Below are 92,212 nucleotides of genomic sequence, written 5' to 3'. Positions count from 1 at the left end.
AATTGGACATCTAATTTTAAAATCTCCATGTAGCTAGGCTTATTTAAGTTACCCTTTTTTAGGATAATAAAAATATCAACTTTTTTCACATCACCTCTTGACATTTCTTAGCTGGACTTTGTTTTGCTTATTCCCTCATGTTTCTGATGCCTTTATTGTATCCTAATTTCTCCAATAAAAAAACATATACACATTACCACTTGGAATACTTTAATTACTATTCCGATCTAATGCGTATATGTCCAAAATCTTCAATATTTACAAATAAGTATACTTTAATTACCTTTTTTATATTGTGTCGGAGTTTTTCCTGTCTCTGCTTTAAAAACCTTGCAAAAATATTTGGAATTATTAAAACCGATTTTAAAACTAATTTCTTCTATTGTATCATAGGAGTTCCTCAGCAACTTTTTCGCATGCTCTATTCTTATTTTTGTTAAAAAACCTGTATATGTGATTCCCTTTTGCTGATAGAATAAACGGCTTAAATAGGAAGCATTCACAGAGATTGCTTTAGCTACCATCTGCAGAGATAGTTCGGGATTATTATAATGATCCCGAATATAGGAAACCGCATTGAGAAGATGCTGATTCTGCAAATTTGTATCGTAAAAATCCATCCACTCCAACATCTGCTTCAGACCATAATCCAGCCACTCAGATAGCTCTAACCATGTACGAAAATTTGCTGCCTGCTGTATAAACGTCTCAAAGTCCAAGTCAGCTTCTATCTTATCTTTTGATACGTAATTTGAGATAAACTGCAAAAGATGAACTGCTGTCTGTGCTACATCGGCCGGAAAATAACGTTCCTGCTCCAACCTTTTCCAACGGCCGCTAAGATATTCATAAGTTTTTTTTCGGCCAGCCTCCATTATTTCTGTCTTAATCCAGTAAACCATCTCTGTATATTGATAATCCAGTTGTTTTTTTGAACCGAATTTGCCAATCGATTCATAGGTAAACAAAAATTGTGATGGGCAATAAAAGTGTTCATAAATACAGGCCAGCGCCTGCTCCTTTAATCGATACAGGCTCGTACCCAGGCTGCATACCCGGCTTACACCGGCAATTACGGAAAGATTGGTACAGCGCTCAATCATAATCCGCACCCGTTCAAGCCCTCTTGTAAGCTGCTCATAAAAATTTACCTTTGTAATTCCATCTAATCCATAAATACAGAAAAAGAAGCCATGTCCACCATAAACACACAAAGGACCGAATTCACTTTGCAACAGGATATCCCGTACTGATGTAATCAGCAGCTTTCTCATCTCCTCCCTTCCCGAGTAAGTATCTGCCGACAAATCCTGGCACTTTATACAGGTAACAACGATTTCTGTGCAATTCTTCGTTATCCCTGCCTCCTCAAGAATCTTTAACTGAGTCTCTACTGAAATCTCCGAGAAAAGTATATCATGTAAATCCTGTCCCAATAATCGATCCCCAGTTGCCGGGTCCTGCGCATTTATATGAATAGTTTGATTTAACGTATTCAAAACGATTTCTGCCAGTGTGTCCTGATTAATGTCGGACTTTAGCAAATAATCACTCGCCCCTAATAATAGTGATTCCCTTACGAACTTAAAGTCATCATGGCTGCTGAGTACGATAATTTTACTTTTTATACCTTCCTCTTTCATTTTTTTAATCAATCCTATACCATTTATTACCGGCATAAGGATATCTGTAATAACCAAATCCGGATCAAAATGCCGGATCATTTCAACAGCTTCTTCCCCATTTGACGCTTCCCCAACAACTCTACAACCCATCGCTTCCCAATCTATACCGCTGGTTACCGCCAGACGTAGTAACGGCTCATCATCCACAATAACAACTGTAAACATATTTTCCCCTTAACTCCTGTCTTTCCCCACCCAGTCCTTTTTGCTATCAAGCGACTTTCCATTTACTTTCGTCCATACAACAGTCAGACTCTTCACTGAAACTTGTAGTTATCTCCGCTCTCACATCTCCGCAGAATATCGTATTTCTCCATCTCAAATCCCAAATCCACGTCAATCATCTGCTGTGCGTGCGGCGCGCTCTCCTGCAGATTTCCCTCTTCGTCATAAATAGCCCGAACGACGGCAGATAAATTCCTTCCATCTGGTTTCATTACTTCGATCGTCTCTCCCACAGAGAACTTATTTTTCTGTTCAATCCTTCCGTATCCTCGGCCGTCCACAGCCATCACAGTTCCCAGATACGTATAATCCTTGACATACGTGCTGTTTTCATAAATCTGTGCGGACGCATCCGGCTTTCCAAAGTAGAAGCCAGTCGTAAATTCCCGGTTGACGCACTTTGCAATCTCCGCCCTGTACCATTCCAGATTCGCTTCATACAGCTTCGGATCCTTTAAATAGTCGTCTATGGCTTTCCGGTAAGCCCTTGCCACTGTCGCCACATAGAGCGCCGTCTTCATACGCCCTTCGATCTTAAAGCTGTCGATCCCGGCATCGATCATCTCCGGTATGTGATCGACCATACATAAATCCTTGGAGTTAAAGATAAACGTGCCCCGCTCATTCTCATAAACCGGCATGTACTCACCCGGACGCTTCTCCTCGACGATGGAATACTTCCAGCGGCAGGGATGGGTACAGGCCCCCTGGTTGGCGTCCCGTCCCGTCATAAAATTGCTCAGAAGACACCGCCCTGAGTAGGAGATGCACATGGCTCCGTGAATGAAGCTCTCGATCTCCATATCCTCCGGAATGTGGTCTCTGATCTCCTTAATCTCCTTTAAAGAAAGCTCACGCGCCGTTACCACGCGCTTTGCCCCCAGATCATACCAGAAACGGTACGTTCCGTAGTTCGTATTATTAGCCTGGGTGCTGATATGGATCTCCATATCGGGTATCACCCGCCTGGCAATGGCGAATACTCCCGGATCTGAGATAATCAGCGCATCCGGACCGATCTCCTTCAGTTCTCCGAAATACGCCTCCACACCCGCTAAATCATCGTTGTGAGCCAGAATATTGGCCGTTATATAGACCTTTACACCGTGTTCATGGGCAAAGGCGATTCCCTCTTTGATCTCTTCATTCGTAAAATTCTTTGCTTTCGCTCTCAGACCGAAGGCCTCACCGCCGATATAGACCGCATCCGCACCGTAAATCACGGCGGTCTTCAGCACCTCGAGACTTCCAGCCGGAATAAGCAGTTCTGTCTTTCTCATCTTTTTACATCTCTTTCTCTAAAAACGCTTAATGCAACGCCGTCCCCGATGGGTATGATCGACGTGGCCAGGCTGTCCGTATGTTTCAATTCGTATAAATATTCCCGCATGCGCGCATGGATCGTCCTGTTGCGCCGTTCCACCGCATAGCGCGATTCGATGATATCGCCATCCTGCAGCACATTGTCCGAGACAAGCATACTTCCCGGAACCATGAGTCTCATGATTTCGGGAAGCCATACAAGATACTGGCCCTTCGCCGCGTCCATGAATATAAAATCATAGGGACCGGTAAGTTTCTTAAGGATCTCTCCGGCATCGCCGGGGAGCAGAGTGATTCGTTCACTCTCCCCCGCTCTCTCGAAGTTTTCCAGGGCTTCTGGTATCCGTTTTTCATATTTTTCAATCGTTGTTATGCGGCAGTTCTCCGGCATGGCCCCCGCCATTAAAAGCGTCGAGTAGCCCACTGCGGTGCCAACCTCCAGGATAGCCGCCGGCCGCTTCGCCGCCACCAGAGAAATCAGGAATGAGGCGGTCTCCTCGCGGATGACCGGCACCCGTTCCTTCCGGGCCTTTGACGCAATCTCCGAAAGGAGCGTTCCCCGGCTTCTCTCCAGCGAATTAATGTAGTCCGTGACTCTGTCGTTCCCTGTCATTCCTTCTCTTCCTCTTCTCCGGTATTTTCGTTCATCATCTGAAGAATCTCCCTGGAGGTCATAGAGGTGTTCACAGTGTACGTCCCGGGGTTCACTTCGTAGTCGAAGAAGATGGCCTGTATGACAAATGAATATTCATTCGCAATCAGCCCGTACGACTTAAGGAGCTTCGCTGCATCCGTGATGGAGGTTCCCTCCTCCACGGTGATACTCCTGTCTCTTCCCGGCGCGGCTTCCACAGACGTGGCGTAAAAAATTTCATGGCCGAATTCATAGCCCTTTGTCACGCCTTCGTAAAGAAGCAGCACGACCAATGCGCAGACAATCAGCCTTCCGGATATCCCGATGATGGCTCCCGTTATTCTGTTGATCTCTTTTGTAGCACGGCTCATACTGTCATCCCTTTCAACACGAAAGTCCTGATTCTTTGATGCTTATCCTATACTTCCATAATAATCGGCAGAATCATCGGATTCCGCTTCATCCGTTTCCATAAGAAATCGCTTAAGCTGTCGCGGATAATATTCTTGATCTTGCCCCAGTCGTTGACATGGCGGTCGAGGCAGTCCAGCACAGCGTCATTCACGACCGCTCTTGCGTCCTCCATCAGATCCTCGGATTCTCTCACATAGACGAAGCCTCTGGACACGATGTCCGGGCCTGCCAGCAGCTGATTGCTGTATTTCTCCAGCGTCAGCACGACGATGATGATTCCGTTCTGAGCCAGATTCTGTCTGTCACGCAGCACGATATTGCCGACGTCGCCGACGCCCAGTCCGTCTACCAGGATTCCGCCTGCTGAAACGTGATCCACGATGCCCCAGGACTCCTGTCCCAGTTCCACCACGTCTCCTGATGACATGATAACGATGTTGTCCTTCGGAATGCCCATAGCCTGTACCAGATTCTTCTGAGCCATTAAATGGCGGTACTCTCCATGAACCGGGATCGCGTATTTCGGACGCACCAGAGCGTAGATCAGCTTGATCTCTTCCTGACACGCATGGCCGGATACGTGGGTATCCTGATTGATTACTTCGGCGCCCTTCATGGCCAGTTCGTTGATAACCTTGGACACCGCCTTCTCATTGCCCGGAATCGGAGTGGAGCTGAGCACTATCACATCGGTCGGTTTAATCGATACCTTTTTGTGGGTGCTTCCCGCCATACGGGAAAGGGCCGCCATGGATTCTCCCTGGCTTCCTGTGGTGATGAGCACGGTCTGCTCATCCGGATAATTCTTCAGCTGGTCGATATCAATTAAGGTTCCCTCCGGGATGTCGATATAGCCCAGTTCGCTGGCCGTTCCGATGACGTTCACCATGCTTCGTCCCTCTACCACGACCTTGCGTCCGTACTTAGCCGCTGAGTTGATCACCTGCTGCACCCGGTCCACATTGGAGGCAAAAGAGGCAACGATGATACGGTTAAATTTATGATCTGCAAAGATATTGTCAAATGTCTTTCCCACCGTCTTTTCCGATGGGGTAAATCCCGGGCGGATGGCGTTGGTGCTGTCGCACATCAGGGCCAGAACGCCCTTCTTGCCCAGCTCTGCGAAACGCTCTAAATCGGCCGGTTCGCCGAAGACCGGCGTATAGTCGATCTTAAAGTCGCCGGTGTGCAGAATCACGCCCGCCGGTGAATAGATGGCCAGTGCGGAAGCGTCTGCGATACTGTGGTTTGTCTTTATAAATTCAATACGGAAGCATCCAAGGTTGATGGACTGTCCGTGCTTGATTACTTTCCTCTTCGTATTCTTTAATAAATTGTGCTCTTTTAACTTATTCTCGATCAGTGCAATGGTCAGCTTCGTACCGTAGACCGGCACGTTGACCTCTTTTAAAATGTACGGCAGGGCTCCGATATGGTCCTCGTGGCCGTGGGTGATCACAAATCCCTTCACCTTGTCGATGTTCTGTTTTAAATATGTTACATCCGGAATGACTAAGTCGATGCCCAGCATGTCGTCGCTGGGGAAAGCAAGTCCGCAGTCCACTACGATAATGCTGTCCTCGTATTCAAACGCGGTAATATTCATACCAATCTGTTCCATTCCACCAAGGGGAATGATCTTAATTTTTGCATTACTGTCCTGTTTCTTCAATCTGTTACCTCCATCTTTCTATTATTTTCCGTCCTGTTCTTCTTCCATGATTTTCTGACAATCCCTGCAGTACCCGTAGAGCTTTACCTCATGATCCGTCACCTTAAATCCCATGGTATCGGAAATGGCCTGCTCCAGCGTATCAAGGAGGTCTCCTTCAAATGAAAATACTCTGCCGCAGCGGCTGCATATTGCGTGATGATGGTGATGTCTGGACTCACTTTCAAGGCCCCCTAATTCATAGCGGGCAAAACCGTCGTCAAAGCTCACCTTATCGATTACCGACAGATCCACCAGTACCTGCACGGTCCTGTATATCGTGGCCAGTCCGATCTCCGGGCATTTCTTTTTCGCGAGGTCATAGATGTCCTCCGCCGTTAAATGTTCACCCGGGCGCTCCGCCATGATTTCCAGTACCAGCATGCGCTGATTTGTCACTTTGAGTCCCTTTTTACGAAGCATGTCTTTAAAAACTTCCTGTTCCATATTCTTCATCACTTTTCAATATCCACGTCCGCGTCTTCCAGCAGTTCGGAAAATATTTTAAATAAATAATCTATCTCGTTATCATCCTCTACGAACTCGTAAAGAGCATCCGCATCGTCGCTCTCTGATAAGTCCTTCAGAATGTAACATTCTCCCTCTTCGTCATCATCCGCCGCATCTGTCACCAGCAGATAACTCATTCCATTAATTCTGGTCTCTTCCAGAACGTAAAAATCTACGGCTCCGCCGTCATCTGTCACCAATGTTATTTTCTTTTCTTCGTTGCTCATGGTTCGTCATTCTCCTCTGGTCGTGCCGCCTGGCAGACTGTCCAAATAGCCCTGCAGAATCAATCCAGCCGCCACTTTGTCGATGACCGCCTTCCGGTTTTCCCGTCTGACTCCGCTCTCCTGTAAAATCCGTTCCGACTGAACGGTTGTAAGCCTCTCATCCCAGAGTACCACCGGCAGTCCGGTCCTGCGCTCCAGCATGGCTTTAAAGCTCTCTGTTTTCTCTGCACGGTCTCCCAGAGTATTGTTCATATTCTTAGGATAACCCAAAACAATGGTTTCAATCTCATATTCCCGAATCAATTCCTCAATTCGGGCGCAAGTCTTTCTTAATTTGTTCTCGTCTTCTCTCGTAATCGTCTCCACCGCCTGGGCAGTAATGCCAAGGGAATCGGATACAGCGACGCCAACAGTCTTGGAACCGTAGTCAAGGCCCATTATTCTCATATTTATTTTCTCCATATTTGTCAAACCTCCCGCCACTGACGGCAGAATCCCTGGCCCTCACGGCCGCCGGACAGACATGCGGGCATGTCCGCCTGACTCATTGCCTGCGGAAATATAAGCCTGCATGTCTCTCTGACCGCCGCCGCTGGAAATAAAGCCGGTATTTTTTCAACACGAAAAAACAACTGCCAGAGTCCGTTTATTCCTTCATCTGACAGTCAAATTACAGATTCTCTTTACCACGTAAAATTACTTAAGCATCGTATCGATATAGACCCTCATAAGCTCCTCCAGGATCTCATCCCGTTCTACCTTCATGATGAGACTTCTGGCGTTCTTATGACTGGTTATATAAGTAGGATCTCCAGACATGATATAACCCACGATCTGGTTGACCGGATTATACCCTTTCTCTGAAAGGGCAATATAGACCTGCTCCAGAACCTGGCTTACATCCAGCTTGTTTTCCTGTACTGAACCAAAAAATTGTGTATTATGAATATCGCCCATTACGCTCACGTCCTTTAACTGTTCTTCTCTATTCTAAACCATATTTGCTGTTTCGGCAAGAAAAAAATAAAAATTCCTGATTTTCCTGAATTTTCTAGGGATAAGTTACGCCGAAATTCCGCAGGGGGTGGAGGCTGAATGGATCTTCTTAGTTTTTTAGGAGAAATACTTCGTCGTTTAGCAGGGTCTCAAGTATGCCGGAAATCATACTTCCTTTTAAGTCTTCCTGAAACGGTACTGCGGCCTTGATGTACTCTTTTGTATGGCCGATCATGTATCGCTTTCCTTCCCACTCGTACTCTTCTTCCATCAGTACCTCGGTGGTTTTTCCGAGATGCTGCTTTCGGTATTCCAAGGACATTTCTTTTTCCAGCGAAAGGAGGACTCCGCTTCGTTCGGTCTTTACCGGCTCCGGGATCTGGGAGGGCATGACGGCTGCGCGGGTGCCTTCGCGTTTGGAGTATTTGAAGACGTGCATTTCGTAAAAATGAACCTTCTTTAAAAACGCCTCTGTTGTCTGGAACTCTTCTTCTGTCTCCCCCGGGAAGCCTACGATGACATCGGTGGTGATCGCCGGACAGTCAAACGCCGCACGCAGGATCTCACAGCGGCTTAAATAGTCTTCTGTCGTGTAGTGGCGGTTCATCCGCGCAAGCGTCGCATCACAGCCGCTCTGAAGGGACAGATGGAAATGAGGACAGATTTTGGAAAGGGACGCCAGCGCTTCTGCGAACTCTTTTGTGATGATCCGCGGTTCTAAAGAGCCCAGACGGATTCTTAAGAGTCCCTCTACCTCATGGAGACACACGATTAAGTCGAGAAGCGTCTTCTTCCCTCCTTCTTCAAAATCCACGCCGTAGGAACTCAAATGAATCCCTGTCAGCACAATTTCCTTATATCCGGCTTCCACCAGCCGTTCTACCTCGGCGCGCACGTCCTCCAGCTTTCTGGAACGCACCCGGCCTCTCGTATAAGGGATGATGCAGTAGCTGCAGAACTGGTTGCATCCGTCTGTGACCTTGATGAACGCCCTGGTGTGGTCGGCGATCCGTTTGATGGTCAGGGCCTCGTAATCCTTTGCCGCCCCGATATCGATTACCGTCTCTTCCACGGTGTGATCTTCGCTTGCAAAGTAGTCATCCAGGATTCTCACAAGCTCAGTCTTCTTGTTGTTTCCTATGACCAGGTCCACCGCTTCGTCCAGTTTAAGCGCCTCTCCTGCCGACTGCACGTAGCAGCCTGCTGCCACTACCACGGCCTGCGGGTTCATCTTCTTTGCCCGGTGAAGCATCTGCCGCGATTTGCGGTCGGCTATATTGGTTACTGAACAGGTGTTGATGATGTACACATCCGCGCCTTCGGCAAATGGAACAATCTCATATCCCGCCTCTTCCAGAAGCTGCTGCATAGCCTCCGTTTCGTATGAATTTACCTTGCATCCAAGGTTATGCAGGGCTGCCTTTCTCATTTTATTTTCTCCTATCTAAATAAACAGTATGCGAAGTTTATTTTCATGTAAAATTACCATTGACTTTTAACCCATATGCCAGTAGTATTGAACTTGAACAAGCGGGGATTCCCTGATCAAAAAAAGAACAATCTCAAGGAGGTTTTTTCACATGAAAACAGTGCGTATATCTTTAAACTCCATCGACAAAGTAAAATCTTTTGTAAATGACTTAACCAAGTTCGATACCGATTTCGATCTGGTATCTGGAAGATACGTTATTGATGCCAAGTCCATTATGGGCATCTTCAGTTTAGACTTATCCAAGCCGATCGATTTAAACATTCATTCTGAGAGCAGCGTGGATGAGATCGTAAACATCTTAAAGCCATATATCGTTGATTAATCGGACAAGTAAGCGCTTCAACCGTGTCCCACGGTTGAAGCTTTTTATGTAATAGCCTATTACATAAAAAGCTCTCCGGGCAGGACAGCGTGCTTGAATCAGCACCATACCTTTTCCACTGTATTGATGGCCGTCTCCACCATTTCATCGATTTTTTCTTTCAGCTTTTCTTCCGAACGCTCAATCATCTTCAAATTCGGCTTTGTAACCGGATGCTTTGCCACAAAGATGGTACAGCAGTCTTCAAAGGGCAGAATCGATGTCTCGTACGTTCCGATCTTCTCGGCAACATCCACAATTTCCTGTTTATCAAATCCGATAACCGGACGGAATACCGGCATCGTACAGGCCGCGTCCGTGGCGGCTAAGGACTGCATTGTCTGGGAAGCCACCTGGCCGATGCTCTCCCCTGTAATCAGAGCCTGTGCTCCGGCATCCACGGCCAGTCTCTCGGCGATCCGCATCATGTAACGTCTCATAATAATGGTCAGTTCCTCATGAGGACACTGATCATAGATATAGAGCTGGATATCCGTAAAATTCACGATATGAAGATGGACTGGTCCCGAATACCTCGATACCAGCTTCGCTAAATCGACCACCTTCTGCTTTGCGCGCTCACTCGTATAAGGCGGAGCATGGAAATAAACGGCGTCAATCTTCACACCGCGCTTTGAGATCATGTAACCGGCCACCGGGCTGTCGATACCGCCGCTTAAGAGCAGCATGGCCTTTCCATTGGTTCCCACCGGCATACCGCCCGGTCCCGGAATGACGATGGAGTAAATGTTGATCCGGTTTCTCACCTCCACATGGAGCATGACCTCGGGATGATGAACATCCACCTTCGTCTCGGGAAATGCATCCAGAATCACTTCCCCTAAATCCCTGTTGATCTGGTCGGAATTTACCGGATATTTTTTATTGCCGCGTCTTGCATTTACCTTGAAGGTAAAATTCTTATCCTCATAAACCTCATCCACATAGGTGAGCACCTGTTTCTTTAAATCCTCATATCCATTGTCGTCCACTTGAACCATGGGACAAATGGCGGCGATGCCGAAAATACGCTTAAGCGTCTGGGCTGCCTCGTCAAAATCGTACTCAGATTCCGCTGTGGCGTAGATTCTTCCCGACTCCTTCACCACCATAAAATCTCCATCGATATCCTTTAACGCGTGCCGGATCTGTGTCACCAGAGCGTCCTCAAACATAAAACGGTTTTTTCCCTTTACGCCGATCTCGGCATACTTTATCAAAAATGATTTATACTGCATATTGATCCTTTCTTTTCTCTGCCAGGCATTCCATTCTGAAAGCCCAGTTAAGCATTGCGGCCTTCTGCCAGGTCAGCCGTTCTGATTGTTCATGGCTGTCAGCCTCTCTGATACCTCCGGAGCACTGGAAGCAGCTCCTTAAGCGCTGCGATACAGATATCCACCTCGTCCTTCGTATTAAATACACCGAAGCTGAACCGCAGTGTGGAATCCAGCAGCTCCTGTTTTACACCGATTCCCTTTAAGGTTCCGCTGACCGCCGGATGGTTGGAGGAGCACGCGGATCCGGACGAAACATAGATTCCCTTGTCCTCGAGCGCGTGAAGCAGCACCTCGCTCCTCACTCCGGAAAAGCTGGCGCTCACGATCTGAGGCGCGGACAACTCTCCCCGAAGGCTGTTGACCGTGGTTCCCTCGACCTCATCCAGCCGTTTTATCATGTAATCCTTTAACTCATAGAGCTGTTTCATCTTCTCGCCATGGTTCTGATACATCTCCCTGGCCGCCTCACCGAGTCCGGCGATCCCCGGTACGTTTTCCGTGCCGGAGCGCATGCCCCGCTGCTGGCCGCCGCCGTAGATGAGAGGCTTTATCTTAACCCGGCTGTCCACATACAGAAAACCGATTCCTTTCGGAGCATGAATCTTATGGCCGCTGACCGAGAGTAAATCGATTCCCTGCCGTTTCGGCCGGATGACAAACTTTCCGTACGCCTGAATACCATCTACGTGGAACAGAATCGCCGGATTCTTTTTTTTGATCCGCTTTGCGATCTCTTCCACCGGCTCCACCGCGCCGATCTCATTGTTCACATACATGATGGATACAAGGATAGTATCCTCGCGGATGGCGTTTTCCAAATCCTCCAGGCTGATATGGCCGTCATGATCCACCGGCAGATACGTCACCTCAAAGCCCTGTTCCTCCAAATACGCCAGCGGATTGTAGACCGAGGCGTGTTCGATGGAGGTGCTGATGATATGATTACCGGCCCGTTTATTGGCTATGGCCGTCCGGGTCAGCGCCATATTGTTGGATTCTGAGCCGCCGGAGGTGAATATAATCTCCTTGGGAGATACCTTCAGTGTACCGGCGATGATCTCCGCGGCTTCTTTGATATACTGTTCCGCACGCATGCCCTTTCCATGCTTCGCGGACGGATTTCCATAATCCTCCGTCATCACCTTAAGCACAAGATCGGCCACCGCCGGAAGCACCTTCGTCGTTGCCGAATTATCAAAATAAACTTCCATTTAAATTCTCCTCGTTATGAGCACTTTTGGCTCGTCAATTCTCCATCTGGAACATTAAGACGGACAGCACTGCCAGTCCGGCCGTCTCCGTGCGCAGAATCCGTTTTCCAAGTGTCACCGGCTTCACTCCGGCCTTCGAGGCCATCGCGATCTCGTCATCCTCAAATCCGCCCTCCGGGCCGATGAAGATTCCGCAGCTCATACCCGGCCTGATTCCTGTAAAATACGCCTTTGTGTCCGCCATCCCTTCCGCATGCTCAAACGGAATGATGTTCTTATCGAATCCACCAGCGTACTGGAGCGCCTCCCGAAATGACATCACACCGGTCACCTCCGGAATAATCAGGCGTTTCGACTGTTTCGCCGCGCTCTCCGAGACGGCGTTCCATCTGCGCACCTTCGCGTCTTCCTTCTTCGCGTCCAGCTTCACGACGGTTCGCCTCGTCTCTACCGGAATCACCTGATAGACCCCCAGTTCAACTGCCTTCTGGATGATCAGCTCCATCTTGTCGCTCTTCGGAAGCCCCTGAAATAAGTAAAATTTCACAGGCAGCTCCGTACCGCCCTCCGTAACCGAGACGATCGCCGCGGTCACGCTGTCCGCCGCGATCGTCTCAAGTTTACATAAATAGTCCCTGTCCACACCGTTGCTGATCAGGACTTCTTCTCCTGGCTTCATGCGCAGCACATTTTTTATATGGTTCACGTCCGGACCTGTGACTGTGACTGTCTCCGGCCCGATCTGATCCTGGTTTACGAAAAAATGATACATACTCTTCCCTATTTCTTCCTGGCCGTAACCGACAGCCACTCACCCTGATACGTTACCCCGATCACCTCAAAGGCATCGTTGGCCGCAAATGCCGCCCTCACTGCCTCTTCCTTCATATTAATGATACCGGAGGTGATGAAGATTCCGCCCTTTTTTAAATGTACCGGAACTTCCTTCTGAAGCAGAATAATGACATCCGCCAGAATATTAGCCACCGCCACGTCATACTTTTCGTATCCCGCTGCGTCCTGAACAGCTTTATCATCGATAATATTGCCCTGAAGGACTGCGAATTTCTCTGAATTAATTCCATTTGCCTCCAGGTTCTCACCGACCGCCGTGATGGCGTTCTCGTCGAGATCCGTGCCGAACACCGTCTTCGCCCCAAGCTTTAAGGCCGTGATTCCCAAAATTCCGCTTCCCGTTCCCACATCGAGAAGAACTGTCTCCGGCGTCACGTATTTGCGGAGCTGACGAATACAGAGCTGAGTCGTCTCATGCTGGCCCGTGCCGAACGCTGTTCCCGGATCGATCTGAATGAGAAGCTTGTCCTTATGTTCCTCCGGAATCTCCTCCCAGGTAGGCTTGATCAGGATATCATCCACTGTAAACGGCTTGAAATACTGTTTCCAGTTGTTGATCCAGTCCTTATCCTCTGTTTCGCTCTCGGTGATGGTCCGCTCTCCCAGATCCGTAAACATGGAAAGGTCATCAAGTCCCTCATCCACACTTTTCAGGATGCCGGCGATGTCCTGGCTGTCGTCGAGATAGAAGCTGACAAACGCCACGCCCTCGTCCGGCGGCAGCTCTGGAAGGATATCAATGAACATCCCTTTCGTCTCCTCCGCCGTAAGTGGAATATTGTCCTCGATCTCGATTCCCTCGATTCCGATCTCATCAAACATGCTGCTGACTAAATCCACGGCCTGCGTCGTGGTCTTCAGCGTAAATTTCTTCCATTTCATAGCAATCCCTTACCCTTTCACAATTTTCACAAAAAGACACAACAGCACCGCCAGAACAACCGGACGCACGACCTTCTGGCCGCTCTTTACCACCATACCGGAGCCGATATAATGGCCCGCGATACAGAAGACGCCCGCTGTAATTCCCAGCGGAAGCAATACTTTTCCATTTATTAAAAATGTCACCAGCGCTGCAATATTGGAAGACAGGTTGATCACCTTTGTCGTTCCCGATGCGGTTCTCAAGTCCATCTTCGCCGCCCCTGTTAAAACTAACAGAAGGAAGGTACCCGTTCCCGGGCCGTAGAAGCCGTCATATGTACCGATCACCAGCGCGGCAGCCATGCTGATCAGCATCATCTGCTTCTCCGTAAGACTTCCCGTATTCTTATTATCGCCCATATCCTTATTTTTCAAAACATAGAAAGCCACAATCGGCAGAGCGAACAGCATCATTCCCTTTAAAAACTTCTCACTGGCAAGCAGGGATAAATTTGAACCGATGATGGAACCGACGATCGCGCAGGCCGCCGCAAATAAGGACAGCTTCCATTTGATGTAGCCGCTCTTCGCAAACCTCGCCGTGGAGATGACCGTTCCCATGGTCGATCCCATCTTATTCGTTCCCAGCGCCAAATGAGGCGGAACCCCTGCTGCCAAATAAGCGGGAAGTGAAATCAGACCGCCGCCGCCTGCAATGGAATCTACGAAACCGGCTAAGAATACCAGCGGACATACAATCAGATACTGGTGCATTATATTCGTTTCCTCTCTTTCATCTGTGACTGGCTCCAGTCATTCAGATAATCCGACCTGATCCGCGGCCTGCGAAAATCGCCCACTGGACATGCAGACATGTCTGTATGGCTCGCTGCTCACGGAAATAAACCACATGATATCATAGCATAGTTTTGATATCGCTGCAACAGCAACTGTATTTACCGGGGCCTTCTTCTTTCAAAAATGGCGGATTTACGCCATTTTTCGACCTGTACGTCTGTCTGTTCCATCATAACGCATGGAAGCGAAAAAGAAAAACAATTTTTTTTTATTTTTTTTTGAAATAGATGCAATAAAACACGATCCTCCTGCATTAATCTATTGAACGGATGAAAATCACTTCTGTTCCATACCGATCACAAGGGGCAAAAAATATCAAGAAAAACGAAATTCCTTGATGCATTACACCACATCACACTCGCCCTGAGTCATGAGGGACCGGACACAGAACGCATTTTCACATATTACAATCTAACGGCAATTAGAGTTTGTAATCGAAATGAAAAAGGCTGAACCCGCGGCAAGCAGGTTCAGCCTTTTTCTGTTTCATTTAATATGCCTCATCTGTTATTTCTTATCTGTTATTTCTTATCTGTCATCCATGTATCCAGGCTGTTCAGAATACGGGGCTCCCGCCCTTCCGTCCCGGCTACTGTGCCATGATGCCGTCGGTACCCACATGGTAGCCATCCGGCGTTGTCGTATTCACAAGGAGACGTCCCAGCGTACCATCGGACATTGTATTAAAATAGTAGGCCTTTCCGTCGACGATCTGCCAGCCGATTCTCATGGAACCCAGAGTGCCGTCGTCAGTCGGATTTAAATAAAATTTATTGCCGTTTCCATCGGTGTACCATCCGGTCATCATGTGACCGCCATTGTCAAACATATACCATCTGCCGTCGATGTGCTTCCAACCGCTGGAAGGCCAGCTCCCATCACTGTTCTGGAACCACCAGCCGCCCGGGCTGTAGCGCCATCCTCTCTTATACGTATAGGCGCCCGGTCCGCCGTCGTCATCATCGCTGTCGTCGTCATCGTACCAGCAGTCATAGGAGACGCTGCCCTCGATCGGTCCGACCTGCTTCGATCCGGAACCGTTAAATCCCGGAAAATCCCGTACCTCCTGCGTATTATCCGCAAACGCTGCCATGGAAAACCACAGGATTGCGCAGAATGCCAGTGCCGACGTCTGTATAAATCTTCTTATTTTTTTCATTTTTCTTCCTCCAAGCTATTTTCTGGTTCCTCTCTCTGTTTTTCCAGCCCTTCCACAATGCGGCAGCTGATCATGCATGCCTCTCTTCCTCCCGGCCACAATACAGCCTGGGCGCGGGTATGCACGTAGCATTTCCTATTCCGGTTCCAGACGAGACTCGACGCACTGGTCCTGACGGAATCCAGCATCAGCATGGGACATCCCTCGCACATCCGGTCCGCCCCGAAGAACACACGGTAACAGACACCGCCGCAGACGACCGCCGGATCTTGTTCCTGCACCTTTCTGCTGGTGTAGAGAAACTGACACGTTTCCATGTCCAGAATATAGAACCAGTCTCTCTGCTCCTCCAATGCTGCGGAAAATCCGTTCATAGCCCTGCCAAGCTGCTCCTGCGCCCTTCCCTTCATTAAAAAGATACCAAGAATCCTGGAAATGGTCTGAAGCAGCCGGATCTGATTGCCGGTCCAGTAACGGTTTTCCATGCATTCGTCGAAACCGATGAATCCCTTCGGCTTCCCCTGGTCTATGATCCGGCACTGCAGCACGGACTTAATCCCCTGATTTTCCAGAATCATGCGCTGATGCGTCAGAAGCGTACTAACATCCCGGCAGAAAAAGATTCCTTCCTCATTAAAGTTATCGTAGTAATGATCGAGCTCCTCCATATTTATGCTCTGCAGATTCTCCTTTTCGGGCTGGACTCCCTCCTTGCACCACTCGAACGTGTTGGAGGATCTGATTCCGTCTTCGTCATCCTCGAAAATGTAGACACGGCACACATCCACCTGTCTTCCGACAATCTCCAGCAGCTGATTGATGGATTTTTCCATGCTGTGGGAGCGGCTCAGGATATCCAGCACATAGCCTGTCAGGTTCTGGTCAGCGAGTTTCTGATCCATAACCGCCGCTCCGGCCACGTCCGTCTGTCCCTCCGGTGACATGACATCCTCCAGCGATTCCGCATAGAGGGCATATCTGTTTTTCCCCTGCCGTTTGGCCTGATAGAGCGCCGTATCGGCGTTTTTGTAGATACTTGCGAAGTTATCGCCGTTCTCGGGAGCAATGGAGATACCGATCGAACAGGATATAATATCTTTTTGCTGCCTTAAAATCGACCGGAAATTTTTAAGAATCCCGTCCGCTTTCTCCTCCACCTCACCCAAAGTTTTCACATGGTACAAAAGGACCGCGAACTCATCTCCGCCGACTCTTGCCAGAACCGCATTTTCCGGAAACAGCCTGCAGAGCATGTCCGCAATGTCTTTTAACATCGCATCACCGCTTAAATGGCCGTAAATATCATTGACCTTTTTAAAATTATCCACGTCAAGAATCATCAGCGCACAGTGGTCCGACGGCAGCGCCTTCACCACATACCGCTGGATCAGCGTCTGAACCGCGCCCCGGTTGTAGAGGCCGGTCAGCGAGTCCTGTTCCGCCAGCTCCAGCAGCCGCTCCTTTTCCCGCTTCTCCTTGTCGATGTCCGCGATCAGTCCGATGGCCCGTGCCGGCCGCTTGTCCTGGTCCGTCTGAAGCGTGTAGCGCACCCTGCACCAGATAAAGCGCCCATCCTTTGTGGCTATCCGGATCTCATTTTCCCCGTAGGGGGATCCTAAGAGGACTTCTTTCTGCATCTGCACAAAGATCTTTTTATCATCGTTATGTAAATTGCCCCGTCTCAATACCTCTTCCGATATGTGATTACGGACCACCTGATATCCGAATTTTTTGATCCAGTTCGGCGAGCAGGTCAGTGTATCGCTCTTGATATCCCACTCGAAAATAATGTCTGTCGCCTGATTTAAGATAATCTGGTACCGTTCCAGACTCATCTTCAGCTCCTCATCCGCCTTTCTGCGCTCTGTAATGTCGATCAGAATGCAGTAAAAGACGGGCTGTCCGTCCCGCATGACCAGCTGTCCATTATCCTGAATGACAAGATAACTTCCGTCCTTGCAAATCACACGGTATTCGATCTCCTTGGTGTTTCCGTTCTTCATCTGACGGATCACGTCCAGACGCGTGCTCTGTAAATCTTCCGGCACGATCATCCGGCTAAACTTATTCTCAAGGACCATCTCCATCTCATCTCTTGTATAGCCGAACATCTTTAAAAAGCCATCGCTGTAAAATATAAGCTCCAGGTCCTCATCGTCCCTGCAGCAGATAACGCCGCCGGGGATATTCTGAATCAGCGCGTCCAAGTTAGAGTTTTTCTCCTCCAGTTCCTTTGACTGCAAACCGACCAGACTCCGCAGCACCCGCACATCTTCCTGTGTCATTCGCTGCAGGTCGGATTCCCACGCACGGTTCGGAAGAGAGTGATGAAGTCTCATCATATATCCGACGCCGTCCTCAAACCGGCAGATGCCCGTTGCGCGCACCACATGCTCGCCGTCCTCCAGACCCCCCCGGATTCCTCTGACGTAACAGCTTCCTGAAAAGGAATAAATATGTCCGGCGAGAAGCGATACCGCATAATCCGCATTCAGAATCTGATAATCGTACTTCTTTCCGTTCTGATCCGCCTTAAAGACGTTTAAGATGTTCTCACGTCCCTTTACTGTATTGTATCTTCCTGCACCAGTCCATTCGATATCGTCAGAAATCATCTGACCGACCTGTTCCATATCCTGCTCTTCCAGACAGACCTGGTGAAACCGCCTGACAAACTCTAAAACCTGCCGCTCTTCTTCTGTCATCCCTTACCCTTTCCGGATTTCCCCAAAACCGAAACTGATACGTTTCTTTTACTGATTCCTATTTTACTGGTTTTTACTGTTTTTTACAAGATAGAACCAATTATATTTTGTGTATTGTATAAAATTGTAAGGATTCATAAATTTTTATATGAATTTTCAGTAAATGAAAAGGCCGCCATCAGGGATTACTGCCTGATGACGGCCTTATCGATAACTGCTATTTAAAAATTCCTTTTTTCTTATGCTTCTCGCCCTCGGAGCTGTCGCCGCCCATCGCCTCATCGAACCTGCGCAGCGCCTCCTTCTGAGCTTCATTCATACGCTCTGGCACCTGTACAACCAGTGTGACATAATGGTCGCCGCGGACTGCCTTGTTTCTCAGAGACGGAACGCCCTTGCCCTTTAAGCGAACCTTGGTGTCTGTCTGGGTTCCGGCCTTCACCTCGTATTCCACGTCTCCATCCACCGTCTTGATACGGATCGGACCGCCCAGCGCCGCCCTGGTAAAGGAAATCGGCACGGTGGAGAAAATGCTGGTATCCTGACGTTTGAAGATCGGATGGCCGGATACTACGGCCTCGACCAGTAAGTCGCCCCGCTCTCCGCCATTGGTTCCAGGTTCACCGGCTCCGGCCAGACGCACGCTCTGTCCGTTATCGATGCCCGCAGGAATCGTGACCTTAAACTTCTTACGCTTCGTAATATATCCGGTTCCATAACAATCCGGACATTTTTCTTTTATGATACGGCCTGTTCCGCCGCAGTCCGGACAAGTCTGGACATTCTGTACCTGACCAAAGAAGGACTGCTGGGTATACATGATCTTACCTTTTCCGTTACACTTCGGACAGGTAACGGGTGAGGTTCCCGCTTTCGCCCCGCTTCCGTGACACGACGCACATTCCTCTTTATAATTAAGCTCGATCTCTTTTTCGCATCCGAAAATCGCATCTTCAAATGTGATCCGGACACTGGTCCTGACATTGGCGCCCCTCGATGGTCCATTATAACGGGCACCGCTTCTGGATCGTCCGCCGCCAAAAATATCGCCGAAGATATCGCCAAAGATATCTCCCATATCTGCGCCGGAAAAATCGAAACCGCCGAATCCGCCCGGTCCGCCGTTTCCGTCAAACGCAGCGGAACCAAACTGGTCGTACTGGCGTCTCTTATCGGGATCACTGAGCACGCTGTACGCCTCCGAAGCCTCTTTAAACTTCTCCGCTGCGGCAGCGTCGCCGGGGTTCGTATCAGGATGGTATTTTTTTGCTAATGCCCTGTAGGCCTTCTTAATCGCCGCATCGTCTGCGTCTTTGGGAATGCCGAGGACTTCATAATAATCTCTCTTTTCTGCCATCTTAGGTCTACCTTTCACTTATCGCTTTACCTGTTTCCGGCCCTTCATGCCTGCCGGACAGCCAGATATGAAAACTGCGGAAAAAGTGCTGTATCACTACAACACTTTTTCCAAAGCCCAGTCAACTGACCAGACTATCTTACACCTCTTTGTAGTCTCCGTCAACTACATCGCTGTCCTGATAGGAAGCTCCGCCGCCTGCGTTATCCGCACCAGCGCCCATATCTGGGCCGGCACCTGCAGAACCCTGGGCAGCCTCATATACTTTTGCAAACAGTGCCTGAGCGCTGTTCATCAGCTTCTCTCTGCCTGCCTTGATGTCTTCGATCTGCGCGTCTGTCATCTCTTCGATCGGAGCTCTGTTGATGGCTTCTTTTAAAGCGTTTAAATCAGCTTCTACGGCAGCCTTATCATTGGCGTCAATCTTGTCGCCTACTTCCTGTAAAGCCTTCTCTGTCTGGAATACCATGGAGTCGGCGTCATTTCTCGCATCAATGCCTTCCTTGCGCTTCTTATCCTGAGCCTCGAATTCAGCCGCTTCTTTTACAGCCTTATCGATATCATCATCGGACATGTTAGAGCCGGAGGTGATGGTGATATGCTGTTCCTTGCCTGTTCCAAGATCCTTAGCGGATACGTTTACGATACCGTTGGCATCGATATCAAAGGTAACCTCGATCTGCGGAACGCCTCTTCTTGCAGGCGGAATTCCGTCTAAACGGAACTGGCCGAGTGTCTTGTTGTCTCTTGCAAACTGTCTCTCGCCCTGTACAACGTGGATATCAACCGCTGTCTGGTTGTCAGCCGCTGTGGAGAAGATCTGGCTCTTCTTTGTCGGGATTGTGGTGTTTCTCTCAATCAGTCTTGTCGCTACGCCGCCCATGGTCTCGATGGATAAGGACAGTGGAGTAACATCCAGAAGAAGGATATCGCCTGCGCCGGCATCGCCTGCCAGCTTACCGCCCTGGATGCTGGCGCCGATCGCCACACACTCGTCAGGATTTAAGGTCTTGGACGGTTCTTTTCCTGTCAGCTGTTTTACTTTTTCCTGTGCTGCCAGCATACGGGTGGAACCGCCTACCAGCAGAACTTTTCCAAGCTCGGAAGCTGTGATTCCGGCATCTCTTAATGCGTTCTGTACCGGAACAGCTGTACGCTCGATCAGATCGAGTGTCAGCTCGTCAAATTTCGCTCTCGTTAAGTTCATATCGAGATGCTTCGGGCCTTCTGCCGTAGCAGTGATGAACGGTAAGTTGATGTTGGTGGTTGTGGAGGAGGATAATTCCTTCTTAGCCTTCTCTGCAGCTTCTTTTAATCTCTGCATAGCCATCTTGTCACCAGATAAGTCTACGCCCTCTGTCTTCTTGAATTCGTCTACCATCCACTGGGTGATGCGGTTGTCGAAATCATCGCCGCCCAGACGGGTGTCGCCGTTTGTGGAAAGCACTTCGATTACGCCGTCGCCGATTTCGATGATGGAAACATCGAATGTACCGCCGCCTAAATCGTATACCATGATCTTCTGCTCTTTTTCATTGTCAAGGCCGTATGCCAGCGCTGCTGCCGTCGGCTCGTTGATAATACGCTTTACATCAAGGCCGGCAATCTTGCCTGCGTCCTTGGTTGCCTGACGCTGTGCGTCGTTGAAGTATGCAGGAACCGTGATAACGGCCTCTGTTACCTTCTCACCCAGATAAGCCTCTGCGTCAGCTTTTAACTTCTGCAGAATCATCGCGGAGATTTCCTGCGGTGTGTAGTTCTTTCCGTCGATCGCTACCTTGTAGTCTGTACCCATATGTCTCTTAATGGAAGAGATGGTTCTGTCCGCATTGGTAACCGCCTGACGCTTTGCAGGCTCACCTACCAGTCTCTCACCGTTTTTTGTAAATGCTACGATAGATGGTGTTGTTCTTACACCCTCACTGTTCGGAATAACAACCGGTTTTCCACCTTCCATAACAGCCACACAGCTGTTAGTAGTACCTAAGTCAATACCAATAATCTTGCCCATAGTTTTTTCCTCCTATAATTGTCTTTACTCTCAATTTTATCATTTAATAAAGGTATGTTCAGCTCATCTAAGCTCGAAAGAACCTCGCTAAGATTCGTGAACGACGTTCGCACTAAACCCGAAAAGACCTCGTTAAATGCTCACAGTCAATTGGCTACCTGAACCATGGAGTGTCTCACCACGGTATCCCGGTAGGTATAACCCTTCTGAAGTTCCATGGCGATCGTGTTCTCACCAAGGGATTCGTCATCAATATGCATCACTGCGTTGTGGAAATTCGGGTCAAATGGCTGACCCACTGCTTCGATCGGTTTTACACCTGCATCTTCCAGCGTCTTCATAAGCTGTCTATATATTTTTTCCATTCCTTCTGCAAACGGAGCGCCCTTATCCTCCTCCGGAACGGCTGCAAGGCCTCTCTCGAAATTGTCGACCACCGGAAGTATCTTTTCAATGATATCTCTGGCACCGATTTCAAACATGGCAGATTTTTCTTTTTCTGTCCTCTTTCTGTAGTTATCGAACTCGGCCATATTCCGCTGCAGACGGTCGGTCAGTTCCTCTATCTTGATGTCTCTCGGATCTTTCTTCTCTTTCTTCTTTCCAAAAAATCCTTTTTTCTCCGGTTCTGTCTGCTTTTCTTCTACCGGCTCTTCTTCTCCGTTTTTTTCCTCAGCGGCATCCTCGGCACACGCGTCTGTCTCTGCGGCCTCTTTTTCGCCTTTTTCTATTTCCTTTTCAACGGAACCGGCGTCTTCAGCCTTCATGGCCTCTTCTACCAGTTCCTCTTCTATTCTCGTCTCTTCGCTGCTCACTGTTCTTCCCTTCACCTTTCATCTTTTTTCAGGATTGAATCCAGCTGCGTCATGAGATTCCGCAGCGTATTCAAAACCTTTTCATAGTCCATACGCTTTGGACCGATGATACCGATCGTTCCCCTCAAGCCCTCGCCCAGCTCGTAATTCGCTGTGACGATACTGCAGTCCCTCATCGTCTGCACCGGCGCTTCCTCGCCGATATAGACCTGAATTCCCGAACTGCTTTCTGAACTGTTCACATCATCGACCAGCTCCTGAAGAAGTTCTTTCTGTTCCAGCGTACCGATCAGACGGCTTGCCATCTCTCCGTCGCTTAACTCCGGATACTTGAAAATGTTCGTGGCGCCGCTGGTGTAAATCTGCAAATCATCGTCGTCCGCCCGGATTGCTTCCGCAACCTCGCCCAGAACCCGGTCGACCACCTCGCTGTGTATGCCGGCCTGCTCCTTTAATCTGCTGATCACGTCCAGATTGATTTCCTCTATGGTCAGCCCGTTTAAGGCATTATTAAGAAGAATGTTAAGATTTAAAAGCCCTTCATCGCTTAGCTGCTGGCTGACGGGGATCATGGTGTTCTTAATCATGTTTCCCTCTACAACGATGACCACCAGAAGCTTTCCATCATCAACCTTGGACAGCTGGATGAATTTCAGCTTGTTTCTGTGATACTGGGGAGCGCTGATCAAAGCCGCGTAATTCGTGTTCTGCGCCAGGATTCTTGCCATCTGCTTCAGCAGAAGCTCGACCCGGTCCACACGCTTTAGCATCAGGTCCTTGATTTCAGTAAACTCTTCTTCTTTCTCCTGCATGATCTGATCCACATAAAAACGGTATCCCTTATCGGAGGGAATCCGCCCGGCCGACGTATGCGGCTGTACAATGTATCCCAGCTCCTCCAGATCAGACATCTCATTCCGGATCGTGGCTGAACTCAAATTCAGATCGGTGTACTTGGAAATAGTTCTGGAACCAACCGGTTCGCCAGTTTCTAAGTACGTTTTAATAATAGCCTTCAAGATCGTAACCTTACGGCCGTCCAACTGGTCCTTATCGTTCAACCCGCCACACTTCCTTTCTGAGTCTTCCTGTTAGCACTCAACGTTTGGGAGTGCTAACATCTTCATTTCATAATATATTCTTTTTTCCCTCATTTGTCAATACATTCGATTGAAAATTTTTTGAGAATTTTCTGTGAACTTCTTCTTTATAAATTATAAAGCATTTTAATGAAGTAAGACAAATGTTACAAACGTATTGCCAGTATTTCCTTGACATTTAACATTTTTGTAATATAATGAAAATTGATACACCATAACAACGCATTTTTCTATCATATTTCACGGAAAAATCATAATATTGCGAGGTAAATCATGAAAAAGAAATCAGGAAAGCTTCTTCTGATGCTGTGTGTGACGCTCCTCTGTACCCTGTTTTTATCCATAACAGCTCTGGCTGCCGAAGAAAAAGGCGCTCTCACAGCCGTGGATGGAAACCATATTACAGGGTGGCTGAAGGACAACGCGGAATCCGGCGAGACGGCAGCGGTTGAACTGCATATTTACAAAGACGGAGCCGCCAAAGCGGCAAAGGTCATCACAGTACCGGAAGAAAGCTACAGCGAAGAGGCAGGAAAGTCCTATGGAGACGGCTGTCGTGCATTTGACTATAAGATCAACTGGGAAGAAATAGGCGGAAGCGCTTATAAAGTAGAAGCCTGCCTGGTAACCGGAGATGAAAAAACACTTCTTACCGGCTCCCTGGAATACAAACCGGCACCAGAAGCCTTAAAGAAAACTGAAAGCACCAGCGAGGAGATCGGCCCTGGAATCCCGAAAAAAGAGGAGAAACCAGTGGAAGAAACCTTCGGAGGATATAAAAAAGGAGAGTCCCTCGGGATCTTCAAGACCACCGGATACTGTGGATGCAGTAAATGTTCCGGCGGCAGCGGCCTCACCTATTCCGGTACCGTGCCGCAGGCAAATCACACCATATCAGCAGACATCACCGTACTTCCCCTGGGAACAAAGGTAATAATCGGTGAAACTGTTTACACGGTAGAGGACATCGGAAGCGGAGTGGACGGCCATACCGTAGATCTCTACTTCTCAAGCCACCAGGAAGCACTGGATTATGGAGTAAAAAAACAGGAAGTATTTCAGGCAATTGCGGAGTAGATCCTGAATTATAATATAAGAAGAAAAGCCTTTCAATCAACACATCAGAACGAATAGAGACGCCTTATGAAACATCGGGCATCTCTATTTTTTTATTCAAATCCTTGACAAATCTGGAAAATAGTGTAAAATGTGTACTTGTACCTCATTTATTACAAAACTGTTACATATATATATATAATATATTAAAATATGTTACAGTTAGTAAAAAAGAAAGGATGTATTTATTACATGAAACGATTGAAACGAAATCAACTGTTCTTCGGAACTTTACTTATGATGACATTTTTATTAGGTACCGCTGTCCCGGCTCTCGCAGGGCAGACACCCGGAGTTCTGGATTGTGTGGAAGGCGACAGCGTCCGGGGCTGGGCCTGGAACAGCTCCGATCCCGCTTCCGCGGTAGAAGTCAAGGTCACAGTCACCAATCAGGCGACAGGACAGACAGAAGCCGAGTACACGGCTCCCGCCGATGACTATCGGGAAGACCTGGTCAGGAAAGGCACCGGAACCGGCAATTACGGATTTGAAGTAATCGTACCGTGGGAATCATATGAGGACGGTTCCTATCTCGTTGAAGCCTACGCATCAGGAATGAAGCTCTCCAGCCCGAAGGTACACAGTGTTGGCGACATGCAGGTCATGAGCTCTGACGGAAGCGCAGGAACGCTTCGCTCCCTCGGTATCTTTAAGACCACCGGCTACTGCCCATGTTCCGCCTGCTCCGAGGGATGGGGACGCCACACCAGCACAGGAGCCATCGCCTCCGCCAACCACACGATCGCGGTTGACCCGAGAGTGATTCCTTACGGAAGCAAGATTATGATCAACGGCGTGATCTATACCGCAGAGGACCGCGGCGGTGCAGTAAAAGGAAACCATGTTGATATCTTCTTTAATACACACGGAGAGACGAGGGCATATGGTACCAGAAGTGCGGAAGTGTTCCTGGTTCAGTAAATCAATAAGGCTTCCCTAAAACGGGAATTAAGACCGTATACCGTATATGCCATGATGTACACGGCATTTTGCCATATGCAGCTGCCTGCTGCCTGTACATCTGCATATCTTACGGTATACGGTCTCATATTATATTTTCAGAATATTCCCTGCAAATTTGTATGACAGCTTACTGTTGTATCCAGGCGCCATCCTTACCGACAGTAAATCCATCCGGTGTCACAGTATTTACTGCCATAGCTCCGTTCCACCCCAAATAGTACCAACTATTTTCCCAGCTTATCCAGCAGGATTCCGCCATGCTTCCATTCGGATTCATAAAATACCAGAGGCCATCTACTAAAATCCAACCAGTATTCATATATCCCATTCCATCAAAATAGTACCAGAGGCCGTCAATCTGCGCCCAAGAAGAAGTGATATATCCGCCTGCAATTTTCTGATACCACCAGCCAATATCATCTTTCTTCCATGCTCCCGGAATCGTATTGACTGATTCCCCTATACTGCCGCTGTCGCTGCTGTCAGTTCCACTTGGTGGAATTATCTCTTCTTTTTTATTCCCCAACACAAACAATGATGAATCTGATATCAGGAAGCTTATCTGATCTCCTTTGACCGTAGGAATTAGAGTATTCCACCCGTTATTGCGATACTCATAAATCATCAGATTCTTTTTAGTAAGACCGGCCGGTATCTCCATCTGAAAACGAATGGGAAGCACTGGCTGAATCTCTTCCTCATTTGCGGTAAGAAATGTATTGACTGCGATCGGGTTGTCTAACACCTCTGAGATTTCAGATACCATCTCATCAGCCGTAGTATTACCAATTCTAAGCCGGACCTGCTGGGAGTGACTCAAGCTTATGTCAGCACTGAAGATAAGCCCCTGTGTATTAACTTTTTTAAAGAAGCCGTTTGTATCGATGACGACTTTGATATCCGGATACGCCTTTGTCAGCAACCTGTCAAGAAATAAAAGCTTGGAATATAATTTATCGCTTATTCTGCCATTTTTACCGTACGTATCCAGGCACTCCTTCGCCTCATCAAGAGCTTGGCTGAATGCAGCTTCTTTTTCACTGTCCATCATATATTCTCCGTACTGTAAAGCCTGTTCCAGCCGGTTCTGTGCTGCGGACAGCGCCCCGCTTATCAACTTCTCCCTGTCCTTACTCACCTTTACTGTAAAGCTGTCAGAAAATACGAGTTCTTCGCCATCCTCGCCTTCTTCGTAATAAAAAACTTTTACTTTCCGGTTTCCTGTTTTCGATAAATCTGATATTTCTACTTCCAATTCCTCCATCGGCACCCGTTCCGTATACGTTGCATTACTGGAAGTTGCATACACCTTTACTGTCTTTTCCACGATCATACCATCTGCATCAAAGTCGTCTTCCGGCTCATACGTCAACTTATACGGTTTTCGGGTAACATTGATCTTTTCCACAGATCGTATGGATTCATCCCCGTCCAATACTCGGATATCAAAATAATCCTTTAATTCTGCTGCCGGTTCATCGCCTTCTGTGATGGCTGCTGTAACTGTAACCGTAGATGTTCCTGCTTTTTTAGTATTGTACTCTAATGTATAATCTCCATCCTTTAGCACTACAACATTTTCATCCGTTAAGTTAAGTCCGCGTACTTCCAATCCCTCCGGATTAATCTCATCTCCAACAGTATAAATGAGCTGATTCGGCTTTTTAACCACTTTAATAGATTGATTCAGTTTCGTTTCATAAACCATAACAGAGAATGACGTTTCATAAGTAATTGGCTCGGCTATGCTTCTGTCCGTGTACGAAACCGTAATTTTTTGTGCTCCCGTTTTTAATGGATCCAGCTCTCCTACCGTATACTCTTCAGCCTCTAATTGTCTTTCCTCCACCCCATTTTTGCAGATAGAAACCTCCAGGCCAGTCAAATCCAGTTGCTGCCCGATCCAGTATTTTATCTTCACAGGCAGCGTTTTTATCCTAAGTTCCCTGTCAGCGTGCTCTTCCTCCATCTTTACCAGCTGGAAATCTACAGCTTCCGCATTACTGCCATTGATTTCAATGGTCTTTACTTCCTGCTTATATCCGTTTTTGGCGGGAATCTCTACGCTGTATCTACCTTCTGGTAAATTCCAGAAACTGTAGGCTCCTTCTTCAGTTGTTTTTGCTGCATCGGAGGGGCTTGCCATGCTGATATCACTGCCCTCATACAGATTTACGGAAACATCTTCCATGCACTCGCCTTTTTCTCCTGTTACACGCCCGGCTATCCCATAGGAATTCACAGAGGCAGCCTCAAAAGCCTGAATTTCCGAATAACTCATTCGAGCACTGTAATTTCCCCAGCCCCCCTTATGTCCTCTTCCAAATACACGCAGATACCGTGCAGACACCGGCTCATTGAGAGAGATGATCTGAGGCGCTTTCCGCAAATTGCCCGATATATCGGTATCACTTTCCATCACCACATCCGCTTTCCCGAAGATCGTCGTAGTTGTATCCGATGTAAAATCCGGTGATGTGCTAAGCTGGACCATGCAGTCTTTCCAGGTTACTGACCGTAAGTCTGTTAAATACCAAAAGCGGTTGATTACAACCTGTTTCACAGGCCTCTCATCTCCAAAATCATACTGAAGATATGCCCCTTCCCAGGTTGAGTAGCCGTTATCCGCATCACCGTTTTCATTTCCGGCGTTAACAGTCGTATAAATACTCTTATCTGTTGACGGGCCCCAGCCAATGTCAGTATCCACACTGCCATCTGTAGCAGCCTGCCTATTGTTGCTGATTGCCGTGTTCGATGCCGGTATTTTGCCAAAAAGTAGATTCTTCCCCATCGGCACGGCCTCAAGAGTATCAATTGCGTTTTTTAGCCGGTCATAGGCTTTTTCAATATCTCCGCTGGCCGCTTCCGGATCAGCCAGAACCTTTTTTGCTGCTTTCAGGGCCTGCGTATAGAACCACCAGCTCTGTGATGTATAATTCCCGGCATAGTATTCCTGCATAACCAGTCCGTTTAAATCCGGCAGAAGTTCTAAATTCTGTATTGCCGTTTTCAAATTTTCGTATGCATCAACGATTTCCTGATCTCCTGCATCAGACTTATCTAAAACCGTCTGTGCTTCTTTCCTTTTGAGCAGATAATTCCCCCACGACGACGCCTTATATTCATTTTCGTGATATACACGGTTTACCAGCTTCTGAAGTTCTTCTCTGTCGATCCGGTATGGTTTGGACTGAATATAAACATAGAGTTCTGCCGTAACATTATTCGTGTTTGTCACACCATCCGGAAGATTTATCAAACTTCCCTCCAGGGTATAAATCGTTCCTTCTGCCGTACCGTCGAACCCGTTCGTATCCCATTTCACTTCAATGTCTCGTTGATCTGCCAGAGAAACCGCCTGGTTCAGCATAACTGCCACAGTAGAATCCAACCTGGACTCCAATTCTTCTCTGGTGGTCCCATAGGGAACGACTATGTTCCCTTCCTTCGTATTAACCTCTTTTATGATACCGGTTGCCTCTGTATTATTGCTGCGCCATACACGGATATAATCTACATCAAAAACGGTATTAAAATTTTCAACGTTTCCATCCCGGTATGGAGGCCGCAAGCCCAGTGATAACAATAGATTCTGAGGAATCGCATCCATATTGGAGGCGTGCTGTGTTGAGGTCTGCTTCCAGATAGTGTCAGACTGCACGGCACCAGCTGAACCTGCATAGAAACGGCCTCTTAAAATGCCATCCACATAAAAATTCTGGTAACCGGGTCCCCATTCCAGTCCGTATGTATGGTATTCGTTTGACGGATTAAAGGAATTCCCGCTTCCCCATATTCCTGCACTTCCATGGGGATTCTTGTCCTGTGCCGGTTTTTGTACCGAAGTGGGAGTCTTGAACGTGTGGACTGCAAAATCAAGCTCATTCACAGTCTGTGTCTGCCCGATCTCAAGAACATCAATCTCTGTTCCCCATTTCTCCGTTCTTCCCAAAAGCCAGATGGCACTGCAGGCACCAGGCAGAGCAGGCGCTCCCTTCGCACGTGTTTCCATGTATCCATATTTCATAGATTGTCTGCTTATGATTCCGCCGGATGAGTAATTCATATCGGTAATATCTTCAAAGCCCGGATTAGGCGCCAGATTAGTCGTACTCCCTTCCTCCCGGAAAGTGACATCATCAATGATTGTCATAGCGTAAGGATCTGCCTTCACCTCAAATCCAATTTTACATGTTCCGTCATCAGAAGGACGGATGCCTTCTATAGTATATACAGCAAAGTCATCGCTTTCGGCAAACTCCATGATCGGCCCCCTTAAGGGAATCTCATTGTCGGAAGGATCGGTTGCATACATCTGTGCAATCGGCTGATTACCGGTTTTTTTAACGTATGCTGTAAAGGAATACATTTTATCCGGATTCAAATTATGAATCACTGTATCTGTTCTCACCCAAATAGGAAAGAAATTACCATATACAAGTGCAGACTTTCCAGACCGCGATCCGTAAAGCGATGTCACATACTCACCGTTTACAGAGTCGCCGTCATACATGTTATGGCTCTCCCAGCCATTAGGTGATTCGTCCAGAAGATCGTTTTTATCATGTCTTGCCGTAAGATGAAGGCTGCCATCACTAACACTTACATTGTCATCCTGCCAACGCCATGCACCAGCCCATGTATACGGTATAGGCTGCCATTTTTCCATGTCAAGTTCTGAACCATCAAAATCATCTGACAGAGCTTCGTCCAGAATCCAATTCTTTGTGTTAGTTGGATCAGAGCCAGGCAATACCGTCTTGTACTGCTGTGTCACAGATAATTCCTGTGACGGTTGAAGCGCTGCACCTGAATCCGGTTCCCCCAATGGCTGGGCCATAACCGACGTGCTTACCACTGCAATACCAGTTAAAACACTGATTGCTGAAACGAAAAGTTTTTTCATGTTTAAATCCCCCTGTTTTTGCTTCCTTCTTTATTTCACAACATCGTTTCTTTACGTTTTTTAACTTTTCAACCTGAACTTATCGTTACTGGCTTTTAGCGCCTCACATCCTTTCACAGTATTTAGCTATAATTTTATACACTTCACAGTTTATAATTTTGTATTAATTATACAATTAAAAGCAAAGCATTAAATACTCTATATTTTTTGTATTAAGGTGGATTATTTTGCTTTTACATAACAAAAGAGAAGAAAAAACGAATTATGCGTTTTTCTTCTCTTCTATATAATTATTAAAATCATATCAATCCAGCAGGAACAAACTCATCGCATAGTTGCTCAAATCAAGTCCCCGCTCGGTCAGATGGTAGTAGCCGTTTTTATGTTCCAGCAGGCCCTCCCGCTCCAGTTTGTCGATCACACCGCCATAGACGTTTCGTATACTCTGTCCGAACCGGGTGATAAAGCCTTCTGCCGATACGCCCCGTGTCAGGCGAAGCCCCAGGAACATGAACTCTTCCATCTTGGACTTTACGCTCAGCTGCTCCATATCCTGTCTGAGTGCCTGACAAAACTCTGCCTCGTCGTCGAGATGGGCCGATACGTAGCTTTGGAAATCGGACGTGTTGTGGAAACGGCATCCCTCCAAATAGGAGGAGGCCCCCAGTCCCAGTCCCAGATACCCGGTTCCGGTCCAGTATCCCACATTGTGGCGGCATTCGAAGCCGGGTCTGGCATAGTTGGATATCTCATACCGCTCATACCCCTGTTCGGCCAGACAGTTCCTGGTCATGTAATACATTTCCCGCTCGGTATCCTCGTCCGGAAGATCCGGAAGCGCCATTAAGCGGCGGCGTTCCTCCGGAGACATCTCATAGCTCTCCATCTCCACATGGCCGCCGTAACGGTCGTAAAAAGGCGTTCCTTCCTCTACAATCAGACTGTAGGCAGATATGTGTTCCGGCTTCAGCATAGCCGTCTTTTTCAGCGTATTCCTCCACGATTCCGGAGTCTGTCCCGGAATGGCGGAAATCAGGTCCACATTGACGTTCGTAAATCCTGCCATGCGCACCCTCTGGAAACTCTTTAAGAATTCGTCGTAGGTGTGGATTCTCCCAAGATAGCGAAGCTCCGTGTCATCCGCCGACTGAAGTCCCATGCTGACGCGGTTGATTCCAGCTTCCCGGTAGGCGACGAGACCTTCCATCTTCACCGTCCCCGGATTGACCTCGATCGTTATCTCCGCATCGGGCGCAATGTCGTAGTGTTCCTTAAGCGTCCCCATGATGGCAGTCATATCGGTCACATCCAGGACAGAAGGCGTTCCCCCTCCCAGAAAAATGGTATCAACCTGATACTCCCGTACAAAGCTGCTCTGAATGCGTATCTCTTCCAGCAGCTTGTCCGTATACTCCCGGCGCATCCGCATATTACCCGGAAACGACAGGAAATCGCAATAGGCGCATTTCTTTGCACAGAAAGGAATGTGCACATAGATTTCCAATTTCTTTTTATTCATCATCTAACTTCAGTACGCTCATAAATGCCTTCTGTGGTATCTCTACGTTACCAATCTGGCGCATACGTTTTTTACCTTCCTTCTGCTTTTCAAGGAGTTTTTTCTTACGGGTTATGTCACCGCCGTAGCACTTGGCAAGTACATCCTTGCGCATGGCCTTGACGGTCTCTCTTGCAATAATCTTTCCTCCAACGGCCGCCTGAATAGGAATCTCAAACAGCTGTCTCGGGATCTCCTCCTTCAGCTTTTCGCACATCCGGCGTCCCCGGTCGTAAGCGGATTCCGCGTGTACGATAAAGGACAGCGCATCCACCTCTTCCTTATTCACCAGGATATCCAGTTTCACCAGTTCGGAACGCTCGTATCCCTTTAAGTCGTAATCGAAGGAGGCGTAACCTCTGGAACGTGATTTCAAAGCGTCAAAGAAGTCATAAATGATCTCATTGAGCGGAAGCTCGTACTTCAAAAGGGCACGGGTTGCTTCCATATATTCCATTCCCAGATAGACGCCGCGTCTCTCCTGGCACAGCTTCATGATCGCTCCCACAAACTCGGTGGTCACCATGATCTCCGCGCTGACAATCGGCTCTTCCATGTATTCGATTTCGGACGGATCAGGGAGGTTTGACGGATTCGTCAGCTGTATCATCTCACCGGTCTTCTTATAGACCCGGTAAATAACACTGGGCGCCGTGGTTACCAGGTCCAGGTTATACTCTCTCTCCAGACGTTCCTGGATAACCTCGAGATGCAGAAGTCCCAGAAAACCGCACCGGAAGCCGAAGCCCAGTGCCAGAGACGTCTCCGGCTCGAAGAACAAGGAGGCATCATTAAGCTGAAGCTTCTCCAGCGCGTCCCTTAAATCGTTGTATCTGGCGCCATCCGCCGGGTACATACCGCAGTACACCATGGAGGTGACTTTCTTATAACCCGGAAGCGGCTTATCACAGGGATTGTCCGCGTCCGTAATCGTATCACCCACGGCGGTGTCCTTCACATTCTTGATACTGGCTGTCACGTAGCCAACCATACCCGCGCTCAGTTCGTCACAGGGGATAAACTGACCCGCGCCGAAATAGCCGACCTCCACAACCTCTTCCACAGCTCCGGTAGCCATCATACGGATTCTGACGCCCTTTTTCACACGGCCTTCCATGATACGGCAGAATACGATGACGCCTTTGTAGGAATCGTACAGAGAGTCAAAGATCAGAGCCTGGAGCGGTGCGTCCGGATTCCCCCTGGGTGCGGGAATCTTCTTCACGATGGCCTCTAAAACCTCCTCAATGTTCTCGCCTGTCTTAGCCGAGATCCTTGGAGCGTCTTGGGCTTCGATTCCGATCACATCCTCAATCTCTCCCACCACACGTTCCGGCTCCGCACTCGGTAAATCGATCTTATTTAGAACCGGAAATACGTCCAGGTCATGATCCAGCGCCAGATAGACATTGGCCAGCGTCTGGGCCTCGATTCCCTGAGATGAATCCACCACGAGCACAGCGCCGTCACAGGCCGCCAGGCTCCGGGACACCTCATAGTTAAAATCTACATGCCCCGGCGTATCGATCATATTGAAAATGTATTCCTCTCCGTCTTCCGCCTTGTATACGGTACGGACGGTCTGGGCCTTGATGGTGATTCCGCGTTCCCGCTCCAAATCCATGTTGTCTAAAACCTGGGCCTGCATTTCCCGGCTTGTCAAAAGTCCGGTCTTCTCTATGATTCTGTCCGCAAGGGTTGACTTCCCATGATCAATATGGGCGATAATGCAAAAATTGCGTATTTTACTCTGGTCAACAGTTGCCATTTACTTTCCTCTTTTCCATTTTTCTGCAGTTGATGATACAAATACAAAATGACACGGCAATGATGTTCCTGCTTTAAAAATATACCATTTTTTTAATTTCCTTGCAACACCATATTCAGAACTTCCGCAAGCGGTTCCATGGCATTTCGTGCTTCCTGGTATGTATTTGTCTGTGCGCCGACCTCAATTAACACGGACCTCGGACGGAGATGGAGATTATACCGGAGACCCTTGATATAAATTTTCCTGGTCAGTCCCGGGAAATAGGCCGCCGCATCCAGCTGCATCTGGAAACTGAATGCCAGATTATCACTCCGGTACGGATTGGGCAGATACTCGATCGGTCCCTCCGGAGTCTGGCTGACGCCATTGAAAAACATGATAGGAGCCGTCGGTTTTCCATTCACCTCATTGACCATGTGAAGGCTTTCATTGACCCCATCCCGGTGCAGATCCAGGATGACCTCTATGGAGGGATTCTCCTGAAGAATCCTCGTGACTCCGTCCAGGGCATATGTATACGCTTTATTCCGGTCCAGCTTTCCGTTCTGGAGGTCATAGACTGATTTGTCATGGATTACATGATATCCCTTGGCCGTCAGAAGCTCCGTCAGATAATTTCCGATCCCAATCACGGTTGCTTCCTTATTATCAGGCCCGTAATCGGAGAATTCCTCCTGGGAATGGGTATGGTAAATTAAAATCTGCGGCTTGTCGTTACTTCCCTCCAGCGTAAAGTCTTTTGCCAGAAATTCATCCGCCTTCATAAGATCACGCCCCGCTGTCGCCGAGGTGTGCACGCTGTAAAAATGCTTCATCATGTAGTCGTAGTCGGCCAGCTGCTCTTTCCTGTAGGTTTTGCCGATGAGAGGCAGGACACTGGCAGCACACGTCATATTATCATCCTTTTTCGGGAGAGCTGCGGCGTTTCCATTGATTCCCGCGTTTTCGCTGACACCTGTGTTTTCGCCATTTCCTGTATTTCCGCTGTCTCCCGCGTTTCCACCACTACCTGTATTTCCGCTGTCTCCCGCGGCTCCATCGCCATTAGCGGCCAGCACCGTCGTGCCGGCCTGCTCCATGGTACCGGCTCCGGTCTCTTCACCGCCGTCATACATCAGGTATTGGTGTTCCTCATAGAATTTTCCGCTTTCCAGATACCCTGCAAATGCCGGATCTTCTTCCTTGTAGTTTATTTCACCGCCCTCTTCCCTGCCCAGATACCGGTACAGGGGTGACTGCCCAAATATGAAGCGGCAGATAAGACCGCTGATGCTTTCCTCTTCCGCTTTCACCATTTTCGTCTCATTTTCTTCTGCCCGTCCGGCTGCCGGATAATTCATACGCCAGATCCACTCAAGCCCGGTATCCGCCTGGCCAATTATCAAGGCAGTAAGCCGCTCTCTGCCTGACGCCCGTCCGGTTCCAGCTGCTCCCCTGATCAAGAGGAGGACGGCAAGTACCAGGCCGGTGATAAGCATCATATGTCTGATGAGCCAGTTAATCCTTCCGCCCTTCTCCTTCATAAACACCTTCCTGCATTTCTTTCACGGCGCCCCGGAAAGAAAAAAGTCCCTCGCTTATATACTATGCAGGAAAATCACCATTTACCCCTTACTCCTCTTCCTCTCCCATAAAAGCGAGATGAATTCCCTCGGAAATGGTATAGCTCAATTCCTTAACCGTCTCATCAATATCCGGAGGAGTCACATAAAGTGGGCCGAATTCCGGCTCCAGCAGTTCCCGGATCAGATCATACTGCTCGTCAGAGCTCATGCTTCCCACAAAATCCCCCATTCCTTTCGTCTCCATCCCCTTAGACAGGGCGGCAATCATGGCGGATACGGTGTCATGAACGATAGCTGCCGCTCCAACCACGGTAGGAACACCGATCGCCATAACCGGAATCCCCAGACTTTCCTTTGTTAAGCTGTGACGGTGGTTGCCAACGCCGGAACCCGGATGAATTCCCGTATCGGTCAGCTGAATGGTGGTTCCCAGCCTTTTCACGCTCCTTGCTGCCAGCGCGTCGATTGCAATAATCAGATTCGGCTTCGTCTCATGAATAATCCCCTTTAAAATTTCCGCGCTCTCCATCCCGGTCTGAGCCATGACGCCTGGAACAATACCGCTGATGACTGGCATACTGCGCCCATTCCAGAACTCATCCCCATACTGCACCTTCAAATGTCTCGTGACCTGAAGATTGTTAAGCACTCTTGGCCCCAGAGAGTCCGGTGTCACAGAGCTGTTGCCGAGGCCGACCACCAGAACATGGAAGCCGGAGGCCCGGTAGTCTTCTCCCTCCAGAAGCTGCCCAATCTGCCGTGCCAGTTCTTCCGAGACCTCTCTGTGGTAGTTTTCATCTTTTCTGGATAACTGGTCAGCCTCCAGTGTTATATAGGAGCCCATCGGTTTCCCCATGGCCTTTTCGCCCTTCTTATCCAGTATTTTCACTTCCGTCATCTTGATCCGGCTGTCCGCCCGATGCCACTCTCTTAAGGATACCCCACTTATTTCTCCGCCATTTCCCGGAAAGCTTTCCTTCTCCTCTACTGCAAGATCTGTCCGAACTTCGAATGTATTTTCCATATTTCTCACCTTTCTTTAACAGATCACGCCCCGTCGGCACCTGCTGTCCGGTCTGCCCCGGCCGGGGCAGACCGGACAGCAGGTGCCGACGGGGCATAAACTGCGACTTTTTTTCTTTTCTCTGGTATTTTCTGCAAAAAATCAGGAATTATGTATTGACAATAGAAGCTTTATTCGTTAAAATACTAAGGTATGTTTACATTGAACTGTCCGTGTCCAGGCTTTGATGCAAAACAAAGAATAACCATATATCAATTAAAATTGGAGGTGTACAGATTTGGCTAACATTAAATCCGCGAAAAAAAGAATTTTAGTTAACGAGACTAAAGCTGCTAGAAACAAAGCGATCAGATCCAGAGTGAAAACATCGATTAAGAAGGTTGACGCTGCTATTACTGCCGGTGACAAGGCTGCTGCACAGGCATGTTTAACAAGCGCAATCGCTGAAATCGATAAGGCTGCTACTAAGGGAGTATATCATAAGAATACTGCTTCCAGAAAAGTATCCCGTATCTCTAAGGCTGTTAACGCAATGGCTTAATTCATAGAAAAACCTGATAATAAAGGAATTCCCCGTTCGGCTTAACCCACTGGATGGGGATTTTTTGTTTTATTATATTTTGATTTGTTATTACTTTGTTGTTGTTTATAAAAAGATTCTAATAATTATAATAGGAAGAAACAGGATATATAATTCCATATGTTCTATTTTTAAGCGCATAAGATATTTTAATAGCCCGGCACGTAAGAATGGATACCAGACTGCTTGAAAAACGATTTAAAAGATATGACCACTGACTCCAGCCAGCGGCATTTTTTTATTTAAGTTGGCTTATATCTAATATCTGCACACCCGATGCGGATATCAACAGATGTAAATACTGTTATAAGGAAACGTGTGGCTGCGGGAAGACCATTCTATCATGAAAACGGTTGATACAAACACAAATACAAATATAAGAATACTTAAGGCGGCCCAAACGGACCGCCCTTTTTATAGATATCATTAGCAACCACAGTTATCCTGCCTGCAGGAGGCATTGTTACAGCCGTCTCTAAATCCGGCCTCATAAGCTTCTTTTCTTTCTCTGGCACATGGATCGAAACAGCAATTATTGTTGTTATTGCTGCAGTTGCAATTCCAATTGTTATTACAATTATTTTCACAGGGATTGTTGCATACGCATCTGCAGCAATTATTACAGCTATTATTACAGCTATTATTACAGCTATTATTTCTACAACCACACCAGTTACCACAGAGACATCTACATATATTACACATAATTTATTTCCCCTTTTTATATATGTTAAATTATAATTTATTATATGCAGAGAGGGGACAAAGGTGACAAGTCGTGATTATTCTGTCCACTGTACCACGAGATTCCCCTGTCTTAAATTATTCGTAACCAGTAATGCCCCCATATGTTGCCAGATCATCCTTCCGGGCTGTACACCTTCTTGCCCATTCTTGTGCGCCTGGCATGAGCAACGGCCCGGTCCCACGGTTAAAATGGTCACTCTTATAAGAAAAGGGCTTATAACGCCTTATTTATCTTATAGTTCAATCTATTTTATCACAATCTTGCTCTACTTTTAAAACATTTTGTCTATTTCAAAAAAATGCATCACAAATAGAAACTATATACGTTATTAAAGTGAGTTGTATTTTGCAGCTCATCCCCCCAGGGGCGGAGGTTATCCTTCTCCTCCTCCGCCCTTTAAAAAAGAAAAGCACTTCTCACGACACGCTTCCCGACAGCATATGATAGAAAAAGCGCATAAGGAAGTTACCCTTGACCAATCTTACTTATCATTATCCATTCACCAATCCCCCGCTGCCATACGCCTATCAGGCACTCGAACCCTATATTGATGAAAAGACCATGAAGCTTCACCACGACCGTCATCTTCAGACTTACGTTGACAATCTCAACAAGGCGCTGGCTGATTACTCCCGTTTTCATAATTGGACGCTGGAACAGCTTATTTACAATATTGCCAGCCTTCCTGAGGAGATCCAGACAGCGGTACGAAATAACGGCGGCGGAGTTTACAACCACCTGCTCTACTTTACCGGCCTGGCTCCCGCTTCGAACCAAATGCCAACCGGTGCACTGGCCGATGCCATCCGCAGGGAATACGGAAGTCTCGACGCCTTTTTAAAGAAGTTTAAGGAGGCTGCGTTATCCGTCTTCGGCTCCGGATACGCCTGGCTGGTAGTCGCCGCAGATGGTTCTCTCATGATTACTACCACGAAAAATCAGGATACTCCGCTCCCACTGGGCTTATGCCCCGTCTTCAATCTCGATGTCTGGGAGCACGCCTACTATTTAAAGCACTATAATCTCAGAGCCGACTATATCGACGATTTATTCCATGTAATAAATTGGGAACAGGCAGGCCAGCGTTATATGGCATGTTTTCAGATACAATAAAATTCAATATCTGAATTTGTATAGAAAAAGGAAGGAAGCTTACCATCAACGGTATCTTCCTTCCTTTTTTTCTTTTTTACTCTGCCATAAAGACTTCTCAACGTCTTAAAATTTTCTTGTAATCAGCAGTTCGACCGCCATCCGGTCATTCAGCCGCCCGGTCTTCACCGCTTCTTCCGCTTCCACGCACTGAGTCACACAGGACAGGATCTGCTCCCGCGTAAATGTCTTGGCCTGGGGCATCATCTTGCCTGCCACAAACGGCGGCACCTTGATTCGGGAAGCAATGGCCCCTTTATCCATTCCCTTTGCCATCAGTTCCTTCACCTGCAGAATCTGATTAAACTGTCTGGCAATCAGAAACATAATTCTCATCGGCGGTTCCTTGAGCGTAAGTAAATCTTCGTACAAATCCATGGCCTTTTTCGTTTGACGGTTCACAATGGCTGTCACCATATCAAATATCTTATTGGTCACACGAACCGTACAGATCGCTTCCACATCCTCGTCCGTAATCACGTCGCGCCCCATAGTGAAGCTTACCAGTTTTTCCAGTTCCATCCGGATATTTTCCATATCATCTCCGGTCATATTTAAAAGAAGCTCCATGGTGCGCCCGGTAATCTTCTTCCCCTCTCTGGCCAGAATTCCTCCTGCCCACCTGGAAAGCTGCGCAAAATCCTGTCTGGCCATCTCCGCTGCATAGCCGATTTCCTTCACCTTTTTGAACATCCGGCTGCGCTTGTCCACTTCAGATTCCACAAAAATGATGCAGGTCGTATCCGGCATCTGGGGCAAATAAGCGACCAGCTCATCTGATGCACCCTTGAAGAATCCACTATCCTCGACCATAATCAGACGTTTTTCCGAGAAGAAAGGCATTGTGTCTGCAAGACTGATGAGTTCGTTCAAATCCAGCCCCTTCCCCTCGAAATAGTTATAATTCATGGTATCATCGCCGGATATGGCGGTTCTCATCTGGTTTTTATAGCTGTTTTTTAAAAATGCCTCATCGCCGTACAGTAAATACACCGGTTTGAAGCTATGATTTTTAATATCCTGAGTGAGATTCTGCATGATGTCTTTCCTCTCTACCTGCCTTTCGTCACTAGTGCCTCCCAGCATATATACGCTGGGAGACACTATACCATTATACTAAGGGAATTCCGATGCGTCAACGAACAAAAACCGCTCTCAATCCAAAAACGCCTTCCACCTCACCATTTTCCCATCCGTCTTCATCGTAATCGCTCCCCTTTCCGCCGTTCCATAGATTTTCACGCTTCGGTCACCCAGACGTTCCAGCACCTCCTTATGAGGATGGCCGTAGGAATTCCCTTCCGCATAGGAAATCACCGCCCATTTAACGCCCAGGGCGTCTAAAAATGTCTCTTCGGAAGAAAACCGGGAACCATGGTGAGCGGTCTTCAATATCTGAATCTCCGAAAGCACGCCCGTTTTTTCCGATAAGGCAGACAAAAGCCGCAGTTCTCCCTCGCCGCTCATATCTCCGGTAAATAAAATATGGCAGTTTCCATAGTCCACCTTCAATACCTCGGACTCCTCGTTCTTATCCGCAGGCAGATCAGAAATTCCCGGATAGAGGCAGGTCACGCCGATCCCTTCCATATAAAAGCTATCTCCAGCTTCAATCAATGATACTTTTGTCCCCCTGGCCCTGGCCAGTTCAGCAAGGCTTAGGAGCGCATCATCTTCCCTTCCCTGGCAGGGCAGAAGCAAATTGCGTATCTCGATCTCCTCACAGGATTCCAGAAGATAGCGAACACCGCTTATATGGTCCAGGTCACCATGACTGACAAAGGCATACTCAATCACCGATACCCCACAGCTCTTCAGACACGGCTCCAGCCGGTACTCTCCCAGCTTCTTCTCCGAAGTACTCCCCCCATCTATCAGCATGGCGCCGCGGCCGGAACGAATCAGAATTCCATCCCCCTGTCCCACATCCAGAAACAGAATCTCCATCCCGTCAACAGGGCGCGGCATCAGAATACAGGGCAGAAATACGCAGATACAGAAAAACAGGACTGTTCTCAGCCATATTGGGCGGGATTTTTCGGCCTCTGCTCTCTTCCCTACCGCTCTCTTCATCCCGATCAGCGCCACCAGCAGCACCATATAGTAAAGAATCACAGCCGCAGCAGCCGGCCTTCCCATCACCAGCGTATGATACGGGAGGCGTTCCGTCCCATGGCAGAGCCATTCATAAAACTGTAGTATATAGTGACCGGTTCCCGCAGCCAGCGCACCCGCCTTACAGGAAATCCCGCCCAGCAGAGCCGTCCCGATCCCGGAGCATATGACGCCTCCCATCAGCGGGATCACCAGCAGATTCAGGAAAATTCCGTAAACAGGGAACTGAAAGAAATCCCACAGAATTACCGGGAGCGTCACCAGCTGAATTGCAGCACTCACCATCAGCGCGCCCAGAATCTTTCGTTCCTTCCCCAGATAATCCTGAATAACAGGAAGCACGCCTCCCACGGCAAAGACAGCGCCGAACGACAGTTGAACACCTCCCTGCGTCAAAAGCTCCGGCGTTTCCCATACCAGCATCAGAAGCGCCAGGGACAGCGCCGACAGGAGATCGTAGGTCCTTCCCAGATAAGAAGCCAGGAAACCGGTAATCATCATGACGACGGCCCGCACCACGGAAGGTGATCCGCCAGTCATCGCGCCGTAGCAGAAGATAAAAGCAGCTCCCGCCAGTCCGGCTCCTTTATAGCCTAAACCGGCTTTTCTTAACAGCTTATATCCCCCCATTCCGATAATTGATAAATGAAGGCCGCTGATGGCCAGCAGATGTGCAATACCGTTCTTCTGATATAAATCCTTAATCTGGCTGTCCAGCGCTTTCTTATCCCCCAAAACGGCCGCAGAAAAGATACCCGCGTCTTCCGCCGCCGCAGATCTCATAATATTCTGCTTCGCCTTTTCCCTGATTTGCCGCAAAAGCTCCGGAAGCGGAGAGACGTCTCCTCCCGAAATCTCCACATCTTCCCCATACATACGGCAGTCCACTCCCTGTCCGCGGTAATAACTCCTGGAATCAAACTCCCCCGGATTCCTGGCGCGTGCAAATAACTCCAGCTTACCTCTCACAGTAACATAACTGCCAATCTTAAAGTCCCGGGCGTCCGGCATATATTCCGCCCCATCCGTTTTCCATGATACCAGGACACAAGGAATCTGCCGGCTCATGCTGAAGGACCGGCCCTCTCCACCCCCCGCCAGCGGCCGCACCACATTTTCCTCAAGCTTAATCTGTACCTTTCCTTCAGCCTCTTCCACTGCACTCACCCGTCCATGCAGCTCCGAATAAATGCCAGCCATCTCCATGCAGGCCCGTTCCCGCGCCTCCCACTTCTGCTTCGTATCCCCTGCCCGTCCCATTCCGAGCAGCACAAAAAGGAGGAACACAGGCAGCCACACGGCACCTTTGCTCCTCCTTTTTTTGCATACTGCACCTGTTCCCGCCGCCAGAAGCGCCAGAAGCGCTGAAATCGCCGGAATCAGAAGTCCCGATGTCAGAGAAAGCAGAACGACGGTCTCTCCAAGTACGAATCCCCCTGCTATCAGACATAATGGACGTTTTATAAATACTTTCCTCCTGTTTACTGCGGACTGTCTTCGTTCTCCGCGTTGTAATCCAAGTTGCGTTCAAACAGCTGGTTTAAGGATATGGAATCCCGGAACATCACATCCTGGGAACCATTGACCGCGATCTGCACTTTATTGACAGATGAAACGGCAGCCAGAGAATTCACAATGGAATAGACTGGGATATATTCCTTAACATCCAGCGAATTATTTAAAAATGATGCGTCAAAATTCAAATAACAGACGTTTTCATTGACCGATACATTTAACAGCTTCGTATCCTTTGGAAGCGTCGCGCCTATTCCCGGCCTGTCCGGCCCGGCGATCAGCTGTTCCACCACCAGCTTCTCCAGTGATGTGGTCACGTTATGTACGACCTCCCGCTGCTCTTTCACCAGCTTTTCTCCGGTGCTGTCTGCAAAATACAGGGTCAGCTCCGTCTTTTCAAACGCGTTGACATTACTGATATTATCGATAAAATCGGCTCCTGTCATGGCGCCCACCGGCACGCCGGTGCTGTCCATCAAAGGCTGCTCCGCCGTATAGATAGCCACGTAGTCCACGCCCTCCGCCTGGGTCAGTGTCCGCACGAGAGCGGCCCTGCATAAGATCTCCCTCGTCGGATTCATCATGGCGTAATTGTTGTCAAAATAGAGGTAGAGTACCGTATCCTCCAGCTTATACCGTTCAAATCCCACTTTATCCGGTACAGCCGACTGGCGGTCTAAATCCTGCGGCACCGTCTTAAGCTGCTCCATCAGATTGGTGATCTTCCAGTCCGTCTCTGTGGCCGTCCCATCCGCCGGCATCTGCGGCATCGTATAGTCCTGTGGTTCCAGCCTCGTCATGGAGGAATTCATATAGTAGATCTGGTACACTTCCTCCGTCTGTTCCTCATTCCCGTCTCTCCTCTGGCAGCCTGCCAGAACGACAAGAAGCACCAGGAGGAGCAGACTGTATATCCATCGTTTCATAAATTACGTCCTCCTGTTTCTATGGAATATAGGTGAGCGGGATTCTCACGGTAAACGTGGTTCCCTCGCCTTCCTTGCTGGTAAGCCGGATCGCTCCCTGATGCATCAGGATAATATTCTTCGTGATGGCGAGGCCCAGGCCGGTACCCCCGGTCTCCCTGGAACGTGCCTTGTCCACGCGGTAAAATCGTTCAAATATGTGCTCCTGGAATTCCTCCGATATGCCGATTCCGGAGTCTGCCACCTTGACGTAAAAAAACTTGTGATCCGCGTCGAGAGTGACGCGCACCCATCCGCCTTCCACGTTATATTTAATGGCGTTTTCCACCAGATTGTTGAGAGCCAGGGACAGTTTTACCTCGTCCACGTCCGCCGTCACCTCACGGATGCTCTCAAAGGTCAGCTCCACATTGCGTTTTCCGGCGATCGGACGGAGTCTCTTTAAAATCAGCTCCAGCAGGCCGTTGACATTCACCTGCGCAATGTTTAACTCGGCCCCCGCCGTCTTGTCCATGCGGACCAGAGACAGAAGGTCGTCGATAATCTTGCTCTCCCGGTCAATCTCGTCCGAGATATCCGTCATAAATTCCCGGTACAGCTCCACCGGTACGTCATCCATACTCATCAGGGAATCTGCCAGAACACGGATGGAGGTGATGGGCGTCTTCAGCTCATGGGATACATTCGATACGAATTCTTCCCTCGACTGGTCCACCGCCTTTAGTTTTTTCAGCGTCTTGCTGATCGATTCCGTGATCTGCCGCGTCTCCGTATATGCGTTGGAGGAGAGTTCCTCATCCAAGTTGCCTTCCTCCACCCGTTTCAGCTTCCACTGCAGCTCCTTAAACGGGTTCATCAGAAGCTTGACGAGAAGCACGACGAGAATCGCCAGGATGGAAAATATCATGAGGTGCAGGAAGCTGCCCTTTTCCGACACGGAGGACAGCCGCGTCAGCAGATCCTCGGTGGACGCCGTCACGATCATGACACCGTCGATTACCTTGTCCTCGCTGTTGGAGTAAACCGGGATCGTCAGAGCCGCGTAATTCTTATCCGAATTATACTTGCTGCTGTTCTCCCCGTTGAAGCATCGGATCACCTCCTCCGATACGTTCAGCTTGCCAAGAGACAATGAAAATGTATCGGAAACAATCCGGAAATTCTTATTGACAATGACAATTCTTCCATTGAACATGTCTGCTTTCACGGACATCTCATTGTCTAACAGCGTATCCCTGGGTTCATTCACCAGGTAGCCGCCCCGCGTCATCTTATTGCTCAGGATCGAGCACTGGTTCTGAATATCCTGTATCCGCGCGTCGATCTGGTTCTGCCTGTAGGTTCCCAGCATGATCTTATTCTGGATCAGCATGGGAGCCAGACCGATGATCAGGAAGAACAGGATCAGCACCAGCCTTAAGCTTACGGTGTGTTTCAGTTTAATCGGTTTTACCTGGAAGAACATCTTAAGCACACCTCCCGGTCTGTTCCGCTCATAGAGACAGCTTCTTCGTACAGGCGACAGCCAGCGCTCCCGGTCCGATGTGGCAGGACACGCTTAAGGATAAGTGGTCCACGTAGATATCGCCGGTCTTCGGGAACAGCTCCATCAGTTCCTTTTTAAATTCAAGAGCTGCCGTCTCATTATCCGTATGGGCCACCGCCATATGGACAGCCGCGCCCTCCGGATCGGAAAAGCGCTCCTCCAAATCCTTCTTAATGGCTGTAACCATCATACTCTTCGCCTGCTTCATGGTTCTCGCCTTGGCAAATGCATCCAGTTTTTCTCCCTGAATCGTCAAAACTGGCTTAATCTTCAAAAATGTTCCCAGCAGTGCCGCTGCCGGCGTAATCCGGCCGCCCTTTTTTAAATACTCCAGGGTGTCCACCGTAATGTAGATGGTAGAATCGAAGGCCGTCTCTTCCAGCACCTTCTTAATCTCTTCCGCGCTCATTCCCTGATCCGCCATGGCCTTCGCCTCGAGAACGGACTGCCGCTGTGTAACAGAAATTCTCTGGTTATTGACCACCAGCACCTTTCCGCCGAAGTCGGCAGCCAGCGCGTGGGCCGTCTCGCAGGAGCTGCTTAAGCCGCTGGACATGGGAATGTGAATCACAGAGTCGTGATCCTTTAACAACTCGTTCCATAAGTCGATCAGAGACGCGGGTGACGGCTGTGACGTGGAGATATCCGCGCCCTCCGCCAGCCTCTCATAAAAGGATTTCTGTGTAAGGCTGATATCCTCAAAATACGTCTCTCCAGCCATCATAAAGGGCATCGGAACCACATTGATTCCCGCCTGTCTTCCCTGCTCCTGTGTAATTCCGCTGTTACTGTCCGTAACAATTGCTACTCTCATCTGCTATTCTCCTTCATTTTCCATCTAGTACAGCATTGCATAAGTTCCGATGAATTCTGCACTGGTGCCTTCCGGCGTAAATACGCTGGACCGCACTAATTCTGCTCCGCTTCGCCTGCGGAGGTGTACAGCTGGTAATAGATTCCTTGCTTCTTAATCAGTTCCTCGTGATTTCCTTCTTCTATAATATTACTGCCGGACAGGACAAGAATTCTGTCCGCATTCCGGATGGTTGTCAGCCTGTGTGCAATCGTAAGAGTTGTCCTGCCCGCCGCCAGACGTTCCAGAGACTGCGATACCAGATGTTCGCTCTCGTTGTCCAGGGCAGATGTAGCCTCATCCAGAATCAGGACGGGCGGATTCTTTAAAAATACCCTCGCTATGCTGATCCGCTGCTTCTGGCCGCCTGAAAGCTTCACACCGCGCTCGCCCACATACGTGTCGTAGCCGTCCTTCAGCCCCATGATGAATTCATGGGCTCCCGCCATCTTCGCCGCCGCAAGGATTTCTTCCCTGGAGGCACCCGGATGGCCGTACTCGATGTTCTCATAAACCGTACCCGAGAATAAGTACACATCCTGCTGCACGACGCCGACGCTTCCGCGAAGGCTCTGCAGCGTTACATTCTTAATATCCTGTCCGTCCAGCAGAATCCGTCCCTCGGTAGGATCGTAAAAACGCGGGATCAGATTGCACAGCGTCGTCTTTCCGCCGCCCGACGGCCCCACCAGGGCAACCTTCTCCCCCGGCCTGATCTTTAAATCGATATTCGAAAGGACCGGATTATGATCATCCGGATATTCAAAGGACACACGGTCAAAGGTAATGCTTCCGTGTACATCCCGTAAGGGAACCGCCCCTTCCTCATCGAAAATATCCACCGACGCGTCCATCAGCTCCGTGAAACGCTCGATTCCCGTCATTCCCCTCTGAAACTGCTCCGCAAATTCGATAATTCTGCGGATTGTCGCCAGAAGCGTCGTCACATACATGGTATAGGCCACTAAATCGCCGGGATCGATAAGCCCCTTAATCATAAAGATGCCGCCCGCAACGATGACTACCACGTACATCAGTCCGTCAAACATGCGGATGGTATTCTGGAACGCCGCCATATACTTATAGGTCTGGCGCTTGATATTTAAAAATTCCTGATTGTCGCGATTGAACTTCTCGATCTCGACACCCTCGTTGGCAAAGGCGCGGACCACCTTGTTGCCGAGTAAGCTGTCCTCGATTCTGGCGTTCAGCTCACCGATATGGTTACGCTGTTTCTTGAATGCCCTCTTCACCTGAATGTTGAAGTAGGAGCAGGAGACCGCCATCACGGGGATAAACACAAATATGATCACCGTCAGGGGAAGATTGATTCCCGCCAGTATGACAAAGGACACAACGGTCTTCAAAAAGGCGATAAAAAACTCTTCCGGACAATGGTGGGCGAACTCGGTCACATCGAACAAATCGCTGGTGATCCTGGCCATGATCTGTCCCACCTTCGTATTGTTGAAATAATTATCCGACAACTTCTGCAGATGTTCAAATGCATCCTGACGCATATCCGTCTCAATGGCGGCACCCATCACATGGCCTGTGTACGCCATATAGAAGCTGGCCAGACCGTCCACAATCCGGAGGGCAAAGTAGAGTACACCGATGCCCACAATCGTCTGAACGGTCAGTGAGGCCAGATCCTTCAGTCCCTGATTGGTGATATAGCGCAGGATCAGCGGCAGGATCAGCTCACAGACCGTGGTCAGCGAGGCGCACAGCAGGTCAAACACCATAATCCGTGTGTATTTCTTATAATAGGGAACAAACCGTTTTAAGAGTGTTCCCGTTTTCATCTCTTTCTGTTCCATAAAATCCTCTATTCCGTTATTGTAATCTTTTTCACCAGATCAAGAGCCCACTCCATCTCCCCGGGCTTCCTGCAGGTTATGTTGATATTGGTTCTCTGTTCTTTGTAGAGAACCTGGGCGGACATGTTGTAAACCATCTCTCCGTCCTTCTCTTCGGGCGCATAAAAAACCGCTTTTCCCTTTCCTTTATCCACATCAAACAGGAACTCCTCTTCCGGCGTCCCCTGTTCGAACCATGCTTTTTTAAATTTGGATGTGCCGCCTGTACCTAAGACCACCGCGTAAATGTAGAGATCATGACCGCCGTATTCCACGCCGTCGTAGTAATGATCCATGCCGTTGCGGCAGTTTTCATCGAACATGAAAGATCCCGGCAGGCAGAATTTCATATTGCCCAGCTTCCGGTAAATGAGATGTCTCCGGCAGCCCACGAAAAGCTCTCTCGAAAGCGGCTCCGCATGGCTTACATCCACTGGTTCATGCTCTGCAAGGCGGCATATCTCCAGATATTCTTTTAATGGAAACGGCAGACTGGAATCCATGGCCAGCGCCTTTTCCAGGCACTCGATAATCCTGTCATTGACCTTCTTATCCGTCTCACACCTGCTGGAGGGCATAAAAAAGCAGCTCTGATTTAAAAGCACCAGTGCGCAGTTTCTGTAGTAAACGGCATCCTTTTCAATCTCATTCCAAATAAAAAAATCCCTGGCAAATGCCATACTGAGTCCTGAATTCACGACTCCGCGAATTTCCATAAACGAAAAAGGGCGGATATGTGTAATCAGCTTTCCTTCCTGCTTCTCCGGTATATAGTAGCTGGAAGGCCAGCAAAATGTATATTCCGGCCCATTCTCCCATCCGGACACCAGTTTCATCAGATCCATAAACCACTGATAGAAATACTTTCTCCGCATAGTCAGAAAATCTCTTCTCCAGTAATAGCCCGTCTTGTCATCAACTTTTAATTTTAATTTTCCTTGCCCGGCCAGCTGCTCTAAAAATGCTATGACAGCCACATGAAAGCCGGGCCCCACGATGTTGGTCTGGGACTCCCCCTTAAGGACCCGTTTATCCCAGTGGAACCATATATAGCCCTCTGGACAGAGCCTGCAAAGCAGACATCCGGATAGAGACTCGCATGTATAGCCCTGCTCTCCAGCCAGTTCCCTAATCATCGTCTCCGCTGCATCCGGCGTCCATTCACGGTAGCCGGTCAGCCGGTTCTTTGGCCTTAACGCAAACCTGATCCTAATACTCATCTGAAACCCTTCCTAATATGTCTTTCTCTATTCTATCGTATTTTGCTCAGAAAGGGAAGCATAAAACGCCCTTACTTTTTTCTATTTTCATTTCTTCATAGACGAAATTGTGATTGAGAGGTATAATTTACCTATATTACCATATGCAAAGGAGAACGTCATGCCATACTGTCCTAAATGTGACATGGAATTTATCAAAGGAGTTACCGTCTGTTCCGACTGCGGCGGTCCTCTGTTTGAATCAAAGGAGGAAGCCCTCGCCATGCAGAAGGCGGCGCTGGAGGAAGCGCCGGACGCCCTGATGCAGGAAGACATGAACAGCGAGGCCTCCGGAGAGGCATCCGGGGCGATGCCAAAGGCGGAAAAGCCGGTGCGCCCGCCCGCTGCCTACGTGAAGAAATCTCAGAAATACGAAGACCGTAAATCCAGCGCCTCCGCATTTTTACTGGTTGGAGGAGCCATCACCGTCTTTGCCGTCTTATGCTGGGCAGGCATTTTCGACATGCCGATGGCGGGCTTTTCCAAGTACCTGATTCAGGGTACACTGACCGTCATGGGAATTGGCTGTCTGGTCATCGCCATCCTGACATTCCGTTCCGCCAAGGGCATGGCCAGTGAGATTGAGGAAGAAGAAAAACAGACGGAGGAGCTGATCTCCTGGTTCCTCTCTGCCTACCGCAGAGAAGATATTGACGGGCGGCTCGATGCTGATTTTTCTGATTTGGGCGAGGATGAGAGGAATCTCAAGCGGTTCGAGCTTATTTCTGACCTCCTCATTACCTCGAAGGACCTTCCCAACCAGTCTTACGTGGATGCGCTGTGTGAAGATATCTATTCAAAGCTGTTTGACGAGTAATGCGTGAATAACGAAGGAACCGCCGCCTGCAGGTCTTGCCTGCCGGCGGCGGTTCCTTATATACTGATTTATTCCTTTGTCAGGCTGCCCTTCTTGGAACGTGTCTTGCTGTAGAGTACCAGCAGGATCGAACCGATGACGCCTGCAGAAATCGCATTGCTGATAGCAGCTACGACGCCCTGTGTCACGACCAGGTTTGCCGGCTCTGCATAGACTACAACATCCAGAAGCGGAGCTACGATAACCCACGCAACAAAGTTGCCGATAATCTGGTAAATGTTGAAAAGAACGATATCCTTCTTTCCAAATTCACCGTCTTCCACATGAAGCTTCGGATATACGAGACCGATAATGAAGCAGGAAATGCCGCTGGCAACTACCCAGCTCCACCATATAGACCCATACTGAATACCGTCAGACAGCGCATGTCCGATGAATGCAATCAGTCCGCCTGCGATCGGTCCGAACAGCGCGGCGAAAAACGCGCCGATGCCGTATGCGGTCTGAATGTCGGTTTCCGGAATTCCGGTCGGAATCTTCACGTACATAAATAACAGGGTGAATAAAGCCGCGCCAAGTCCGGTTGCAACGATGGTCTTTGTTTTGAACTCAAATAACTTTTTCATGATTACCCTCCTTTGGTTGGTAGATTACGAGTTAAGACTACTCAAATTCCCATAATTTGTCAAGTAAATTCTACTTTGTAAACTCAACCGTCCATTCTGGCCCGTAACCCAGATTATACTTGTCACAGAAGCTTCCCTGGCTGACGGCCAGAGACACCTTCATAAGCTCATTGTTATAAATCATCGGATCGCCCTTTTCAGCGAAACCAAAGCTCTGATGGAATAATACCTTCTGCTGGAAAGCCACCTCTCCGTCATGCTTTACCGTTACATTGACATAGTCACCGTAAGCAAATCCCGCGCGGTTAAAGTCTTCCAGTCTGATGTTCGTCCATAAGTTTCCAAAGTTAGGATCATTGATTTCGAATACGCCGCAGGCCTTTCCTTCTGTAATCTCCGGTTCCAAAATCGGGTGCTCCACGATCTCCTCCACCGGGTATTCCGGTCCTACGCCCTCAAAATCGATGATTCCACTGGCCAGACGAGCCGCTGTATAGCCGAATAAATCACGGCCGTGGAAGATGGCAACGCCTTCCGTGCCTTTTCCTCTCAGACGGTTTACTGTCTCGTCGATCTCACGCACCGCTTCGATGCCGATCATCTTCTTTACATGTGTCAGAGAACCATTATCCGGCGTTACGATATAGTATCCGTCAACAGTCTTTGCCACACAGGCGCGGCGCTTCGTTCCTACTCCAGGATCCACGACAGACACGTAAACGGTTCCTTCCGGCCAGAACTGAAGGCTCTGATATAAGCGGTAGCTGGCGCTCCAGGTGTCATACTGCGGAAGTTCATGGGTGCCGTCCATGATCTCCAGTTCACGGTCCACACACTTCACCACGCCGTACATGGAACTGACTGCTCCTTCTTTGTAAGTAAAATCTGTCTGAAATACTAAAATTGGTTTCATAGTTTTTCTCCTTTATGATTGTTTAAATGAATGGGTTATAGAATCTGGTACCTCCATTGACAAAAAATGTCATAGCCAGAGATCCCAGGAAAATCGCCAATGCTGCCGCCATCGCGCACCAGTCCACAGTCTTTAACGGCTTTGCCACGTACCATGTCCGTTTTCTCTTCTTTCCAAAGCCGCGTAAATCCATGGCGTTGCTGATCAGCTCAATCCGGTCCAGCGTGGAAAAGATCAGGGGCACACAGATATTCATCACGTTTTTCACCCTCGTTCCGAGCTTTTCCTTTCTGGATAAATCCAGTCCTCTGCTCTGCTGTGCCAGAGCGATATCCTGGTAATTCCGGATCGTGTCCGGAAAATACCGAAGCGTCAGAGACAGCGCGTAGGCCGCCTTGTAATTACAGCCCACACGATTTAAGGAGGCCGCAAACTCACTGGGGTTGGTCGTCAGTAAGAAAATCATTCCCAGAGGTACCACGGAGGCGTATTTGGCCACCTTCGTCACCTGATAGAGCAGCTGCTCTTCCGTCACCGTGTAGCGGCTGTTGAACCGAAACAGCTCGTGGGTCGTCCCGTAAATTTCCGTTCCGTACTGCGGACTGAAGATATAGGTCAGCACAAAGTTGATGGCAAGAAATACGACAACGTAAATTGCCATCAGCTTGATCTGTTTAAACTGCAGGCCCGACATGGCAAAAAAGATGACGGACAACACCATGACAAACAGGATGTAGCGGATATCGTAGGAAAACATGACCGCGAAGGTCATACCGATGAAGCATACCAGCTTCGTAAGCCCCGATAAATTAAAGATTAAATTATCCCGGTCTATGTAGTCGAACAATTTGCTTTTCATGCGTGACGAAGCCCCCTTTCGTAATCAATGAAGTTCTGAACGAAGCCCTCCGGATTCTCCACCCCGCATGCCACGGCCAGCTCATAGAGGGAGGTGATCTTTAAGTTCGCCTGCTCCGTTATCGCCTCATTGGTCAGTATCTCCGCCGAGGTCGCATCCCCGATCTTCTGCCCGTCGGAGATCACAATGGCGTGAGGCGTATACTCCAGCATCAGATGCATGTCATGGGTAATCATGATAATGGTGACCCCCTCGCTGTTCAGGCTCTTTAAAAATTCCATGATCTCCGTATAGTGGTGGAAATCCTGGCCCGCCGTGGGTTCATCCAGAATCAGGATCTTCGGATCCAGAACCAGCGCGGAGGCAATGGTAACACGCTTCTTCTGCCCAAAGCTCAGCGCGGAGATAGGCCACTTCTTAAATGGAGCCAGGCCGCAGATCTTCAGCGCTTTTTCCACACGTTTTTCCGTCTCCGCCTCATCTACCCCCCGAATTCTCAGTCCAAGCGCCACTTCATCGTAAATCATGGGCTTACAAATCATCTGATTGGGATTCTGCATCACGAAACCGATCATCCGGGAACGCTCCTTGATCGTCTTCCCCTTCAAATCTTCGCCCTCGTACAGAAGACGTCCCTCGTCCTCCGTGACAAATCCGCAGATTACCTTGGCCAGGGTGCTCTTGCCGGCGCCGTTGGTGCCCACGATGCTGACCATCTCCCCTTCCCTGATGTGGAAATTGATGTCCTTCAGAATTCTCCGTCTCTTCGTATACTGGAAGCTTAAATGTTCCGCCGCCAGAATATCGGGCCTGTTATTAACTTCCCGGTCCGGCACACGGCTCAGAGCCCATTTCTGCACCGCGTCCTTTACCATGTCGATCCGCAGTGTCTCCATACGGCCGGGGCGCATATCCGGCGTCACCCTGACTCCCGCGTACTTCAGTGCAGTGGCATAGAGGGGCTCCCGGATTCCCATTTTCGGAAGGATGTCCGCCGCGATCAGCTCATCCGGCGACATGTCTGCTGCAATCCGGCCATCATTTACCACCACGATCCGGTCCACATCGCGGTAAAGCACATCCTCCAGACGGTGCTCGATAATCACAACCGTCTTCCCCAGTTCCTTCCACACGTGATCGATCAGATCGATGGCCGTCTTTCCCGTGGCCGGGTCTAAATTGGCCAGCGGTTCGTCAAAGAGCAGGATATCCACATCATCAACCATGACGCCTGCGAAGGATACTCTCTGCTTCTGTCCCCCGGACAGCTCGAAAGGAGAAGATTTCAAAAGATTTCCCATGTCCACCATGTCCGCCACCTTCTGAACGGCTTCCTTCATCTTGCCCTGGTCCACACAGTCGTTTTCCAGTGCAAACGCGATGTCCTCGCCCACCGTCAGTCCGATGAACTGGCCATCTGCGTCCTGAAGCACGGTGCCCACCATTTTCGACAGTTCGAAGATATTCATCTCCCTCGTCTCCCTGCCGTTGATTTTAAGGCTTCCTTCAATCTCCCCCTTATAGGCAAAAGGGATCAGACCGTTTAAACAGTTTCCCAGGGTGCTCTTACCGCTTCCGCTGGGGCCGACGATGAGAACCTTTTCCCCTTCATAGATCGTTAAATTGATATCATGAAGGGTTGGTTCCGCCTGGCTGAAATAGTGAAACTGGAATGAATTGAACTGAATAATTGGTTTCTTATTCGTATCCATATATGCCTCCTAGTTATGAGCATTCGGCGGTTACGCCTGCAGCTGACAGTCAACCTGATATTTGTCAGGAATGAAATAATATTTAATCCGGGCGGCGGGTGTATAATCCGGCCCGTATAAAATCTGTTCCATATGAAGAAGCACAGTTCCCTCCGGTATATCCATATAGGAGATCACCTGTTCATCGGCGGCCACTACCTGAATCGTCATGTGGGCTTTCGCCGCCTTCTGATAAATCAAACTGTCCATAAAATGAAGAAGCTGTTCCTCGTCGGGTTCCTTTCCATCTATGCCGCTCCCCATGATCACCTCCATGGGAATCTGCAGAAAGGACTGGCCGATGGGACCTTCTTCGCCCCAGTATACGTTATTGCTCGCCAGGACTTCGTCGCCGTCCTTAAGCTTTAACTTCTGTTTTGCAATATTCGTCGGAAGTCCGATATTGTAATCCATAGTCACCCGGCTCACCGGTTCCTTGGCACACTCTCTCAAAAAATTATACAGGTTCTTCTTTTCATTTCTGCGGCAGTCGTAGGATACGAAGGTTCCCTTTCCCTGCCGTTTATAGATAAATCCGTCCTGTGTCAGAATGGTCAGCGCCTGCCTCAGCGTGTTCCGGCTCACCTTATAGGCCGCCGCCAGCACATTTTCACTGGGAAGAAGGCTGTCCTTCTCATAGACGCCATCCATTAAATCCTGAAACAGCCGATTATAAACCGGTATGTAGGATGGCAGCCGGCTCTTTCCCTCTTCCGGCTTCTTAGGGGTCAGCGTTCCCCAGATTCCGGCCTTTAAAAAGCCGATCTGCACGAATAGATTATGTTCTTCCCCTCTGTCGCAGAAGAGACACGGTTTCTTCCCCTCCGCCAGAATATCGCGGCTTATCCGGCTGATCAGCAGGGCCTCTAAGTTCTTTCCCCGTTCCTTTTCCTTCACAGCCGCGCCGCCTAGCATGACGGTAAACGGGCTCTTCGCCGCGCTGTTCACATGGGCAATCATTTCCCCGTTCCGCTCCAGATAGAGGTGGGTCCCGTCTCCGCTCTTTAACCGGTCCGCGATCATCTCTTTTGAAGCATAAAGCGCGCGTATCTCCGGAATCGTCATGAGAAATGCATGAATCTTATCCTCGTCTCCCGGCACGCCCTTTTTCATGGTCACGCCCTCCGGCAGTCCGGCCTCGCCGATGAGGTGCGCACTGTCCTCCAGGAGATAGAGGTTCTTCTCCGCCAGCTCATATCCGGGAAGCCATCTGCCGGCCGCTTTCGTCAGCTCCGCCTTTCCCATGATCACATCCGGCTTCCATTCTTCGGTGAGCGTTCTTAAAAACTCCCCGTCGATGTTCCCTGCCTCACCTGCCACAATTAAGTTCCCGTAAAACTTCAGATAAACATGAGTAATCCGGTCTTCTTCCATCCCCGCGTATACGGTCTGAAACTCCTGATCGAATCCGTAATTGCCGATATCTGCCAGCAGAAATGTGTGATAGACCGCATCATTCTGCAAAAAATCCAGCAGCCGGCTCTCATCTTCCCCGGTACATCTCTTAACCATAGGCGCCTCCCGTCCAACTTGTTCAACAAGTTAAGTTTAGTACAGAGATTTCCTTCTGTCAACAGATTTCTACAAAGTTTACAGGTAAAATCATTTACTTTTTGTTCAGTCTTTCGGATATGCTTTCGGATAACAGTTCAGCCTCTGCTGCGAGCTGCCGGATATTTTTCGAGGCATGCGCATTGACAATTGGTATGACATTGACTAGACTATTATACAGAGTATGGTAAGAGGTATTTTTACCGCTTTTAAAGTATGGAGAGGAGAAACTTATGTCACAAAATCAGGTATCACAGAACCATACATCACAAGACCTTCCCCATAAGGAGACCATGAAGGCCGTCGTCTACGAAGGCAATGGAATCCTGCGTTTAGAGGAACGGCCAATCCCTCATCTTATGACCCCCAGGGATGCCGTCGTGAGAGTTACTCTCACCACCATCTGCTCCAGCGATATCCATATCCTGCACGGCGCGGTTCCCAGGGCCGTTCCAGGCACCATACTGGGCCATGAATTTGTGGGGATCGTAGAAGAAGCCGGAAGTGAGGTGACACGGGTAAAACCAGGCGACAGGGTTGCCGTCAATGTGGAGACCTTTTGCGGGGAGTGCTTTTACTGCCAGCGCGGCTATGTCAATAACTGTACTGATGAGCATGGCGGCTGGGCTCTCGGCTGCCGGATCGACGGAGGTCAGTCGGAGTACGTCCGCATTCCATTTGCAGACAACGGCCTCACGCCAATTCCCGATTCTGTGACCGATGAAGCCGCCCTTTTTACGGGGGACATCCTATCCACCGGCTACTGGGGCGCGGGGCTTGCTGAGATCGGGGAGGGCGGCACGGCGGCCGTCATCGGAGCCGGCCCTACCGGCTTATGTACCATGATGTGCGCCCGCCTCTACCATCCGGGTAAGCTGATCGCCATCGATACCTCCCAGGAGCGCCTGGAGCTTGCCAAACGCCGCGGTCTTGCCGATTACACCCTAAACCCACGCAATGAAAATGTCCTGGAAAGAGTGCTGGAACTCACATCCGGCCGGGGCGCCGACTCCGTTCTCGAGGTGGCAGGAGGGAAGGACACCTTCCAGATGGCCTGGCAGATCGCCCGTCCCAACGCGGTTGTCTGCGTCGTCGCACTCTATGAGGAACCACAGGTACTTCCTCTGCCTGCTATGTATGGGAAAAATCTGATTTTCAAGACAGGAGGCGTGGATGCCAATTCCTGCAGTGAAATCTTGAAACTGATTGAGGAAGGAAAGCTGGATACCGGCTGCCTCATCACGCACCGGACAGATTTAGCCCATATCCTGGAGGCTTACGAGATATTTGAAAAGCAGGCCGATCATGTCATAAAATACGCGATTACCATCTGACCGGACTCACGCGCCGGAGCGCGGCCGCTTCAGCGGCCATACTTCCTTTGCACGGTAAAGACGGCTGTCCCGCCCGCTCCTTCTTCCGGAGCGGCGGGACAGCCGTCTTCAATGTCTATTCATTTATTTAGTTATATAAAGTGTTTAGTCTTCGTATATAATCTTAGGCGCCTTACGCATCGTAATCTGCCACTTATTCCCTGTTCCAATGTTATAGGCCTTTGCAAAGCTGCCCTGATTGATGGCAACCGCCATACAGTCCAGGCTGTTCACATAGATGAGCGGTTCGCCTACATAAACGTCGGCAAAGCTCTTTGCATAAACCAGAATATTCTTGTACAGGGTTCTCGTCTCATTCTCAATACTGATTTCCACACGCTGTCCGTGTTTTACACCAATCTTTAAAAACAGGTCTCTGGAGATATTGGTCCACAGGCTTCCGAATCTGACGTCGAGCACATCGATGGTACCGCTCACTCTGTCTCCGTTATAAGCCGCTTCCACAACAGGAAGTTCGATGACGCTTTCCGCTTCCACGGAAGGGCCTACTCCCTCGAAGGTGATGACACCGGCAGCCAGCCTCGCTCCGGTATAAGCGTAAATGTCACGGCCATGGAACGTATAACTCTCTCCTGATCCCGGCAGACGGTTCACATTCTCATCGATGATACGTGCTTCCGTGATTCCGCACATCCGCTTCACATGGGTCAGTGTTCCATTGTCAGGTGTCACTATGTACTGTCCCGTGGTGGTCTTCGCCACAATGCTTCGTCTCGTCGATCCCACTCCCGGATCCACAACGCTGACAAATACCGAGCCCTCCGGCCAGTAGTTTACCGTCTGTATCAGCCGGTAGGATGCTTCCCAGATATCATACTGGGGAATATCGTGTGTCAAGTCTGTAATCCGAAGTTCCGGGTCTACCCCATAGGATACTCCATACATCGCGCAGACAGCTCCGTCCGCAGTGCCAAAATCTGTTTGAATAATAAGTGGTTTTCTCATATTCATCTTTCCTTTAGTGCTAAGGGAGTTGTTTAGAAACCCTTGCACTTTTAGTATAGATTTCTTTGCTGCGCTTGTCAAGCGGCTCTGTCTGCTGGTTAAGCTCAGGCCTTTTTCTCGCTCTGTTTCTTCAACTGCTTTTTCGCATACTTCTTCACCCGGCATTCACAATGGCCGCATTTCAGGGAAGCTCCCGTCTTCTTTTTCACTTTTTTAAAGGAATCCGCGCCGTCTGCGATCGCCTCCTTGATATCCTTTTTCGTGATCTTCAGGCACGGACAGAGATATTCATTCTTTCCCATTACAGCACCAGGGACGGAGCGGTGTATACGCGGGCCGCCATCTCAGAATCCAGCATGTATAACCCCTTCGGATCATGGCCAAAGAGCTCGAAACGCTTCACCAGGTTATCTGCATTTTTCTCTTCCTCGCCCTGCTCCTTCACAAACCAGTCGAGAAACTGCATGGTACGGAAATCCTTTACGGAGTATGCCGCATCATAGATCGCATGGATTAGTCCGGTCACATAGACCTCATGCTCCAGCCCTGCCTTTAACGGTCCTACGTAGTCCTCAAACTTTTTATCTGGCTTGTCAATGGCCTCAAGAGTCACTTTGCCGCTGTTATTCTGCAGATACTGGATAAACAGCATGGCATGGTCTCTCTCCTCCTGCGCCTGCACCTGATACCAGTTTGCAAATCCATTCAGCTCCGCTTCGCGATAGTAATTGGCAAAATCGAGATACAGATACGCCGAGTAAAATTCCTTATTCACCTGCACATTAATAAGTTCTGCAACTTTTTGATCCAACATGGTAATTCCCCTTTCTTTTGTTTTCTTCCCGTATTATATCATCCGCCGGTCAGACGAACAACCACCTTTCGTTCCCGCGGAAGCCGGAAAAAGGCCGTCACTCTGTTCCCTCTTCCCCGCCGGTGATCGCTGCGGTTCCTAAGGTTCAAATATGCGGCCCTTTTTCGACTTTTCATAACTATTTTTTTATGTCTAAGATTATAACATGACTTTTCTTTTATATTTTTGCCGTTTTTACAGGATATTTCCCATATCTTACTTCACTAATAATGACTTTCCAGTCATCTCTTTCGGCTGTTCCATGCCCATTAATTCAATTAATGTCGGAGCGATATCTGCCAGACAGCCGCCTTCGCGCAGCTTATAGGACGGATCTGCGTTCACAAGAATGAACGGAACCGGGTTTGTAGTATGAGCGGTGAACGGTGTTCCTGTCTCGTAATCTACCAGCTGCTCTGCATTTCCGTGGTCAGCGCAGATGAACAGTACGCCGTCCATCTCCTTGACTGCGTCTACGGCCCTTCCCACACAGGCGTCTACGGTCTCGATCGCCTTGATCGCAGCATCCTCAATTCCCGTATGGCCAACCATATCCGGGTTCGCGAAGTTGATGATAACAACATCGTATTTTTCAGACTTAATCGCTTCCACCAGCTTGTCACAAACAGCCGGGGCGCTCATCTCTGGCTGAAGGTCGTAGGTAGCCACCTTAGGAGAAGGAACCAGAATTCTGTCCTCACCCTTATTCGGCTCCTCGACACCGCCGTTAAAGAAGAATGTCACATGTGCGTACTTCTCTGTCTCGGCAATTCTGGCCTGGGTCATGTCGTGGTCTGCAAGGAACTGGCCAAAGGTATTCACAATGGCTTCCTTCTTAAATGCAACCAGCTTATTTGCAATGGTGTCATCATAATCGGTAAAGCATACATACGTTAAGTTCAGGCGTCTGTCTCTGGCAAATCCTTTGAAATCGTCATCACAGAACGCTCTCGTTATCTCTCTTGCACGGTCAGGACGGAAATTGAAGAAAATAACGGAATCGTTATCTTTTACGGTAGCAACCGGTTTTCCATCTTCCACTACGACAAATGGCTCCACGAACTCGTCGTTTACTTCCGCGTCATATGAAGCCTGGATTCCTGCCGCAGCGCTGACAGCAGTACCGCCTTCTCCCCTGGTCAGAGCGTTGTAAGCACGCTCCACACGATCCCAGCGGTTGTCACGGTCCATCGCATAATAACGGCCCATCACAGAAGCCACTTTGCCCACTCCGAGTTCCTTCATCTTCGCTTCCAGCTCTTCCACGTAGCCCTTGCCGGAAGCCGGCGGTGTGTCTCGGCCATCTAAAAAGCAGTGTACATAAACCTTGTCGAGGCCATTTCTCCTGGCAAGTTCCAGGAGTCCGTAGATATGGGTATTGTGGCTGTGAACGCCTCCGTCGGAGACAAGTCCCCATAAATGAAGGGCAGAATCATTCTTCCTGCAGTTCTCTACAGCCTGTAAAAACTCAGGAACATCGAAGAAATCTCCGTCCTGAATCGATTTTGTAATTCTGGTCAGTTCCTGATAAACGATACGGCCGGCACCCATATTTAAGTGGCCAACCTCGGAATTTCCCATCTGACCATCCGGAAGTCCTACGGCTAGGCCGCTGGCGTTGCCCTTTACAAACGGGCACTGACTCATCAGCTGATCCATAACCGGTGTTCTGCCTTCGCAGACTGCGTTATGGTCACAGTTATCATTCAGTCCATATCCATCAAGTATCATAAGTACAACAGGTTTCTTACTCATAACTTAATCTCCTTATCTTGTTTTTTCTATATAATGGTAATTATCTTCTCACAACTCTATATTCTACATGATTTGCGGATATCTTGCAACTGCTGAATGATAAATTTTTATCATAAACCCTGGTTTAAGGCCGCTCTTCCACGGCTTTCATGGGATAGCAGTGGTGCAGCAGCACCTGGTCCGCTCCCTCGCCTAGTCTCTGGTAAAATGCATTCGCAATTCTCTTCGCAACCATATCGGCATCCGCCTCTGATAAGTCTGTCACCATAATGAGAAACTGACAGCTGCTGTATTTCGTATAAACATCCCCGCAGCGGATCGAATACTGGATCAGTTCCCTCAAAATCTCCATCTGCCCGTTTCTGCTCTCGAGACAGGGCAGTTCTCCCTTCCGGTCCGTCAGGGTCAGCAGGATGATATAGGCGCTCTCATTCGTACGCTTCAGCCTCCGCGCCACAAACCGGTATATCACTTTGAATATCTCGTATTCCTGGCAGTACGCTCCCGGAAGCAGCTCCTGTTCACTCAGTTCCTTCCGGATTTGCTCCATGTCGATCTCAATACTCCTCTGCATCAGTCCCGGCTCTTTTGTATCCATAACTCCTCCTCCTTTACCCATTCTGCGCACCCTGATATCGGTATATTCATTACTATTATTTACTTTTTCTCATCACTTGTCAACCGTATGCGCATAAACGGGCTTTTCAGCGGAATAAAAAGTTACTGCACACGCTGCGACCGGCAGTACGCTTCGCGAAATACCGGCCGTGTACAGAACAATAAAAAGGCAGAGAAGCCGCGTTTGCGACTGTCTCCACCTTTTTTCATTACAGGACACTTCATAATCCTGTATTATTCATTACTTATTTGTTATAGCAAACGATCTTTCCGAAGTCTGGCTTCAGGGAAGCTCCGCCTACTAAGCCGCCGTCGATGTCCGGCTGTGCGAACAGTTCCGGTGCGCTTCCAGCGGATACAGAACCGCCGTACTGGATACGGATCGCTTCTGCTGTGGCTTCGTCATATATCTCAGCGATGCATGCACGGATCGCTCCGCATACTTCCTGAGCCTGCTCAGTCGTAGCGACCTTGCCGGTACCGATTGCCCAGATCGGCTCATAAGCGATAACAGCTTCTGCAGCCTTGTCTGCCGGTACGTTTAAGAAGGCGATCTTGATCTGCTGACGGATCCAGTCGATGGTGATTCCCTGCTCTCTCTGCGTTAAGGACTCTCCGCAGCATACGATCGGTGTAATGCCGTATTCGAATGCCTTTAAGACCTTTTTATTTACAGTCTCGTCACTCTCAGCGAAGTACTCTCTTCTCTCAGAATGGCCGATTACTACGTATTTAACGCCAGCATCTACTAACATGGCAGGGGAAATCTCGCCGGTGTAGGCGCCCTTGTCCTCATAGTACATATTCTCGGCACCAACGCAGATGTTGGTTCCCTTTGCTGCTTCCATAACCGGAATGATATCAATGGCCGGTACACAGAATACTACATCTACATCCTCATTAACAACCAGCGGCTTTAAGGTATTAACCAGCTCTACAGCCTCTGTTGGTGTCATGTTCATCTTCCAGTTACCAGCAATAATTTTTTTCCTTGCCATTTTATCTTATTCTCCTCTTACTTACTTATTTATTATCTGCAGCAGCTACGCCTGGCAGCTCTTTGCCTTCCAGGAACTCTAAGGATGCACCGCCGCCTGTGGAGATATGAGTCATCTTGTCAGCGAAACCAAGTCTCTTCACAGCGTTAACGGAATCTCCGCCGCCGATTACGGTTGTTGCGTCCTGTAAATCAGCAACGGCGCGGCATACTTCCAGAGTACCTTCCGCAAAATTGGAGAATTCGAATACGCCCATCGGTCCGTTCCATACAACAGTCTTAGCACCTTCCAGAGCAGCCTTGTAAAGGGCGATGGTCTTCGGTCCGATATCGAATCCTGACCAGCCGGCATCGATAACATCAACGACCTTGCGTTCTGTATCGTTGGAGAATTCCTTACCTTCTACATGGTCAACCGGAAGTAATAACTTCACACCTTTTTCTTCGGCCTTCTTGATCATCTCCAGAGCGTAATCCAGCTTGTCTTCCTCACATAAGGAATTGCCGATCTCCTCGCCCTGTGCCTTCTCAAATGTATAAGCCATACCGCCGCCGATGATCAGGGTATCTACCTTGTCAAGCAGGTTGTTGATTACGTTGATCTTATCAGAAACCTTCGCTCCGCCTAAGATGGCAACGAACGGACGAACCGGATTCTCAACAGCCTGTCCTAAGAACTTGATTTCTTTTTCCATTAAGTATCCAACTACATTGGTATTGGTGTATTTTGTAACGCCTACGTTGGAGCAGTGAGCTCTGTGGGCCGTACCGAACGCGTCGTTAACAAAGATGCCGTCGCAGAGATCAGCCAGTTCTTTCGCATAGCTTTCTGCGTTCTCATCTTTTCCGTACTTTGTCTCTTCGATTCTGTAACGGGTATTCTGAAGTAATAAAACTTCGCCATCCTTTAATTCGGCAGCAACCTTCTGTGTCTCCGGTCCTGTTACCTTCGGATCATCCACGAATTTTACTTCTACGCCAAGTCTCTCGCTCAGTGCCGGAGCTACCGGAGCTAAGGACAGCTCTGGAAGCGGCTCTCCCTTCGGCTTTCCTAAATGAGAGCAAAGGATCACTTTTGCACCCTGATCGAGTAATTTCTTAATGGTTGGAATTGCACCGTCGATACGGTTGTAGTTCTGAATCACGCCTTCCTTTAACGGAACGTTGAAGTCACATCTTACGAGCACTTTCTTTCCCTGTAATCCGGTTAAATCATCAACTGTTTTCTTGTTAAGCATAATTTCATGCTCCTTTCCATATTTTCGCTACTTGATGCTGTATTCATAACAAAATGGTTATGGATACAGGATATGAACCTGTTTTATAATTCAAAGGACACGCCGGAACGCCCCTTCCTTTGAACGATAAAAGGGTCCGGTCCAAACGACCGGACCCTCCATGGATCTTAAAAAATTAGCCTAATTCAGCGAAGTACTTAATTGTACGAACCATCTGGCTTGTATAGGAGTTCTCGTTGTCATACCAGGAAACAACCTGTACCTGATATAAGTCATCACCAAGGCTGGAAACCATGGTCTGAGTAGCATCGAACAGAGAACCGTATCTCATGCCGATAACGTCAGAAGAAACGATTGGATCTTCTTCGTAGCCAAAGGACTCGGAAGCTGCTGCCTTCATAGCTGCGTTGATGCCTTCTTTTGTAACGTCTTTGCCCTTAACTACGGCAACTAAGATTGTTGTGGAACCTGTCGGAACCGGAACACGCTGAGCGGAACCGATTAACTTGCCGTTTAATTCCGGAATAACAAGGCCGATTGCTTTTGCAGCGCCTGTGGAGTTCGGAACGATGTTGGCAGCGCCAGCTCTTGCTCTTCTTAAATCGCCTTTTCTGTGCGGTCCGTCAAGGATCATCTGATCGCCTGTGTAAGCGTGGATTGTGCTCATGATACCGGACTGGATGGTCGCGTAATCGTTCAGAGCCTTAGCCATAGGAGCTAAGCAGTTTGTTGTACAGGAAGCTGCGGAGATGATGGTATCTTCTGCAGTTAATTCCTTCTCGTTTACGCTGTAAACGATGGTTGGCAGATCATTGCCTGCCGGTGCGGAGATAACAACTTTCTTAGCGCCTGCATTGATATGTGCCTGAGATTTATCTTTAGAGCAGTAGAAGCCTGTACACTCTAATACTACATCTACGCCAATTTCTCCCCAAGGAAGATTAGCAGCATCTTTTTCTGCGTAAATCTTGATGGTCTTGCCGTCTACAGTAATGGAGTCCTCTCCAGCTTCTACTGTGTGAAGGCCTTCACCGATGCGTCCTGTGTATCCACCCTGAGCGGTGTCATATTTTAATAAATGAGCTAACATCTTCGGATCTGTTAAATCGTTGATAGCTACTACATCATAACCTTCTGCACCAAACATCTGTCTGAATGCAAGACGACCGATACGACCAAAACCGTTAATCGCTACTTTTACTGCCATAATTCAATTCCTCCTAAGAATAAAATTAATTTAATTGTACCTTTTAATTCACATATCCACTATCTGTAATGAAGAGTGGATTTCTTGTGATTTTGTTAAAATAAAATCAACTACCCATTATTTTACCTAATAATCCATTAAATAGCAAGTCCTTTTTTTCATTTTTTGGTTTTTGTTACTTTTTTAACATTTTCTACATCTCGTCCTTCACATAACCGGCAAGATTGTATGCATGATCAGAAATACGTTCCAGATTGCTGATAAGATCCAGGAATACCACCCCTGCCGAAGGGTCGCATTTACCGGCAGACAGCCGTTCGATGTGCTTCTCCCTCAGCTCCTCCTCCAACGTATCCACCTCGTCCTCGTACTGGCTTACCTTTCTGACATCGTCCATGTCACCCTTCTGCCGGGCGTTGATGGAGTGCTTGAAAGAGTTAAACGCGGTCTCACAAATAACATGAAGGTCCGACTCTCCTGTTTCTGAAAAGCTGATATTATGCTGAACCATGTATTCCGCCTGCTCGGCCAGGTTTTCTGCATGGTCTCCCACACGCTCAATGTCATTGATGCTGTAGAATAAGTCATTCACAACCAGCTTCTGTCTTTCCGTCAGCGACAGGTTGTTGACCTTGACGAGATATTCGGTCAGCATCTTCTCCATATTATTGATGGTCTGCTCCGTTTTATACACATCTTCGACTTCATTTGCATTCTTAGTCAGAACCGCGTCCATGGCCCGTCTGACATTCTCCATGGTGATCTGTCCCATATGAACCACTTCCATGGCCGCCGTCTCCAGGGCAAATGCGGGAGATTCAAAGATTCTCTCATCCAGATGCTTCATCGTCTCGGACTCTTCGTCAGTAACAGCCGGTTCCTTCTTATCCTCCGGAACGAAGACTCCGGAGAGCTTCACCAGCTGATTGGCAAACGGGAACAGAAGCGCCGTGTTCGTCAGGTTAAAGATCGTATGGAAAATCGATATCTGCACAGATGTAATGTTATGGGCCGCAAGCACCGGATGAAGGGAAAACAGGATAAACGAAATCACTCCAAATATTACAGCGCCCATCACATTAAATGTCAGGTGGATAACTGCTGCTCTCTTAGCGGTTCTGGACCCGCCAATACTGGATATCATGGCGGTCACACAGGAACCGATATTCTGTCCCAGCGTGATAAAAATCGCCGCGTTCGTCGTTACCACACCGTTCATCGCCAGCGTCTGTAAGATACCGACTGAGGCGGAGGAGCTCTGAAGAAGAGCCGTAACCAGAGCACCGATGATCATTCCCAGGAATGGATTGCTTCCCAGCAGGCGGAATGCCTCAGAGAAAACAGGCGCGTCGGTATATGGCGATATGGAACTCGACATAAAATCAAGACCAATGAACAGAAGACCAAGGCCGACCAGAATCTCTCCCGCCGTTTTCATCCTCTGTTTTTTACCAAATAACATGAAAATCGCTCCGATCCCGATCAACAGCGGAGCAAAAAATGCCGGCTGGAATACGGCAAACGCATCTCCCAGCTGGTTCATAGATACAATCCAGGCCGTAATCGTCGTACCGATATTGGCACCCATGATCACGCCTACCGCCTGCGTCAGATTCAGGACCCCGGCACTTACAAAACCGACTACCATAACCGTCGTAGCGCCGCTGCTCTGAATAATTGCCGTGATCAGCGCGCCCAGAAGGACCGCCATCAGACGATTGTTCGTTAACATTCCCAAAAACTGGCTCATCTTACTTCCGGCGGTCTTCTGCATACCGTCGGCCATGATGTTCATGCCATACAGGAACATCCCCAGTCCACCGATAAAACTGAACAGACTTGATATGTCATTGACAGACATAGTTACCTCCTTGTAACCCCTTTTTCAACTGCATTCATTTTCTTTTTAAGCGCCGGCGTCATACCCGCATGGATTCCCTCCTCCGCGCGCATCTCTAATGATATCATAGACCGGAATGTCTTTTCAACGCTTTTTATAAATTCTGTAAACTTTTGGTAAAATGTGTGTAAACCTGACGAATCCTGCGTTGCTTTTCCCAACGATATTGATTATAATGGTTCTAGTACTAGCTTTCATTCAGAGAGAGAGGAGACAGTCATGCTGCCAGATTACCATCTGCACACGGATTTTTCCGGCGACTCCACGACTCCCCCAAGGGCGCAGATCGAGCGTGCCATACAACTGGGAATGGATTCGCTGTGCATCACGGACCACCACGACTATGACGTGGAATCCATCATCGACTTCAACCTGGATTTGGACCCCTATATGAGTTCTCTCACCAGGCTTCAGGAAGAATATAAAGACCGGATTGATGTGAGGATCGGAATTGAACTGGGACTGCAGGTCCATCTAAAGGAATATTTTAAGGAAGTGACCCGCAGATATCCCTTTGATTTCGTCATCGGTTCCACCCATTTCATAGACAGAAAGGATCCCGCTTACCCGGAGTTTTTCGAAGAGAGGGGGGAGGCCAATGCCTACCTCCAGTATTTTGAGACTACGCTGGATAATGTCAGCCATTTGGACGATTACGACGTGGCGGGCCACATCGACTACATCGTCCGTTACGGTCCCAACAAGGCCGCCTTCTACAGCTATGAGGCGTACAGGGACATCCTCGACAGAATTCTCAAGGCTGTCATCGAACACGGCAAGGGGATCGAATGCAACACGGCTGGACTGCGGAAGGGCATCAGCCAGCCCAACCCGGCAGCAGACGTGCTGAAACGCTACCGGGAGTTAGGCGGAGAAATCCTGACGATCGGTTCGGATGCCCATATACCCGAAGATTTAGGGGCCGATTTCGAGCGGACAAGGGAACTGCTGAAGGAATGCGGGTTCTCGTATTATACGGTGTTCCGCCAGCGGAAAGCGCAGTTTCTTCCATTGTAGTGAATTCATACACTGCAGTAAATTCCATACACAGAGTAGTAAAGGGTGCGGAGCGCCTTCCTATTACACAAAACAGCCATCGACTGGAAGGGCCAGGCCCGCCTCCAATCGATGGCTGTTCAGCGGTTATACCGTATCCCGCCGTCAGTCTTTGATATACCGGTTGATGGTCGCCTTCTGCTCCTCATTCGCCCGGTAGTAAATCCTTAAATTTCCGACTTCATCCAGTTCAAATCTGGACTCCTCAAGAAGACCATTGGCCTCGTCCGTCATCAGGGTCTCGATCACTGACTTAAGGGTCAATCCCCTGAACTTACCGTAATCTCCCTTTAAGGCGTCGATTACATCTTCCGCACAGGCCTCGGGGACCTTCGTAAAGTGTTTGATAATCGCATAACTCAGTGGTTTCATCTGCCTAGTCCTCCTTTTTCTTAAATAAATCCAGCGGATTCATGGCGATCATCAGGATACCGAATATCATCAGAATCGCTGCCGCCCAGACGATCGGCGGAAGTGACCAGCCGTCGATGCCGCAGATGACGCCGAGGATAATCCAGCAGAAGAACGGTCCCCAGAAGGAAAACGCTCCGTTACACGCCATACCGAGAGCCGCGCCGCACATGCTGTTTCCTTTATACCACAGACTATATGCAAACAGGGCGAAGAATCCGCTGATCACGAAAAAGATCATGGCCGGACCGCTGGTAAATGCCTGAACCGTTAAATGAGGAGCAATGCCGATGTTGCCGGCAATGATACCAAAAATCGGAACCAGGATAAACAGGTTGGAAAGTCCGGAGGTACACTGGCGTATGGTAATGCCAATCTCATAGTCGATCAGGGTCGTACCATAACCGGCTACGCACCCTTCTATTCCCCAGCCCAGAGCCGCGATAAACGCGATACAGATTCCCAGGAGTCGGCCTTCGGGAGCATCGCCGCCCAGGCTTGTGCTTCCGATCATAAAGCTGGAAAGAACGCAGATACCGATACCGGCAACCATGCGCTTATTCAGTTCCTGCTTGTAGAGCACTCTTCCTAAGATTGCACCGATTGCAGGACAGAGAGCCGAAATCGGAATAACGATGGAACCAGCCATCTGAAGTCCAACCACATAGGCCGCACTGGAGATAGGGCCGCCCACCAGAGCGGCAGCGATCATGATCCAGCCCGGTTTCGTCTTTAAACAGCGGAAAAAGTCGCCCAGCTTTCCCTTTGCTCCGGCAATCAGCAGGGCCCATACCGCGCTGCACGTATCGTTGATCGCGCTTCCCAGTGAGCCGAGCAGATACGTAATGACAAAAGCAGACAAAGCCGCCGTATTAGGACCATACCAGTCCGCCCATATTCCCTTTGTCATTCCCAGCGTCATAAACGCGGAATAGAGCCCGTAACAGATACCGGACATGATTGCAACAAATACACCCTTCTTAAAAAACTGAGCAGATAATTTTTTCTTTGCAGCAACAGCTGCTGCGCCTGCACCTTCATTCATTCTTGTAAGCCCTCCTTATTGGTTAAGGAGCACTCTCCGAAACGAGAGCACTCCCTGACTGATTACTCTTCTCTTGCAGCTGCCGGAAGAATGGTCTCTACCTCTGCGTGAGGACGCGGAATCACATGAACGGATACAAGCTCGCCTACTCTCTGAGCTGCTGCCGCGCCTGCGTCAGTCGCTGCCTTTACCGCACCGACATCGCCTCTTACCATGACGGTAACGAGACCGCCGCCTACGAATTCCTTGCCGATTAATGTAACATTAGCAGCCTTAACCATGGCATCTGCAGCCTCAATGGATCCAACTAAACCTTTTGTCTCAATCATTCCTAATGCATCGTATTTCATTGTGAAATCCTCCTGAATTTTATTTTAATTTTAAATGCTATACTTTTTATAAACAGACTTTTTACTTTATCAGAGTGACAGCCGCGGAACAACCGATTCCCATCGCATTTGCTTCCTCTGTATCCACATGACACTCCAGTGCGGATTCCGGCGTTACACGGATTAATACATTGCGGTAAACGCCTCCGCGTAATCCATCTGTCTCAATAGAAACAGACTGGCCGTCATGAACGCCAAACCTGGCCGCGTCATCCGGATGCATATGGATATGGCGCTGCGCCACCATCAGACCTTCCTTCGTCTGTACAGATCCCTTCGGTCCCACAAGAGTGATTCCCGGCGTACCGTCCAGATCACCGGACAGCCTGGGTTCCGCCTTGGCGCCCAGTTTAAAGCAGTCACCTGCGAGAATCTCCACCTGTGTCCGGCTCCTTACAGGTCCCAGAATTCTTACCTTTTCAATGGCCCCCTTCGGTCCGCAGACCGTTACGGTCTCTTTGCAGGCAAACTGGCCCGGCTGGGATAAGTCTTTCGTCTTCGTCAATTCGTACCCGCGGCCGAACAGGGTATCTAAATCGGCCTGGGATAAATGTACGTGCCGGTTGGATACGCCGACCGGCACCGCATTTGCCGGGGTGTTCGCGGAAGCGTTACCCGCCGCTGTGCCATCCTCATTTTTTACCGCTTCCAAAAGAAGCTTGATCATTGCCTCATACTGATCCATGGGTCTCCTCCTTCTGCCGCTTTACTGGTTCTTCATGGCGATAACCAGCTCTCTTACGAGTGCCGCCAGCTTATCGCTGCCGCAGTCTGCGGAAACCGCAGTGTCAGCCTTCGCCGTACCGGATGCAGAGTGTTTTTCCTCAAAGGAGGCAACGAAATCAGCCGGGCTGGAAGCCGTACCGCAGGATCCCTGACAGCAGGACTGTGAAGCCAGTTCCGGATGACGGAACGATTTATCTTCCTGCACCAGTGTAGCACAATTTTTCACACCGAACGCAACTTTTTTAATATTAATTAAATGCTTCGGGCTGACATTTTCAGAAACAGAGCTTCCGCCGCACGTTCCGCAGCCTAAGGTAAAGGAGGTTGCCAATCCCGTGCTGATTCCGGTACCTCCCATGCTTCCTCCGGTGTTGACCAGAATACGGGAAGCCGGCTTCGCCGCAAATCTTCTCACCATCTCCCTGTCTTCCGTGTGGATGCTCATGGTGTGGCCGATACCGTTCTGAAGCAGGCGGATGCTGAGCTCACAGGCTTCCTGCCAGTCTCTTACTGTATAGAAGGCAAGCACGGTTGTCAGTTTTTCATAGGATAAAGGGTATCCCTCACCAACGCCGCCCTGCTCTCCGATCAGAACTCTCGTTCCTGCCGGAATGGTTATCTTCGCCGCTTCCGCGATGACCTGCGGGCTTCTTCCCACGAATTTGGCATTCATGTTATGGCTGCCGCTCTTGAAAAGCAGGGCACACACCTTCTCAGTCTCCTCTGGAGTCATAAAATAGGCTCCCTGGCTCTTTAACTCTGCGACAACCGCGTCCCTATTGCATTCTTCCACAACGATCGACTGCTCGGAAGCGCAGATCGTTCCGTAATCGAAGGTCTTGCTGGCCATGATGTTGCTTACGGCCTGTTTGATATCGGCGGTCCGCTCTATGTATGCCGGGGAGTTGCCCGCGCCTACGCCCAGAGCCGGTTTTCCGGCGCTGTACGCTGCTTTCACCATGCCTGGGCCTCCGGTGGCAATAATTAAGTTTACCTCTTTGCATTTCATCAGTTCATTGGTGGCTCCCATGGTCGGCATGGTGACACAGCCGATAATGTCCTCCGGCGCCCCCGCCTCCACCGCTGCATCCCGCATCAGTTCTGCTGCTTTCAGTGTACATTTCGCCGCAGACGGATGGGGGGAAAAGACGATGGCATTTCCTGATTTCACTGCAATAATGGATTTAAAGATTGTGGTGGAAGTCGGGTTGGTCGATGGAACGATTCCCATAACCAGGCCCACAGGCGCCGCCACATCCATCGTATGTTTTACCGGGTCCTCGTCGATGATTCCCACGGTCTTCATATCTTTTATCTCTTCATATAACAGAGTGGACGCTGCGTGATTCTTATAGGCTTTATCCTCCGCCTTACCGAACCCGGTTTCCTCTGCTGCCATTTTACCCAGGCAGACCGCGTGTTCCTCTGCTGCTCTTACCATATTCTGTAATATAACCTCTATCTGCTCCTGGGAGTAGGTAGCCATCTTTTTCGCCGCGATTTCTCCTTTTCTGGCTAAATCTCTGGCTTCCTGGATGGAACGTAAATCAAAATCAAAGTTTTCCATTGTCAGGATCTCCTTTTCTATTATTTTGTTCCCGCGAAGAACCGCGTCAATCATTTCGAGCTTCGTAATAGCTCTTTAATTCCTCCAGCAGCAGTTGTTTATTGGCTTTGGACACTTCCCTGCCGGAAATCTTCAATTCTCCGTATTCGCGGGCCAGTGTCCTTAACGCTGTTACTTTCAGTCCGTCCGCCATCGCCATACCTTCGGCAATGCCGTATTTTTCAATGATGGAATCTAAGGTCTGCCGGTCCAGCTTCTCCGGGAGGGCAGGGTGGGGGGATTCTTCCACGTCTTCCACTTCTTCAACTACTTCTTCAACCACTTCTCTAACCGCTGCGTCTTCTGCTTCCGGCTCTTCCTCGTCCCTCACACCAGGATCCGTCTTTCCGCCAGGCCCCTTCGGTGTAAACAGGATTTCCAGTTCCTCATGAGGCCGTGGAATGACCAGTTTTGCCGCCAGGCTGGAGGCTGCGATCCGTTCCACTGCTGCCACACCGGCGTCCACAGCCGCCTGTACCGCGGCCACATCGCCGGTCACCGTTATGGTCACCAGGCCGCCGCCGACTCGTGTTTTCTCAACCAGTGTGACATCCGCGGCTTTTACCATGGCATCTGCGGCTTCCACCGCCGCCAGAGTGCCCTTTGTCTCTATCAGTCCAAGTGCCTTCATGGCTTACCTCCTTACAGCAAATCTGCCCAGTTGGCCGGATAAGTGGCATAGAACACTCTCGCCCTGTCTGGAGATCCCCATACGACTTTGGAATTCGATGGTACGAACAGCACGTCTCCGGCGTGAGCGGTATACGTCTTTCCGTCGATGGTGATCGTCAGTGTGCCTTCGATAACGTAATCGATCTCTTCATAGGTCAGTTCCCAGTCAAATTTCGAGTTTTCAATAATTAGGAACCCGGCGCTGATATGGGATTCATCCTTGCTTACCAGTTCCTGGAAATACGCCGTTGCATCAGGGTTTCCGGTATCAAACACATCCATTTTCACCGTTCTGCCCCGAACTACCTTTAAGCCATTTCCGTGGCGCTCCTCTTCATAAGGCTTAGACGGCGCCTGTAAACCGCCCTGCTCCAGTATGGTCTTTAACAGCTGGCAGAGTCCGGCCGCATCCATCTTATCCATTCCCGCAAATGCATTGGCACACACCGCTTCCGGCTGGCTTATACGATCCGTAAACCGGATCCCGTACGCCTCGGCCGCGTCCTTTGCGGAAGGTGTGATAATCGTATCGCCGTCCACGCAGTACTCGGTCTTTCCCTGTTTGCTGCACTCTTCAATATCCCTGGCGCAAACTAACTTTTTCATGGTACCACACCCCTTCTTCTCTGCGAATCTATCCATTTGGAAACACAAGTGCCGGGCGGCACTGGTGCAGCGCTGCACCGGTTTCTTCTATATAAATTCACAATCTTCATCAATAATTCCTACTACCACGGCGTCCACCGGAATCCCGTCGTCACCCAGCATGCGGCGCGCGGAAGAACCGGTCGTGACGATCACCCGGTCACCGATTCCGGCGCTGATTGTGTCCACCACGATCATTCGTTCTCCCGTCCTCGTCCCGCTGATGATCTCCGCCATCATAAACTTAAATCCGTTTAAGGATTCCGCTTTTCTGGTCGCCCAGACATTGCCGATCAGCTTTGCAGTTACCATTCCGGTGTCCCCTCTTTCTCTTTCCGCTTAATTTCCTCAAGGGCCGCTTCCACGGAGGCGGTATCCCCGAAAATAGCCAGCAGCACCATATTCTGAGGACAATTGCCGCGAATGTCTTCCACGGTAACGCCGACAGCCTTTTCCGCCACATCGGCGGCGCACACCATCTCAATCATCCGGCCCTGAACCAGCCCGATGGCATCCACCGACTCGATGGGCGTCGATGCTCCCGACCCCTTTCTTCTTAACAGAATATCAAGCGTACCGGGCGCCGGTGATTTTATGATTCTGATTTCCATGTCACATTACCTCATTTCATTCACAGGCTTCCTGGGTACAGCTTCGCGCAATTCCCAGCGGTGTTACAAACATGGGATTATCCGGTTTATACGTCGGAATTCCCGTCCTCTTTTCAATAATATCCTCAATCCCCGCCAGGCAGCAGGTTCCGCCCACCAGGTAGATGCCTTCCACCTGATGGCCTTCTAAATGGCGGTTGATGATAGAAGATATCTTTTCCACCACCGGCTTTAAGACCGGCAGCAGCTCCTTATGGTGCGAGGGGTCCCGCTTATAGCGTTCCGCCTCCCCGAAGGGAAGCCCATACGCCCCGGAAATAACGAGTGAAAAATGCGTTCCGCCGGTAGCCTCATCCGCCACATAAACCACCTTTCCGTCTTTTAAGATGGAGATTCCAGTGGTTCCGCCTCCGATATCCACGACCGCGCCGTTCTTAATCTTTAACACGGCGTTGGCTGCGGTTGGCTCGTCGAGAAGAGCCGTGATCTCAAAGCCCGCGCCCTGAACCACATTTTTGATGGCTCCCGAATCCAGCTCGTCGGTCCCGGGAGGAATGGCGGCGGCCGCATATAAAAGCTCACAGCCCAGCTTTTCCTCCAGTTCCTCCTTCATCTCCCGGACGATCCGGATGGCACCGATATAATCCACTACCATACCGTCCCGCACCACGTCGGCATACCGGTAAGCGCCGGCAGCAGGCTTAAAGTTTTCATCCAGAACCGCCACTACGACACAGGCCGTTCCTAAATCCACTCCGGTGTAATAGACGGAAGAACCGTTTGTTACCGGATTTTTAACGACTCGCTCAAACTCCTTTACCAGGCTGTCGCATTCCTCAAATGTTATTCCTTCTTTTGACATGTATTTCCTCCAAATAACTGGCATATTAACTGGGATAAACCATTAATCACCTGATGAAGCTCCCGTTTTTTGCCGTCTCCCAGCTCCTGCTCCACGAAAGGGCTCACTTCCCGCAGAAGACAGCGCAGCCGGTGAAGCCGGATCAGATCCATCCCCCGGTCTGACTGGACGTGGAAGGAGGTAATCTCGAAACAGTCCTCCATATCCTCGGAAAAATTATCCGGGCAGATTCCGGTACACGCCTGGCACGGCAGCAGACATATTTCCTCCTCTGCGGCCAGCCCCGCAAGGCAGCGCTCCATGACGAAGATTCGCTGGGCCAGAAGCACGTCGTGCTCCTTAAACTGAAGCCCAGTTTCCAAAAATAAGGCCTGCGCCGATTTCAGGCGGTTTAAGAGCGATATTTTTTCCGGAGTGAAATTCAAATCCTCCTTACATCGCTCCTCACCTTCCCGGCTGTCCGTCGCTGCTGCGTTTTCTTCTGCATCTGCACCAATACGGTCCGTATCATGCCCCGCCTTATTTTCCTCCTGTCTCCAGAAGTACAGCGGCTTCTTTCCTCCGGTTCCACTGTCCCCAAGCCGCTTCGCTGAAGGTATCTCATCCGGAACCCTGATTCCACGATCCCCCAGGAACTGCCTCGCTCCCGGCGTCAGCCGTGTTCCCGGTTCCGTTTCATACGTTGTAAAAGGGGTGGTGCGGTATAAATTTCTCAAATCCGCTTCGGTTATGTATTTCATCAATATCCCCCTTTGCACAGACACCGGTATAAGTTCTCCAGCTCTTCTTTAGACGGCTTCCTGGGATTCGTCACCGTGCAGTTGTCATCCAAAGCAAGCTGTGCCATACCGTCTGCGGCCTCCAGAAATTCCTCCCTGTCCACACCGCATTCCGTTATATACTGGGGAATATGGATCTGGTTCATCAGAATCCTGATCTGACGGATCAGTCCGTGTACGGTCGCCTTGTCGGTTCCTGCCGAGATTCCCAGCATATTGGCCACTTCCACGTACCGTTTCAGGGCCGCCGTCTCTCCCGGAGTTTCCAGCCCCGCATTGTAAGCGATCACATGGCAGAGCAGCATCGCATTGCTTCTTCCGTGCGGAATATGAAATCTTCCGCCAAGCGCGTGAGCCAGGCTGTGACAGATTCCCAGGGATGCCCCGTTAAATGCCACGCCGGCCAGGCACGACGCGTTATGCATCTTCTCCCTGGCTTCCATGCTGCTCCCGTCTTCCACCGCAGTTTTTAAGTAACGCCATACCAGCCGGATCGCTTTCTCCGCACAGGCATCCGTAAAGTCACCGGCATCTGTGGAAACGTACGCCTCCAGCGCATGTGTCAGCACATCCATGCCGGTATCCGCCGTAATATGGGGTGGTACCGAAACGGTAAAACGCGGGTCCAACAGCGCCGTATCCGGCACCATGGAATCGTCCACCAGGGGATATTTTGCCTGTTTTTCCGGGTCCGAGATCACAGCAAAGGAGGTAACCTCGCTTCCCGTTCCGCTCGTGGTCGGAATCGCGATCAGTTCCGGACGCTCCGACTGGCTCATGCCGGAATAAAGCAGTCCTGCCGCCTTTGCCGTATCAATGGCTGAGCCGCCGCCCAGCGCAATCACGGCGTCCGGCCTGCATACCAGCATCTGCTCGATGGCCTTAGTCACCACCGCAATGGTGGGATCCGGTACAACCTCAGCAAAAACAGAAAATTCCGCTCCCGCTTCCTCCAGCAGATCCGTCACCATATCCACTTTATGAGAACTCTTCATAAACGGATCGCAGATCACGAACGCCTTTTTTATCCCCATATCCCGGAGAGTTTCCAGAGAAGCTTCCCCGAGATACACTTTTGTTTTCATAATAAACTGTTCCATTTTATTTCCGCCTCCTTTCTCCTGAATTTTAGTCATTGCTCAGCCGTTTTTCCAGTTCACGGAGCCCCTCCCCGGAAGGAAATACCACCCGGTAAAACGGAGGCTGGACTCCGGCCTTTAAAAGCTCTTTTTCACACCGGGCCAGCTGCTCCCGGCTCTTTCCTTCCTTCGTTATGACTCCGATGACCGGAGCACGGAAGGCCAGGGCAAAACCGGGGGAATATACCTCCCTCGTCTTTGTCTGATCCACCAGCATCAGAACATGAGACGCATTCTGGGCCTCCGCGATCAGGTGCTGTACCATCCAGGGAGATTCTAAGTAGGCGGCGGGAGCATCGATCGTCCGTGCTCCGTAGACCAGACAGGGCGTCCGCTTTACCGGAGAGTGATCCCCATTCAGTGCATGGGCCAGAGTCGTTTTCCCGCTCCCGCCAGCCCCCATTACCATAATTCTCTTTGTTCTCATGTTCTCGTCACCGGGGTCACGGCAAAGCCAAGCACGGTCTCCAGCGTCCGGCAGACGGAGACAAGAGCCGTCTCCACGCTCTGGACATCTCCGGCTATGACCACCGATCCCGTGAAGCGGTCTAAAAATCCAACCTCCACATCGGCCGCCTTAGCCGCGATATCCGCCGCGATGATGGCCGTCTCAAACGGGGAGAGCGTCAGGATACCGATGGCTCCCGCCGCGTCGATTCCAAGGCACTCGTACACCTCCGGCACCGGTGATGCGATCACATGGGCGATCGTGACCTGTTTGCCGGGTACGGATTCCTCAATCACCCGGCTTACACTGGTAAGTTCCTTTCCCGCCATGGCTCTCCTTTCCTGCTGTATACCGGCTCCGCTAATGTCTTACCACAGTGACAGGGAACTGATACTCCTTCAGCCAGCCCTCGATCCGCGATAAGTCCTCGTCGCTCAGGCTGGGATCTCCGTCGATGGGATAGGGCCGGTCCAGCTGATTGTATTTATTTACCCCCATCTTGTGGTATGGGAGCAGATCAATTCCCTTGAAATTCTTATAATCACGAAACGGCATCAAAAACTGGATTACCCGGTCGATCTCTTCCCTGCTGTCGTTGATCCCCTTTAGCATGGGCATTCTCACCTTGACGTTGTAACGGCGGTGAAGAAGCTCCTTTAAGTTTTCCAGGATCAGCTCATTGTTTACACCGACCAGCTCGTTGTGGCGTTCCGGGTCCATATGCTTGATATCGAACAGAAATAAGTCCACATACTCCGCGATTTTTAAAATGGTTTCTGTTTTCGTGAAGCCGCACGTCTCGATCGCCGTGTTATAGCCTTCCTGCTTACAGGCCATCAGAAGGTTTAAGGCCGCCTCCGGCTGCGCGGTTACTTCTCCGCCGCCCAGTGTCACGCCCCCTCCCGACTGCTCGTAGAAGGCCTCATCCTCGGAAATAATCTTTAACAGCTCCGAGATGGTCTTACATTCACCTGAGATCGTCAGCGCTTCCTGGGGGCACACCTCCATGCATTTTCTGCATCCGGTGCAGTCTCTGTCTCTGCGGATTTCGTGTTTTCCGGTCTCCGGGGAGAGCACGTGAATCCCCGCAGGGCAGGCATTTACACATGCCCCGCAGTCCACGCAGGAACGTTTCTTAAACATGACCTGAAAACTCCGGTCCATTCCCTCCGGATTGGAACACCATTTGCAGCGCAGCGGACAGCCCTTGAAAAACACAATGGTGCGGATGCCCGGCCCGTCGTACATGTTATACTTCTGAACATTGAATATCAGTGCCTTGCGCTCAATGGAACCTGCATGTGTCTGATTCATCGTTATTCATCTCCAATTTACGGTTCTTTATAAATGGGTCAGCATGGTTCTGCTGATAATCTCATCCTGAACATCCTTGCAAAGTTCTACGAAGAAGGCGCTGTATCCGGCTACACGGACGATTAAGTCGCGGTATTTCTCCGGGTGCTTCTGCGCTTCTAAGAGCGTGTTGTTATCCAGATAGTTAAACTGCATCTCGCCGTTTCCAAAGATACTGGCGGTCCGAAGCAGGGTGATCAGGCTCTCCTCTCCTTCCGGAGTGTCTAAGAGTCCCGCCATGATCTTGAAGTTATGTACCAGGCCGATATTCATGCTGTCATTGGCCATCTTGGACACGGACTTGATGATCGCAGTCGGCCCCTTGTAGTCGGCTCCCTGGGTTGGGCTGATGCCGTCGGATAACGGCAGCCATGCGCCGCGGCCATTGGCGGAAGCGCCTGTCATCTGTCCGAACGGAGTATTGTTGGAAATGGACAGGGTACCGTGGCTTAAATGGGAGTACAGGGTCTTATATTTTCTATGTTCTGCCTCAGTAAAGTCAACTAAATCCGAAGCAATCAAATCCGCATAATCATCGTCGTTGCCATATTTCGGAGCGTTCAGACAGTCAGCCTTTATCTGCTCATATCCAACAAAATCGGCCTTCAGCGCCTCATTTATCTGCTCCAGTGTATATTTCTTATCATCAAACACCAGCTTTTTGATCGCTGCCATGGAGTCCGTATAAGTTGCCAGTCCGGACCAGACCACGCCAGGGCCGTAATTGTACATCGCGCCGCCGGAGGAAACGTCTTTTCCCTTTTCCATACAGCCCTCGTACATGATGGACATAAGAGGCTTCGGAGCAAGGTCTCTGTGGACTCTCTGGGAAATAACCGTGGCCACGTCGGTCCATTTTGTCACGTATTTGATCTCTTCCTTAACAGCCGCGTCAAATTCCTCAAAAGTCTTGAACCGGCTCAAATCTCCCATATCCGGGCAGACCTGCTTGCCGTACCAGAGCGGAACACCGTGGTTTAACACCAGCTCGATGCAGACCGGCCACTGGGTATAGGCGGTGGAGGTCCACTGATAGAGACGGCCTGATTTCTGCGGCTCCACGCAGCCCATCAGACAGTAGTCTCTGGCGTCCTCGATGCTCACGCCCTTTGCCAGCATCATCTTGATGTGGGCGTCGTCGAAATGGCAGGCCGGGAAGCCCATGCCGGAACGGATCACGTCCACGATCTTTTTCATATATTTTTTAGGAGATTTGTTGTGGATCCGGCAGGCCAGGGACGGCTGGTAAATCTTCACGTGGCGGACAGCATCCATCAGCAGATACGTCAGTTCATTGGTTGCGTCACGGCCGTCTCTCGTCACGCCGCCCACGCACATATTGACGAATGGCTGGTAGCCGGCGAAGAATTTGGAACCGCCCTCGCTGGTGATCCACATCATCTCTGACATCTTAATCAGCATACATCCGGCAAGCTCGAAGGCCTGGAAATCATTTAACCGTCCGGATTCGATATCGCTCTTATAATACGGATACATATACTGGTCCACACGTCCGATGGACATACCGGTCTGGTTCTCTTCCACGACCAGCAGGGACTCGATGGTCCATACCGCCTGGATTGCTTCCCAGAAGGTTTCCGGCTTATGGGCCGGTACACGGGCGTTGACCTCGGAAATCTTTAAGAGCTCCGCTTTCCTCTTCGGATTCGTCTCCTTTGCCGCCAGCTCCGCCGCGTAATCAGACAGACGCTTTGCGTAAATCATAACGCCCTCTGTGGTATCGATGATGGATTTATAGAAATAGATTTTTTCGATATCATCCGGGTTCTCATAATCCAGATGCTCCAAATGCTCTTTCGCTTCTCTCTGGATATCCAGCATTCCTTTTTTCATCAGGATTACGTCGTATCCGGGGTTGGAATCTCCGCCGCCGTTTAACGCGTGGTAGGAACAGTCTGATACGAAGGACTCGCCTGAGAGCTCCCATACGCCGGCTTCCCGGTACTGGTCCTCGCAGTACTCATCGACAGATTTGCCCTTCCAGAACGGGAACAGCTCCTCTCTCATGATCTTCTTGTCTTCCTCGGAAATGTAGAATGGATCCTGGGCACGCGTCCCGATGGTGTCGATCTCATCTTCCATCCATCTCCAGGCGATATCCGGTGAAAATGCTCCGGCTCTCGGTGCTCCGCATGGTGCTCCGACGATCAGCTCGTGGTCCTGAATCACCAGAGGCGCCGTCTCACAGCAGTAACGGAAGCATTTTGCGCGCAGAAGAATCTTCGGCATGCCCGGATTCTCTTTTGCGATCTTTGTAATGGCTCTTGCACGGTAAGTCGTGATGGAAGGAACCTGCTTTAAGTAGTTATCCTTCAGAAGCTGAAGACGCTCGGTGATCCCATCGGGAATCTCTGTGCCCTCGCCGCTGCACACTCCCGTTTTCTCCGCAGCGTCCTTTGGCAGATCGCCGGAAACGGATTCCAGCATCTTTACCAGCACCTCCCGCTGTTCCGGCGACATGTTTCTGGTCGCATCTGCAAATTTATCTGTAAACTCACGAATATCCAATTTGTATTACCCCTCTTTCCTGCTTATTCTTCTTCGGCCATCCACTCCAGGAGCTTCTTCATGGCACGCTCCAGCTCGTCATCCAGGCTGTCATCCCCGCCTTCCGGGACCGCCGTCTGTCGGGTTGTGTTTAAAACCGCGGCATCGGCGCGGCCGGTCTTCTGCTCTGCGTCTCCAGCCATCCGGTCTTCGATCTCCCGTACTCCGTATCCCACATTTCTGACGTAAATCAGGTTCATGGGGGAGACGCTGTCCGAGGTGATTCCGACCCCGGCGGTAATGCTTCCAAGCGTCATGGCCGGAAACAGATTCGTCGTCACGCCCATGCTCCCAAACACAGCCGGGGTGTTCACCAGCATCCTGGCGACCGGTTTCTTCAGTGCGAACTGGCGAATGACCTCTTCATCCTTCGAATGAATCACAAGTGTGTGTCCATGGCTTTCATTTGCCAGCAGTTCGATGCATTTCTCACAGGCGTGAACCCAGTCATTTTCTATGTAATACACCAGAACCGGACACAGCAGCGCCCTGGCGTATGGATTTCTGTCTGATATATACTTCTGTTCGGAGACCAGTACCTTTACCGTATCCGGAACGGAAAATCCCGCCCTCCTGGCCAGCTCCCGCGCCGGTTTACCCACCAGCTCAGGGTCCTGACTGCCGTTTTCGGGACAAAGCAGCCCGATCAGCTGTTTTTCCTCGTCCCCCGACATGAAGTAGGCGCCGTTTCTCTCAAATTCCCGTTTTGCCTCACCGGCGATGCAGCTGTCTGCAACGATATACTGTTCCGCCGCCGGTACGATTCCGTAATCAAAATTCCGGCTGGCCACGATGGCCTTCACCGCCTTCGGTATGTCCGCCGTCCTCTCGATAAACGCGGGGGAACCTACGGTTCCTCCATAGATGAACGGTTTTCCCGCGGCCTTCGCGGCCTCTGTCATCTCCGGAACGCCGGTGCCGATCACCAGCGATACGGCCGGATGGCCGATGAGCGCTTCCGTTCCCTGACGCGTCACGGTGCCTAAGTAAGAGAGCGCGCCGTCCGGAAGTCCCGCCTCAGCAGCCGCTTCCATCAGAATATCCAACGCTCTGCCCGTGGTCTTCACGGCCCGCTCATGGGGAGCGAAGACGATGGCATTGCCTGATTTCACCGCGATGAGCGCCTGATAGATGGCCGTGGATACCGGATTGGCAGACGGTGTCAGCGCTGCGATAATTCCTAACGGTACGCCGACCTTCATCATTTTCTCTTCCCGGTCCTCCGAAATGATTCCCACAAAACGCATGGTCTTAAGCTTCTCGGGCAGGTATTCGCAGATATACCGGTTTTTCCTGTATTTATCCTGCCAGTTTCCGTATTCCGTCTCCTCGCAGGACATGACCGCCAGCTCCCTGGCGTGTTTTGCCGCCGCCTGCGCCATATGTACTACAATGCGGTCCAGCCTTTCCTGTTCAAAACCAGCCAGCACTTTTCTCGCCTCTCCGGCATTTTCCATCAGGATTCTGGCTTCCTGGACAGAAAGCAAGTCTTTATCAACAAAACGCATTGCCTACGCTTCCTTTCCTTACTCCGCCGGAAGAAGATTCTTTAAGGAGTAACGTGTGATGATCTTCTCCAGATCGGGATGAGGCCTGGGGATTACGACAGAGCTGTAAACCTCGGCTCCCATAGCTTCCACTGCCTTTACTCCGGCATCTACTGCCGTCTTACATGCTCCCACATCACCGCGCACCAGCACGGAAATGTATCCGGAAGCTACATTCTCATATCCAATCAGTTCCACATCGGCCGCCTTGCACATCGCATCCGCGGCTTCCAGAACGAATACCAGGCCAAATGTTTCAATGGAACCAATGGCTTCATATCTTTCCATAAAATTTTTCCTTCCTGCCGTTTATCTGTTCTTACGCATCAACATCGTGTACGGATACAATATCGCCTACTCCCTGAATCGGTCTCGGCATTACATTCTTAGCCGTCAGCTTTCCGATGGCTGCCGCAGCTGCCGCTCCGGCCTCCACAGAGGACCGTACCGCTGCCACATCTCCCTTGACCATAATGGTCACAAGGGTGGAACCTACGTTTTCGTAGGATATGAGTTCCACGTCCGCTGCCTTTAACATCTTATCCGCCGCTTCCAGCGCGGGTGTCAGGCCAATGGTCTCCACCAGGCCCAGTGCCTCTTCTCCGTAATATCTCACCTGCGCGCCCTCCTCCTATTCAGGTTTTCTGCAGACCGGAAGTATGCACTCCACCTCTGCATGAGGACGTGGGATTACATGAACGGATACCAGCTCGCCTACGCGCTGTGCTGCCGCCGCTCCTGCATCCGTCGCAGCCTTTACCGCTCCCACATCACCTCTCACCATAACGGTAACGAGACCGCCGCCTACGTGTTCCTTGCCGATTAAGGTGACATTAGCCGCCTTTACCATGGCGTCCGCCGCTTCAATCGATCCTACCAGCCCTTTTGTTTCAATCATTCCCAATGCATCGTACTTCATGAAATATCCTCCTTCTGGATTCGAAATTAGATACATTATCTAATTTTCATCTTCAATCCATCTTTTTTATATGCATTTAGTATAGTCCTTCCCCCTATGTGGAATGTCAAGCCTCATTTTTTACGCTATTTTTCTAAAATATTTTTATATTATGCTTATTATTATTTAATTTTCTAAATATTTTTTAGCATAGTGTAGGTAAATCTGCATAATGTACCTTCCCCTTAGGGTAATGTTAAAACAATAACAATACCGTCAAACCATGATACAGCGTAATTTTGCATAAAAAAAGACAACCATCTCCCTGCGAAGCTATGGTTGTCTCTTTCAAACCTTCCCCTCGAGGGGAAGGTTTTGGCATCATATTATTCAATTTTCACAAATTATCTGCACTCTTCCATCCGGGTAACCGGCACCAGTATTTCCGTCACAAACTCCGACGGCACCCGCGTCGTCCAGTAATCCACCACATACCGTTCAAACGATTCCTCGCCGCAGATATATCCTTTTCTCGACGCCCATTCCTCAATCTTCCCGTATTCCCGTCCGATTGAATCCAGGGATCCCACGTGATAGACCGAAGCCATCATGGTCCCGCCCAGCGTCTTTAATTCCGCCTCCTTTACCAGAGGGCGGAGCGGCATCTGCATAATCCTGGCCCGCCTGCACGTCCCATCCCGCTTCTCACGAAATGACGGGAAATTTAAGATAACCGGCCCTGTGATCTCATTATGTATGCTTTCCAGATAGTTCACCCACGGAATATTGATGATCGACTCCATGTAATTGTACGAAAAATCCTGTTCTTTACTGCAATACACCGTAGAATTCACATATTTTATGGTCACATCGTGTTCTTTGCGCTGAGAAACAAGCTCCGCCTCACGGACGAGCTCATACCAGTCCTTCACGGCGGTATAGCGGTATAGCAGCTCCTGCCGTTCGGTCTGCAGTTCCTCACTCTTGCTTAAAAAGCTTCGCTCCAGGCATTGATACGTACTGCCTTCCACCAGACTCTGCATCTGTTCCAGACTGAATCCCATCTGTTTATAATACTTGACGACCGGAACCAGAAGCAGTGTCTCCTCGCTGTAATAGCGGTAATTGTTCTCTTCGCTTACCATATCCGGAGAGATCACTCCGATCTGGTCATAAAAACGAAGTGCCTTTTTCGACACATTGCAGATACGGCTTACTTCACCGATAGAATATAATTTTTTAGCGTTTTGCCTTTCCCCCATAGCAAACCAGACAGCCTCCTCTGATCAGATTTTGTTTACCTTTCCGTATAAATCATCTAATATACTTTAGTATAAACCTTCCCCTATAGAGGAATGCAATAGTTTTTCTGAGGAAATTTCCAGTATATGGATTTTACTTTTCCAGCCTCTCTCTGCACGCTTCTATCACTTTCTTCATCGCATCCTGTCCCGGGGCGCCGATGGTCATACGCTTTTTCACACACGTCTGCATGCTGATGGCATCGTAAATGTCTTCCTCAAACACGGGGCTGATCGCCTGGAACTCTTCCAGGGACATATCGTCCAGTGCAATTCCCTTCTCAATACAGTATAATACCAGCTGTCCCACGATTCCATGGGCGTCACGGAACGCCACACCGTGGTTCACCAGATAATCCGCGGCATCCGTCGCATTGGTAAAGCCGTTCTTCGCACTCGCTTCCATGGCATCCTTCCTGAAAGTCATGGAGGAGATCATGCCGGTAAAGAGCGCAAGGCAGCCCTTTACCGTATCGATGGCGTCAAAGGTCAGCTCCTTGTCCTCCTGCATGTCCTTGTTATAGGCCAGCGGAATCCCCTTCATGGTCGTCAAAATGGAAACGAGAGCGCCATAGACCCGGCCTGTCTTTCCACGGATCAGCTCCGCGATATCAGGGTTCTTTTTCTGAGGCATGATACTGCTTCCAGTACTGTAGGAATCATCGATCTCCACGAACTGATACTCATTCGTATTCCAGATGATAATCTCCTCGCAGAAGCGGCTCAAATGCATGGCAATCGTCGACAGCGCGCTGAGCAGCTCGATGATGTAATCACGATCCGCCACGGAATCCATGCTGTTTAACGTTGGTCCGTCAAATCCAAGAAGCTCCGCCGTATACTCCCGGTCCAGGGGATAGGTGGTGCCTGCAAGTGCTCCGGATCCCAGCGGACAGTAGTTCATCCGTTTTCTGATATCAGAAAGGCGGGAACGGTCGCGGTCAAACATCTCAAAGTAGGCCCCCATATGGTGAGCCAGCGTGATGGGCTGAGCCTTCTGCAAATGAGTAAAGCCCGGCATATACGTGTCCAGATTCTCCTCCATCAGCTTTAACAGCTCTTCCAGAAGGGATTTGACCAGACCGTCCATCTCATCGATCTCGTCTCTCGTATACAGCTTCATGTCCAGGGCCACCTGGTCGTTGCGGCTTCTGCCTGTGTGAAGGCGTTTACCGGCCTCACCGATGCGCTCCGTTAAGACCGCCTCCACGAAAGAATGAATATCCTCGTGCTCCGCCGTAAATGCAAGTGCTCCGCTCTCTAAATCCCTGCGGATTCCTTCCAGCCCCTCTATGATCGCATCTCTGTCTTCTGTCGTCAGAATTCCCTGCTTTGCCAGCATTTTTACATGGGCAATGCTGCCTTCAATGTCCTGATGGTAAAACTTCTGGTCAAAGGAAAGGGAAGCATTGAAATTGTGTACCAGTTGGTTCGTCTCTTTTGTGAAGCGTCCGCCCCATAATTTCATATTTCATTTCTCCTTAGCATTTTATTCTTCTGCGCATGACCGGTTTCTTTCTGCGGCCTGCGGTGATTCCTGCAATGAGAAGCAGCACAGCGATGCTGCCCGCAGTGATCATTCCACCTGTCTTTAAGCCCTGCGGCATATAGTGCAGTTCCACGATATGCGTTCCGGCCGTGAGCCGCACGCTTAAGAAGGTGTCAAACAGCTTATACGGCTCCGTCTCTTCTCCATCCACCAATATAGACCATCCCTTGTCGTAAGGAATGCTCAAATAGAGGAGACCTGCCTTTTCAACGTCGATTCTTCCGGAGATTTCCGTATCTGTCTTCTTCGTCAGCTCCATGGAATTTCTGTTTAACACATTGTATACCGATTCCAGACCTTCCGGTATAAATCGATAGGCCATAGCCACCAGATCCTGCTCGTTGTCATCGTTGCGGAGCGTCACTTCCTCGCCTGCGGAAATCCATCCCAGCTCCAGCATGTATCCGCGGTTAATGTTGTCGAAGCTCTTCGTATTTTCCCCCATCAGGGCGCTTACCTTTTCCACCTTCTTGTTGCTCACATAGACGTAATAATCGCCCGATACCTCCGGTGTAAAGGTAAAGCTGGTTCCGAGGATCTCGCTCGGCACCTCCTCCAGCACAGGGCTGGCTCCCAGCACCACGGCAAGATCGTTCTGTACATCCGCCGGGTTGGTGATGTCTAACTGCCAGTTGTCCTCAAGATCGTAAGGGACCATGACTCCGAGCGGCAGCGTAAATTCATTGCGGTAGAGATACGTATGGTCCTCCACCTCCATCGGGGTGAGGAGACCGGTATCAGCCGGTGTCTCTGAATACAGCGCGTACTTTACGGAAAACAGCGAATCCACCAGCGGCGTGCTGCCGGTAATGCTGTAAGCGTTGGTGGAACTCTCGCATCCCAGCTTTTTAAAGAACTTTGATAAGTCCGCGTTGGCTGTGGACGAGAACAGGGAAACCGACGGGAAATTCATCCACGCGCCGTCATTTTTCGTCTTCCTGGTGACCTTTTCCACCCGGTAAAAGGAGGGATCGCTGATCCCTTCCGTCAGCCTCACGCTGGCGTCATTATCCTTTACGTAGCTGGTCCGGCTGGTCGTGGTAACGCTCGTCACCGTCGTATTGACCGCCGCTTCCACCGAAACGACGCCCAGCGCCAGCAGGATGACGAGATTCCGGCTCGCCCCCTTCTGATACAGACAGATCAGCCCCGTATAGGCGGAAAGGAATAGAATCGCCACATAGAACACAGAAAAATGGTACGCTTCATCCGTGATCAGCTTCTGAGCCATCAGCACAAATACGATTGCCGCAAAGAACGCCAGCACCACATGCTTCCACGGCGTCTCCTTCAAATGGCTGTACGCCTCATAACACATCAGAAGCACCAGAAAAATATAGATGAAGGACTGGCGGCACGGAAGGCTGTTGGGATAATGGAACCCGTGCCAGATAAAGTTAAGTACATTGAACGAGAAGCTGGCAAAAAAGAACAGCAGCAGACCGCAGTACACCACTTTTTCCCGCCGTTTGATCTTCCGGTTTACAAGATACAGCAAAAACAGCATAAGGACCGCCACGCCGCAGTAGATATTCGGCCAGTGATCCAGTCCGATCTCCGTCTCCACATCCGGCAAGTGTCTCGCCAGCATGTCAAAGATCGGAAAATAGGAGGTCACCGTCTTCGGAAAGTTAAAATCTCCGGACGCAGTCATCTGCAGCGCGTAGATCTCCGGAAGGAGCACTGCCGCGGCCAGACCGCCTGCCAGAAGGGAGAACACCGTGAAGGAACTGATATTTACCATGTAGTCCTTCCACGATTTCTTTCCATCCATCACAAGCAGGGCGATGAAGTACAGCACCATGAAAATACATATCATAATGGATATGTAATAGTTTGACAGAATAGATAACCCCAGAGTAATGCAATAGAGAAAACATTTCTTTTCCCGTACGAGGCGCTCCAGCCCCAGCATGATCAGAGGGAACAAAAGGATGCAGTCCAGCCACATGATATTCCAGCTGTAAGCTGCCATATAACCGGAAAGCGCATAAAAAATGCCGAAAAATGCGATACCGAAATCCGAGGTTCTGCAGTGCTTCCGCAGATAGTAGGCGAAGCTTAACCCGCTGAGACCGATCTTGAACACGATCATATAGGTCATGAATTCGATGATATACGCCTTGGGACAGAGCACCAGAAGCCAGTTTAAGGGGCTGGCCAGATAGTAGGCGTAGAGGGCCGCGAAATTCACGCCCATTCCCACATCCCAGCTGTACAGGAAGCTGCCGCCATGGGTCAGCTTGTGCTGAAACTCGGAGAAGAACGGCGCATACTGGTGGTACATATCCGTTCTTAAGAAGCTCTCCTCCCCAAACGGAAAGATTCCGCGCTGGGCAAAGATAATGATCATAATAATAATCGGCACAAAAAATGCAGCCACAAGTCCATCCGATGGCCGTATCAGGCTGATGCTCTCTCTGCCGTCCCGTCTCCGTTTCCGGGTACTGTCACCACGGACCTGATTTTCCGGATCCGGATACAGGCCCTCATCACGGGCTGCATACCCGGTATCTTCCCGATCCGGAAATTCTGCGTCTTCATCGTATTCGTATTCTTCCTCTTCCACGGGTTCCAGAAAAAGTTCCAGAGAATCCTCGTAATCCCCTTCTGCCGCCGTCTGACCGCCCAGCAGATCAAAGGAATCCAGGCTGTCATCGGCCTTCACTTCCGCTTCCCCATGTTCAAGGTCAGACGCCTCCTCGACAGAATCCGACGACACCGTATAGCCCTCGCCCAGATCCAGTATAAGTGAAAAATCCTCCAGGGAAGCGGACGGTTCTTTTTCGTCCGTCTCATTCTCCGAAGGTATCAAATTTTTCTTCTCCGTCTCAGTTTCCCCACTGCTCCGTTTTTTCTCTGATGTCATTCTTAGTATGTCCTCTAGTTCTTTAGAAATCTTTTCAATCTCGTCATCGCGTTCCATATGCAGTTACCTGGCCGTACTTCGGCCAACCTTTCACAGGGATTTTTCTTCGCTCTTCCTGAATATAAAAAGTTTACTGAATACGTAGTTTACAATTACAACAATCACAGAAACTGCAATCTTGCTGATATACTCGTCCATATGAATCCATGATACCATGACAATCATAAAGACCATCTCCATCACACCCGACACGGCTCTGCACGCCACAAACGACGTGATCTCCTTCATAACAAAGGCCGGGCGCATATTATAGCTCTGAAATACGAAAATCTTATTCACAATAAACGCAAACAAGACAGATACAGCCCATGCCACCGCTGTCGCTATGCGGTAATCGATATGAACCTTTACCATGGCCGCATAGACCACCCAGTTCACCAGTGTGGTCAGCACCCCGAAGATCAGATAAGAAATGACCTCTCGATTCATAACCTTGTCCCATATTTTTTTAATCATAACACTGCTCCTGTCAAAATTACATTTCTTCTATTGTAGTATAGTGCCGGAAAAATGTAAAGCAAATCCCCATGAATAAAGGAATCCTTAAGATTCTTTATCCAGGAACTGCTTCGCTCCCTCCGAATATACAATCTCATAGTCGTCGGTGATAAACACGCCGTAGGCGCCGTCGATGGAATCGAGCAGGTCCTTTCCCTTCTCCAGTCCCATGGAAAAGCAGGTCGTGGAAAGGCCGTCCCCATCCACGGACAGATCGGAGATGATGGTAACCGATATAAGTCCGTTCTGATACGGATATCCGTCTCTGGGATTTAATATATGGTGGTAATTCACCCCATCCTTTTCAAAATGGCGTTCATAGACACCGGAGGAAACGACTGACATTCCGTCGATGTTCAGCGTCGCAATCGTCTCATTCCGGTCTGCATAAGGTTTCTGAAGGCCGACCTTAAACGGCGTTCCATCGGGCCTTTTCCCGATACAGAGCACATTGCCGCCCAAATTGATCACGGCACTCTTCACACCCTTCCCAACGAGATAGTCTTTCATGCGGTCCGCAATATAGCCCTTGGCTATAGCCCCCAAATCAATGGCCGTATCCGGCGAGCCGAACGTAAGGGTATTCCCAGCCAGCTCCAGATTCTTCCAGTTCACCTTGTCCCTGGCTTCCCTGATCTCGCTATCCGAAGGAACTATATGTTCATCCGACGAAAAATTCCACAGGGAACTGAGGGGCTCGACGGTAATATCAAAATCCCCATCCGAGACTTCACTGTAATGAATTCCCTTTTCCAGCAGAGCCGCCACATCGTCTGAGACGGTCACGGTCTGCTCATCCGCAGAACGGTGGTTCAGCTTGTAAATCTCGCTTCCCTCGATGGTTCTGCTGAATATATTCTCATAGGAACGGCACAGTTCCAGGCTGCCGTTTAAGATATCCGGATCATCTGTATCATACAGAGTCACGGTTACAAACGTATTCAGCATAAAACTGGACTTTGTAATTGGTTCGATCTTTCTGGCGCATCCCGACAGCAGCCAGATGGAAGCGGCAGCCGCAAGACAAACCGCGGCAGCCGCCATTCTCTTTCTTTTTTGCATATTACCTGTCCTTTTCCTTATATAACGAATAGTGTCATTCTAGCAAAGCGCTATTTCAAAGTCAAGGACCGCACCGCCATTTTCGCGTGATCAACAATCATTCTGCGAATCCCTTCCAGCTCTCCCAGCCCCTTCAGCCGGCACACCACCTCGTATCCGTCCGCCTTAAATACACTCTTCCAGGAGTCCTCTTCGTCGCCTGCCATATCGTTATTGGCATGGTCTCCCGCCACGATCATCAGCGGCTGAAGCACCACCCGGCGCGCACCTGTCTGATCCGCCTCGCGCTTCATATCTTCCAGCGAGGGCGTCGCCTCCACAGTCCCGACATGGTACCGGCCGTATCCCTGTTTCTTAAATTCCGCGGCAAGACGCACATAGACCTCATTCGCCGCATGTTCTGTCCCATGGCCCATGAGAATGATCTCCGTTCCCTCCTGGTCAAATTCCTTCGTATCCTCTGCCAGAATGCGGACGAGCCGCTCATAGTCCTCATTCGAAGTGAGCAGCGGGGCGCCTACGGCCACTGCCTCAAAGGAAGCCTCATAGGGACTCATCTCCTCCATCATAGCGTCGAATTCCTCGCCGCTCATGACATGGGTGGGCTGGACCAGAACCCTTTTTATGCCCTGATTTAAAAGTCTTTCCATTGCCTCCGACACTCCGTCGATCGAAATGGAATCCCGTTTCTTTAAAATATTAATAATCACCCGGCTGGTAAACGCCCGGTGGAACTCGTAACCATGAAAATGTCCGGCAATCGTCTTCTCGATCTCCTCGATGGTCTTCTTACGGCTGTCATTATAACTGGTTCCGAAGCTGACCACCAGCACTGCATCCTCTTTTTTCATCCGTTCCGTCCTGTCCCTTCTTTTTTGATTCCCTGATACCATAACACAGATAAAAAACGGTGTCAAACAGCTTTTTGATACGATTCACTCCCCACCCGCAGTCCTGTGATCCAGGGCGGCGGCAGAGCCGGTCTGGATCACAGGACTGCGGGCGGGGAGTGAATCGTATCTTTTTTTACGCACCAAGGGCGCAGGACCATATGATCCTGCGCCCCCGGCACACATTGCATTGCTAAACAGAAAGGAGATTTTTAGAAATCCACCTCTTTATCATAGTAACAACAGGTTAACAGTTTCTCCATTTCGGCCGGTGTAATCGGTCTCGGATTGGACCCGGTGCATGCATCACCGACTGCCAGCTCTGCTACTGACGGTAATTTTTCATTGAATTCTGTCTCGTCGATGATTCCGACTTCGTACTCTTTGATGCAGGTTGGAATATTCAGCTTCTCATTCATCCCTCGGAGTTCTGTGATCAGCGCATCCACAAGCTCCTCATCGGTGGAACCCTTGAGGTCAATGAAACGTGCAATCTCAGCGTAACGCTTTGCTGCTTCCGGTTCTTTCGCGTTAAACTTGATTACTTTA

The 92,212-nt window shown here is 49.6% G+C and carries 83 protein-coding genes (1 of these 83 running past the window's edge); 8 read left to right on the top strand and 75 right to left on the bottom strand.

Going from position 1 to position 92,212, the window contains the following annotated elements:
* Positions 1-275: 275 nt before the first annotated feature.
* The 10 genes from H8S75_RS20560 to mtaB all read right to left on the bottom strand — a co-directional run bounded on the left by H8S75_RS20560 (position 276) and on the right by mtaB (position 9,154).
* Positions 276-1,850, bottom strand: coding sequence for a response regulator transcription factor (locus H8S75_RS20560; RefSeq protein ID WP_187023181.1), 1,575 nt, complete (start codon positions 1,848-1,850; stop codon positions 276-278).
* Between the two features lie 92 nt (positions 1,851-1,942).
* Positions 1,943-3,190: a peptidase U32 family protein gene (locus tag H8S75_RS20555; RefSeq protein WP_187023180.1), complete on the bottom strand. Its 1,248-nt coding sequence runs from the start codon at positions 3,188-3,190 to the stop codon at positions 1,943-1,945.
* Positions 3,187-3,846 (bottom strand): O-methyltransferase, encoded by a 660-nt coding sequence (locus tag H8S75_RS20550; RefSeq protein ID WP_187023179.1) that lies wholly within the window; start codon positions 3,844-3,846, stop codon positions 3,187-3,189. The genes H8S75_RS20555 and H8S75_RS20550 overlap by 4 nt, the downstream gene beginning before the upstream one ends.
* A complete protein-coding gene (locus H8S75_RS20545; protein ID WP_187023178.1) occupies positions 3,843-4,238 on the bottom strand; it encodes an MltG/YceG/YrrL family protein in 396 nt (131 codons plus the stop codon). The genes H8S75_RS20550 and H8S75_RS20545 overlap by 4 nt, the downstream gene beginning before the upstream one ends.
* Positions 4,239-4,285: 47 nt before the next feature.
* A complete protein-coding gene (locus H8S75_RS20540; protein WP_432764198.1) occupies positions 4,286-5,902 on the bottom strand; it encodes a ribonuclease J in 1,617 nt (538 codons plus the stop codon).
* 72 nt (positions 5,903-5,974) lie between these two features.
* Positions 5,975-6,439 carry a Fur family transcriptional regulator gene (locus H8S75_RS20535; protein WP_187023176.1) on the bottom strand — a complete coding sequence of 155 codons (465 nt, stop codon included), beginning with the start codon at positions 6,437-6,439 and terminating at the stop codon, positions 5,975-5,977.
* A gap of 8 nt (positions 6,440-6,447) precedes the next feature.
* Complete coding sequence (locus H8S75_RS20530; RefSeq protein ID WP_025530574.1) at positions 6,448-6,729, bottom strand: DUF1292 domain-containing protein; 282 nt, start codon at positions 6,727-6,729, stop codon at positions 6,448-6,450.
* A 6-nt stretch (positions 6,730-6,735) separates the two neighbouring features.
* Positions 6,736-7,176 (bottom strand): Holliday junction resolvase RuvX, encoded by a 441-nt coding sequence (gene ruvX, locus H8S75_RS20525; protein WP_029466884.1) that lies wholly within the window; start codon positions 7,174-7,176, stop codon positions 6,736-6,738.
* Between the two features lie 249 nt (positions 7,177-7,425).
* On the bottom strand, positions 7,426-7,686 hold the full coding sequence (locus H8S75_RS20520) for an IreB family regulatory phosphoprotein (RefSeq protein ID WP_002602485.1): 261 nt from the start codon (positions 7,684-7,686) through the stop codon (positions 7,426-7,428).
* Between the two features lie 148 nt (positions 7,687-7,834).
* Complete coding sequence (gene mtaB, locus H8S75_RS20515) at positions 7,835-9,154, bottom strand: tRNA (N(6)-L-threonylcarbamoyladenosine(37)-C(2))-methylthiotransferase MtaB (protein ID WP_187023175.1); 1,320 nt, start codon at positions 9,152-9,154, stop codon at positions 7,835-7,837.
* Positions 9,155-9,305: 151 nt separating this feature from the next.
* Here mtaB and H8S75_RS20510 point away from each other — a divergent pair, with 151 nt between their 5' ends.
* The gene (locus H8S75_RS20510; RefSeq protein WP_002602483.1) at positions 9,306-9,539 is read left to right on the top strand and encodes an HPr family phosphocarrier protein; all 234 of its coding nucleotides are present in this window, start codon (positions 9,306-9,308) and stop codon (positions 9,537-9,539) included.
* A 98-nt stretch (positions 9,540-9,637) separates the two neighbouring features.
* On the opposite strand, the gene thiI is transcribed toward H8S75_RS20510, so the two are convergent.
* The 11 genes from thiI to hrcA form a co-directional block, all read right to left on the bottom strand.
* Positions 9,638-10,816: a tRNA uracil 4-sulfurtransferase ThiI gene (gene thiI, locus H8S75_RS20505; RefSeq protein ID WP_187023174.1), complete on the bottom strand. Its 1,179-nt coding sequence runs from the start codon at positions 10,814-10,816 to the stop codon at positions 9,638-9,640.
* 98 nt (positions 10,817-10,914) lie between these two features.
* Positions 10,915-12,069, bottom strand: a complete 1,155-nt coding sequence (locus H8S75_RS20500; RefSeq protein ID WP_187023173.1) for a cysteine desulfurase family protein — start codon at positions 12,067-12,069, stop codon at positions 10,915-10,917.
* A gap of 34 nt (positions 12,070-12,103) precedes the next feature.
* Complete coding sequence (locus H8S75_RS20495) at positions 12,104-12,841, bottom strand: 16S rRNA (uracil(1498)-N(3))-methyltransferase (protein WP_187023172.1); 738 nt, start codon at positions 12,839-12,841, stop codon at positions 12,104-12,106.
* A gap of 8 nt (positions 12,842-12,849) precedes the next feature.
* On the bottom strand, positions 12,850-13,806 hold the full coding sequence (gene prmA, locus H8S75_RS20490; RefSeq protein WP_187023171.1) for a 50S ribosomal protein L11 methyltransferase: 957 nt from the start codon (positions 13,804-13,806) through the stop codon (positions 12,850-12,852).
* Between the two features lie 9 nt (positions 13,807-13,815).
* Positions 13,816-14,562, bottom strand: a complete 747-nt coding sequence (locus H8S75_RS20485) for a sulfite exporter TauE/SafE family protein (RefSeq protein ID WP_187023170.1) — start codon at positions 14,560-14,562, stop codon at positions 13,816-13,818.
* 673 nt (positions 14,563-15,235) lie between these two features.
* Positions 15,236-15,805: a glucan-binding protein gene (locus tag H8S75_RS20480; protein ID WP_187023169.1), complete on the bottom strand. Its 570-nt coding sequence runs from the start codon at positions 15,803-15,805 to the stop codon at positions 15,236-15,238.
* The gene (locus H8S75_RS20475) at positions 15,802-18,510 is read right to left on the bottom strand and encodes a diguanylate cyclase domain-containing protein (RefSeq protein ID WP_187023168.1); all 2,709 of its coding nucleotides are present in this window, start codon (positions 18,508-18,510) and stop codon (positions 15,802-15,804) included. Before H8S75_RS20475 ends, H8S75_RS20480 begins: the two co-directional genes overlap by 4 nt.
* Before the next feature lie 217 nt (positions 18,511-18,727).
* Positions 18,728-19,867 (bottom strand): molecular chaperone DnaJ, encoded by a 1,140-nt coding sequence (gene dnaJ / locus H8S75_RS20470; RefSeq protein WP_055653984.1) that lies wholly within the window; start codon positions 19,865-19,867, stop codon positions 18,728-18,730.
* 139 nt (positions 19,868-20,006) lie between these two features.
* A complete protein-coding gene (gene dnaK / locus H8S75_RS20465; protein WP_055653986.1) occupies positions 20,007-21,878 on the bottom strand; it encodes a molecular chaperone DnaK in 1,872 nt (623 codons plus the stop codon).
* 146 nt (positions 21,879-22,024) lie between these two features.
* Positions 22,025-22,645: a nucleotide exchange factor GrpE gene (grpE, locus tag H8S75_RS20460; RefSeq protein WP_187023188.1), complete on the bottom strand. Its 621-nt coding sequence runs from the start codon at positions 22,643-22,645 to the stop codon at positions 22,025-22,027.
* A 59-nt stretch (positions 22,646-22,704) separates the two neighbouring features.
* Positions 22,705-23,754 (bottom strand): heat-inducible transcriptional repressor HrcA, encoded by a 1,050-nt coding sequence (gene hrcA / locus H8S75_RS20455; RefSeq protein WP_187023167.1) that lies wholly within the window; start codon positions 23,752-23,754, stop codon positions 22,705-22,707.
* Between the two features lie 312 nt (positions 23,755-24,066).
* Between hrcA and H8S75_RS20450 the strand changes: the two genes are divergently transcribed.
* Positions 24,067-24,870, top strand: a complete 804-nt coding sequence (locus tag H8S75_RS20450; RefSeq protein WP_187023166.1) for a 3D domain-containing protein — start codon at positions 24,067-24,069, stop codon at positions 24,868-24,870.
* Positions 24,871-25,101: 231 nt separating this feature from the next.
* Positions 25,102-25,830 (top strand): 3D domain-containing protein, encoded by a 729-nt coding sequence (locus tag H8S75_RS20445; RefSeq protein ID WP_187023165.1) that lies wholly within the window; start codon positions 25,102-25,104, stop codon positions 25,828-25,830.
* Between the two features lie 169 nt (positions 25,831-25,999).
* Here H8S75_RS20445 and H8S75_RS20440 read toward each other — a convergent pair whose 3' ends face one another.
* The 5 genes from H8S75_RS20440 to gpr form a co-directional block, all read right to left on the bottom strand.
* Positions 26,000-30,781 (bottom strand): bacterial Ig-like domain-containing protein, encoded by a 4,782-nt coding sequence (locus H8S75_RS20440; protein ID WP_187023164.1) that lies wholly within the window; start codon positions 30,779-30,781, stop codon positions 26,000-26,002.
* Positions 30,782-31,085: 304 nt separating this feature from the next.
* On the bottom strand, positions 31,086-32,303 hold the full coding sequence (gene hemW, locus H8S75_RS20435; protein WP_187023163.1) for a radical SAM family heme chaperone HemW: 1,218 nt from the start codon (positions 32,301-32,303) through the stop codon (positions 31,086-31,088).
* Positions 32,293-34,107 carry a translation elongation factor 4 gene (lepA, locus tag H8S75_RS20430; RefSeq protein ID WP_187023162.1) on the bottom strand — a complete coding sequence of 605 codons (1,815 nt, stop codon included), beginning with the start codon at positions 34,105-34,107 and terminating at the stop codon, positions 32,293-32,295. The genes hemW and lepA overlap by 11 nt, the downstream gene beginning before the upstream one ends.
* Before the next feature lie 92 nt (positions 34,108-34,199).
* Positions 34,200-35,633, bottom strand: a complete 1,434-nt coding sequence (gene spoIIP, locus H8S75_RS20425; RefSeq protein WP_187023161.1) for a stage II sporulation protein P — start codon at positions 35,631-35,633, stop codon at positions 34,200-34,202.
* 88 nt (positions 35,634-35,721) lie between these two features.
* Complete coding sequence (gene gpr, locus H8S75_RS20420; RefSeq protein ID WP_055653997.1) at positions 35,722-36,699, bottom strand: GPR endopeptidase; 978 nt, start codon at positions 36,697-36,699, stop codon at positions 35,722-35,724.
* Between the two features lie 277 nt (positions 36,700-36,976).
* Between gpr and rpsT the strand changes: the two genes are divergently transcribed.
* Positions 36,977-37,240 (top strand): 30S ribosomal protein S20, encoded by a 264-nt coding sequence (gene rpsT / locus H8S75_RS20415; protein WP_055653999.1) that lies wholly within the window; start codon positions 36,977-36,979, stop codon positions 37,238-37,240.
* Between the two features lie 425 nt (positions 37,241-37,665).
* Here rpsT and H8S75_RS20410 read toward each other — a convergent pair whose 3' ends face one another.
* Positions 37,666-37,959 carry a hypothetical protein gene (locus H8S75_RS20410; RefSeq protein ID WP_187023160.1) on the bottom strand — a complete coding sequence of 98 codons (294 nt, stop codon included), beginning with the start codon at positions 37,957-37,959 and terminating at the stop codon, positions 37,666-37,668.
* 539 nt (positions 37,960-38,498) lie between these two features.
* Between H8S75_RS20410 and H8S75_RS20405 the strand changes: the two genes are divergently transcribed.
* Positions 38,499-39,140 (top strand): superoxide dismutase, encoded by a 642-nt coding sequence (locus H8S75_RS20405; RefSeq protein WP_187023159.1) that lies wholly within the window; start codon positions 38,499-38,501, stop codon positions 39,138-39,140.
* Between the two features lie 105 nt (positions 39,141-39,245).
* On the opposite strand, the gene holA is transcribed toward H8S75_RS20405, so the two are convergent.
* From holA to H8S75_RS20370, 7 genes are all read right to left on the bottom strand, one after another.
* On the bottom strand, positions 39,246-40,217 hold the full coding sequence (holA, locus tag H8S75_RS20400; RefSeq protein WP_187023158.1) for a DNA polymerase III subunit delta: 972 nt from the start codon (positions 40,215-40,217) through the stop codon (positions 39,246-39,248).
* 117 nt (positions 40,218-40,334) lie between these two features.
* Positions 40,335-42,674, bottom strand: a complete 2,340-nt coding sequence (locus tag H8S75_RS20395; protein ID WP_349768960.1) for a DNA internalization-related competence protein ComEC/Rec2 — start codon at positions 42,672-42,674, stop codon at positions 40,335-40,337.
* A 101-nt stretch (positions 42,675-42,775) separates the two neighbouring features.
* Positions 42,776-43,735, bottom strand: coding sequence for a GerMN domain-containing protein (locus H8S75_RS20390; RefSeq protein ID WP_187023157.1), 960 nt, complete (start codon positions 43,733-43,735; stop codon positions 42,776-42,778).
* A gap of 19 nt (positions 43,736-43,754) precedes the next feature.
* On the bottom strand, positions 43,755-45,200 hold the full coding sequence (locus H8S75_RS20385; RefSeq protein WP_002602460.1) for a sensor histidine kinase: 1,446 nt from the start codon (positions 45,198-45,200) through the stop codon (positions 43,755-43,757).
* 28 nt (positions 45,201-45,228) lie between these two features.
* The gene (locus tag H8S75_RS20380) at positions 45,229-46,095 is read right to left on the bottom strand and encodes a DegV family protein (RefSeq protein ID WP_187023156.1); all 867 of its coding nucleotides are present in this window, start codon (positions 46,093-46,095) and stop codon (positions 45,229-45,231) included.
* A 95-nt stretch (positions 46,096-46,190) separates the two neighbouring features.
* Positions 46,191-47,957, bottom strand: coding sequence for an ABC transporter ATP-binding protein (locus H8S75_RS20375; protein WP_187023155.1), 1,767 nt, complete (start codon positions 47,955-47,957; stop codon positions 46,191-46,193).
* A gap of 8 nt (positions 47,958-47,965) precedes the next feature.
* Positions 47,966-49,216, bottom strand: coding sequence for a hypothetical protein (locus H8S75_RS20370; RefSeq protein WP_187023154.1), 1,251 nt, complete (start codon positions 49,214-49,216; stop codon positions 47,966-47,968).
* 160 nt (positions 49,217-49,376) lie between these two features.
* On the opposite strand from H8S75_RS20370, the gene H8S75_RS20365 reads away from it, so the two are divergent.
* Positions 49,377-50,072 (top strand): hypothetical protein, encoded by a 696-nt coding sequence (locus H8S75_RS20365; RefSeq protein WP_187023153.1) that lies wholly within the window; start codon positions 49,377-49,379, stop codon positions 50,070-50,072.
* A gap of 68 nt (positions 50,073-50,140) precedes the next feature.
* Here the strand turns inward: H8S75_RS20365 and H8S75_RS20360 are convergent, their stop codons facing one another.
* The 5 genes from H8S75_RS20360 to H8S75_RS20340 form a co-directional block, all read right to left on the bottom strand.
* On the bottom strand, positions 50,141-50,698 hold the full coding sequence (locus H8S75_RS20360) for an ECF-type riboflavin transporter substrate-binding protein (protein ID WP_002602455.1): 558 nt from the start codon (positions 50,696-50,698) through the stop codon (positions 50,141-50,143).
* A 70-nt stretch (positions 50,699-50,768) separates the two neighbouring features.
* A complete protein-coding gene (locus H8S75_RS20355) occupies positions 50,769-51,611 on the bottom strand; it encodes an SAM hydrolase/SAM-dependent halogenase family protein (RefSeq protein WP_002602454.1) in 843 nt (280 codons plus the stop codon).
* Positions 51,612-51,633: 22 nt separating this feature from the next.
* Positions 51,634-52,470, bottom strand: coding sequence for an energy-coupling factor transporter transmembrane component T family protein (locus H8S75_RS20350; protein ID WP_187023152.1), 837 nt, complete (start codon positions 52,468-52,470; stop codon positions 51,634-51,636).
* On the bottom strand, positions 52,467-54,182 hold the full coding sequence (locus H8S75_RS20345) for an ABC transporter ATP-binding protein (RefSeq protein ID WP_187023151.1): 1,716 nt from the start codon (positions 54,180-54,182) through the stop codon (positions 52,467-52,469). Before H8S75_RS20345 ends, H8S75_RS20350 begins: the two co-directional genes overlap by 4 nt.
* Positions 54,183-54,212: 30 nt before the next feature.
* The gene (locus H8S75_RS20340) at positions 54,213-55,733 is read right to left on the bottom strand and encodes a GntR family transcriptional regulator (RefSeq protein WP_187023150.1); all 1,521 of its coding nucleotides are present in this window, start codon (positions 55,731-55,733) and stop codon (positions 54,213-54,215) included.
* Between the two features lie 332 nt (positions 55,734-56,065).
* Here H8S75_RS20340 and H8S75_RS20335 point away from each other — a divergent pair, with 332 nt between their 5' ends.
* The gene (locus H8S75_RS20335) at positions 56,066-57,106 is read left to right on the top strand and encodes an alcohol dehydrogenase (RefSeq protein WP_432764197.1); all 1,041 of its coding nucleotides are present in this window, start codon (positions 56,066-56,068) and stop codon (positions 57,104-57,106) included.
* A gap of 144 nt (positions 57,107-57,250) precedes the next feature.
* On the opposite strand, the gene H8S75_RS20330 is transcribed toward H8S75_RS20335, so the two are convergent.
* The 9 genes from H8S75_RS20330 to H8S75_RS20290 form a co-directional block, all read right to left on the bottom strand.
* On the bottom strand, positions 57,251-58,111 hold the full coding sequence (locus tag H8S75_RS20330; RefSeq protein WP_110324039.1) for an SAM hydrolase/SAM-dependent halogenase family protein: 861 nt from the start codon (positions 58,109-58,111) through the stop codon (positions 57,251-57,253).
* A gap of 104 nt (positions 58,112-58,215) precedes the next feature.
* On the bottom strand, positions 58,216-58,413 hold the full coding sequence (locus H8S75_RS20325) for a (2Fe-2S)-binding protein (RefSeq protein ID WP_187023148.1): 198 nt from the start codon (positions 58,411-58,413) through the stop codon (positions 58,216-58,218).
* Positions 58,413-58,925, bottom strand: coding sequence for a ferritin (locus H8S75_RS20320; protein WP_002602447.1), 513 nt, complete (start codon positions 58,923-58,925; stop codon positions 58,413-58,415). The genes H8S75_RS20325 and H8S75_RS20320 overlap by 1 nt, the downstream gene beginning before the upstream one ends.
* A gap of 255 nt (positions 58,926-59,180) precedes the next feature.
* The gene (gene gpmI / locus H8S75_RS20315; RefSeq protein ID WP_187023147.1) at positions 59,181-60,719 is read right to left on the bottom strand and encodes a 2,3-bisphosphoglycerate-independent phosphoglycerate mutase; all 1,539 of its coding nucleotides are present in this window, start codon (positions 60,717-60,719) and stop codon (positions 59,181-59,183) included.
* Between the two features lie 124 nt (positions 60,720-60,843).
* Positions 60,844-61,317, bottom strand: a complete 474-nt coding sequence (locus H8S75_RS20310; RefSeq protein ID WP_187023146.1) for a hypothetical protein — start codon at positions 61,315-61,317, stop codon at positions 60,844-60,846.
* 265 nt (positions 61,318-61,582) lie between these two features.
* Positions 61,583-62,335: a triose-phosphate isomerase gene (gene tpiA, locus H8S75_RS20305; protein WP_002602444.1), complete on the bottom strand. Its 753-nt coding sequence runs from the start codon at positions 62,333-62,335 to the stop codon at positions 61,583-61,585.
* 25 nt (positions 62,336-62,360) lie between these two features.
* A complete protein-coding gene (locus tag H8S75_RS20300; RefSeq protein ID WP_025530551.1) occupies positions 62,361-63,572 on the bottom strand; it encodes a phosphoglycerate kinase in 1,212 nt (403 codons plus the stop codon).
* A gap of 175 nt (positions 63,573-63,747) precedes the next feature.
* The gene (gap, locus tag H8S75_RS20295; RefSeq protein WP_187023145.1) at positions 63,748-64,779 is read right to left on the bottom strand and encodes a type I glyceraldehyde-3-phosphate dehydrogenase; all 1,032 of its coding nucleotides are present in this window, start codon (positions 64,777-64,779) and stop codon (positions 63,748-63,750) included.
* Between the two features lie 193 nt (positions 64,780-64,972).
* Entirely contained in the window at positions 64,973-66,640 is a 1,668-nt protein-coding gene (locus H8S75_RS20290; protein WP_187023144.1) for a Na/Pi cotransporter family protein, read from the bottom strand.
* A gap of 258 nt (positions 66,641-66,898) precedes the next feature.
* Between H8S75_RS20290 and H8S75_RS20285 the strand changes: the two genes are divergently transcribed.
* The gene (locus H8S75_RS20285) at positions 66,899-67,696 is read left to right on the top strand and encodes a histidinol-phosphatase HisJ family protein (protein WP_187023143.1); all 798 of its coding nucleotides are present in this window, start codon (positions 66,899-66,901) and stop codon (positions 67,694-67,696) included.
* A gap of 144 nt (positions 67,697-67,840) precedes the next feature.
* On the opposite strand, the gene H8S75_RS20280 is transcribed toward H8S75_RS20285, so the two are convergent.
* The 27 genes from H8S75_RS20280 to H8S75_RS20150 all read right to left on the bottom strand — a co-directional run.
* Positions 67,841-68,107 carry a hypothetical protein gene (locus tag H8S75_RS20280; protein WP_055654029.1) on the bottom strand — a complete coding sequence of 89 codons (267 nt, stop codon included), beginning with the start codon at positions 68,105-68,107 and terminating at the stop codon, positions 67,841-67,843.
* Positions 68,108-68,111: 4 nt separating this feature from the next.
* Positions 68,112-69,191 (bottom strand): hypothetical protein, encoded by a 1,080-nt coding sequence (locus H8S75_RS20275; protein ID WP_002602438.1) that lies wholly within the window; start codon positions 69,189-69,191, stop codon positions 68,112-68,114.
* A 62-nt stretch (positions 69,192-69,253) separates the two neighbouring features.
* Positions 69,254-69,541, bottom strand: a complete 288-nt coding sequence (gene eutM, locus H8S75_RS20270; RefSeq protein ID WP_002602437.1) for an ethanolamine utilization microcompartment protein EutM — start codon at positions 69,539-69,541, stop codon at positions 69,254-69,256.
* 61 nt (positions 69,542-69,602) lie between these two features.
* Positions 69,603-70,265, bottom strand: coding sequence for a phosphate propanoyltransferase (locus H8S75_RS20265; RefSeq protein ID WP_187023142.1), 663 nt, complete (start codon positions 70,263-70,265; stop codon positions 69,603-69,605).
* A gap of 21 nt (positions 70,266-70,286) precedes the next feature.
* Positions 70,287-71,873 carry an acetaldehyde dehydrogenase (acetylating) gene (locus H8S75_RS20260; RefSeq protein WP_187023141.1) on the bottom strand — a complete coding sequence of 529 codons (1,587 nt, stop codon included), beginning with the start codon at positions 71,871-71,873 and terminating at the stop codon, positions 70,287-70,289.
* Between the two features lie 46 nt (positions 71,874-71,919).
* Positions 71,920-72,543 (bottom strand): BMC domain-containing protein, encoded by a 624-nt coding sequence (locus tag H8S75_RS20255; RefSeq protein ID WP_187023140.1) that lies wholly within the window; start codon positions 72,541-72,543, stop codon positions 71,920-71,922.
* Between the two features lie 11 nt (positions 72,544-72,554).
* Positions 72,555-73,190, bottom strand: coding sequence for a cupin domain-containing protein (locus H8S75_RS20250; RefSeq protein WP_187023139.1), 636 nt, complete (start codon positions 73,188-73,190; stop codon positions 72,555-72,557).
* 87 nt (positions 73,191-73,277) lie between these two features.
* On the bottom strand, positions 73,278-73,541 hold the full coding sequence (locus tag H8S75_RS20245) for a EutN/CcmL family microcompartment protein (RefSeq protein ID WP_002602432.1): 264 nt from the start codon (positions 73,539-73,541) through the stop codon (positions 73,278-73,280).
* Positions 73,535-73,840 (bottom strand): BMC domain-containing protein, encoded by a 306-nt coding sequence (locus tag H8S75_RS20240; protein WP_187023138.1) that lies wholly within the window; start codon positions 73,838-73,840, stop codon positions 73,535-73,537. Before H8S75_RS20240 ends, H8S75_RS20245 begins: the two co-directional genes overlap by 7 nt.
* Before the next feature lie 16 nt (positions 73,841-73,856).
* On the bottom strand, positions 73,857-74,702 hold the full coding sequence (eutJ, locus tag H8S75_RS20235) for an ethanolamine utilization protein EutJ (RefSeq protein ID WP_117632920.1): 846 nt from the start codon (positions 74,700-74,702) through the stop codon (positions 73,857-73,859).
* On the bottom strand, positions 74,684-75,442 hold the full coding sequence (locus tag H8S75_RS20230) for a hypothetical protein (RefSeq protein ID WP_187023137.1): 759 nt from the start codon (positions 75,440-75,442) through the stop codon (positions 74,684-74,686). Before H8S75_RS20230 ends, eutJ begins: the two co-directional genes overlap by 19 nt.
* Positions 75,442-76,581 carry a 1-propanol dehydrogenase PduQ gene (locus H8S75_RS20225; RefSeq protein WP_187023136.1) on the bottom strand — a complete coding sequence of 380 codons (1,140 nt, stop codon included), beginning with the start codon at positions 76,579-76,581 and terminating at the stop codon, positions 75,442-75,444. Before H8S75_RS20225 ends, H8S75_RS20230 begins: the two co-directional genes overlap by 1 nt.
* A 28-nt stretch (positions 76,582-76,609) precedes the next feature.
* Entirely contained in the window at positions 76,610-77,047 is a 438-nt protein-coding gene (locus tag H8S75_RS20220) for a EutP/PduV family microcompartment system protein (protein ID WP_187023135.1), read from the bottom strand.
* Positions 77,044-77,397, bottom strand: coding sequence for a BMC domain-containing protein (locus tag H8S75_RS20215; RefSeq protein WP_187023134.1), 354 nt, complete (start codon positions 77,395-77,397; stop codon positions 77,044-77,046). Before H8S75_RS20215 ends, H8S75_RS20220 begins: the two co-directional genes overlap by 4 nt.
* A 31-nt stretch (positions 77,398-77,428) precedes the next feature.
* Entirely contained in the window at positions 77,429-78,382 is a 954-nt protein-coding gene (gene cutD / locus H8S75_RS20210; protein WP_002602425.1) for a choline TMA-lyase-activating enzyme, read from the bottom strand.
* Between the two features lie 27 nt (positions 78,383-78,409).
* Positions 78,410-80,950, bottom strand: a complete 2,541-nt coding sequence (gene cutC / locus H8S75_RS20205; RefSeq protein WP_187023133.1) for a choline trimethylamine-lyase — start codon at positions 80,948-80,950, stop codon at positions 78,410-78,412.
* 23 nt (positions 80,951-80,973) lie between these two features.
* Positions 80,974-82,497 carry an aldehyde dehydrogenase family protein gene (locus tag H8S75_RS20200; RefSeq protein WP_187023132.1) on the bottom strand — a complete coding sequence of 508 codons (1,524 nt, stop codon included), beginning with the start codon at positions 82,495-82,497 and terminating at the stop codon, positions 80,974-80,976.
* A gap of 18 nt (positions 82,498-82,515) precedes the next feature.
* Positions 82,516-82,824 (bottom strand): BMC domain-containing protein, encoded by a 309-nt coding sequence (locus H8S75_RS20195; RefSeq protein WP_002602422.1) that lies wholly within the window; start codon positions 82,822-82,824, stop codon positions 82,516-82,518.
* Between the two features lie 31 nt (positions 82,825-82,855).
* Positions 82,856-83,152 (bottom strand): BMC domain-containing protein, encoded by a 297-nt coding sequence (locus tag H8S75_RS20190; RefSeq protein ID WP_006773243.1) that lies wholly within the window; start codon positions 83,150-83,152, stop codon positions 82,856-82,858.
* A 15-nt stretch (positions 83,153-83,167) separates the two neighbouring features.
* The gene (gene eutM, locus H8S75_RS20185) at positions 83,168-83,455 is read right to left on the bottom strand and encodes an ethanolamine utilization microcompartment protein EutM (protein ID WP_002602420.1); all 288 of its coding nucleotides are present in this window, start codon (positions 83,453-83,455) and stop codon (positions 83,168-83,170) included.
* A gap of 383 nt (positions 83,456-83,838) precedes the next feature.
* The gene (locus tag H8S75_RS20180) at positions 83,839-84,696 is read right to left on the bottom strand and encodes a MerR family transcriptional regulator (RefSeq protein ID WP_187023131.1); all 858 of its coding nucleotides are present in this window, start codon (positions 84,694-84,696) and stop codon (positions 83,839-83,841) included.
* 133 nt (positions 84,697-84,829) lie between these two features.
* Complete coding sequence (gene argH, locus H8S75_RS20175; protein WP_187023130.1) at positions 84,830-86,203, bottom strand: argininosuccinate lyase; 1,374 nt, start codon at positions 86,201-86,203, stop codon at positions 84,830-84,832.
* A gap of 13 nt (positions 86,204-86,216) precedes the next feature.
* Positions 86,217-89,153 carry a YfhO family protein gene (locus H8S75_RS20170; RefSeq protein WP_349768956.1) on the bottom strand — a complete coding sequence of 979 codons (2,937 nt, stop codon included), beginning with the start codon at positions 89,151-89,153 and terminating at the stop codon, positions 86,217-86,219.
* Between the two features lie 90 nt (positions 89,154-89,243).
* On the bottom strand, positions 89,244-89,669 hold the full coding sequence (locus H8S75_RS20165) for a GtrA family protein (RefSeq protein WP_002602416.1): 426 nt from the start codon (positions 89,667-89,669) through the stop codon (positions 89,244-89,246).
* An 87-nt stretch (positions 89,670-89,756) separates the two neighbouring features.
* Positions 89,757-90,755 carry an FAD:protein FMN transferase gene (locus H8S75_RS20160; protein ID WP_412335515.1) on the bottom strand — a complete coding sequence of 333 codons (999 nt, stop codon included), beginning with the start codon at positions 90,753-90,755 and terminating at the stop codon, positions 89,757-89,759.
* Between the two features lie 68 nt (positions 90,756-90,823).
* A complete protein-coding gene (locus H8S75_RS20155) occupies positions 90,824-91,624 on the bottom strand; it encodes a sirohydrochlorin cobaltochelatase (protein WP_187023127.1) in 801 nt (266 codons plus the stop codon).
* Positions 91,625-91,875: 251 nt separating this feature from the next.
* Positions 91,876-92,212, bottom strand: the 3' portion of a protein-coding gene (locus H8S75_RS20150; RefSeq protein WP_187023126.1) for an iron-containing alcohol dehydrogenase. 854 nt of this gene lie beyond the right edge of the window; 337 of the gene's 1,191 nt are visible here — the last part of the coding sequence; its start codon lies off the right edge, out of view; its stop codon occupies positions 91,876-91,878.

It is taken from the genome of Hungatella hominis (assembly GCF_014288005.1).
GTDB classification, from domain to species: domain Bacteria; phylum Bacillota; class Clostridia; order Lachnospirales; family Lachnospiraceae; genus Hungatella; species Hungatella effluvii.
This window is presented reverse-complemented; position numbering and strand designations above follow the sequence as displayed.

Coding starts and splice junctions, on each gene's coding strand:
- H8S75_RS20300 (WP_025530551.1), bottom strand. CDS start 63,572: ATGCTTAACAAGAAAACAGTTGATGATTTAACCGGATTACAGGGAAAG.
- dnaK (WP_055653986.1), bottom strand. CDS start 21,878: ATGGGCAAGATTATTGGTATTGACTTAGGTACTACTAACAGCTGTGTG.
- dnaJ (WP_055653984.1), bottom strand. CDS start 19,867: ATGGCAGAAAAGAGAGATTATTATGAAGTCCTCGGCATTCCCAAAGAC.
- H8S75_RS20520 (WP_002602485.1), bottom strand. CDS start 7,686: ATGGGCGATATTCATAATACACAATTTTTTGGTTCAGTACAGGAAAAC.
- H8S75_RS20240 (WP_187023138.1), bottom strand. CDS start 73,840: ATGGAAATCAGAATCATAAAATCACCGGCGCCCGGTACGCTTGATATT.
- H8S75_RS20360 (WP_002602455.1), bottom strand. CDS start 50,698: ATGAAAAAGTTATTTGAGTTCAAAACAAAGACCATCGTTGCAACCGGA.
- H8S75_RS20495 (WP_187023172.1), bottom strand. CDS start 12,841: ATGTATCATTTTTTCGTAAACCAGGATCAGATCGGGCCGGAGACAGTC.
- thiI (WP_187023174.1), bottom strand. CDS start 10,816: ATGCAGTATAAATCATTTTTGATAAAGTATGCCGAGATCGGCGTAAAG.
- H8S75_RS20480 (WP_187023169.1), bottom strand. CDS start 15,805: ATGAAAAAAATAAGAAGATTTATACAGACGTCGGCACTGGCATTCTGC.
- H8S75_RS20350 (WP_187023152.1), bottom strand. CDS start 52,470: ATGAAAAGCAAATTGTTCGACTACATAGACCGGGATAATTTAATCTTT.
- H8S75_RS20355 (WP_002602454.1), bottom strand. CDS start 51,611: ATGAAACCAATTTTAGTATTTCAGACAGATTTTACTTACAAAGAAGGA.
- H8S75_RS20165 (WP_002602416.1), bottom strand. CDS start 89,669: ATGATTAAAAAAATATGGGACAAGGTTATGAATCGAGAGGTCATTTCT.
- tpiA (WP_002602444.1), bottom strand. CDS start 62,335: ATGGCAAGGAAAAAAATTATTGCTGGTAACTGGAAGATGAACATGACA.
- H8S75_RS20195 (WP_002602422.1), bottom strand. CDS start 82,824: ATGGAAAGATATGAAGCCATTGGTTCCATTGAAACATTTGGCCTGGTA.
- H8S75_RS20450 (WP_187023166.1), top strand. CDS start 24,067: ATGAAAAAGAAATCAGGAAAGCTTCTTCTGATGCTGTGTGTGACGCTC.
- H8S75_RS20535 (WP_187023176.1), bottom strand. CDS start 6,439: ATGGAACAGGAAGTTTTTAAAGACATGCTTCGTAAAAAGGGACTCAAA.
- eutM (WP_002602420.1), bottom strand. CDS start 83,455: ATGAAGTACGATGCATTGGGAATGATTGAAACAAAAGGGCTGGTAGGA.
- H8S75_RS20285 (WP_187023143.1), top strand. CDS start 66,899: ATGCTGCCAGATTACCATCTGCACACGGATTTTTCCGGCGACTCCACG.
- eutM (WP_002602437.1), bottom strand. CDS start 69,541: ATGAAATACGATGCATTAGGAATGATTGAGACAAAAGGTTTAGTTGGA.
- H8S75_RS20335 (WP_432764197.1), top strand. CDS start 56,066: ATGAAGGCCGTCGTCTACGAAGGCAATGGAATCCTGCGTTTAGAGGAA.
- H8S75_RS20170 (WP_349768956.1), bottom strand. CDS start 89,153: ATGACATCAGAGAAAAAACGGAGCAGTGGGGAAACTGAGACGGAGAAG.
- H8S75_RS20540 (WP_432764198.1), bottom strand. CDS start 5,902: ATGGAACAGATTGGTATGAATATTACCGCGTTTGAATACGAGGACAGC.
- hemW (WP_187023163.1), bottom strand. CDS start 32,303: ATGATGAATAAAAAGAAATTGGAAATCTATGTGCACATTCCTTTCTGT.
- H8S75_RS20445 (WP_187023165.1), top strand. CDS start 25,102: ATGAAACGATTGAAACGAAATCAACTGTTCTTCGGAACTTTACTTATG.
- cutD (WP_002602425.1), bottom strand. CDS start 78,382: ATGAATCAGACACATGCAGGTTCCATTGAGCGCAAGGCACTGATATTC.
- H8S75_RS20390 (WP_187023157.1), bottom strand. CDS start 43,735: ATGAAACGATGGATATACAGTCTGCTCCTCCTGGTGCTTCTTGTCGTT.
- H8S75_RS20225 (WP_187023136.1), bottom strand. CDS start 76,581: ATGGAACAGTTTATTATGAAAACAAAAGTGTATCTCGGGGAAGCTTCT.
- ruvX (WP_029466884.1), bottom strand. CDS start 7,176: ATGAGAATAATGGGCCTTGACTACGGTTCCAAGACTGTTGGCGTCGCT.
- H8S75_RS20375 (WP_187023155.1), bottom strand. CDS start 47,957: ATGGAACAGAAAGAGATGAAAACGGGAACACTCTTAAAACGGTTTGTT.
- H8S75_RS20330 (WP_110324039.1), bottom strand. CDS start 58,111: ATGAGAAAACCACTTATTATTCAAACAGATTTTGGCACTGCGGACGGA.
- H8S75_RS20245 (WP_002602432.1), bottom strand. CDS start 73,541: ATGGTAACTGCAAAGCTGATCGGCAATGTCTGGGCGACCAGAAAAGCG.
- H8S75_RS20215 (WP_187023134.1), bottom strand. CDS start 77,397: ATGGCGGGAAAGGAACTTACCAGTGTAAGCCGGGTGATTGAGGAATCC.
- H8S75_RS20485 (WP_187023170.1), bottom strand. CDS start 14,562: ATGCACCAGTATCTGATTGTATGTCCGCTGGTATTCTTAGCCGGTTTC.
- argH (WP_187023130.1), bottom strand. CDS start 86,203: ATGAAATTATGGGGCGGACGCTTCACAAAAGAGACGAACCAACTGGTA.
- H8S75_RS20475 (WP_187023168.1), bottom strand. CDS start 18,510: ATGACAGAAGAAGAGCGGCAGGTTTTAGAGTTTGTCAGGCGGTTTCAC.
- H8S75_RS20310 (WP_187023146.1), bottom strand. CDS start 61,317: ATGGATACAAAAGAGCCGGGACTGATGCAGAGGAGTATTGAGATCGAC.
- lepA (WP_187023162.1), bottom strand. CDS start 34,107: ATGGCAACTGTTGACCAGAGTAAAATACGCAATTTTTGCATTATCGCC.
- H8S75_RS20380 (WP_187023156.1), bottom strand. CDS start 46,095: ATGAGAGTAGCAATTGTTACGGACAGTAACAGCGGAATTACACAGGAG.
- H8S75_RS20325 (WP_187023148.1), bottom strand. CDS start 58,413: ATGGGAAAGAATGAATATCTCTGTCCGTGCCTGAAGATCACGAAAAAG.
- H8S75_RS20280 (WP_055654029.1), bottom strand. CDS start 68,107: ATGAAACCACTGAGTTATGCGATTATCAAACACTTTACGAAGGTCCCC.
- H8S75_RS20370 (WP_187023154.1), bottom strand. CDS start 49,216: ATGAGTATTAGGATCAGGTTTGCGTTAAGGCCAAAGAACCGGCTGACC.
- H8S75_RS20340 (WP_187023150.1), bottom strand. CDS start 55,733: ATGGTTAAGAGATGTACCGGGGAAGATGAGAGCCGGCTGCTGGATTTT.
- gpr (WP_055653997.1), bottom strand. CDS start 36,699: ATGGAAAATACATTCGAAGTTCGGACAGATCTTGCAGTAGAGGAGAAG.
- prmA (WP_187023171.1), bottom strand. CDS start 13,806: ATGAAATGGAAGAAATTTACGCTGAAGACCACGACGCAGGCCGTGGAT.
- H8S75_RS20155 (WP_187023127.1), bottom strand. CDS start 91,624: ATGAAAAAAGAGGATGCAGTGCTGGTGGTCAGCTTCGGAACCAGTTAT.
- H8S75_RS20265 (WP_187023142.1), bottom strand. CDS start 70,265: ATGGATCAGTATGAGGCAATGATCAAGCTTCTTTTGGAAGCGGTAAAA.
- H8S75_RS20510 (WP_002602483.1), top strand. CDS start 9,306: ATGAAAACAGTGCGTATATCTTTAAACTCCATCGACAAAGTAAAATCT.
- H8S75_RS20200 (WP_187023132.1), bottom strand. CDS start 82,497: ATGCGTTTTGTTGATAAAGACTTGCTTTCTGTCCAGGAAGCCAGAATC.
- H8S75_RS20290 (WP_187023144.1), bottom strand. CDS start 66,640: ATGTCTGTCAATGACATATCAAGTCTGTTCAGTTTTATCGGTGGACTG.
- H8S75_RS20320 (WP_002602447.1), bottom strand. CDS start 58,925: ATGTTGGATCAAAAAGTTGCAGAACTTATTAATGTGCAGGTGAATAAG.
- H8S75_RS20180 (WP_187023131.1), bottom strand. CDS start 84,696: ATGGGGGAAAGGCAAAACGCTAAAAAATTATATTCTATCGGTGAAGTA.
- H8S75_RS20550 (WP_187023179.1), bottom strand. CDS start 3,846: ATGACAGGGAACGACAGAGTCACGGACTACATTAATTCGCTGGAGAGA.
- H8S75_RS20275 (WP_002602438.1), bottom strand. CDS start 69,191: ATGAATGAAGGTGCAGGCGCAGCAGCTGTTGCTGCAAAGAAAAAATTA.
- H8S75_RS20530 (WP_025530574.1), bottom strand. CDS start 6,729: ATGAGCAACGAAGAAAAGAAAATAACATTGGTGACAGATGACGGCGGA.
- H8S75_RS20260 (WP_187023141.1), bottom strand. CDS start 71,873: ATGGAAAACTTTGATTTTGATTTACGTTCCATCCAGGAAGCCAGAGAT.
- H8S75_RS20250 (WP_187023139.1), bottom strand. CDS start 73,190: ATGAAAAAGTTAGTTTGCGCCAGGGATATTGAAGAGTGCAGCAAACAG.
- holA (WP_187023158.1), bottom strand. CDS start 40,217: ATGCAGAATCTCACTCAGGATATTAAAAATCATAGCTTCAAACCGGTG.
- grpE (WP_187023188.1), bottom strand. CDS start 22,645: ATGAAGGCTGAAGACGCCGGTTCCGTTGAAAAGGAAATAGAAAAAGGC.
- gap (WP_187023145.1), bottom strand. CDS start 64,779: ATGGCAGTAAAAGTAGCGATTAACGGTTTTGGTCGTATCGGTCGTCTT.
- spoIIP (WP_187023161.1), bottom strand. CDS start 35,633: ATGAAGGAGAAGGGCGGAAGGATTAACTGGCTCATCAGACATATGATG.
- H8S75_RS20220 (WP_187023135.1), bottom strand. CDS start 77,047: ATGAGAACAAAGAGAATTATGGTAATGGGGGCTGGCGGGAGCGGGAAA.
- H8S75_RS20500 (WP_187023173.1), bottom strand. CDS start 12,069: ATGGAAGTTTATTTTGATAATTCGGCAACGACGAAGGTGCTTCCGGCG.
- H8S75_RS20560 (WP_187023181.1), bottom strand. CDS start 1,850: ATGTTTACAGTTGTTATTGTGGATGATGAGCCGTTACTACGTCTGGCG.
- H8S75_RS20365 (WP_187023153.1), top strand. CDS start 49,377: ATGCCATACTGTCCTAAATGTGACATGGAATTTATCAAAGGAGTTACC.
- eutJ (WP_117632920.1), bottom strand. CDS start 74,702: ATGTCAAAAGAAGGAATAACATTTGAGGAATGCGACAGCCTGGTAAAG.
- H8S75_RS20385 (WP_002602460.1), bottom strand. CDS start 45,200: ATGTTCTTCCAGGTAAAACCGATTAAACTGAAACACACCGTAAGCTTA.
- H8S75_RS20160 (WP_412335515.1), bottom strand. CDS start 90,755: ATGGCGGCTGCCGCGGTTTGTCTTGCGGCTGCCGCTTCCATCTGGCTG.
- H8S75_RS20555 (WP_187023180.1), bottom strand. CDS start 3,190: ATGAGAAAGACAGAACTGCTTATTCCGGCTGGAAGTCTCGAGGTGCTG.
- H8S75_RS20440 (WP_187023164.1), bottom strand. CDS start 30,781: ATGAAAAAACTTTTCGTTTCAGCAATCAGTGTTTTAACTGGTATTGCA.
- gpmI (WP_187023147.1), bottom strand. CDS start 60,719: ATGAGTAAGAAACCTGTTGTACTTATGATACTTGATGGATATGGACTG.
- H8S75_RS20255 (WP_187023140.1), bottom strand. CDS start 72,543: ATGAAGGCACTTGGACTGATAGAGACAAAGGGCACTCTGGCGGCGGTG.
- H8S75_RS20545 (WP_187023178.1), bottom strand. CDS start 4,238: ATGAGCCGTGCTACAAAAGAGATCAACAGAATAACGGGAGCCATCATC.
- H8S75_RS20230 (WP_187023137.1), bottom strand. CDS start 75,442: ATGAAATACATAACCGAAGCGGATTTGAGAAATTTATACCGCACCACC.
- H8S75_RS20345 (WP_187023151.1), bottom strand. CDS start 54,182: ATGGATACGAATAAGAAACCAATTATTCAGTTCAATTCATTCCAGTTT.
- mtaB (WP_187023175.1), bottom strand. CDS start 9,154: ATGAGAAAGGCAGCCCTGCATAACCTTGGATGCAAGGTAAATTCATAC.